This is a genomic window from Pseudomonas sp. Seg1 (assembly GCF_018326005.1).
Taxonomy (GTDB): domain Bacteria; phylum Pseudomonadota; class Gammaproteobacteria; order Pseudomonadales; family Pseudomonadaceae; genus Aquipseudomonas.
The window spans coordinates 6,171,987-6,286,427 of record NZ_AP021903.1 but is presented as its reverse complement, the minus strand read 5'-3'; the positions used below and the strand labels follow the sequence as shown (position 1 = coordinate 6,286,427).

At 60.1% G+C, this 114,441-nt stretch carries 103 protein-coding genes and 1 other RNA gene; 68 read left to right on the top strand and 36 right to left on the bottom strand.

All coding sequences use genetic code 11. The annotated features are described in order from the left end of the window. The first annotated feature begins 61 nt into the window (after positions 1-61). From trxA to KI231_RS28295, 6 genes are all read left to right on the top strand, one after another. Complete coding sequence (gene trxA / locus KI231_RS28320) at positions 62-391, top strand: thioredoxin TrxA (RefSeq protein ID WP_003206727.1); 330 nt, start codon at positions 62-64, stop codon at positions 389-391. Between the two features lie 248 nt (positions 392-639). After that, positions 640-1,899 (top strand): transcription termination factor Rho, encoded by a 1,260-nt coding sequence (gene rho, locus KI231_RS28315; protein WP_003229334.1) that lies wholly within the window; start codon positions 640-642, stop codon positions 1,897-1,899. Between the two features lie 138 nt (positions 1,900-2,037). Beyond that, positions 2,038-3,999 carry an acyltransferase family protein gene (locus KI231_RS28310; RefSeq protein ID WP_213026918.1) on the top strand — a complete coding sequence of 654 codons (1,962 nt, stop codon included), beginning with the start codon at positions 2,038-2,040 and terminating at the stop codon, positions 3,997-3,999. A gap of 80 nt (positions 4,000-4,079) precedes the next feature. Then, a complete protein-coding gene (ubiD, locus tag KI231_RS28305; protein WP_213026917.1) occupies positions 4,080-5,546 on the top strand; it encodes a 4-hydroxy-3-polyprenylbenzoate decarboxylase in 1,467 nt (488 codons plus the stop codon). Beyond that, positions 5,546-6,514, top strand: coding sequence for a CDP-6-deoxy-delta-3,4-glucoseen reductase (locus KI231_RS28300; protein ID WP_213026916.1), 969 nt, complete (start codon positions 5,546-5,548; stop codon positions 6,512-6,514). The genes ubiD and KI231_RS28300 overlap by 1 nt, the downstream gene beginning before the upstream one ends. 196 nt (positions 6,515-6,710) lie before the next feature. Continuing rightward, entirely contained in the window at positions 6,711-7,379 is a 669-nt protein-coding gene (locus KI231_RS28295) for a gamma-glutamylcyclotransferase (RefSeq protein ID WP_213026915.1), read from the top strand. Here KI231_RS28295 and glpT read toward each other — a convergent pair. After that, positions 7,355-8,704 carry a glycerol-3-phosphate transporter gene (gene glpT / locus KI231_RS28290; RefSeq protein WP_213026914.1) on the bottom strand — a complete coding sequence of 450 codons (1,350 nt, stop codon included), beginning with the start codon at positions 8,702-8,704 and terminating at the stop codon, positions 7,355-7,357. The genes KI231_RS28295 and glpT overlap by 25 nt on opposite strands. Positions 8,705-8,929: 225 nt before the next feature. On the opposite strand from glpT, the gene KI231_RS28285 reads away from it, so the two are divergent. Beyond that, complete coding sequence (locus KI231_RS28285; protein WP_213026913.1) at positions 8,930-9,559, top strand: flagellar basal body-associated protein FliL; 630 nt, start codon at positions 8,930-8,932, stop codon at positions 9,557-9,559. A gap of 179 nt (positions 9,560-9,738) precedes the next feature. Beyond that, on the top strand, positions 9,739-10,350 hold the full coding sequence (locus tag KI231_RS28280; RefSeq protein WP_213026912.1) for an energy transducer TonB: 612 nt from the start codon (positions 9,739-9,741) through the stop codon (positions 10,348-10,350). A 45-nt stretch (positions 10,351-10,395) separates the two neighbouring features. Here the strand turns inward: KI231_RS28280 and KI231_RS28275 are convergent, their stop codons facing one another. The 3 genes from KI231_RS28275 to KI231_RS28265 form a co-directional block, all read right to left on the bottom strand. Continuing rightward, on the bottom strand, positions 10,396-10,671 hold the full coding sequence (locus tag KI231_RS28275; protein WP_213026911.1) for a bacteriocin immunity protein: 276 nt from the start codon (positions 10,669-10,671) through the stop codon (positions 10,396-10,398). Then, the gene (locus KI231_RS28270; protein WP_213026910.1) at positions 10,668-12,926 is read right to left on the bottom strand and encodes a pyocin-S2/colicin E7-DNase domain-containing protein; all 2,259 of its coding nucleotides are present in this window, start codon (positions 12,924-12,926) and stop codon (positions 10,668-10,670) included. The genes KI231_RS28275 and KI231_RS28270 overlap by 4 nt, the downstream gene beginning before the upstream one ends. A 173-nt stretch (positions 12,927-13,099) precedes the next feature. Beyond that, positions 13,100-14,077: an NADPH:quinone oxidoreductase family protein gene (locus tag KI231_RS28265; RefSeq protein ID WP_213026909.1), complete on the bottom strand. Its 978-nt coding sequence runs from the start codon at positions 14,075-14,077 to the stop codon at positions 13,100-13,102. Between the two features lie 150 nt (positions 14,078-14,227). Between KI231_RS28265 and KI231_RS28260 the strand changes: the two genes are divergently transcribed. Further along, on the top strand, positions 14,228-14,635 hold the full coding sequence (locus tag KI231_RS28260) for a flagellar basal body-associated protein FliL (RefSeq protein WP_027610485.1): 408 nt from the start codon (positions 14,228-14,230) through the stop codon (positions 14,633-14,635). 16 nt (positions 14,636-14,651) lie between these two features. Here KI231_RS28260 and KI231_RS28255 read toward each other — a convergent pair whose 3' ends face one another. From KI231_RS28255 to KI231_RS28240, 4 genes are all read right to left on the bottom strand, one after another. Beyond that, the gene (locus tag KI231_RS28255; protein ID WP_213026908.1) at positions 14,652-15,770 is read right to left on the bottom strand and encodes an ABC transporter permease; all 1,119 of its coding nucleotides are present in this window, start codon (positions 15,768-15,770) and stop codon (positions 14,652-14,654) included. Next, positions 15,771-18,494: a ribosome-associated ATPase/putative transporter RbbA gene (gene rbbA / locus KI231_RS28250; protein ID WP_213026907.1), complete on the bottom strand. Its 2,724-nt coding sequence runs from the start codon at positions 18,492-18,494 to the stop codon at positions 15,771-15,773. Then, entirely contained in the window at positions 18,491-19,456 is a 966-nt protein-coding gene (locus tag KI231_RS28245) for an HlyD family secretion protein (RefSeq protein ID WP_213026906.1), read from the bottom strand. Before KI231_RS28245 ends, rbbA begins: the two co-directional genes overlap by 4 nt. A 124-nt stretch (positions 19,457-19,580) precedes the next feature. Continuing rightward, positions 19,581-20,030 carry an EVE domain-containing protein gene (locus KI231_RS28240; protein WP_103302509.1) on the bottom strand — a complete coding sequence of 150 codons (450 nt, stop codon included), beginning with the start codon at positions 20,028-20,030 and terminating at the stop codon, positions 19,581-19,583. Between the two features lie 197 nt (positions 20,031-20,227). On the opposite strand from KI231_RS28240, the gene KI231_RS28235 reads away from it, so the two are divergent. Continuing rightward, positions 20,228-20,383: a hypothetical protein gene (locus KI231_RS28235; protein ID WP_007911192.1), complete on the top strand. Its 156-nt coding sequence runs from the start codon at positions 20,228-20,230 to the stop codon at positions 20,381-20,383. 36 nt (positions 20,384-20,419) lie between these two features. Here the strand turns inward: KI231_RS28235 and KI231_RS28230 are convergent, their stop codons facing one another. The 4 genes from KI231_RS28230 to KI231_RS28215 form a co-directional block, all read right to left on the bottom strand. After that, a complete protein-coding gene (locus KI231_RS28230) occupies positions 20,420-21,025 on the bottom strand; it encodes a 5-formyltetrahydrofolate cyclo-ligase (RefSeq protein WP_103302508.1) in 606 nt (201 codons plus the stop codon). A 79-nt stretch (positions 21,026-21,104) separates the two neighbouring features. After that, positions 21,105-21,283, bottom strand: a non-coding RNA gene (gene ssrS / locus KI231_RS28225) — 6S RNA. A 30-nt stretch (positions 21,284-21,313) separates the two neighbouring features. Continuing rightward, positions 21,314-21,631, bottom strand: a complete 318-nt coding sequence (locus tag KI231_RS28220; RefSeq protein ID WP_007967943.1) for a cell division protein ZapA — start codon at positions 21,629-21,631, stop codon at positions 21,314-21,316. Beyond that, positions 21,628-21,837: a TIGR02449 family protein gene (locus tag KI231_RS28215; RefSeq protein ID WP_213026905.1), complete on the bottom strand. Its 210-nt coding sequence runs from the start codon at positions 21,835-21,837 to the stop codon at positions 21,628-21,630. The genes KI231_RS28220 and KI231_RS28215 overlap by 4 nt, the downstream gene beginning before the upstream one ends. 118 nt (positions 21,838-21,955) lie before the next feature. Between KI231_RS28215 and KI231_RS28210 the strand changes: the two genes are divergently transcribed. From KI231_RS28210 to gcvP, 10 genes are all read left to right on the top strand, one after another. Then, entirely contained in the window at positions 21,956-22,516 is a 561-nt protein-coding gene (locus KI231_RS28210; protein ID WP_123532641.1) for a YecA/YgfB family protein, read from the top strand. Between the two features lie 27 nt (positions 22,517-22,543). Further along, positions 22,544-23,878 carry a Xaa-Pro aminopeptidase gene (gene pepP / locus KI231_RS28205; RefSeq protein WP_213026904.1) on the top strand — a complete coding sequence of 445 codons (1,335 nt, stop codon included), beginning with the start codon at positions 22,544-22,546 and terminating at the stop codon, positions 23,876-23,878. Further along, a complete protein-coding gene (gene ubiH, locus KI231_RS28200) occupies positions 23,875-25,062 on the top strand; it encodes a 2-octaprenyl-6-methoxyphenyl hydroxylase (protein ID WP_103302504.1) in 1,188 nt (395 codons plus the stop codon). The genes pepP and ubiH overlap by 4 nt, the downstream gene beginning before the upstream one ends. Then, positions 25,055-25,540: a DUF4442 domain-containing protein gene (locus KI231_RS28195; RefSeq protein ID WP_213026903.1), complete on the top strand. Its 486-nt coding sequence runs from the start codon at positions 25,055-25,057 to the stop codon at positions 25,538-25,540. The genes ubiH and KI231_RS28195 overlap by 8 nt, the downstream gene beginning before the upstream one ends. 9 nt (positions 25,541-25,549) lie before the next feature. After that, complete coding sequence (locus tag KI231_RS28190; RefSeq protein ID WP_213028846.1) at positions 25,550-26,767, top strand: 2-octaprenyl-3-methyl-6-methoxy-1,4-benzoquinol hydroxylase; 1,218 nt, start codon at positions 25,550-25,552, stop codon at positions 26,765-26,767. A gap of 246 nt (positions 26,768-27,013) precedes the next feature. Then, entirely contained in the window at positions 27,014-28,018 is a 1,005-nt protein-coding gene (locus KI231_RS28185) for an extracellular solute-binding protein (protein ID WP_213026902.1), read from the top strand. Between the two features lie 255 nt (positions 28,019-28,273). Further along, the gene (locus KI231_RS28180; RefSeq protein WP_213026901.1) at positions 28,274-29,890 is read left to right on the top strand and encodes an ABC transporter permease; all 1,617 of its coding nucleotides are present in this window, start codon (positions 28,274-28,276) and stop codon (positions 29,888-29,890) included. Between the two features lie 155 nt (positions 29,891-30,045). Beyond that, on the top strand, positions 30,046-31,128 hold the full coding sequence (gene gcvT, locus KI231_RS28175; RefSeq protein ID WP_213026900.1) for a glycine cleavage system aminomethyltransferase GcvT: 1,083 nt from the start codon (positions 30,046-30,048) through the stop codon (positions 31,126-31,128). 47 nt (positions 31,129-31,175) lie between these two features. After that, a complete protein-coding gene (gcvH, locus tag KI231_RS28170; RefSeq protein WP_213026899.1) occupies positions 31,176-31,559 on the top strand; it encodes a glycine cleavage system protein GcvH in 384 nt (127 codons plus the stop codon). Between the two features lie 167 nt (positions 31,560-31,726). Then, the gene (gcvP, locus tag KI231_RS28165) at positions 31,727-34,600 is read left to right on the top strand and encodes an aminomethyl-transferring glycine dehydrogenase (RefSeq protein ID WP_213026898.1); all 2,874 of its coding nucleotides are present in this window, start codon (positions 31,727-31,729) and stop codon (positions 34,598-34,600) included. Between the two features lie 169 nt (positions 34,601-34,769). On the opposite strand, the gene KI231_RS28160 is transcribed toward gcvP, so the two are convergent. Then, positions 34,770-35,090 carry a DUF2388 domain-containing protein gene (locus KI231_RS28160; protein WP_169843014.1) on the bottom strand — a complete coding sequence of 107 codons (321 nt, stop codon included), beginning with the start codon at positions 35,088-35,090 and terminating at the stop codon, positions 34,770-34,772. Between the two features lie 155 nt (positions 35,091-35,245). Between KI231_RS28160 and KI231_RS28155 the strand changes: the two genes are divergently transcribed. Further along, positions 35,246-36,211: a hypothetical protein gene (locus tag KI231_RS28155; protein WP_249412078.1), complete on the top strand. Its 966-nt coding sequence runs from the start codon at positions 35,246-35,248 to the stop codon at positions 36,209-36,211. 5 nt (positions 36,212-36,216) lie between these two features. Here KI231_RS28155 and tfpB read toward each other — a convergent pair whose 3' ends face one another. Both tfpB and KI231_RS28145 read right to left on the bottom strand, forming a co-directional pair. Continuing rightward, positions 36,217-38,001 carry a type IV pilus assembly ATPase TfpB gene (gene tfpB, locus KI231_RS28150; protein WP_213026897.1) on the bottom strand — a complete coding sequence of 595 codons (1,785 nt, stop codon included), beginning with the start codon at positions 37,999-38,001 and terminating at the stop codon, positions 36,217-36,219. Positions 38,002-38,091: 90 nt separating this feature from the next. After that, positions 38,092-38,430 carry an ACT-like domain-containing protein gene (locus KI231_RS28145; RefSeq protein WP_103302495.1) on the bottom strand — a complete coding sequence of 113 codons (339 nt, stop codon included), beginning with the start codon at positions 38,428-38,430 and terminating at the stop codon, positions 38,092-38,094. Positions 38,431-38,556: 126 nt separating this feature from the next. Between KI231_RS28145 and KI231_RS28140 the strand changes: the two genes are divergently transcribed. Next, entirely contained in the window at positions 38,557-39,021 is a 465-nt protein-coding gene (locus tag KI231_RS28140; RefSeq protein ID WP_016983809.1) for an Lrp/AsnC family transcriptional regulator, read from the top strand. Positions 39,022-39,141: 120 nt separating this feature from the next. Here the strand turns inward: KI231_RS28140 and KI231_RS28135 are convergent, their stop codons facing one another. Beyond that, positions 39,142-40,512, bottom strand: a complete 1,371-nt coding sequence (locus KI231_RS28135; protein ID WP_213026896.1) for a CYTH domain-containing protein — start codon at positions 40,510-40,512, stop codon at positions 39,142-39,144. Between the two features lie 156 nt (positions 40,513-40,668). Here KI231_RS28135 and argE point away from each other — a divergent pair, with 156 nt between their 5' ends. Both argE and argA read left to right on the top strand, forming a co-directional pair. Beyond that, complete coding sequence (gene argE / locus KI231_RS28130) at positions 40,669-41,835, top strand: acetylornithine deacetylase (protein WP_213026895.1); 1,167 nt, start codon at positions 40,669-40,671, stop codon at positions 41,833-41,835. Between the two features lie 254 nt (positions 41,836-42,089). Then, positions 42,090-43,391: an amino-acid N-acetyltransferase gene (argA, locus tag KI231_RS28125; protein WP_103302491.1), complete on the top strand. Its 1,302-nt coding sequence runs from the start codon at positions 42,090-42,092 to the stop codon at positions 43,389-43,391. Positions 43,392-43,552: 161 nt separating this feature from the next. On the opposite strand, the gene tauA is transcribed toward argA, so the two are convergent. Further along, complete coding sequence (gene tauA / locus KI231_RS28120) at positions 43,553-44,542, bottom strand: taurine ABC transporter substrate-binding protein (protein ID WP_502937233.1); 990 nt, start codon at positions 44,540-44,542, stop codon at positions 43,553-43,555. A gap of 365 nt (positions 44,543-44,907) precedes the next feature. Between tauA and KI231_RS28115 the strand changes: the two genes are divergently transcribed. The 9 genes from KI231_RS28115 to coaA all read left to right on the top strand — a co-directional run bounded on the left by KI231_RS28115 (position 44,908) and on the right by coaA (position 53,364). Further along, positions 44,908-46,308 (top strand): OprD family porin, encoded by a 1,401-nt coding sequence (locus tag KI231_RS28115; protein ID WP_103302489.1) that lies wholly within the window; start codon positions 44,908-44,910, stop codon positions 46,306-46,308. Positions 46,309-46,603: 295 nt separating this feature from the next. Next, entirely contained in the window at positions 46,604-47,242 is a 639-nt protein-coding gene (locus tag KI231_RS28110) for a peroxiredoxin (RefSeq protein ID WP_103302488.1), read from the top strand. A 333-nt stretch (positions 47,243-47,575) separates the two neighbouring features. After that, positions 47,576-48,169 (top strand): NADPH-dependent FMN reductase, encoded by a 594-nt coding sequence (gene ssuE / locus KI231_RS28105; RefSeq protein WP_103302486.1) that lies wholly within the window; start codon positions 47,576-47,578, stop codon positions 48,167-48,169. Positions 48,170-48,258: 89 nt separating this feature from the next. After that, positions 48,259-49,239 (top strand): sulfonate ABC transporter substrate-binding protein, encoded by a 981-nt coding sequence (locus KI231_RS28100; protein ID WP_213026894.1) that lies wholly within the window; start codon positions 48,259-48,261, stop codon positions 49,237-49,239. Positions 49,240-49,264: 25 nt separating this feature from the next. Next, complete coding sequence (gene ssuD, locus KI231_RS28095; RefSeq protein WP_213026893.1) at positions 49,265-50,413, top strand: FMNH2-dependent alkanesulfonate monooxygenase; 1,149 nt, start codon at positions 49,265-49,267, stop codon at positions 50,411-50,413. Positions 50,414-50,421: 8 nt separating this feature from the next. Then, positions 50,422-51,204, top strand: a complete 783-nt coding sequence (gene ssuC / locus KI231_RS28090) for an aliphatic sulfonate ABC transporter permease SsuC (RefSeq protein ID WP_213026892.1) — start codon at positions 50,422-50,424, stop codon at positions 51,202-51,204. After that, positions 51,201-52,007, top strand: a complete 807-nt coding sequence (gene ssuB, locus KI231_RS28085) for an aliphatic sulfonates ABC transporter ATP-binding protein (protein ID WP_103302483.1) — start codon at positions 51,201-51,203, stop codon at positions 52,005-52,007. The genes ssuC and ssuB overlap by 4 nt, the downstream gene beginning before the upstream one ends. Before the next feature lie 33 nt (positions 52,008-52,040). Continuing rightward, entirely contained in the window at positions 52,041-52,256 is a 216-nt protein-coding gene (locus tag KI231_RS28080; protein WP_003229256.1) for a TOBE domain-containing protein, read from the top strand. 154 nt (positions 52,257-52,410) lie between these two features. Further along, positions 52,411-53,364, top strand: coding sequence for a type I pantothenate kinase (gene coaA, locus KI231_RS28075; RefSeq protein ID WP_103302482.1), 954 nt, complete (start codon positions 52,411-52,413; stop codon positions 53,362-53,364). Between the two features lie 37 nt (positions 53,365-53,401). Here coaA and KI231_RS28070 read toward each other — a convergent pair whose 3' ends face one another. Together KI231_RS28070 and KI231_RS28065 are read right to left on the bottom strand one after the other, a co-directional pair. Then, the gene (locus KI231_RS28070) at positions 53,402-54,040 is read right to left on the bottom strand and encodes a TetR/AcrR family transcriptional regulator (RefSeq protein WP_213026891.1); all 639 of its coding nucleotides are present in this window, start codon (positions 54,038-54,040) and stop codon (positions 53,402-53,404) included. A gap of 265 nt (positions 54,041-54,305) precedes the next feature. Next, on the bottom strand, positions 54,306-55,682 hold the full coding sequence (locus tag KI231_RS28065) for a glutamine synthetase family protein (RefSeq protein WP_103302480.1): 1,377 nt from the start codon (positions 55,680-55,682) through the stop codon (positions 54,306-54,308). Positions 55,683-55,960: 278 nt separating this feature from the next. Between KI231_RS28065 and KI231_RS28060 the strand changes: the two genes are divergently transcribed. The 8 genes from KI231_RS28060 (at position 55,961) to KI231_RS28025 (ending at position 64,773) form a co-directional block, all read left to right on the top strand. Continuing rightward, the gene (locus KI231_RS28060) at positions 55,961-56,317 is read left to right on the top strand and encodes a glutamine amidotransferase (protein ID WP_213026890.1); all 357 of its coding nucleotides are present in this window, start codon (positions 55,961-55,963) and stop codon (positions 56,315-56,317) included. Between the two features lie 93 nt (positions 56,318-56,410). Then, entirely contained in the window at positions 56,411-57,769 is a 1,359-nt protein-coding gene (locus KI231_RS28055) for a glutamine synthetase family protein (protein WP_007913846.1), read from the top strand. Between the two features lie 56 nt (positions 57,770-57,825). Continuing rightward, positions 57,826-59,190 carry an aspartate aminotransferase family protein gene (locus KI231_RS28050; protein WP_213026889.1) on the top strand — a complete coding sequence of 455 codons (1,365 nt, stop codon included), beginning with the start codon at positions 57,826-57,828 and terminating at the stop codon, positions 59,188-59,190. Positions 59,191-59,362: 172 nt separating this feature from the next. Continuing rightward, on the top strand, positions 59,363-60,475 hold the full coding sequence (locus KI231_RS28045; RefSeq protein ID WP_103302478.1) for a polyamine ABC transporter substrate-binding protein: 1,113 nt from the start codon (positions 59,363-59,365) through the stop codon (positions 60,473-60,475). Between the two features lie 187 nt (positions 60,476-60,662). Next, positions 60,663-61,760, top strand: a complete 1,098-nt coding sequence (locus KI231_RS28040) for a polyamine ABC transporter substrate-binding protein (protein WP_103302477.1) — start codon at positions 60,663-60,665, stop codon at positions 61,758-61,760. A gap of 66 nt (positions 61,761-61,826) precedes the next feature. After that, a complete protein-coding gene (locus tag KI231_RS28035) occupies positions 61,827-62,969 on the top strand; it encodes an ABC transporter ATP-binding protein (protein WP_103302476.1) in 1,143 nt (380 codons plus the stop codon). A gap of 35 nt (positions 62,970-63,004) precedes the next feature. After that, positions 63,005-63,886, top strand: a complete 882-nt coding sequence (locus tag KI231_RS28030; protein ID WP_249412168.1) for an ABC transporter permease subunit — start codon at positions 63,005-63,007, stop codon at positions 63,884-63,886. Beyond that, complete coding sequence (locus KI231_RS28025) at positions 63,883-64,773, top strand: ABC transporter permease subunit (RefSeq protein ID WP_103307430.1); 891 nt, start codon at positions 63,883-63,885, stop codon at positions 64,771-64,773. The genes KI231_RS28030 and KI231_RS28025 overlap by 4 nt, the downstream gene beginning before the upstream one ends. A gap of 145 nt (positions 64,774-64,918) precedes the next feature. Here KI231_RS28025 and KI231_RS28020 read toward each other — a convergent pair whose 3' ends face one another. Beyond that, on the bottom strand, positions 64,919-65,560 hold the full coding sequence (locus tag KI231_RS28020) for an HD domain-containing protein (protein WP_103304374.1): 642 nt from the start codon (positions 65,558-65,560) through the stop codon (positions 64,919-64,921). A 298-nt stretch (positions 65,561-65,858) separates the two neighbouring features. On the opposite strand from KI231_RS28020, the gene KI231_RS28015 reads away from it, so the two are divergent. Beyond that, a complete protein-coding gene (locus KI231_RS28015) occupies positions 65,859-66,824 on the top strand; it encodes a GlxA family transcriptional regulator (RefSeq protein WP_103304373.1) in 966 nt (321 codons plus the stop codon). Positions 66,825-66,963: 139 nt separating this feature from the next. Here the strand turns inward: KI231_RS28015 and KI231_RS28010 are convergent, their stop codons facing one another. After that, entirely contained in the window at positions 66,964-69,375 is a 2,412-nt protein-coding gene (locus tag KI231_RS28010) for a penicillin acylase family protein (RefSeq protein ID WP_213026887.1), read from the bottom strand. A gap of 102 nt (positions 69,376-69,477) precedes the next feature. Continuing rightward, entirely contained in the window at positions 69,478-70,056 is a 579-nt protein-coding gene (locus KI231_RS28005) for a DUF6436 domain-containing protein (RefSeq protein WP_103304371.1), read from the bottom strand. 98 nt (positions 70,057-70,154) lie between these two features. On the opposite strand from KI231_RS28005, the gene bipL reads away from it, so the two are divergent. Continuing rightward, positions 70,155-71,102: a phospholipase BipL gene (bipL, locus tag KI231_RS28000; RefSeq protein ID WP_213026886.1), complete on the top strand. Its 948-nt coding sequence runs from the start codon at positions 70,155-70,157 to the stop codon at positions 71,100-71,102. Positions 71,103-71,231: 129 nt separating this feature from the next. Here the strand turns inward: bipL and KI231_RS27995 are convergent, their stop codons facing one another. After that, the gene (locus tag KI231_RS27995; RefSeq protein WP_103304369.1) at positions 71,232-71,984 is read right to left on the bottom strand and encodes a DUF2059 domain-containing protein; all 753 of its coding nucleotides are present in this window, start codon (positions 71,982-71,984) and stop codon (positions 71,232-71,234) included. Between the two features lie 108 nt (positions 71,985-72,092). Between KI231_RS27995 and KI231_RS27990 the strand changes: the two genes are divergently transcribed. Both KI231_RS27990 and KI231_RS27985 read left to right on the top strand, forming a co-directional pair. Next, on the top strand, positions 72,093-72,725 hold the full coding sequence (locus KI231_RS27990) for a 2OG-Fe(II) oxygenase (protein ID WP_213026885.1): 633 nt from the start codon (positions 72,093-72,095) through the stop codon (positions 72,723-72,725). Between the two features lie 2 nt (positions 72,726-72,727). Then, complete coding sequence (locus KI231_RS27985) at positions 72,728-73,213, top strand: 2-thiouracil desulfurase family protein (protein ID WP_213026884.1); 486 nt, start codon at positions 72,728-72,730, stop codon at positions 73,211-73,213. Between the two features lie 119 nt (positions 73,214-73,332). On the opposite strand, the gene KI231_RS27980 is transcribed toward KI231_RS27985, so the two are convergent. Further along, entirely contained in the window at positions 73,333-73,917 is a 585-nt protein-coding gene (locus KI231_RS27980) for a transporter substrate-binding domain-containing protein (RefSeq protein ID WP_213026883.1), read from the bottom strand. 134 nt (positions 73,918-74,051) lie between these two features. On the opposite strand from KI231_RS27980, the gene KI231_RS27975 reads away from it, so the two are divergent. Beyond that, positions 74,052-74,477 (top strand): DUF4399 domain-containing protein, encoded by a 426-nt coding sequence (locus tag KI231_RS27975; protein ID WP_103304365.1) that lies wholly within the window; start codon positions 74,052-74,054, stop codon positions 74,475-74,477. A 62-nt stretch (positions 74,478-74,539) separates the two neighbouring features. On the opposite strand, the gene serA is transcribed toward KI231_RS27975, so the two are convergent. Beyond that, positions 74,540-75,769: a phosphoglycerate dehydrogenase gene (gene serA, locus KI231_RS27970; protein WP_025112046.1), complete on the bottom strand. Its 1,230-nt coding sequence runs from the start codon at positions 75,767-75,769 to the stop codon at positions 74,540-74,542. A 206-nt stretch (positions 75,770-75,975) separates the two neighbouring features. Between serA and KI231_RS27965 the strand changes: the two genes are divergently transcribed. The 4 genes from KI231_RS27965 (at position 75,976) to KI231_RS27950 (ending at position 80,271) form a co-directional block, all read left to right on the top strand. Beyond that, on the top strand, positions 75,976-77,370 hold the full coding sequence (locus tag KI231_RS27965) for a D-2-hydroxyglutarate dehydrogenase (RefSeq protein ID WP_213026882.1): 1,395 nt from the start codon (positions 75,976-75,978) through the stop codon (positions 77,368-77,370). 41 nt (positions 77,371-77,411) lie between these two features. Next, positions 77,412-78,077 (top strand): fumarylacetoacetate hydrolase family protein, encoded by a 666-nt coding sequence (locus KI231_RS27960; protein ID WP_213026881.1) that lies wholly within the window; start codon positions 77,412-77,414, stop codon positions 78,075-78,077. Positions 78,078-78,312: 235 nt separating this feature from the next. Next, positions 78,313-79,236: an SdiA-regulated domain-containing protein gene (locus KI231_RS27955; protein ID WP_213026880.1), complete on the top strand. Its 924-nt coding sequence runs from the start codon at positions 78,313-78,315 to the stop codon at positions 79,234-79,236. Positions 79,237-79,353: 117 nt separating this feature from the next. Continuing rightward, positions 79,354-80,271, top strand: coding sequence for an SdiA-regulated domain-containing protein (locus tag KI231_RS27950; RefSeq protein ID WP_213026879.1), 918 nt, complete (start codon positions 79,354-79,356; stop codon positions 80,269-80,271). 180 nt (positions 80,272-80,451) lie between these two features. Here KI231_RS27950 and rpiA read toward each other — a convergent pair whose 3' ends face one another. After that, entirely contained in the window at positions 80,452-81,126 is a 675-nt protein-coding gene (gene rpiA / locus KI231_RS27945; RefSeq protein WP_007913886.1) for a ribose-5-phosphate isomerase RpiA, read from the bottom strand. 312 nt (positions 81,127-81,438) lie between these two features. On the opposite strand from rpiA, the gene ilvA reads away from it, so the two are divergent. From ilvA to KI231_RS27925, 4 genes are read left to right on the top strand one after another with little or no spacing between them, the layout of a single operon-like run. Next, positions 81,439-82,953 (top strand): threonine ammonia-lyase, biosynthetic, encoded by a 1,515-nt coding sequence (gene ilvA / locus KI231_RS27940; protein ID WP_103304359.1) that lies wholly within the window; start codon positions 81,439-81,441, stop codon positions 82,951-82,953. A gap of 39 nt (positions 82,954-82,992) precedes the next feature. Beyond that, on the top strand, positions 82,993-83,406 hold the full coding sequence (locus KI231_RS27935; protein WP_103304358.1) for a DUF2269 family protein: 414 nt from the start codon (positions 82,993-82,995) through the stop codon (positions 83,404-83,406). A gap of 15 nt (positions 83,407-83,421) precedes the next feature. Next, positions 83,422-84,678, top strand: coding sequence for an SDR family oxidoreductase (locus tag KI231_RS27930; protein WP_213026878.1), 1,257 nt, complete (start codon positions 83,422-83,424; stop codon positions 84,676-84,678). Further along, the gene (locus KI231_RS27925; protein WP_213026877.1) at positions 84,675-85,142 is read left to right on the top strand and encodes a DUF2269 family protein; all 468 of its coding nucleotides are present in this window, start codon (positions 84,675-84,677) and stop codon (positions 85,140-85,142) included. Before KI231_RS27930 ends, KI231_RS27925 begins: the two co-directional genes overlap by 4 nt. A 45-nt stretch (positions 85,143-85,187) precedes the next feature. Here KI231_RS27925 and KI231_RS27920 read toward each other — a convergent pair whose 3' ends face one another. After that, a complete protein-coding gene (locus KI231_RS27920) occupies positions 85,188-85,844 on the bottom strand; it encodes a histidinol-phosphatase (protein ID WP_213026876.1) in 657 nt (218 codons plus the stop codon). A gap of 143 nt (positions 85,845-85,987) precedes the next feature. Here KI231_RS27920 and KI231_RS27915 point away from each other — a divergent pair, with 143 nt between their 5' ends. Together KI231_RS27915 and ptsP are read left to right on the top strand one after the other, a co-directional pair. After that, complete coding sequence (locus tag KI231_RS27915) at positions 85,988-86,467, top strand: RNA pyrophosphohydrolase (RefSeq protein WP_003229203.1); 480 nt, start codon at positions 85,988-85,990, stop codon at positions 86,465-86,467. A 22-nt stretch (positions 86,468-86,489) separates the two neighbouring features. Continuing rightward, complete coding sequence (gene ptsP / locus KI231_RS27910) at positions 86,490-88,769, top strand: phosphoenolpyruvate--protein phosphotransferase (RefSeq protein WP_213026875.1); 2,280 nt, start codon at positions 86,490-86,492, stop codon at positions 88,767-88,769. Between the two features lie 125 nt (positions 88,770-88,894). Here ptsP and KI231_RS27905 read toward each other — a convergent pair whose 3' ends face one another. Further along, positions 88,895-89,641, bottom strand: a complete 747-nt coding sequence (locus KI231_RS27905; RefSeq protein ID WP_213026874.1) for an NRDE family protein — start codon at positions 89,639-89,641, stop codon at positions 88,895-88,897. Between the two features lie 131 nt (positions 89,642-89,772). On the opposite strand from KI231_RS27905, the gene KI231_RS27900 reads away from it, so the two are divergent. From KI231_RS27900 to KI231_RS27890, 3 genes are all read left to right on the top strand, one after another. Continuing rightward, the gene (locus tag KI231_RS27900; RefSeq protein ID WP_103304352.1) at positions 89,773-90,555 is read left to right on the top strand and encodes a sulfite exporter TauE/SafE family protein; all 783 of its coding nucleotides are present in this window, start codon (positions 89,773-89,775) and stop codon (positions 90,553-90,555) included. A 79-nt stretch (positions 90,556-90,634) separates the two neighbouring features. Then, positions 90,635-91,450, top strand: a complete 816-nt coding sequence (gene lgt / locus KI231_RS27895) for a prolipoprotein diacylglyceryl transferase (RefSeq protein ID WP_103304351.1) — start codon at positions 90,635-90,637, stop codon at positions 91,448-91,450. Between the two features lie 50 nt (positions 91,451-91,500). Further along, positions 91,501-92,472 carry a thymidylate synthase gene (locus KI231_RS27890; protein WP_213026873.1) on the top strand — a complete coding sequence of 324 codons (972 nt, stop codon included), beginning with the start codon at positions 91,501-91,503 and terminating at the stop codon, positions 92,470-92,472. Positions 92,473-92,594: 122 nt separating this feature from the next. On the opposite strand, the gene cadR is transcribed toward KI231_RS27890, so the two are convergent. Next, entirely contained in the window at positions 92,595-93,044 is a 450-nt protein-coding gene (cadR, locus tag KI231_RS27885) for a Cd(II)/Pb(II)-responsive transcriptional regulator (RefSeq protein WP_103304349.1), read from the bottom strand. A gap of 84 nt (positions 93,045-93,128) precedes the next feature. On the opposite strand from cadR, the gene KI231_RS27880 reads away from it, so the two are divergent. From KI231_RS27880 to KI231_RS27850, 7 genes are all read left to right on the top strand, one after another. Continuing rightward, positions 93,129-95,438, top strand: coding sequence for a heavy metal translocating P-type ATPase (locus KI231_RS27880; protein WP_213026872.1), 2,310 nt, complete (start codon positions 93,129-93,131; stop codon positions 95,436-95,438). Between the two features lie 16 nt (positions 95,439-95,454). Beyond that, a complete protein-coding gene (locus KI231_RS27875) occupies positions 95,455-96,318 on the top strand; it encodes a LysR family transcriptional regulator (protein WP_213028844.1) in 864 nt (287 codons plus the stop codon). A 222-nt stretch (positions 96,319-96,540) separates the two neighbouring features. Further along, complete coding sequence (locus KI231_RS27870) at positions 96,541-97,617, top strand: putative 2-aminoethylphosphonate ABC transporter ATP-binding protein (RefSeq protein ID WP_213026871.1); 1,077 nt, start codon at positions 96,541-96,543, stop codon at positions 97,615-97,617. Next, a complete protein-coding gene (locus KI231_RS27865) occupies positions 97,617-99,341 on the top strand; it encodes a putative 2-aminoethylphosphonate ABC transporter permease subunit (RefSeq protein ID WP_213026870.1) in 1,725 nt (574 codons plus the stop codon). Before KI231_RS27870 ends, KI231_RS27865 begins: the two co-directional genes overlap by 1 nt. A gap of 40 nt (positions 99,342-99,381) precedes the next feature. Further along, positions 99,382-100,407: a putative 2-aminoethylphosphonate ABC transporter substrate-binding protein gene (locus KI231_RS27860; protein WP_213026869.1), complete on the top strand. Its 1,026-nt coding sequence runs from the start codon at positions 99,382-99,384 to the stop codon at positions 100,405-100,407. A gap of 134 nt (positions 100,408-100,541) precedes the next feature. Then, positions 100,542-101,675 (top strand): TIGR03364 family FAD-dependent oxidoreductase, encoded by a 1,134-nt coding sequence (locus KI231_RS27855; RefSeq protein WP_213026868.1) that lies wholly within the window; start codon positions 100,542-100,544, stop codon positions 101,673-101,675. After that, on the top strand, positions 101,675-102,232 hold the full coding sequence (locus KI231_RS27850) for a phosphonate degradation HD-domain oxygenase (protein ID WP_103304344.1): 558 nt from the start codon (positions 101,675-101,677) through the stop codon (positions 102,230-102,232). The genes KI231_RS27855 and KI231_RS27850 overlap by 1 nt, the downstream gene beginning before the upstream one ends. A gap of 129 nt (positions 102,233-102,361) precedes the next feature. Here KI231_RS27850 and KI231_RS27845 read toward each other — a convergent pair whose 3' ends face one another. Together KI231_RS27845 and KI231_RS27840 are read right to left on the bottom strand one after the other, a co-directional pair. Then, positions 102,362-103,738 (bottom strand): GTPase/DUF3482 domain-containing protein, encoded by a 1,377-nt coding sequence (locus tag KI231_RS27845; RefSeq protein WP_103304343.1) that lies wholly within the window; start codon positions 103,736-103,738, stop codon positions 102,362-102,364. Beyond that, entirely contained in the window at positions 103,731-105,104 is a 1,374-nt protein-coding gene (locus KI231_RS27840; protein ID WP_213026867.1) for a DUF2868 domain-containing protein, read from the bottom strand. The genes KI231_RS27845 and KI231_RS27840 overlap by 8 nt, the downstream gene beginning before the upstream one ends. 85 nt (positions 105,105-105,189) lie before the next feature. Between KI231_RS27840 and KI231_RS27835 the strand changes: the two genes are divergently transcribed. Next, positions 105,190-105,702 (top strand): dihydrofolate reductase, encoded by a 513-nt coding sequence (locus KI231_RS27835; protein ID WP_213026866.1) that lies wholly within the window; start codon positions 105,190-105,192, stop codon positions 105,700-105,702. A gap of 120 nt (positions 105,703-105,822) precedes the next feature. On the opposite strand, the gene KI231_RS27830 is transcribed toward KI231_RS27835, so the two are convergent. Beyond that, a complete protein-coding gene (locus KI231_RS27830) occupies positions 105,823-107,214 on the bottom strand; it encodes an L-cystine transporter (protein WP_213026865.1) in 1,392 nt (463 codons plus the stop codon). 241 nt (positions 107,215-107,455) lie between these two features. Between KI231_RS27830 and KI231_RS27825 the strand changes: the two genes are divergently transcribed. Beyond that, positions 107,456-108,517, top strand: coding sequence for an HAD family hydrolase (locus KI231_RS27825; RefSeq protein WP_213026864.1), 1,062 nt, complete (start codon positions 107,456-107,458; stop codon positions 108,515-108,517). A gap of 193 nt (positions 108,518-108,710) precedes the next feature. Here the strand turns inward: KI231_RS27825 and ilvD are convergent, their stop codons facing one another. From ilvD to KI231_RS27805, 4 genes are all read right to left on the bottom strand, one after another. Continuing rightward, positions 108,711-110,552 carry a dihydroxy-acid dehydratase gene (ilvD, locus tag KI231_RS27820; protein WP_213026863.1) on the bottom strand — a complete coding sequence of 614 codons (1,842 nt, stop codon included), beginning with the start codon at positions 110,550-110,552 and terminating at the stop codon, positions 108,711-108,713. A 257-nt stretch (positions 110,553-110,809) separates the two neighbouring features. Beyond that, on the bottom strand, positions 110,810-112,042 hold the full coding sequence (locus KI231_RS27815) for a multidrug effflux MFS transporter (protein ID WP_213026862.1): 1,233 nt from the start codon (positions 112,040-112,042) through the stop codon (positions 110,810-110,812). Continuing rightward, positions 112,035-113,012 (bottom strand): diiron oxygenase, encoded by a 978-nt coding sequence (locus KI231_RS27810; RefSeq protein ID WP_103304336.1) that lies wholly within the window; start codon positions 113,010-113,012, stop codon positions 112,035-112,037. Before KI231_RS27810 ends, KI231_RS27815 begins: the two co-directional genes overlap by 8 nt. Next, on the bottom strand, positions 113,009-114,082 hold the full coding sequence (locus KI231_RS27805; protein ID WP_213026861.1) for a SagB family peptide dehydrogenase: 1,074 nt from the start codon (positions 114,080-114,082) through the stop codon (positions 113,009-113,011). Before KI231_RS27805 ends, KI231_RS27810 begins: the two co-directional genes overlap by 4 nt. Positions 114,083-114,441: the final 359 nt, after the last annotated feature.

Here is a 114,441-nt window from a genome sequence, read left to right as displayed (position 1 = left end):
TGAACCGGGGAAGGGCGGATATGATGGGCCACGTTTTTTTGCTTACAACCTGGAGAATTCCATGAGCAGCGATCTTATCAAACACGTTAGCGACGCTAGCTTCGAAGCCGACGTACTCAAGGCCGAAGGCGCTGTACTGGTCGACTACTGGGCTGAATGGTGTGGCCCTTGCAAAATGATCGCTCCGGTTCTGGACGAGATTGCCGAGACTTACAAAGGCAAGCTGACCGTTGCCAAACTGAACATCGACGAGAACCAGGAAACCCCGGCCAAGCACGGCGTGCGTGGTATCCCTACTCTGATGCTGTTCAAGAACGGCAACGTTGAAGCGACCAAAGTCGGCGCCCTGTCGAAGTCGCAACTGGCTGCTTTCCTCGACGCCAACATCTAAGCGTCGCTGTAAAGTGCCTGAAAAAAAGCCCCGCAATTAGCGGGGCTTTTTGCGTATTCAGGGCTAGACGCTCCGAAACTCAGGTGGTACATTCGGCCCCGCACTGGTTTCTCCACTGCCCCCTGCTAGCCGTCGCCGACGCACTCCTTTTCGAATAAGTTCGCGATCCTGTCGCCTTCTCCGCGGCGCGGCCTCATTAAGCCAAAAGCTTAATTTCCCCCCTCCATAAATGATTACGTCATTCCTATATGAATCTGACTGAACTCAAGCAAAAGCCGATTACCGAACTGCTCGAATTGGCCGAACAGATGGGCATAGAAAATATGGCCCGTTCGCGCAAGCAGGACGTGATTTTCTCCCTGCTGAAAAAGCACGCCAAAAGCGGCGAGGAAATCTCCGGTGATGGCGTGCTGGAGATTCTCCAGGACGGCTTCGGCTTCCTGCGCTCCGCTGACGCCTCCTACCTGGCCGGCCCGGACGATATCTACGTCTCGCCGAGCCAGATCCGCCGTTTCAACTTGCGCACCGGTGACACCATCGTTGGCAAGATTCGCCCTCCGAAGGAAGGCGAGCGGTATTTCGCCCTGCTCAAGGTCGACACGATCAACTTCGATCGTCCGGAGAACGCGAAAAACAAGATTCTCTTCGAGAACCTGACCCCGCTGTTCCCGACCGTGCGCATGAAGATGGAAGCCGGTAACGGTTCCACCGAAGACTTGACCGGTCGTGTGATCGACCTGTGCGCCCCGATCGGCAAAGGCCAGCGTGGTCTGATCGTCGCTCCGCCGAAAGCCGGTAAAACGATCATGCTGCAAAACATCGCAGCGAACATCGCCCGTAACAACCCTGAAGTTCATCTGATCGTGCTGCTGATCGACGAACGTCCGGAAGAAGTGACCGAAATGCAGCGCACCGTGCGCGGCGAAGTGGTTGCCTCGACCTTCGACGAACCGCCGACCCGTCACGTACAGGTTGCCGAAATGGTGATCGAGAAGGCCAAGCGCCTTGTTGAACACAAGAAGGACGTGGTGATCCTGCTCGACTCCATCACCCGTCTGGCCCGCGCCTACAACACCGTGATCCCGAGCTCCGGCAAAGTGCTGACCGGTGGTGTCGATGCCCACGCCCTGGAGAAGCCAAAACGTTTCTTCGGTGCTGCGCGAAACATCGAAGAAGGCGGCTCGCTGACCATTATCGCCACCGCGCTGGTTGAAACCGGCTCGAAGATGGACGAAGTGATCTACGAAGAGTTCAAGGGTACCGGCAACATGGAACTGCCGCTGGACCGCAAGATTGCGGAAAAGCGCGTCTTCCCGGCCATCAACATCAACCGTTCCGGCACCCGCCGCGAAGAGTTGCTGACCGCCGACGACGAACTGCAGCGCATGTGGATCCTGCGCAAGCTGCTGCACCCGATGGACGAAGTTGCCGCCATCGAGTTCCTGGTCGACAAGCTGAAAACGACCAAGACCAACGACGAGTTCTTCTTGTCGATGAAGCGCAAGTGATACGAAAAGCTGTTTGAAAAAGGCGCCCGAAAGGGCGCTTTTTTTTGTGCCGGATTATTTGTATCTGGATTGAAGTTTGCGCGGCTGATAACTTCGCGCCTTCAAGGGATTTTGTATCCAGATCAGGTAAGGTTTTTCATGCACACGTTTGGCAATCGCCGTGATATCGACGGATTACGGGCACTGGCGGTTTTACCCGTCGTACTGTTTCATTTCGGATTCAATACGTTCAGTGGCGGCTTTGTCGGCGTTGATGTGTTTTTCGTCATCTCCGGATTCCTGATCACTTCGATCCTGTTCCGTGAAATCAGTGCGCAGCGCTTCAGCTTCCTCGATTTCTGGGGGCGTCGCGCCCGGCGCATCCTGCCGGCATTGACCGTGGTTGTAGTGGTGACGCTGGCACTAGGCTGGCTTTTGCTGACGGCCAAAGACCTGGCAGAGCTGGGGCGCACGATTCGTTACCAATCCCTGTTCATTTCCAACATTCTGTTCATGCGCGAGGACGGCTACTTCCAGCCCGCCTCGGAACTCAAGCCGTTGCTGCATACCTGGTCGCTGGCGGTGGAGGAGCAGTACTACATTTTCTTCCCGCTGATGATGGTGTTGCTGATGCGCTACGTCCGGCATTGGCGCTGGATGTTGTTCGCGGTGCTGCTGGTGTCGTTCGGTTTGAACATCCTCTACATCGAACGCAGACCTGAATTCGCCTTTTTCGCGCTGCCGACCCGCGCCTGGGAGTTGCTCTGCGGGGCCATGCTGGCGGTGTTGCCGGTACCGAAACACGTCGCGCGGCCATGGCTGCGGCAGACCATTGGCCTGGCCGGGCTGGCGGCGGTGCTGGTGGCCGTTTTCACTTTTGACAAGACCACGGTGTTCCCGGGCTGGGCAGCCTTGCTGCCGGTACTGGGCACAACGGCGCTGATCTGGTCTGGCGCACAGGGCGCAACCTGGGCCAGTCGTCTGTTGAGTGTCCGGGTTCTGGTCTGGATTGGCTTGCTTTCTTACTCGCTTTATCTGTGGCACTGGCCGGTTTATGTGTATGCCAACGCGATTTCCATCGACGGCATCCAGCCGCTGGAAGCGCTCGGCTGGATGGCCTTGGCGTTGGCCCTGGCGTGGCTGAGCCTGCGGTATATCGAACTGCCGTTTCGTGAGAAGCGAGTGTTTGCCAGCCGTAACTCGGTGTTGGTCGGTGGTTTGGTGTCGATCACGGTGCTGGCGATTACCGGTTCGGTGATTCGCTCGGCAGACGGTGTTCCGCAACGTCTCAGCGGCAAGGCGCTCGAGTATGCACAATCGCGTGAGTGGAACGCCGGGCAGTCGAAGTGCATGCACTTGAGCACCGACAAGGCGCTGACCAAGTCCTGCCTGGTGGGCGGTGACCAAAGTATTACGGCGACAAAAATGTTCTGGGGCGACAGTCACGCCGCCGCATTGTTGCCGGCCATCGAGGGCAATACTGGCCGCAACGTGCAGCCGGTGTGGCTGTACAGCCTGACGGGGTGCCCGCCGATCATCGATGATGCGTTGCGCCCGCAGTGCAAAGACTTCAACCAGCGCAACATGGAACGCGTCATCAGTCTGGGGATCAAGGACGTGGTACTGGCAGCAAACTGGAGTCTGTACGTTTATGGCCGCGAAGACGGCGACGGGGATCGACAGTTCCTGCTTGATCGCAAAGACAACCCGCGCCAGGCAGAGCAACGAATGGCTGCCGCTATCAAAGCGCGTGTGGCCGAGTTGCGCGAGTCCGGCGTGCAAGTCTGGCTGTTCAAGGAAGTGCCACTGCAGCACAAGAGTTACATCGACCGCCTGACCAGCCTGGCCCGGATCGGCCGTTCGGCAGAAGGGCTTGGTCGTCCGCTCAGTGAACATCTGGCACGTCAGCAGTTTTTCACTGACCTGTTCGCTTCGATGAGCGCCGCCGATTCCGGCGTGCATGTCATCGACCCGACACCGCTGATGTGCAAGGACGGGCTCTGCGCCATCGATGTCGACGGCCACTCGCAGTACAAGGATGCGGATCATCTTTCGGACGTCGGTAGTGCCAGACTGAGCCCGTTGTTTGCGCCGATCCTGCTGGGCACGAGCCACAATTGAACGATGCCGGGCGCTGACGGGCTGCTGTTTGCCCGTCAGAGCAGGTAGGATGTACGCCTATTTTGAGGGTGCCATCGTCAATGAAATTCAAGGATCTTCGGGATTTCGTGCAGCAGCTTGAGCAGCGCGGAGAGTTGAAACGCATCCAGATTCCCGTCTCGCCGGTGCTGGAAATGACCGAGGTGTGCGATCGCACGCTGCGGGCCAAAGGCCCGGCGCTGCTGTTCGAAAAACCGACCGGCTACGACATTCCGGTGCTCGGCAACCTGTTCGGCACGCCCGAGCGGGTGGCGATGGGCATGGGCGCCGAATCGCTCAGCGAGCTGCGCGAAATAGGCAAGTTGCTGGCGTTCCTCAAGGAGCCGGAGCCGCCGAAGGGCTTGAAAGACGCCTGGTCGAAACTGCCGATCTTCCGCAAGATCATCTCGATGGCGCCGAAAGTCGTCAAAGACGCGGTGTGCCAGGAAGTGGTCATCGAAGGCGACGACGTCGACCTGGCGATGTTGCCGGTACAGACCTGCTGGCCCGGCGACGTCGGTCCGCTGATCACCTGGGGCCTGACCGTCACCAAAGGCCCGAACAAGGACCGGCAGAATCTCGGTATCTACCGTCAGCAAGTGATCGGCCGCAACAAAGTCATCATGCGCTGGCTCAGCCACCGTGGCGGCGCGCTGGACTATCGCGAATGGTGCGAGAAACATCCGGGCCAGCCGTTCCCGGTGTCTGTGGCCCTTGGCGCCGATCCGGCAACCATCCTTGGCGCCGTGACCCCGGTGCCGGACAGCCTGTCCGAATACGCTTTCGCCGGCCTGCTGCGCGGTAACCGCACCGAACTGGTGAAGTGCCGTGGCAACGACCTGCAAGTGCCGGCCACCGCCGAGATCATCCTTGAAGGCGTGATCCACCCGGGCGAAATGGCCGACGAAGGCCCGTACGGCGACCACACCGGTTACTACAACGAAGTCGACAGCTTCCCGGTGTTCACCGTCGAGCGCATCACCCACCGCATCAAACCGATCTACCACAGCACTTACACTGGCCGTCCGCCGGATGAGCCGGCGATCCTCGGTGTAGCACTCAATGAAGTGTTCGTGCCGATCCTGCAGAAGCAGTTCCCGGAGATCACCGACTTCTACCTGCCGCCGGAAGGCTGCTCGTACCGCATGGCCATCGTGACCATGAAGAAGTCGTATCCGGGGCATGCCAAGCGCGTGATGCTCGGTGTCTGGTCGTTTTTGCGACAGTTCATGTACACCAAGTTCGTTATCGTCTGTGACGACGATATCAACGCCCGGGACTGGAACGACGTGATCTGGGCCATCACCACGCGCATGGACCCCAAGCGTGACACGGTGATGATCGATAACACGCCGATCGACTATCTCGACTTCGCCTCGCCGGTCTCCGGCCTGGGTTCGAAAATGGGCCTGGATGCCACCCACAAGTGGCCGGGCGAAACCACTCGCGAGTGGGGCCGTGTGATCGTCAAGGACGACGCCGTCACCCAACGGATCGATGCCATCTGGAATCAGTTAGGAATAGATTGATGCGTGTAACCCTGCAGCCCTCCGGAGCGGTGCTTGAGATACGGCCCGGCGAGCGGATTCTCGATGGTGCGCGGCGCCTGGGCTACGAATGCCCGCAAAGCTGCCGCAACGGCAATTGTCACGTGTGTGCGGCGCTGCTGGTCGAAGGCCGTGTCGAGCAGGCCGGCAAGGTGCATGACCACGGCGAGTTCTACACTTGCATAGCCGAGCCGCTGGAAGACTGCATCCTGCTGTGGGATGGCGTGCTCGCGCTGGGAGAACTGCCGGTGCGCAGCCTGTCGTGTCAGGTCATTGAATGCCGGGACGTCGGCGGCGACACCTGGCGTGTGCGTCTGCGTGCACCGGCCGGCAAGCCACCGCGTTATCACGCCGGGCAGTATCTGATGATCGAACGCGAGAACGGCGAGAAGTCGGCGTTCTCCATGGCCTCGGCACCCCACGGCGGGCGCGATCTGGAAATCCACGTGCTGGCGCGCGAAGCCAGTGCGTTGAGTCTGATCGAACAGCTGCAACGCAACGCGATGGTGCGCGTCGAACTGCCGTTCGGTGACACCCATCTTGCCGAATTGCCTGACGGACCGCTGGTGCTGATCGCCGCAGGTACTGGCATGGGCCAGATCCACAGCCTGATCGAGCATTGCCGCGCCAACGGCTTCAAACACCCGGTGCATCTGTACTGGGGCGTGCGTCGTCCGGAAGATTTCTATGACATCGAACACTGGGACGAATGGTTGAAACTGCCCAATCTGTTTCTGCACAAAGTCGTCAGCGACCAATGCGGTTGGGAAGGGCGCTGCGGGATGTTGCACGAAGCGGTGTGCGAAGACTTCCCGGATCTGAAACCGTTGCACGTCTACGCCAGCGGCTCACCGGCCATGGTCTACGGCACGCTGGATGCACTTGTTGAAGCTGGCATGGACGCTCATCAAATGCGTGCCGATGTGTTCGCTTACGCTCCGCGCTCCTGAGTCTTTATAACCCTCTATATAGCTGATCGGTATTTATCTAATTGGGTAAATACCGCTAGGTTATATATCAATAGGGCAATTAATTAAGAACTGTGCCATGGCACTTAAATTGCCTTAAAACATATGTGCCTTATTGTTACAGCGGTGCGTTCTATTAAGTAATTCTTCACCCGCGGGGAGCTGAACGCTATTCGCCATGAGCGCCATTGAAAACGGATTCTTGAATCTTGCTTACCCTCCACGGCTCGATCTTGGGCCGCAGCTGACGCACGAACAACTTCTCGCTTCCATGCAATCGACCATGGCACGCCACAAGGGCGGGCCGGTGTGGCTGTTCGCCTATGGTTCGCTGATCTGGCGGCCGGAATGTTCGGCAGTCGAACGGGTGCGCGGTCGCGTGCATGGCTACCATCGCGGCTTGTACCTGTGGTCGCACGAGCATCGCGGCACGCCGGAAATGCCCGGCCTGGTGTTTGGTCTGGATCGCGGCGGTTCGTGCAGCGGCTTCGCCTATCGGCTGCCGGAAGACAACCTCGACGCTGCGCTGTATGCGCTGTGGAAACGCGAGATGCCGGTGCCGTCCTATCGGCCACACTGGCTCAATTGCCGGCTCGAAGATGGCACTCAGGTACAGGCGTTGGGGTTTGTTCTGGAGCGACACCTGCCCAGCTATGCCGGCAACCTGCCGGATCATGTGCTGAGCCAGGTGTTCGAAAGCGCCTGCGGGCGTTACGGCACCACTCGCGATTATGTCGAGCAGACCGCACACGCCCTGCGCAGCCACGCCATGCCAGACCGAAATCTGGAGGCGCGACTCAAGCGCTGCAAATCAACAGCCGATCAGGCGATGGCTTCGCGGCTCTGACTGGCGACTTGCTTGTGCCACAGGGTCGGGGCCAGGAAGGCCATCGACAGCAGGCAAGCGCCGACCAGCAAGACGAAACCACCGTCCCAGCCGAAGTGGTCCACGGTGTAGCCCATCGCCGCACTGGCCGCGACCGAACCGCCCAGATAACCGAACAGACCGGTGAAACCGGCAGCAGTGCCGGCGGCTTTCTTCGGTGCCAGTTCCAGCGCCTGCAGGCCGATCAGCATTACCGGGCCGTAGATCAGGAAGCCGATGGAGAACAGCGCGATCATGTCGACGGTCGGGTTGCCGGCCGGGTTCAACCAGTAAACCAGGGTCGCCACGGTCACCAGTGCCATGAACACCATGCCGGTCAGGCCACGGTTGCCACGGAAGATCTTGTCCGACATCCAGCCGCACAGCAGCGTGCCCGGAATGCCCGCCCACTCGTAGAAGAAATAGGCCCACGAGGTTTTATCCACGGTGAAACCCTTGGCTTCCTTGAGGTAGGTCGGCGCCCAGTCCAGCACGCCATAGCGCAGCAGGTAGACGAAGACGTTGGCCATGGCGATGTACCAGAGCATTTTGTTGCGCAGCACGTACTTGACGAAGATTTCCTTGGCGCTGAATTCGTCTTCGTGGCTGGCGTCGTAACCTTCCGGGTAGTCGTTCTTGTACTTCTCGATCGGCGGCAGGCCCACCGATTGCGGGGTGTCGCGCATGGTGATGAAGGCAAACACCGCCACGCCCAGCGCCACAGCGGCTGGTACGTAGAACGCTGCGTGCCAGTCGTTGAACAGGCCCATGCCGATCAGGAACAGCGGGCCGATCAGGCCACCGCCGACGTTATGCGCCACGTTCCACACCGACACTACGCCGCCACGTTCCTTCTGCGACCACCAGTGCACCATGGTCCGGCCACTTGGCGGCCAACCCATGCCTTGGGCCCAGCCGTTAATGAACAACAGAATGAACATCATGGTCACGCTGGACGTTGCCCATGGTGCGAAACCGAAAATGAACATCACCCCGGCCGAGACCAGCAGGCCGAACGGCAGGAAGTAACGCGGGTTGGAGCGGTCGGACACCAGGCCCATGAGGAATTTCGACAAGCCGTAAGCGATCGCGATCGCCGACATCGCCAGACCCAGATCACCGCGGCTGTAGCCTTCTTCGATCAGGTACGGCATGGCCAGGGAGAAGTTTTTGCGCAGCAGGTAATAACCCGCGTAGCCAAAGAAGATACCGGCGAAGATCTGCCAGCGCAGGCGTCGGTAAGTGCTGTCTATTTTTTCTTCAGGCAATGGAGCCTGATGTGCGGCAGGACGAAAGAAAGCAAACATTCAAGAGCTCCAAATTTCTTGTTTTGACTGCGGATGCGAATGTTACAGTTTCGTTACCGAAAATAGCACCGGTTCGCATCGACCAAACAGCGGAAATAGTCGAATTCGCGTGTTCCTTTACGAACCTGTCGCTCAGCTGTAAGAACAGGGCGTTTTTGTAGCGGTCGACGATGGCTGTCATAGACTCCTGATCAGTCACTCCGACTGATTCAACCGAGATAAATGATGGCTCTGAAGGTTCGTATGTTGCTGCCCGGATTGCTGGCGGCGGCCGTAATCACTGTGTCCGTTCTGGCACTGAGTTACGCCCAGGATTCTGCGGCACCGGGTTTGCGCAATGTCACGGTGCTGATCGTGCGTCATGCGGAAAAACCTGAGGTCGGCAGGCAGCTCAATGCCCGAGGAGAGCAACGGGCTGTGGCCTATGCCGACTATTTCAGTGCGCTGATGCTGGACGGCCAGACGCTGATACCTCAGCGCCTGATCGCTACCGCCGACAGCGCGGAAAGTATGCGCCCGCGTCAGACGCTGATCCCGCTGTCCCTGCACCTGCAACTGCCCATCGAACAGCCTTATGCCAATAACGATGTCGACAAACTGGTCAGTTTGCTGCGCAAGAGTAATCAGGCGAAAACCGTGCTGATTGCCTGGCACCACGGGCATATCAACAAGTTGATCTCGGCTTTTGGTGGCGACGGCCCGGCATTGATCGGTCAACCGAAATGGCCGGTGGATGTCTACGACTGGCTCATCGTTTTGCGCTTCGACGACAAGGGGCAACTTGTTGAATCGCGTAGCCAGAAGATTCAGGAACATTTGCTGCCGGGCGATATTGCTGATCCCGGTCGCGGCTAACAGTCCGTCAGAAAAGTTACCGGTGACCCTTTTGCGCGGTTATTTACCTTTTTTAGGGACGGGGTTTAGGAAATGTCCTGCGTCCAAAGGAGAAGCTGCGCCATTCAGTTCAAAGCCATTGCTCCGTAACCTTTGTGCTGTTGCCGGGAAAGGCGAATCACTAAGGAAGGGGTGGGATCATGCGCTGGTTTTTTGCTTGGCTTTTGTTGGTGTTCGGAGGTTCCGCGCTGGCCTCAGAGAAGTTTTTGATCCCGGAAAACAATCCCAAACCGGTCTATCCTCGAATGCTGCAACGGGCGGGCATCACGGGGGAGGTGAAGGTCAGTTTTATCGCCAGGGCGGATGGCTCGGTCAGCGACATCAGGATTCGGGAAAGCAATCACCCGGACTTGGCCGAAGCAGTTCGAGCCGCGATAGCGCAGTGGCGGTTCAAACCCTGGGTGGTTGAAGGGGACAAACCTGAAGAGCAGGAAATCGTCGCGCCAATGATTTTCCACCTCGAAGACCACCCGCTTCATATCAACCAATGGCTGAAAACAGTTAAATGCCGGGCCGTTAACGAAAACCTTGGAAATATGAGCGAGTTCGATTGGGTTGACTCAAGCGTATTTGCGTATACGCGGGCCTATCTTTCAAATTCAATCACCAGGCATCAATTGTCGGATGAGGAGCGTCTGGCGATGATTGCGAAGATGAACAAGCGGGTTCCGATGATCGTAAGAAGTTGTCGAGAGAGTCCAGCGCGCAAGTTTATGAGTCTGCTGCCTGTGGAGATTCGGGAGTTGCTTTGATCTGAACTTAAGCAGCACCACAGATTGTAGTGCTGCTTCATTGGATTAATCAGGCTTAAAGCCGGGTTTACCGTTTGCTTCACGCCATTCTTTGACTTCTTTTACGACTCCAGCAGGACTGTCTTCGCGGTCAGGTGCCGGGCGAAATATAACCGCGCGTTTTTTTGGGTGCTCAGTTATTTTTTCAAAATGAAGTGCGAGATTGCTTGTATATGCACTTAGTGCGTCGCCGGTAAGGCCGTTTGTATCTTCAAAAAATTCCGTCACAAAAAGTAAAAACTCTTCTTCGGTATAATCTTCGAATTTATCTTTTAATTTCATGGTTTTATACCGTTCTTGTGTAGTTCTATATGTGCGTGAGGGGTCATTATAGTTAAATTTTCAATGTTATAAACTTCACCGCCGTCTTTGATGTGTTCTATGTGGTGGATTTCGTACTTGTCCCTTCGGCCAACAGAGTCTATCTCGTCAGTGCTGGGCGCTGCACCATTCGCTAATAGCTTGAGGTCAGCTTTGCTGAATTGCTTTGAAAGGTCCGAATCAGCAGCGACCGTACGCCAGAATTTTTCCCTGAATCTATCAAAGTTTCTGAAATCCTGACCACGCAACTGATCCGCAATCTGTGCAGGAACCGGCGAGCCACTTGGTTGTGTCGCGCTACCCAACCAATTTTCGCCAACCACCTGCCCTGTGCCTGCCACCGTACCCGGCTCATAACGCGGGCCGCCGCGAGTGGCCATCATGTAGATGGATTCGATCCCCGACTCTATCGGAAACTCCAGGATGTAATCATCAGGATCGTCAAAGTCGCAGGAGGGGTGTTCGTCTACTCGCCCCTCGATTTGTGTGACTCTCGCTCCGGGATAAATTCGGATACCGGAGTCGGTAGCCGGCAGGTCGGTGCTGTTCAATAACTCATCACCTGGCGGTGAATCAGGAGTCCAGGTCAGCGTAATCGGGATCAAGCCTTCGGTAGTGAACGTGTAAAGTTTTGTTTGGGGGTCAAAACTGGCTTGCCTGACCCTCACGCCAAAGCTGTTTTTGGGCGACTCAAGATAGAGTCGTGTGTGTTCTCCTCGGGCGGATGCCACTACGCGGTGCCGCAGCCAGTAGAGGAGAACAGGTGTTCCAGATGGGGAGTATTTACGCTCTGGGTAAAACTGAGACAGCGGTATGGTGACTACCACGGGATTGCGCTGTAGCTCGCCGTTTCCAAGTGTCGGAGTGTAGAAAATTGAAGCTAGAAAGACGCCGATTGGCCCACTGGTGAGGGTTGTGCGAAGGTCATTCAGGGAACCGAGTGCTTTAGCGGGTGAGAAAGGTGAGCCTTCATGCCCGGAAATCAAGCCGTCTGCGGTGACGACAAGTGGTCGAACGGCAGTAGTTGTGCCGTCAATCAAGGGTATTTGTACTTTATCAATTTTGTATTTCTGGCGAGTTAACGCCTTGATTTCGTCTTGAGCATTATTCAATACGCTCCAACGCTTTTCGCTTCCCGCAGTTTTGTAGCCGCCACCGACCTCTCTTTCCGCTTTGGACACTGCGAGGTATCCGGCATAGAGCGCTTGATAGTGGTCTTTTATCCAACGTAGTTTCTCATCGATACCCTCTGGTTGGTTCTGAGAGAATTGACGCAGCTTCGAATCAAACTCGGAGGCAACGATGGAAGCTACGATTTGCTTTCTTCTTCGCCTGGCTTGTTGTGCTGCTTTAAGTTGCCTGGCTTCCTTTTGTCTCGCTTCCCACAGTGCGTCTTCTCTAGCATCCAGTTCAGCTTGCGCGATCTGTGCTGCGAGCTTGGCCGCATGCTCGGTTTCGGCCTTTGCTTGCGCAATTTGCGCCGCGACTTTCGTCACATGCTCAGCTTCAGCCTTTGCTCTCGCAGCTAGTGCTGCCGCTTGCGCTTGCAACCTGGCAACCTGCTGTGCCTCTGCCTGGTAGGCCTGTGTTAACTGATAAGACAGGACATGAAGCTTGTGCGTCAGTTGCCTTAGCTCTTCAGCATTCCTTTGTGCTGCGAAAGCGGACGTGTAAGCGTCGGTCCATCTATGAAGGACTTCCGACGCGGGTATGTGGAGGTAGACATTGATCAGATCCTGTTGAGTTCGGGTCAGCGGATCAGCACCATAAAATGCATTTGCTCTTGCCTGGTTATTATTTTGCTCTGCAGTTTTTGTATGTATCAGATGAGTAAGGGCTGTCTGTTGGCGCGTAATTGCCTCGACAGGCGTAATACCGTTGACACCGCCAAGACTCGCAGTGACTGTGTTGATCTCGGATTGAAGAGTGGTGGAAAGTTGACTGGATTTTACGTGGTGTTCATTGGCTATTGCTGCTTTGCTTGCCTCAATGTGTTGAACCGTTTGCGAAATGAAAACGGCTTCATTTATATCGGCGATGTCTTGCCTTGATAGTTGGCTGAACAGGTCTGAGCCAGTTCGGCTTCTATTTCTCGTTCGACCAGTACGGTCGTATCCTCCACCTTCAGAGTTTGGTGAATAAGTTTGAGTTCTATTTCCAATGATGTGGGTGGTGTCTAAGTCTGTATAGCCTGGTCGCCAGTTTTGATCACTCATACAGTTACTCCTTGTGTCTGTATGGGATCAAGTTACTGTGATCTGCTGAAACGACTGCGGTAGATAGCTACCACCTGTTGATAGTTTGTTGGTGGTAACACAAGTGGTTCCAGGAAATATAAAAAGGCCGGATAAATTCTGCGGATCTATCCGGCCCTGACGACGAGTAACTCTCAGCGCACCTGCACCACCACCTTGCCCACCGCCTTGCGCTGGCCAAGATCATTGATCGCCTGCGCCGCATTGCTCAGTGGATACACCTGCGACACCAGCGGCTTCAACTTGCCCTCGGCAAACCAGCCGAACAACTGCTGGAAGTTTGCAGCGTTGTCCTGTGGCTGACGCTGGGCGAACGAGCCCCAGAACACGCCGAGCACCGCTGCGCCTTTGAGCAGGGCAAGGTTGACCGGCAGTTCGGGAATGCGCCCGCTGGCGAAACCGACTACCAGCAAGCGGCCGTTCCAGGCGATGGCGCGGATGGCTTGATCGAACAGGTCGCCACCGACCGGGTCGTAAATCACGTCGGCGCCTTGGCCATCGGTGAGGCGTTTGATCTCGTCCTTGAGGCTGGTTTCGCTGTAGTTGATCAGCTCGTCGGCGCCGGCCGCCTTGGCCACGGCGAGTTTTTCCGCGCTGCTGGCGGCGGCGATCACGCGGGCGCCCATGGCTTTGCCAATCTCCACGGCAGCCAGACCGACACCGCCGGACGCACCGAGCACCAGCAGGGTTTCGCCCGGTTGCAGATTGGCGCGTTGCTTGAGTGCGTGCATCGAGGTGCCGTAGGTCATGCTGAAGGCGGCGGCGGTGTTGAAGTCCATTGATGGCGGAATCGGCAGCACGTTATAGCCCGGCACCGCGACCTGCTCGGCGAAACTGCCCCAGCCGGTCAGGGCCATGACCCGGTCACCGACTTTCAGATGACTGATCTTTTCACCCACAACGCTGACCACGCCGGCCGCTTCACCACCCGGCGAGAACGGGAAGGGCGGCTTGAATTGATATTTTCCCTCGATGATCAGCGTGTCCGGGAAGTTGACCCCGGCTGCGTGCACGTCCAGCAGGATTTCGTTCTTCTTCGCGACAGGGCTGGCGACGTCTTCCAGCACCAGCGATTCGGCAGGGCCGAAGGCTTTGCACAGCACGGCTTTCATCAGGGCTATTCCTTTGGGAGTGATGGCCGATAAGTGTAGGTGTGTCAGTCAACGGGTCAACGAGCATGCCCGGCCCTGATAGTCAGCCATAAGTTTGTGCTTGCGCGGCGGGTCGTTATGCTAGGCCGCAAACCGGATAAGGAGCGAATTGTGAAAGCGTGGATCATGTTGTTGCTGGCCCTGTCTCTGCCTGTGGCAGCGCTGGCCGAAGAAGCCAAAGAAGGCGAGGCGCCGAAGGTCAATTACATCACCCTGAGCCCGCCGTTCGTGGGCAACTACGGGCTGGACGGCACGCCGAAGCTCAAGGTCTACAAGGCCGATGTGGCATTGCGTGTGACGGGCGAAGAGGCGACCAAACTGGTCAAGGCCAACGAGCCGCTGATCCGCAATCAACTGGTGGCGCTGTTCACCCAGCAGACTACTGAGGCGATGGGCAGCATCGAAGGCAAGGAAAAGCTGCGTCAGGAAGCCCTGAAGCAAACCCAGCAAGTGATGAATGACGAGACCGGCAAGCCGGTGGTTGAAGATCTGTTGTTCAACAACCTGATCATTCAGTAAGCACACCGGCCGCTGTTCAGGACGCCAGGCTTTTGCGAAAGCGTGCCAGTGCGATGAGGAAGAACAGTAGGCCGATGGCCGTCAGCGCCAGCAAGTCCGGCCAGACCACGCTCAGCCCGGCGTCGCGGAACAGAATCGCGGCGCTAAGGCTGACAAAGTGCGTGGACGGTGAGCCCTGCATGACCCACTGCAGCCACTGCGGCATGCTGTCCAATGGCGTGCTGCCGCCCGACAGCAGCAACATCGGGATGATCACCGGAATCGCCAGCAGGCCGAACTGCGGTGTCGAGCGCGCCAGCGTCGCGAGGAAGATTCCCAACGCGGTACTGGCAAACAGATAAACCGCGGTCACCAGCAAAAACAGGCTCATCGAGCCGGCCAACGGTACGCCGAGCGCGCCTTTGACCACCACCTCCAGCGACAGCCAGGTGCACAGCACCACCACCAGCAGATTGCTCCAGATTTTCGCCAGCATGATTTCCAGCGCCGTCAGCGGCAGCACCAGCAAATGGTCGAGCGTGCCGTGTTCGCGTTCGCGCAGCAGCGCCGTGCCGGTGAGGATGATCGCCAGAATGGTGATGTTGTTGACGATCTGAATTACCGCCAGAAACCAGCCGCCCTCCAGGTTGGTATTGAACAGCGCGCGGGTGGTCAGTTGAATCGGCGTCTTGCTCGCGGCATCGCCCTGGCCGCCATAGTCCTGCAGTTCACGCTGGAAGATCCGGCCGATGTAACCGGCGCCCATGAACGCCTGGCTCATGGCGGTGGCGTCCACATTGACCTGAATGGCCGGGTGCCGCGCCGCCAGCAGGTCGGTTTGAAAACCTGCCGGAATGTTGATGACGAAGGTGTACTGGCCGCTGTCCATGACCTGGTCCAGTTGCGGGTAAGGCAACAGCACCGGCGTCTGGAACTCCGGCGGTTGCAGGGCCTGGGCCAACTGGCGCGAGAGCGCGCTGTGGTCTTCGTCGACGATCGCCACGCTGGCGTTGTGCACGCCGATCACTGAGCCGGCGGCGGGCATGTAGATAGCCACGGTGAAGGCGTAGAACAGGAACAGCAGCAAAACGCTGTCGTGGCGCAGGCTGGTCAGTTCCTTGAGTCCCAGGCGCAGGATGTGCGCGAACTTGTGCATTCAGGCCTCCTGCTTTTTCAGCATGACCAGGCTCAGCCCGGTGAACCCGACAAAGAACCCGAACAGCGCCAGGCACTGCGGCCATAGCTGCCGCAGGTCCAGCGCTTTGGTGAACGTGCCCACCGCGATGTCGAGAAAGTGCCCCGCCGGAAACAGCATGCCCATCACCGCAGCCGCACCTTCCAGAGAAGAGCGCGGCACGATCAGCCCGGAAAACTGGATGGTCGGCAGGCTGGTGATGATCATGGTGCCGAGGATCGCGGCGATTTGCGTGCGGGTGAACGCTGAAATCAGCAGGCCCATGCTGGTGGTCGCCAGCACGTAGAGCAGGCCGCCGAAGGCCAGCGTCAGCAGGCTGCCCTTGAACGGCACGCCGAACAGCCAGCGGTTCATCGCCACCAGCAGCGCAAGATTGACCAGGCTGACCAGCAGGTACGGCGCCTGTTTGCCGAGCAGAAACTCCAGGCGGGTCAGGGGCGTGGCGTAGAAATTGGTGATCGAGCCCAGCTCTTTTTCGCGGACGATGCCCAGCGCCGTCAACATCGCCGGAATGAACGCCAGAATCAGCGCCATGACCCCGGGACCGATGGCGTTGACGCTGACCACATCCTGGTTGTAGCGAAAGCGGGTTTCCAGGCTGGCGCCCGCCTGATGGTTGATGCCGGGGCTGCTCTGCTCGGCCAACTGTTGCAGGTTGGCCAAGTGCACGGCTTCGACATAGTTGCGGCTGGTTTCGGCGCGAAACGGCATGCCGCCATCCAGCCACGCCGCCACCGCAGGCTGCCGTCCGGCGTACAGGTCGCGGCCGAATCCGGGCGGGATTTCCAACGCCAGTTTGATCTCCGAACGTTGCAGGCGTCGGTGCAGTTCTTGAGCGTCGTGGATGGCCGGCCGCTCATCGAAGTAGCGCGAGCCGCGAAAGGCTTCCAGATAGGTGCGGCTCTGCGGTGTCTGGTCCTGGTCGTACACGGCGAACGCGAGGTTTTCCACGTCCAGGGAAATCCCGTAGCCGAAAATCACCATCATGAAAATCGCCCCCGCCAGCGCGAACGCCATGCGCACCTTGTCACGCAGCAGCTCCTTGCCTTCGCGACTGGCCACCGCCAGCAGGCGACCGAGGCTGAAGCCGCGCTGTTTGAGCGGCGGCGCATTGGCCGTTGGCGCCGTCGTCGATTCATTCGCGGGCGGCGATTCGGCGGTGCCCTGAGCCTGTTCCAGACACGTCACGAAAGCGGCTTCCAGCGTCTCTCCAGCAAACTGACATTGCAGCGCCGCCGGGGTATCGCACGCCAGGACCTTGCCGGCGTGCATCAGCGAGATGCGGTCGCAGCGCTGGGCTTCGTTCATGAAGTGGGTGGAGAGAAAAATCGTCACGCCTTGTTCGCGGGACAGTTCGATCAACAGTCGCCAGAAGTCATCGCGAGCGGCCGGGTCGACGCCGGACGTCGGCTCATCGAGGATCAGCACTTCCGGGCGATGCAACACCGCGACCGCCAGCGACAGGCGTTGACGCAGCCCAAGGGGCAGAGCGCCTGACGGCTGATCAGCAACGCCGCGCAGATTGAAGCGCTCGATCAACGCTTCGATGCGTGGCGCGCTTTCGGCTTTGGGCAAGTCGAACAGCCGGGCATGCAGCTCAAGGTTCTGTCGCACACCGAGTTCGCCATACAGCGAAAAGCTCTGGGACATGAAGCCGACCCGTTTGCGCGTGGCCAGATCCTTGGCATCCACCGGATTGCCCAGCAGTGTCGCGCGGCCTTCGCTGGCCGGCATCAGCCCGGTCAGGACTTTCATGGTGGTGGTCTTGCCGCAGCCGTTGGAGCCGAGAAAACCGAAAATCTCGCCGCGACCGATGGCGAAGCTGACGTGATCCACGGCGGTGAAGTCGCCGAAGCGCAGCGTCAGATCGTTGGCCTCAATCGCGATATCGGTGGTGCCGCCGCAGCGTGGCGGAATCACCAGCGGCTTGGCGTCATGCTGGCTGTCACCCTGGAAATGGGTGAAGGCCTCGTCGAGTTTGCCACTCGGGGTGACGGCCGCCAGTTCACGGCTCAGGCCGGTGGCAATCAATTGGCCGTTGTCGAGCATCAGGCAATGCTCGAACTGTTCGGCTTCCTCCATATAAGCGGTGGCGACCAGCAGGGTCAGCTGCGGGCGCTGGCGCCGTACGTCGTCGACCAACTCCCAGAAACGCCGGCGTGAGAGCGGGTCGACACCGGTGGTCGGCTCATCGAGGATCAACAGGTCCGGCTCGTGGATCAGCGCGCAGCACAGCCCGAGTTTCTGTTTCATGCCACCGGACAACTTGCCGGCGGGGCGCTCGGCGAACTTCAGCAGGTCGGTGGCGAGCAGCAGGTTGTGCATGCGTTGTTCGCTGTCGGCCTTCGACAGACCGAACAGCGTGGCAAAGAACTGTATGTTTTCGCGGATCGACAGCTCGGGATACAGGTTGCCGCCCAATCCCTGGGGCATGAAGGCGATGCGCGCATACAGCGTGTCGCGGTGGCGGCGCTGCTGGATCGGCCCGCCGAGGACGTCCAGTTGCCCTTGTTGCAAGGCCTTCACCCCGGCGATCAGCCCCAGCAGGCTGGATTTGCCCGCGCCATCGGGGCCGATCAGCCCGCAGCGGGTGCCGGCAGGCAGGCTGAAGGTGATATCGCTCAGCGCTTGCTGTTTGCCGTAGCGGTGCGCGATAGCGTTCGCCTGAACCGCGAGGCTGTTCATTGCAGATTGGCCGGCCAGGCGATCGGCGCAGTGCGCACATACCCGGCGCCGGGCATGCCGGGCTTGGCTTGCGGCACGGCGCTGGGTTGGGTCAGGCGCAGCTTGACGCGGAACACCAGTTTTTGCCGCTCGTCGCGGGTTTCGACTTCCTTGGGGGTGAACTGCGATTTGCCGGCGACGAAACTGATTTTTGCCGGCAAGGGCTTGTCGGGCAGGGCATCGAGCAGCACCCGCGCTTCATCGCCCACCGCCAGACGCCCGGCCACCGAGGCGGACAGATAGAGGTTCATGTACTGATCGTTGGGATCAATCAACAGCAGGACGCGGCCACCGGCGCCTAGCACTTCCCCGGGTTCGGCCATGCGTAACTGGATCACGCCATCAATCGGCGCGCGCAGGCTGCTGTCGTCGATTTCGCTGGTCAGTTGAGCGACCTGCGCCTGCGCTGCACCGATCGCTGCAGCAACCGCCGACACCTGGGCGCGGGCCGCCGTCACGGCAGCGTTGCCGGTGCCGATGCGCGACTGCAATTGATCGATGACCTGAGCGCTGACGAAACCGTGCTTGAACAGCGACTGAGAGCGCCCGAGTTCCTGCTGGGCCAGCAGTAGCTCACTCTGACGCAACTGCACATTGGCCTGGGCGGCATTGAGGTTTTCCCGGGCGCGCAAGACCTCGGCTTCGGCCTGGTTGCGCTGGGCTTCAAGGGTGCGGGTGTCCATGCGCGCCAGCAATTGGCCTTGAGTGACCTTGTCGCCTTCATCGACCAGCACCTCGGCGAGGCGACCGGGTGTCTTGCTGGCGATCTGCACTTCGGTGGCCTCAAGTCGTCCGTTGCCGGCCGACAGCCCCTCGGGCAGGCGACTGCTGATCGACTTCCAGTAACCGAAGCCGCCGGCGGCCAATAATAAGGCTATGAGCGATCCGGCAAATAACAGTGAGGAACGGCGGTGCGTCGACATGGGGGGCATCCTGCGGCTGTGGCGTCCAGTCTGACGGTTCAAGCGCTGGGGGCGCTTGATGTCAATCAAATGAGCGGCAAGCCTAGACCCTTTTGTCTGCCAACAGTGCGTGACCGGGCGGTTCTCAGCGCAGGCCGAGCACAGCGGCCCATTGTTCGGCGGTGACGGGCATCACTGAAAGCCGCGAGCCTTTCTGCACCAGTGGCATTTGCGCCAGCGCGGTCTGCTGTTTCAGGTAATCGAGCTTCAAGACCCGCGCAAACGTCTCGACATGCGCCACATCGATCGCACTCCAGGCGTTTTTCTCCGGCGTGGCTTTGGGGTCGAAGTAATGGCTTTCCGGTTCCAGTGCGGTGGGATCCGGGTACGCCGCCTCGATTATTTTCCCGATCCCGGCAATCCCTGGCTCAGGGCAGCTGGAATGGTAGAAAAAGAACTCATCACCTACCGCCATCGCCCGCAGGAAGTTGCGTGCCTGATAGTTGCGAACCCCGTCCCAGCGCGCTTTGCCGAGTTTTTCAAGACCTTTGATCGAGAGTTCGTCCGGCTCGGATTTCATCAGCCAATAGGCCATGGTTTTTGCTCCTGAAGCGTTCATTGGGCAAGTTGTCGGGCAATTTTATGACAAACCGACGGTCGGTTGACGTCAGCGTTTGCGCGCAGGTTCACGTTGTCGCAAAATGCCGGCCTTTAAAGCTTGACGCTGCTGCACGGCCTACGAATGGAAACCGCTGCTGTCATCGTGATGATGTGCCTTGAGGGGGGCAATCGATGAAACGCAAACCGGATTTGCTGTGGACTTTGGTGATTTTGTTCGGCCTCGGTGTCGTGACCACCGGTTATGCGCAGAGCCTGTGGGCCAACAAGGCCGATGCTCCGATTGAAGTGGCGCAACAGGTTCAACAGTCGACCGCCTTCAAGCGCTGAAACTGCCTTCCCGACGCCGCTGATTTGCGCGGCGTCCTATCCCGCGAAATACCATGCCTTGTCGGTGACCGTGCCTTGTAACGGAACATCCCAACTCGCCTGCGCCAGTCGTTCGACTTTCTGACACTCATGAGCCAGCCCGAGCAGTGTCGGCTTGCGCCAGTTCTGGCGCCGCGCCAGGTACGCCAGGCTGCGATCATAGAAGCCGCCGCCCATTCCCAGTCGCCCACCGACATCGTCAAACCCCACCAGCGGTAACAACACCAGGTCCAGCGTCCAGATCTTCCGCTGGCGCGCCAACTGCGCGCGCGGTTCGAGAATGCGGAAGCGATTGGGCTTGAGTTTCTCGCCGGGGCGGATGCGCTGGAAGACCATTTTGGTTCGCGGCCAGGCGCTGAGTACCGGCAAATACGTGGCCTTGCCCCGGCGTTGTGCTTCGCGCAGCAGCAGTCGCGGGTCGATTTCACCGTCAGTGGGCAGGTACAGGGAGATATGTTTTGCCCGGCGAAAATGCGGGTCTTGGGCCAGTTGCCGGAACAGGCCCTTGGCGGCCTGCCGTTGTTCACCGGGAGTCAGTGAGCGGCGCGCCTTGCGCAGCAGGCGACGGAGTTGCGGGCGGGGTAGCAGCGCGGGTTCGGTCATGGTTCGGCTTCGGCAGGTTGGACGAAAACGTACGCATAAAAAATCCGATGTCGGTTTTCACCGACATCGGATTCGAATCAGGCTCCCCGGATGAACCGCTGTCAACTTAGCCCTTGAACCCGAAAGTTCAAGGTGGAAGATGCAGTAGACTTTAAGGCTTTCCGTCTGGCGGACATGCACACCAGCCCAACGTGCAACTTCCAGGGTAGTGCGAATCGGCTCAGGGACATCGTCAACTGGCAAGCACCCCAGGGAGTGCCGCGAGTATACCTCAAGCGGCCTGGCGAATCAGCCCTTGCTGATGTCCGGATCGTCGGCCAGCACCAGATCGACACGATCGAGCAAGTCGCGCACCTGTTCACGGGTCGAGCCGCTGGCCTGGATGTCCGGGCGCTCTTCTTTGTGCAAGAGGTCGTGGGTGATGTTCAGCGCGGCCATCACGGCAATGCGGTCGGCGCCGATGACTTTGCCGCTGCTGCGGATCTCGCGCATCTTGCCGTCCAGGTAGCGTGCGGCACTGACCAGATTGCTGCGTTCTTCCTGCGGGCAGATGATCGAATACTCTTTGTCGAGGATCTGCACGGTAACGCTATTGCTTGAACTCATGAGTCTTGCTCCAGGGCCTTGAGGCGCGAAATCATCGATTCGACCTTACGCCGGGCGATTTCGTTTTTTTCAATGAGGTGCGCGCGTTCCTCGCGCCAGGTCTTTTCCTGAGCTAGTAAGAGTCCGTTTTGGCTCTTTAGTTGCTCGACTCGGCCAATCAGCAGTTCGAGTCTGGCCATCAGCGTTTGCAGGTCGTTGTCTTCCATTGGATTCACTGTCTGATGGGTTAGCTGGCGGACAGCCTTTAATAGTCTTGGCGAGTCTGTCGATGTAGGATACAAGGCCTTCATTCTAGACATAGCGCCGTCTGGCGCCTAGCTGCCCATGACCATTGCGAATTCCCCGTACCAAGCCTTTGCCACCCTGCTGACTTCCAGCGGCCACAACGTCTCGCCTGCCGAACTGCATGGCGTGCTGCTCGGACGCAGCTGCGCCGGTGCCGGCTTCGATAACGAAGGCTGGCTGATCGACGCCGCCGAACTGCTCGAAGGCGACATCCAGGACAACGTCCGCAACGCCCTGATCGGCCTGCAAGAGATGGTCAAGGGCGAGCTGACCGGCGACGACGTCACCGTCGTTCTGCTGCTGCCGACCGATGACGCCCCACTGGCTGAGCGCGCCGCTGCACTGGGCGAGTGGTGCCAAGGCTTCCTCAGCGGTTTCGGCCTGAACTGCCGCGACAGCAGCATGCTCAGCACCGAAGCTACCGAAGTGCTGCAGGATCTGGCCGCCATTTCCCAGGTGCAAGATGCCCTGGAAGAATCCGAAGACGGCGAAACCGACTACATGGAAGTCATGGAGTACCTGCGCGTCGCCCCGCTGCTGCTGTTCTCGGAAACCAAGAAAGCCGACGTGCCGCCAGCCGCCAAGCCGTCGCTGCATTAATCGCGTGCCAGGGAAAGCCATCTGCCCATGACCCATATCCCGAAAGCGGAATACAGCCGTCGCCGCAAGGCCCTGATGGCGCAGATGGAACCCAACAGCATCGCTATTCTGCCTGCCGCCGCGGTAGCGATCCGCAACCGCGACGTCGAGCATGTCTACCGACAGGACAGCGACTTCCAGTACCTCAGCGGTTTCCCCGAGCCGCAGGCCGTCATCGTCTTGATGCCCGGCCGCGAGCACGGCGAATACGTGCTGTTCTGCCGTGAGCGCAACGCCGAACGCGAATTGTGGGACGGCTTGCGCGCAGGGCAGGAAGGCGCGATCCGCGACTTTGGCGCTGACGACGCGTTCCCGATTACCGATATCGACGACATCCTGCCGGGCCTGATCGAAGGCCGTGACCGGGTGTATTCGGCGATGGGCAGCAACCCCGAGTTCGATCGGCACCTGATGGACTGGATCAACGTGATCCGCTCTAAAGCGCACCTCGGCGCCCAGCCGCCGAACGAATTCGTTGCCCTGGATCATCTGCTGCACGACATGCGCCTGTATAAATCGGCGGCAGAAGTGAAGGTGATGCGCGAAGCCGCACGGATCTCGGCCCAGGCCCACATCCGGGCGATGCAGGCCAGCCGTGCCGGGCTTTATGAGTACAGCCTCGAAGCCGAACTCGACTACGAATTCCGCAAGGGCGGGGCGAAGATGCCGGCCTACGGCTCGATCGTCGCGGCCGGGCGCAACAGCTGCATCCTGCATTACCAGCAGAATGACGCACTGCTCAAGGACGGTGATCTGGTGCTGATCGACGCCGGTTGCGAGATCGACTGCTACGCCAGCGACATCACCCGCACCTGGCCGGTCAACGGCAAGTTTTCGCCCGAGCAGAAAGCGATCTACGAGTTGGTGCTGGCCTCGCAGGAAGCCGCATTCGCCGAAATCGCCCCGAACAAGCATTGGAATCAGGCGCATGAAGCCACGGTTCGAGTGATTACCACCGGGCTGGTGAAACTTGGATTGCTGCAAGGCGAGGTCGACGAGTTGATCGCGACTGAAGCCTATAAAGCTTTCTACATGCACCGCGCCGGCCACTGGCTGGGCATGGATGTGCACGACGTCGGCGAGTACAAGGTCGGCGGCGAATGGCGCGTGCTGGAGGTCGGCATGGCGCTGACCGTCGAGCCGGGTATCTACATTGCCCCGGACAATCAGAACGTCGCGAAGAAATGGCGCGGCATTGGCGTACGCATCGAGGACGACGTGGTGGTGACCAAAACCGGTTGTGAAATCCTCACCAGCGGCGTGCCGAAAACCGTCGCCGAAATCGAAGCGCTGATGGCGCAAGCACGGACACACGCAGCATGAGTCGAGTCAATCTGGCAATCATCGGTGGCGGCCTGGTCGGCGCCAGTCTGGCGTTGGCCTTGCAGGCCGGGGCCAAGGCCCGTGGCTGGAAAATTGTCCTGATCGAGCCGTTCGCCCCCGGCGACAGTTGGCAGCCGAGCTACGACGCGCGTTCGTCGGCGTTGTCCTTCGGCTCGCGGCAGATTTATCAACGGCTGGGCGTGTGGCAAGAAATCTCCCGCCGCGCCGAGCCGATCAAACAGATTCACGTCTCCGACCGTGGTCGCTTCTCCACCGCACGTTTGTCGGCGATGGAAGAGGGCGTACCTGCACTCGGTTATGTGGTGGAAAACGCCTGGCTCGGCCAGTGCCTGTGGCAGCACATCGACAAAGACGTGATCAGCTGGCGCTGCCCGGCGGAAGTCACGCGCATGGAGCCGCTGCCGGATGGCTATCGTCTGACGCTCAATGATGAAACCACCCTTGAATGCGACCTCGCGGTGCTCGCCGATGGCGGCCGCTCGGGGCTGCGCGAACAATTGGGCATCAACGTGCGCAAGCGTCCGTATAACCAGAGCGCGCTGATCGCCAACATCACGCCGAGCGAAGCGCACAACGGCATGGCCTTCGAACGCTTCACCGACGAAGGCCCGATGGCCTTGCTGCCGCTGCCGGAAAACCGCTGCGCGCTGGTCTGGACGCGTCTGGGCATGGACGCGCAGCGTCTGGCGGACTTGAGTGAGCGCGATTTCCTCAGCGAACTGCAGGGCGTTTTCGGCTATCGCCTCGGTACGCTGAAACAGGTCGGCGCGCGGCATTTGTATCCGTTGTCGCTGGTTGAAGCTGAGGAACAGGTGCGTTCGCATCTGGCCGTGCTCGGCAACGCGGCGCACAGCCTGCATCCGATTGCCGGTCAGGGTTTCAACCTGTCTCTGCGCGATGCCGATGCCTTGGCCGCCGCTTTGTTGAGCAGCGACAAACCGCTCGGCGACTTCGCCACCCTGCAGGCGTATCGCGAGCGGCAGCGTCTTGATCAGGACCTTACAGTCGGCTTCTCCGATCAGGTCACGCGCTTGTTCGGCAGCACGCAACCGCTGGTTTCGCTGGGCCGTAATATCGGTCTGCTCGGCCTCGATCTGTTGCCGCCAGCCAAGCGCTGGTTTGCTCGTCAGGCGATGGGGTTGGGAACCCGACCGGATGCTTAAGGGGTTGACCGCCAGATTTGGCAAAGCGCGCTTGATGCGCTGGGTGATGACGTTCTATCCGCCTTACCTCGGCGCCGGTGTACGGGTTCGACATATCAGCGACGACTTCCGCGACATTCAGGTGTCGATGGGCCTGGGCTGGTATAACCGCAACTACGTCGGTACCCAGTTCGGCGGCAGTCTGTATTCGATGGTTGATCCGTTTTTCATGCTGATGCTGATGGAAAACCTCGGTTCGCGGTACATCGTCTGGGACAAGGCGGCCGACATCGATTTCATTGCGCCGGGCAAAGGCCCGGTATTCGCCCGCTTCAGCATCGACGAGACCTTGCTCGACGAGATCCGCCGGCAGACCGCCAGTGGCGAGAAATACCTGCCGCAGTTGCAGGTCGACATTCATGACGGCGCCGGCAACCTTGTGGCGCGGGTCGGTAAAACCCTTTACGTGCGGCTCAAGCCGCAAGCGAGACAGGCTTAAAGCATGGAAATGCGCGCAGATCTGCTGATTGTCGGAGCCGGAATGGTCGGCAGCGCCCTCGCGCTGGCGTTGCAGGACAGCGGGCTGGAAGTATTGCTGCTCGACGGCAGCCCGTTGAGCGTGAAACCGTTCGATGCCGACGCGGCGTTTGAACCGCGTGTCAGTGCGCTGTCGGCGGCCAGCCAGCGAATCCTCGAACGCCTCGGCGTGTGGGACGGCATCGCCAAGCGGCGCAGCAGTCCGTACACCGACATGCACGTGTGGGACGGCAGTGGCACCGGGCAGATTCATTTCTCGGCGAGCAGCGTGCACGCCGAGGTGCTCGGCCATATCGTCGAGAACCGCGTGGTCCAGGATGCCTTGCTCGACCGTTTGCACGATTGCGATCTGGGCATGCTGGCCAATGCGCGACTGGAACAGATGCGTCGCTCGGGCGATGACTGGCTGCTGACGCTGGCCGATGGTCGGCAATTGCGTGCGCCACTGGTGATCGCAGCGGATGGCGCCAATTCGGCCGTACGCCGCCTGACCGGCGTGGCCACCCGCGAATGGGATTACCTGCATCACGCCATTGTCACCAGCGTGCGTAGCAGCAAACCGCATCAGATGACCGCGTGGCAACGCTTCACCGATCACGGCCCGCTGGCGTTTCTGCCGCTGGAGCGCGACGGCCAGCAGGATTGGTGCTCGATCGTCTGGTCGACCACGCCGAGCGAGGCCGAGCGCTTGATGAAGCTGGATGAGGCGGACTTCTGCCGTGAGCTGGAGCGTGCGTTTGAAGGTTGTCTGGGCGAGGTCGTCAGTGCCGACCCACGTCTGTGCGTGCCGCTGCGTCAGCGGCATGCCAAGCGTTACGTGGCTGAAGGGCTGGCGCTGATTGGCGACGCTGCGCACACCATTCACCCTTTGGCGGGGCAGGGTGTGAACCTGGGCTTCCTCGACGCGGCGGTGTTGGCCGAAGTGCTGCTGCAAGCGAACGAGCGCGGTGAGCGACTGGCGGACGTGAAGGTCCTGAGCCGCTACGAGCGTCGACGCATGCCGCACAATCTGGCGCTGATGGCGGCGATGGAAGGGTTTGAGCGATTGTTCCAGGCAGATCCGCTGCCGTTGCGCTGGTTGCGTAACACGGGTTTGAAACTGGTCGAGCAGATGCCCGAGGCGAAAGCGTTATTTGTGCGTGAAGCCCTCGGCTTGACCGGTGATATTCCCGCGCTCGCTAAAGCCTGACATTTTCATTGAGGCTGATGGCCTCTTCGCGGGCAAGCCCGCTCCCACAGTGGTCGGTGTGAAACATCAATGTTGTGTACACCCGAAGACCCTGTGGGAGCGGGCTTGCCCGCAATGGCGTCGGTGAAGCCACTACAAAAACACGCTGTGCAACATCTGGTAACTCCTTCGAACAGTGATCGATTGAGCTGGTAAATGTGAGTCCTTATCATTTGGCCCACATTTTCCGACCGAGAGACCACTCCCATGTTGGCACCCAAGCGTCTTCTGACCGCACTGGCCTTGACCCTGATTGGCAGTACCACTGCCCAGGCCGCCGACGAGGTGGTGGTTTACTCCTCGCGCATCGATGAGCTGATCAAGCCAGTGTTCGATGCTTACACCGCCAAGACCGGGGTGAAGATCAAGTTCATCACCGACAAGGAAGCGCCGCTGATGCAGCGCATCAAGGCCGAAGGCGAGAACGCCACCGCCGACCTGCTGCTGACTGTCGATGCCGGCAACCTCTGGCAGGCCGAGCAGATGGGCATCCTCCAGCCGTTTACGTCGAAAACCATCGACGCCAACATTCCTTTGCAATATCGCTCGTCCAGCCATGCGTGGACTGGCCTGAGCCTGCGTGCGCGGACCATCGCCTATTCCACCGAGCGGGTGAAACCGGGTGAACTGACCACCTACGAAGCGCTGGCCGACAAGAACTGGGAAGGGCGCCTGTGCCTGCGCACGGCGAAGAAGGTCTACAACCAGTCGCTGACCGCGACCATGATCGAAGTCCACGGCGCCGAGAAAACCGAGAAAATCCTCAAAGGCTGGGTCAACAACCTGTCCACCGACGTGTTCTCCGATGACGTCGCGGTGCTTGAGGCGATCAACGCCGGCCAGTGCGACGTTGGCATCGTCAACACTTACTACTACGGTCGACTGCACAAGCAGAAACCGGATCTGCCGGTGAAACTGTTCTGGCCGAACCAGGCGGATCGCGGCGTGCACGTCAATCTATCGGGGATCGGCCTGACCAAGCATGCACCGCACCCGGAAGCGGCCAAAGCCCTGGTCGAGTGGATGACCACGCCTGAGGCGCAGAAGATTTTCGCCGACGTGAACCAGGAATTCCCGGCCAACCCGGCGGTGAAACCATCGGAAGAAGTGGCGGCCTGGGGCCAGTTTGTCGCTGATACCTTGCCAGTGGAAGTGGCGGGCAAGCGTCAGGCCGAGGCGATCCGGATGATGGATCGGGCGGGTTGGAACTGAGGCTTTTTCGATATATTTGTCTGCTTCAAGATCCAGCCCCTCACCCCAGCCCTCTCCCCAAGGGAGAGGGGGAAAAGGGAGCCGATCTGAGTTGGATTCAAATCCTGAGTTCGACTCGATGTTTCAGGTCGATGTAGCTTGCATGAGCACCTCGGTCAGTCCCCTCTCCCCCCGGGAGAGGGTTAGGGTGAGGGCAGCAATCTCAACCTGAAACCCTAATCCCAAGAACACCCCAATCCCTCCAGAGATTCAAAAGTGGCCCACCCTGCCCAACGCCGCTGGTATCCCATTGTCTTCGCCATTGCCTCGCTGGTGCTGTTGCCCCTGAGTGTCCTGTTGCTCTCCTGGCAGACCATCGATCAGCAGATCTGGTCGCACCTGTGGGAAACCCAGATGCCGCGCCTGTTGGGTAACACCCTGACCCTGGTGCTCGGCGTCGGTGTCGGCGTGACGCTACTCGGTGTCAGCCTCGCCTGGCTGACCAGCCTCTGCGAATTCCCTGGGCGGCGCTGGCTCGACTGGGCGCTGATGCTGCCGTTCGCCATCCCGGCCTACGTACTGGCCTTCGTTTTCGTCGGCCTGCTGGATTTCGCCGGCCCCGTGCAAACGCTGCTGCGTGAATGGTTCGGCACGGGCCTGCGGCTACCGCGAGTGCGCTCCACCGGCGGTGTGATCGTGGTGTTGGTGCTGGTCTTCTATCCCTACGTTTACCTGCTGGCGCGCAGCGCGTTTCTTGCTCAGGGCAAAGGCCTGATGGAAGCCGCACGGGTGCTCGGGCAATCGCCGTGGCAAGCGTTCTGGCGCGTTGCGTTGCCGATGGCGCGGCCGGCGATCGGCGCCGGTGTAGCGCTGGCGCTGATGGAGACCCTGGCGGATTTCGGCGCAGTCTCGGTGTTCAACTTCGACACCTTCACCACGGCCATCTACAAAACCTGGTACGGCTTCTTCAGCCTGCCGAGCGCGGCGCAACTGGCCAGCCTGTTGTTGCTGGTGGTGATGCTGGTGCTGTACGGCGAACGCCGCGCACGCGGGGCCAATCGGGCGGGCAACGAGCGGCCACGGGTCAAGGCGCTGTACCACCTGCGTGGATTCAAGGCGCTCGCGGCGATGAGCTGGTGCGGATTGGTCTTCGCCTGCGCTTTCGTCATTCCGATGCTGCAGCTGCTCGTCTGGTTCTGGCAGCGCGGCCGTTTCGATCTCGATGAGCGTTACGCCGGGCTGATCGTCCACACCCTGTATCTGGGCGGCATGGCCGCGTTGATCACCGTCAGCGTCGCGTTGTTGCTGGCGTTTGCCCGACGCTTGGCACCGACTCCGGCGATCCGTTCCGGCGTCAGTCTGGCCAATCTTGGCTACGCCTTGCCGGGCTCGGTGCTGGCGGTCTCGATCATGCTGGCGTTCAGTTATCTGGATCGCGAACTGGTGATCCCGCTTTCGGGCTGGCTCGGTGGCGCCGGCAAACCCTTGCTGCTGGGCAGTCTGGCGGCGTTGCTGATGGCTTATCTGGTGCGCTTCATCGCTGTCGCCTACGGCCCGCTGGAAAACAGCTTGGCGCGTATACGGCCGTCTTTGCCCGAAGCGGCACGTAGCCTGGGTGTCAGTGGGCCGCGACTGTTTTTCAAAGTGTATCTGCCACTGTTGCTGCCCGGCACGTTGAGCGCGGCGTTGCTGGTGTTCGTCGATGTCCTCAAGGAAATGCCCGCGACCCTGCTGATGCGCCCGTTTGGCTGGGACACGCTGGCCGTGCGCATCTTTGAAATGACCAGCGAAGGCGAATGGGCGCGGGCATCGTTGCCAGCGCTGACTCTGGTTCTGGTCGGTTTATTGCCGGTTATCGGACTGATCCGCCGCTCGGCGCACCGAAACACTTAGTAGTGAGTCCTGAATCATGCGGCTACAATGCGCGGCATTCGGTGCGGTTCGTCTGACAGATCTGTTCGCTGGAATCGGCTGAGAGCCTTCTATTTCAAGGCTTTCACCCGTGCAGCGGCTGTCCGCACCTTCGCCACGCCCGGAAGGAGAAACCCATGGGACAGCGTACGCCTCTGTATGACCTGCATCTCGCCCTCGGCGCGAAGATGGTCGATTTTGGCGGTTGGGACATGCCACTGCATTACGGCTCGCAGGTCGAGGAGCACCACGAAGTGCGCCGCGATTGCGGGGTGTTCGATGTTTCCCACATGACCGTAATTGATGTCACCGGTGTTCAGGCCAAAGCCTGGCTGCAGTATTTGCTGGCCAATGATGTCGAACGCCTGCACAACCCCGGCCGTGCGTTGTACAGCACCATGCTCAACGAGCGCGGTGGCATCGTCGACGACATGATCGTCTACCGTCTCGAGGACGGTTATCGGCTGGTGTTCAACGCCTCCACCCGCGATCAGGACCTGGCCTGGATGAATGCGCAAGTGGGCGGTTACGACGTGCAGCTGCACGAGCGCTCCGAACTGGCCATGCTCGCCATTCAAGGCCCGCAGGCCCGGCACAAGATTGCCGAACTGGTCACCCAGTCCCGCGCCTCGCTGATCCAGCAGCTCAAACCTTTCGAAGCGCACGCCGACGGCGACTGGTTCATCGCCCGTACCGGTTACACCGGTGAAGACGGTCTGGAAATCGCCTTGCCGGCTGATCAGGCTCCAGCGTTTTTCAACGATCTGGTCGGTGCCGGCATTTCGCCGATCGGCCTTGGTGCCCGCGACACCTTGCGGGTTGAGGCCGGGATGAACCTCTACGGTCAAGACATTCATCAGGACGTTTCGCCGCTCGCCTCGAACATGGCCTGGAGCATTGCCTGGGAACCGGCCTCGCGCCAGTTCATCGGCCGCGCCGCGCTGGAGGCGGAAAAAGCCGCGGGTGTTGCGCACAAACTGGTCGGTCTGGTGCTCGAAGAACGCGGTGTTTTGCGTGCTCATCAGGTGGTTCGCATCGCCGATGTTGGCGAAGGGGAGATCACCAGTGGTAGTTTCTCTCCTACGCTAAGCAAATCGATTGCCCTGGCGCGTGTTCCGATGGCCACCGCCGACCGCGCCGAAGTGGAAATCCGTGGCAAGTGGTACCCGGTACGCGTGGTCAAACCGACCTTCGTGCGCCACGGCAAAACTTTGATCTAACCTTTTCCGGCGGGCAGACCGCTGACAATTTCTTGAGGACACCGAAGATGAGCGATATCCCTGCCGAACTGCGTTTTGCCGAAAGTCACGAATGGGCACGTCTGGAAGCTGACGGCACCGTCACTGTGGGCATCAGTGATCACGCGCAGGAAGCGCTGGGTGATGTGGTGTTCGTTGAACTGGCTGAGGTCGGCAAAGTGTTTGCTGCCGGTGATGCAGCAGGTGTTGTTGAATCGGTGAAGGCGGCTTCCGACATCTACTCCCCAGTTGGCGGAGAAGTGATCGCGGTCAACGAAGAACTGGCCAACTCGCCGGAAGAACTGAACAACGAGCCGTACGCTGCCTGGATCTTCAAACTCAAGCCAAGCGACAAGGCTGAGCTGGACAAGCTGCTGGATGCCGCGGCCTACAAGGCAGCCATCGGCAAATAAGCTTCGAGCGATACCCCAAAGCCCCGACTCGTCGGGGCTTTTTCATGGGCAATGAAAATCCAGTGTGGGAGCGGGCGTCTGTACTGAAAATGAGTTGCGACACGGGCTGCTATGCTGGTTTGACCGTGTTGCATTGACGCCGAGCGCCAGCCTAGAGAGAGCCCGTCATGTCCCAGTTGCCGTCCCTGAGCCAGTTACGCGATTCCGAGGCCTTCCTGCGCCGTCATCTCGGCCCGGATGCCGCTGAGCAACAAGCCATGCTCGACAGTCTCGGTCTCGGCAGCCGGGTCGAACTGATCGAGCAGACCGTGCCGCCGGGCATTCGCTTCAATCGCCCGCTCGATCTGCCGCCGGCGCTGGATGAGCAAGCCGCACTGGCCAGACTGCGCGGGTATGCCGAGCAGAATCAGGTGTGGACCAGCCTGATCGGCATGGGCTACCACGGCACCCTCACACCCAGCGTTATCTTGCGCAACGTGCTGGAAAATCCCGGTTGGTACACCGCGTACACGCCGTATCAACCGGAGATCGCCCAAGGTCGGCTCGAAGCCTTGCTGAACTTCCAGCAAATGACCATCGACCTCACCGGCCTCGAACTGGCTAACGCTTCGTTGCTCGATGAAGCCACCGCCGCCGCTGAAGCCATGGCACTGGCCAAGCGCGTTGCCAAGTCGAAGAGCAATCTGTTTTTTGTCGACGAGAACTGTCATCCGCAAACCGTTTCCGTGGTGCAGACCCGTGCCGAGGGGTTTGGCTTCGAGTTGATCATCGATGCTGTGGATAACTTGAAGCAGCATCAGGTGTTCGGCGCACTGCTGCAATATCCCGACACCCACGGCGAAATCGCTGATTTGCAGCCGCTGATTGACCACCTGCATGCACAGCAGGCGTTGGCCTGCGTCGCCACTGATCTACTGAGTTTGTTGTTGCTGACGCCGCCGGGTGAATTGGGCGCTGATGTGGTGTTCGGCTCGTCCCAGCGTTTCGGCGTGCCCATGGGCTACGGTGGGCCGCACGCGGCATTTTTTGCCAGCCGCGAGGAATACAAACGGGCGATTCCCGGGCGGATCATTGGCGTGTCGAAGGATGCCCGGGGCAACGTGGCACTGCGCATGGCCCTGCAAACCCGCGAGCAACATATCCGCCGCGAGAAGGCCAATTCGAATATCTGCACGGCACAGGTGTTATTGGCCAACATGGCCAGTTTCTATGCGGTTTACCACGGGCCGGAAGGTTTGAAACGAATCGCCCAGCGCGTACATCGGCTGACCTGCATCCTCGCGGCGGGTCTTGAGCGCCACGGCATCAAACGGGTCAACGCACGGTTTTTCGACACGCTGACGCTGGACGTTGGCGGCGCGCAAACCGCAATCATCGGAAGCGCCCAGGCCGCGCAGATCAACCTGAGAATCCTCGGCCGTGGTCGCGTCGGTCTGAGCCTGGATGAGACGAGCGATGAAAATACAGTCGCAAAACTCTTCGATGTGCTGCTTGGTGCCGATCATGGTTTAAACGTCGGCGATCTCGATGCTGAAGTCCTGGTTTCAGGCATTCCCGACAACCTCCAGCGCAAGACGCCTTACCTGCGCCATCCGGTGTTCAACGCTCATCACAGCGAAACCGAGATGCTGCGTTACCTCAAGCAACTGGAGAACAAGGACCTGGCGCTCAACCAGTCGATGATCCCGCTGGGCTCCTGCACGATGAAACTCAACGCCACCAGCGAGATGATCCCGATCACCTGGCCGCAGTTCGCCAACCTGCATCCGTTTGTGCCCCGAGAGCAGGCAGTCGGTTACACCTTGATGATCGAAGAACTCGAGCGCTGGCTGTGCGCGATCACCGGGTTCGATGCGATTTGCATGCAGCCCAACTCCGGCGCTCAGGGTGAGTACGCCGGGCTGCTGGCGATCCGCAAATATCACGAGAGCCGCCAGCAGGGGACGCGGGATATCTGCCTGATTCCTTCCTCGGCCCACGGTACCAACCCGGCCTCGGCGCAGATGGCCGGGATGCGCGTGGTGATTGTCGAGTGCGACGAGGCGGGCAATGTCGATCTGGATGATCTGAAGGCCAAAGCCGCCGAGGCTGGGGCCAGGTTGTCGTGCCTGATGGCGACCTATCCGTCGACCCATGGTGTGTACGAGGAGGGCATCAGCGAAATCTGCGAAGTTATCCACCAGCACGGCGGTCAGGTGTACATGGACGGCGCCAACCTCAACGCGCAGGTCGGGCTGGCGCGGCCGGCGGACATCGGCGCCGACGTGTCGCACATGAACCTGCACAAGACGTTCTGCATTCCCCATGGCGGCGGCGGGCCGGGCATGGGGCCGATCGGCATTCGTGCGCATCTGGCGCCATTTGTCGCCAACCATCCGGTGGTGCCGATTGACGGGCCGCTGGCGCAGAACGGTGCGGTCAGCGCAGCGCCGTGGGGCAGCGCAAGTATTCTGCCGATCAGCTGGATGTACATCGCCATGATGGGCCCGCAACTGGCCGATGCCAGTGAGGTGGCGATTCTGGCGGCAAACTATTTGGCGCAACATTTATCCGGCGCGTTTCCGGTGCTGTACACCGGGCGCAACGGGCGAGTGGCGCATGAATGCATTCTTGATCTGCGGCCGCTGAAGGCGCAGACCGGGATCAGCGAAGAAGATGTCGCCAAGCGCCTGATGGACTATGGCTTCCATGCGCCGACCATGTCATTCCCGGTGCCGGGGACGTTGATGGTCGAGCCGACCGAGAGCGAGTCGAAGGCCGAACTGGACCGCTTTATCGGCGCCATGTTGAGCATTCGCGCAGAAATCAGCGAGGTGCAGAACGGCAACTGGCCGGCGGAAGACAACCCGCTCAAGCGTGCGCCGCACACGTTGGCGGATGTTACCGGGGTCTGGGAGCGCCCTTACAGCATCGAGCAGGGCATTACCCCGGATGCGCATACCAAGGCGCACAAATATTGGCCGGCGGTGAATCGGGTGGATAACGTCTATGGGGATCGCAATCTGTTTTGCGCTTGCGTGCCGGTGGATGATTACCGCTGACTTTTCTGGAAGTTATCCAAATCCTGTGGGGGCGGGCAGATCCAGCATATTGGGTGAATGCTGCACCGCCATGGCGGGCAAGCCCACTCCCACAGGGTTCTATGGCGCATCTGAAATAGCGGGCAAAAAAATGCCGCTCATGTGAGCGGCATTTTCTTCGGTGAAAGGCTTATTCGGAAGCCACGGCGTTCTTCGCCAGAATCGCGTTCGCCAGTTCCATGTCCGTCGCTTGCAGGCCCGGATTGTCGGCGCGGACTTTCTGCATCGCCGCTTCCAGGTACGGGCCACGGATCCCGCCATCACTGGCAACGAAACTGCCGGCATCGTCCTGTGCGGCGACGATCAGCTTGTGATCCTTGAAGGTCAGGTAGGTCGAGCCAGTGGTGGCGCCGGACGAAATGACGTTACGCCAAAAGCTGTCGGCCATCGCTGAACCAACAGGGAGGGACAGCAAGGCAAGGGTGGCGACAGCAAGTTTGAGACGCATGATGAGATGACTCCTGGGGGTTAACTACGGCCTTGGATCGTCATTTGCCCGATCCGGTTCCATGAGTGCTCTGTTTCAGCCTGTTGCGCAACCTAGCGCTAGGGCTCCAACGAGTTGTTTGGCACCATGCGCGATGGTTTTCACGCATGGACGCTGCCTTGAATTTTCCTGCTTTGTTTTATGCCATGTTCTGGTGGTTTCTCATGGTCGGTTTCATCGGCCTGCCCGTGCTGCTGATCATGCTGTGTATACCGGCGTGGCGCAGACCGTTGCTGCGGCATCCACGCAAGGTCGGGGCCATGGCATTGGTCTGTGTCAGCGTTGTTGGCTTGACCTCGTATCGGCTATGGGTCGATCACCGGGAGCGTCAGCTGCGTAATCCCACGCTCGATCACGCTGTTCAGGTCGGGGAGCTGACTTTGCCGGCCGGTGCCAGTGTGCACCTGAGTACGCTCGAACCGCTGGACGAGAAGGGTGAGCCGCAAATCCATGGTCTGGCCAGTGTACGCAGTGCTGAATTCATCGCTCCGCATGCCATTGCCGGGATAAAGGTTTCGGCATTGAAAATGTATTTCCTGCCCGAAGCCGAGTTGCTGCTGGCAGGGGATCAAGTGGTCGATGGCTGGCCCTGTGCTGGCGGCACCTGGTTGAAGATGAGTGTCACCGAGGAGACCCGTCTGCAACCTGAGCGCTGGCGTTTTAGTGCTTGTACGCTGGTGGCCGGTGCGCAGATTGCCGGGGAGACCTGGCCGGCGCAAAGCCGAATCTATCGGGAGGGCGACGAGTACACCGTCAGTGACTGGATGGCCCGGGAGCCTGTTTCAGTGCGCGGCATCGTGTTGTCGAGTGTCTCCGTGACACTCGACCAGCAGCACCGGCTATTGCGGTGGGACGGTCAGCTGGAAAATCCGCTAACCGTCGGCGACTGGCAATACCCACATGGAATGCGGGTGGCGCAGAACAGTCCGGGCACCTTGATGTTCAGCCCGAGCAAGTCCGACGCGGTACGAAATCTGCGCACCGGGAAAGGACTCAAGCTCAACCACTCGATTCTGCAACGGCAATCCGACGGCAGCGTGCTGTGGATCAAGCCCAATGCCGAGGTCAATGTGATCGACTGGTAGCGTCTCTAGCGCTGCTCGCTCTGTGGCGTCACCCGCAACACCTCCTCGATCGTCGTCAGTCCGGCCGCGACTTTCTGTGCTCCGGACAAGCGCAGGCTGCGCATGCCTTCCTTGAACGCCTGGCGCCGAATCGCCGTGAGGTCGGTGTCGGGGGTGATGAACGCCTTGAGGCTATCGCTCAGTTGCATGATTTCGTAGACCCCGGCGCGACCGCGATAACCGGTGTCGCGGCATTCCAGACAACCAATCGCGCGTTGCGCATTCGTCGGCAGCGGTGCTTGCCACGGTCGGGTCAGGGTTTGCCAGTCTTCTTCCTCAAGCGTGAGGGGCGTCTTGCAGTGCGGGCACAGGGTGCGCACCAACCGCTGGGCCATGACGCCAAGCACGGTGGCTTTGATCAAGTAATGCGGCACGCCGAGCTCCAGCAGACGGCTGATCGCGCTCGGCGCATCGTTGGTGTGCAAGGTCGACAGCACCAGGTGCCCGGTCAGTGCAGCCTGAATCGCCATTTCAGCGGTTTCGAGGTCGCGGATCTCGCCGATCATGATGATGTCCGGGTCTTGCCGCATCAGCGCACGCACGCCGGCGGCGAAGCTCAGGTCGATGTTGTGCTGGACCTGCATCTGGTTGAAGGCCGGTTCGACCATTTCGATCGGGTCCTCGATGGTGCAGAGGTTGACCTCCGGCGTCGCCAGTTTTTTCAGCGTGGTGTACAGCGTGGTGGTCTTGCCCGAACCGGTTGGCCCGGTGACCAGAATGATGCCGTTGGGCTGGCGGGTCATGTCCTGCCAGCGGCGCAGGTCGTCAGTTGAAAACCCGAGCTGGTCGAAGTCCTTGAGCAGAACCTCCGGGTCGAAGATCCGCATGACCATTTTTTCGCCGAACGCCGTGGGCAAGGTCGACAGCCGCAACTCGACCTCGCCGCCGTCCGGGGTCTTGGTCTTGACCCGACCATCCTGGGGTTTGCGCTTCTCGGCGACATTCATCCGGCCGAGGCTTTTCAAGCGGCTGACTATCGCCATCGTCACCTGCGGCGGGAATTGATAGACGTTGTGCAGCACGCCGTCGATGCGAAAGCGCACGGTGCCTTGCTCGCGACGCGGCTCGATGTGGATATCGCTGGCGCGCTGCTGGAAGGCGTACTGGAACAGCCAGTCGACGATGTTGACGATGTGCGCGTCGTTGGCGTCCGGTTCCTGATCGCTGGCGCCGAGGTTGAGCAGTTGTTCAAAGTTGCCGAGGTTGCCGCTTTGCTGATCGGCATTGCTGGCGCCGCTGACCGATTTGGCCAAGCGGAAAAACTCGACGCTGAAACGCTGGATATCCGCCGGGTTGGCCACCACTCGCTTGATCGGCAGTTTCAGGACGTGGGTCAGATCGGCTTCCCAGCCATTCACATAGGGCTGGGCACTGGCCACCGTTACCGAGTCGCGGTCGACCGCGACGGCAAGAATCTTGTGCCGTTGGGCAAAGGCGTAGGACATCAGCGGGGTGATGGCGGCGACGTTGATCTTCAGCGGGTCGATGCGCAAATACGGCTGCCCGGCCTGTTGCGCCAGCCACAGGGTCAGGCTTTCGAGGTCGAGATGTTTGCCCGGACGGCTGAGGTCGTCGAGCTGCTGGCTGGCGATGAATTCCAGTGGGTGCATCTGGCTGTGGGCGGCGTGGCGCCGACGGGCGTTCAGCGCCTGTTCGGCCGAGTCCTGGCTGATAAAGCCTTGGGCGACCAGTTCACGCAACACATCGTTGAGTTCCAGCCAGCGGTCCTGAGTGGCGAGTTGAACGGACATGCGGGCTCCTTTTGAACGACTGTGCGCAAAGGATAGTCGTGGCCCCGCAGACTGTTGGGCCACTACCCGACGAAGCCGTTGCCGGATTTGTCAGCCGGCCGCTTGCGCCTGCGCATCCCAAGCCGTGTCGGCGTTTTGCAGGTTCACCGAGCACACGCTGATCAGGTTACGAAGTTTTTCCGCAATCACTTGCGCGCGATGCCAGCTCAGGCCGCCCATGACAAGGTCGATCGACAACAGATCATTCAGGCGCTGCACATTGACCTGCTCGGGCGTGAGGAACTGCAACGCGAACAGGTTCAACACCCGCACCAGCAAATCCGGCTCGGCCTCGGCGAGGATTTGATACTGCGCCAGGCAGTGGGCATTGCTGACGTTCCACACGTCGGCGCGGGTGGGGGCGCTGTTCACGGCTTCAAGGTGCGGCATGGCAAGTCTCCAAATTCACTGGAGAAATTTTTACATTCGCTGATGGGTATTTCTTGGCTAAGATCGGCGTTATTGACGAGTCAGCGAATAGATCAATTCGCCAGGTTATCTTTTTGAGGTTTTTATATGCACAGCGAGCTGGACAGCTACGACCGCAAGATTCTCGCCCTGCTGCAAGAGGATGCGTCGCTATCGAGTGCGCAGATCGCCGAACAGGTGGGGCTGTCGCAATCGCCCTGCTGGCGGCGGATTCAGCGGATGAAGGAGGAGGGCATCATTCGCGGGCAGGTGACGTTGCTGGATCGCAAGAAGATTGGCCTGAATACGCAGATTTTTGCCGAGATCAAACTCAATGCCCACGGGCGTTCAAACTTCACCGAGTTCACCGAGGCGATTCGCGGCTTTCCGGAAGTGCTGGAGTGTTATGTGCTGATGGGCGCGGTGGATTTTCTGCTGCGTATTGTCGCGGCGGATATCGAGGCGTACGAGCGGTTCTTCTTCGAGAAACTGTCGCTGGTGCCGGGGATTCAGGAAGTGAATTCGATTGTGGCGCTTTCCGAAATCAAGTCCACAACCAGCCTCCCGGTCTAGCGCGGAGGGCCTTTGTGGCGAGGGGATTTATCCCCGATGGGTCGCGAAGCGGCCCCGCTTCCTTAAAAGCAGGGACTGCTGCGCAGTCCATCGGGGATAAATCCCCTCGCCACAGGGGTATTACATGCGCAGCAGCATTTTCCAGGCACGGTTCTGGTAAACCGCAATCGCCTGCTGCTTGCGCGCATCGAGCAGTTCGTCAGTGATCGTCGGCTCGTTGGCCAGTTGCGCAAGTTTGTTCAGCTCGCCGTACAGACGATCCATTTCCGGGATCTCCAGCACGTTACGCGCGTGGTGCAACCAGACCTGAATACGCTCGATACGCGGCAGTTGTTCGGCCAGATCTTCCGGCTGCTGCTGGTAACGCTGCAATTGCAGGGCGGTGGCTTCTTCGCCCAATGTGCGCGGCAACCAGCTGTGCAACTGCGCGCCACCCTGACGGTTGCCACGCACGTTGCGCTCGGCCGTCCAGCTGCGAGCCAGCAACCAGCGCGAAGCGGTCAGCGAGAACAGGCCCCAACGCGGGTCTTCCAGTTCTTCGAGGAACTGTTCCGGCGCAGCTTTGCGCACGTCTTCGTCTTCGATGCCGACCTGCACCAGTGGGCGCCAGTCTTCCAGCAAGGCATCCAGCGCCACGCGCAGGTCGTGGGTCGACGGACGCGGTGCGGCCTGGCCGAGGCTGCTGAGCAGGGCGCGCATTTCGGCGAGGTTCTCGACCCAGTCCAGCAACAGGCGCCAGTGACCGTTGAAACGGTACTGTTCGGCCAGGCGCTGGCTGCTGCCGAGCAAGTGCCAGCCCAGCGCGGCGAAAGCGTCGTCCAGCTGGGTTTCCGGCGTCAGCTCGGGTGCCGGCAGGCTCAGCGAGTAACTGTTGGCGTCGTACAGACGATAACCGCGCTCGGCCTTGCTGATATCACATGGCATCAGCGCCAGGGTTTGCGCCAGTTCAGCGGCCAGTTCCAGCAGCGCGGCAGGCTCGCCTTCGCGCAGTTCCAGTTCCAGCTCGCAGATTTCTTCTTTCTGTTTGCCGACTACCACATGACCCAGGTCCAGCGCGGCTTCGATGACCACTTTGGCCTTGCCACGACCCCAGGCGATTTCGGCGCGCTCGCGGACGAAATCGGTGGTGAAGATCGGTTTCAGGGTTTTCTTGTCCAGCTCGGCCAGCGACTCGGGCCAGCATTCGCCGTCGAGTTTCTTCACGTCGAGCTTGGCTTTCGGCAGTTTCCAGTCGTACTCGTTACGCTCGGACAGACCGGCGACACTCTGGCCGCGAGTCTTGAGGGTCTGAATCACTTCGTCGCCATCCTTGCGCAGGCGCAGGGCAACTTTGGCCTGGGCCAGATCGCGCTCTGGGGTGTCGAAGTACTGGTTCATCAACTCACGGCGTTCCCAGCCATTTTTGTTGCGTTTTTTCAGTAACGGGTGCTCGCGCAAGGCAGCGAGGGTTTCGCGGCTGACGCGGAGTTTGATTTCGGTTTCTTTCTGCATGGCCGGAAAATCCAGGATCGGGAGCGCAGCCGGGGGAATGTGTGGCTGCCAAGGCCGTGCAGTGTACAGGACTCGAACTTCCTACGCCCTGCGGCGGTTTATTCCTGACGCCGGATGGCTCTATGATGGACTTCAAATCGGGAGTGGGAGTCAGCGATGCCTTTGCCGTCCATGCAAGACCAGTTCGCTGCGCTGATTGCCGCGCCGTCGGTCAGTTGTACGCAGCCAAGCCTGGATCAGTCCAACCGGGCGGTGATCGATCTGCTCGCCGGATGGCTCGGTGATCTGGGTTTCAGTTGCGACATCCAGCAGGTCAGTCCCGGCAAATTCAATCTGCTCGCGAGTTTCGGCAGTGGTCCCGGCGGGCTGGTGCTGGCTGGGCACAGCGACACGGTGCCGTATGACGATGCACTGTGGCAGACCGATCCGCTGAAACTCACCGAAGTCGATGGTCGCTGGGTCGGGCTCGGCAGTTGCGACATGAAGGGCTTCTTCGCCCTGATCATCGAAGCCGTGCTGCCGCTGCTTGATCAGCCGTTCAAGCAACCGCTGCTGATCCTCGCCACCTGCGACGAAGAAAGCTCGATGTCCGGCGCTCGCGCGCTGGCCGAGGCCGGGCGACCGCTGGGCCGTGCGGCCGTGATCGGCGAGCCGACCGGGCTCAAGCCGATCCGCATGCATAAAGGCATCATGATGGAGCGCATCGACATTCTCGGGCAGAGCGGCCACTCGTCGGATCCGCGCCTGGGCCACAGTGCTCTCGAAGCGATGCACGATGCCATCGGCGAACTGCGTGGTTTGCGCCTGTTGTGGCAGCGTGAATTCAACAATCCGCAGTTCAGCGTGCCGCAACCAACGATGAACTTCGGCTGCATCCATGGCGGCGACAACCCCAACCGCATCTGCGGCCAGTGTTCGTTGGAGTTCGACTTGCGGCCGTTGCCTGGCATGGACCCGAAAGTCCTGCGCGCCGAGATTCTGCGCAAGCTCAACCCGGTTGCTGAACGGCATCAGGTGAAGATCGACTACAAACCATTGTTCCCGGAAGTGCCGCCATTCGAACAGGCCGAAGACGCCGAATTGGTGCGCATCGCCGAGAAGCTTACCGGCCACAACGCCGAAGCAGTGGCGTTCGGCACCGAAGCGCCTTATCTTCAGCGCCTTGGCTGCGAAACCATCGTACTCGGCCCCGGCGACATTGCTTGTGCACATCAACCGGGCGAGTACCTTGAAATGTCACGTTTGCAGCCTACCGTGCATCTATTGCGGCAACTGATTGAACATTACTGTCTGACAAGTGCCCCAACATCACAGGATTTGTAGGCGTGAGCCTGCTCGCGATAGCGGTGAGACAGTCACCGGAGATATTGACTGACACTCCGCTATCGCGAGCAGGCTCACTCCTACAAGGGATCTGTGTTTTGCTCGACCAAACGCTGTAAATTGCCAGCATTCCAACCCGTATTCATGAGGAGAGCGCGCGTGTCGCCAAGCCTGTTCCGACGATAACCATCAGCCCGCTGTGCGTTTTCCGTTTCGCCCCTTTTCCGGCTGCTCTTTATTACAGGCCCAGGTTCATGCCCGAATACGTCAATTGGCTTCGTCACGCGTCCCCTTATATCAATGCCCACCGCGACTGCACCTTCGTCGTCATGCTGCCCGGCGACGGCGTGGAGCATCCGAATTTCGGCAATATCGTCCACGACATCGTCCTGCTGCACAGCCTCGGCGTGCGTCTGGTGCTGGTGCACGGTTCGCGCCCACAGATTGAAACCCGCCTCGCCGCCCGTGGCCTGACGCCGCATTACCACCACGGCATGCGCATCACCGATGCGGCGACGCTGGAGTGTGTGATCGACGCCGTCGGCCAGTTGCGCATTGCCATCGAGGCACGGCTGTCGATGGACATGGCTTCATCGCCGATGCAGGGCTCGCGTCTGCGCGTGGCCAGCGGCAACCTGGTGACCGCGCGGCCGATCGGCGTGCTCGAAGGTGTCGATTATCACCACACCGGCGAAGTGCGCCGGGTCGATCGCAAAGGCATCAATCGTCTGCTCGATGAACGCTCCATCGTGCTGCTGTCGCCGCTGGGCTACTCGCCGACCGGTGAAATCTTCAACCTCGCTTGCGAAGACGTCGCCACCCGCGCCGCCATCGACCTGGGCGCAGACAAACTGCTGTTGTTCGGCGCCGACCTCGGTCTGATCGATGAGAACGGCAAACTGGTGCGCGAACTGCGCCCACAACAAGTGCCGGCGCATTTGCAGCGTCTGGGCAGCAGCAACTATCAAGCGGAGCTGCTGGATGCCGCTGCCGAGGCTTGCCGCGGCGGCGTGGCGCGCAGCCACATCGTCAGCTATGCCGAGGACGGCGCGCTGCTGACCGAACTCTTCACCCGTGACGGTGGCGGTACGCTGGTGGCCCAGGAGCAATTCGAACTGGTGCGCGAGGCGGCTATTGAAGACGTCGGTGGCTTGCTCGACCTGATCAGTCCGCTGGAAGAACAGGGCATTCTGGTGCGCCGTTCGCGTGAAGTGCTGGAGCGTGAGATCGAGCAGTTCAGCGTGGTCGAGCGTGAGGGGATGATCATCGCCTGTGCGGCGCTGTATCAGATTGCCGATTCGGATGCCGGTGAACTGGCGTGTCTGGCAGTGAACCCGGAGTATCGCCACGGCGGTCGCGGCGATGAGCTGCTGGAGCGAATCGAAACCCGTGCCCGCGCGCAAGGTTTGAAGACTCTCTTCGTACTCACCACGCGCACTGCGCACTGGTTCCGCGAGCGTGGCTTCGAGCCGAGCAGTGTTGAACGTCTGCCAGCGGCACGGGCGTCGCTGTACAACTATCAGCGCAACTCGAAAATCTTCGAAAAGACCCTTTGATCTGAATTGGCGGGGCTTTTGTGGTGAGGGGATTTATCTGTGGTGAGGGGATTTATCCCCGATGGGGCGCGCAGCGGCCCTGCTTTTGGGACTGCTACGCAGTCCATCGGGGATAAATCCCCTCGCCACAGGTTTCATTGAGCCAGTGATGGATTTCACTGTTATTCAGTGATGAATTTCGCACTCACGTACGGCGAATAATCCGGCAGCACCGTTTCAACCTTGCCCTGCTCCTTCAAAAACTTCGCCGTCTCGCCAATCGCCTTCGCCGTGCCGCCGTCCAACAGCGCGGTGGTTTGCTGTGCCTTGGCATCCGGGAAGGCTGAGCCGGCGAGCAGTTCAGGAACATCAGCGGCATTGGCGCCAGTCAATTTGGCGATTTTCTGTACAGGTGCCGAGTCAGCCGTCCAGCTGTCTTTATGGCTGGCGTAGTCGGCGAACGAGTCTAGAGTGACCTTGGCAAATTTGGCCACGACGTCAGGATGCTTCTCGGCGAAGTCCTTGCGTGCGACCCAGACTTCGAAGGTTGGCGCGCCCCATTGGCCGACTTGCGCGGCATCGGTCAGGGTCTTGCCGGTCTTGCGGATTTCACCCAGTGCTGGCGACCAGACAAACGCACCGTCAATGTCGCCGCGTTTCCAGGCAGCGGCGATTTCTGCGGGTTGCAGGTTGACCACTTTGACTTTCGAGGCGTCCAGGCCCCAGTGCTTGAGGGCGCCGAGCAGGCTGTAGTGGGAGGTGGAAACGAACGGCGTGGCGATGGTTTTGCCGACCAGATCCTGCGGGGAGTTGATGCCGCTGTCGTTGCGTACCACCAAGGCTTCGGCGGCATTGATCTGCGCCGAGACGATGAAGGCCACAATCGGCAGGTTTCGTGACGCGGCAGCCGCCAACGGGCTGGAACCGAGGTTGCCGATCTGTACATCACCGGAGGCAATGGCTGTCACAACTTCCGGGCCACTATTGAAACGACGCCAGTCGATTTTCTCGCCGATGGTTTTCTCATAGACGCCGTCAGCCTGAGGGACTTTGCTCGGGTCGATACCGGTCTGGTAGCCAACGGTAAGGTTGGCGGCGTGGGCGGAGAAAGAAATCAGTGCTGACACACAAACTGTAACAAATTGACTAGATAGTGCGCGTTTGGCCATCATGGCGTCGCCTTTTCGATAGGGTTTGACGATTTGGGGTTGCGCCAAAGCTAATCGATCTAAAAAAAGGCTAACAAATACCATTTAGGAATGAGCTTAGTCGCCGATACGCTGTTTCCCGGCGGAGGTGGCAAGACAGTGGCCATATTCCGAAATGATATGAAAAAGAATGAATAAATTCTTTTTGGGTTTATCAGGAAATCTTTACTCTGCACGGACCAAATCACTGCGATTAGACCTTGGTCGTAGACACACAAGGTTACGATTGACTTGTCAGTCACGGTCTGGCGCTAATCGCGAATCTTAGGACCCAGGGGCGTCAGATCCCGGGCCAGGAACACAAGAATTAGAAACGAGAGGAGCTTTACATGAACAAGTCCACCTTGGCCCTGGCTGTGGCCGTAGGGGTTATGGCGCAGCAGGCAGGCGCCGCCGGTTTCATCGAAGACAGCAAAGCTACTTTGGGGCTGCGTAACTTCTACATCAACACTGATAACCGTGATGGCGACGTCAACGCTCCCGCCAACAAGCGTAACGGCGTTCAGAGCAAGCAAGAAGAATGGGGCCAAGGCTTCGATCTGCGCTTCATCTCCGGTTACACCCAGGGCACCGTAGGCTTCGGTATCGACGCTATCGGCCTGTTGGGCGTGCGTTTGGATTCCGGTGGTGGCACTAACGGCGCTTCCCCAGCGACCGCCACCAACTACGGTTCCTACGGTGGCACTGTTTTCCCGAGCAAATCCAATGGCGAAGCGGTTGATAACTTCTCCAGCCTGGGTCTGACTGCCAAGGCCAAGATCTCCCAGACCGAACTGAAGCTGGGTACTCTGCAGCCGAAAAACCCGGTTATCGTTACAAACGATGGTCGTCTGCTGCCGCAAACCTTCCAGGGTGGTCAGATCACTTCGGGCGACATCAAGGACCTGACCCTTGTTGGCGGCCAGATCGAGCACGTCAAAGGTCGTAACTCCAGCAACAACGAAGAACTGTCGATCGCTGGCGCCAACGGTCGTACTGCGACTGGTCGCGACAGCAACAAGTTCATCTATGCCGGTGGTGACTACAAAATCACCAAAGACCTGACTGCCCAGTACTACTACGGCAATCTGGATCAGTTCTACAAGCAACACTTCCTGGGCCTGGTGCACAACTGGGCAATCGGCCCGGGCGTGTTGAAGTCGGACCTCCGTTACTTCAACAGCCGTGACGACGGTAAAAACGGCACCGATGCCAACTACTACACCTCGGGTGACTACGGTACTGGCATCACCAAAGGTAAAGTCGACAACAACCTGTACAGCGGTCTGTTCCTGTACACCGTTGCAGGTCACACCTTCGGTGGCGGTTACCAGGTCAGCAACGGCAACAGCGACTTCCCGTGGCTGAACCAGGGTGACGGTTCTTCGAACTACACCATCACTGACATGCAAATCCAGAAGTTCGGTCGTGCTGGCGAGCGTACCTGGCAGGCTCGCTACTCGTATGACTTCGCCAAAGTCGGCCTGCCTGGCCTGACCGCCGGTGTGGTTTACCTGCGTGGCGATAACATCGACACTACCGGTCGCGTCGGTTTCAACCAAGTCAGCGTCAATGCCACCGGCCGTTCTGAATGGGAACGCGACCTGACCGTCGGTTACGTAGTACCAGAAGGCCCGCTGAAGAACCTGGGCCTGATGTGGAAAAACGCTACCTGGCGCAACGACATCCCAGGTCAACGCGACCAGGATGAAAACCGCCTGATCGTCAGCTACTCGATCCCGCTGCTGTAATAGCGCGTCTAGATTCGTTGATGTAAAAAAGCCCCGTCCGGCATCGCGCCGGACGGGGCTTTTGCGTTTTCGAGTCAGGCTCACCCCCGTAAGCCCTCCCCGAATTTCCCTCTTTGCAGCTACTCAAGGCCTTCTCGAACCTTGCGAACGATGTTCGTCGGGATACGGCCGAGCGTCCAGTGAACAGATCTTTAATATTCTTTTTAGATCTAGATATCTATTTATTTATTCTTTTTCAGAAGATCAAAAGCCAAGCTACAGTTGAGGTCTCCAACAACTCATCAGGAGCAGCACCATGAGCCTCAGACTCGGCGACATCGCCCCCGATTTCGAACAAGACTCCAGCGCCGGCAAGATTCGTTTCCACGAGTGGCTGGGCGATAGCTGGGGCGTGCTGTTCTCCCATCCGGCGGACTTCACCCCGGTGTGCACCACCGAGCTGGGTTTTACCGCCAAGCTCAAGGATGAATTCAGCAAGCGCGGCGTCAAAGCCATCGCGCTGTCGGTCGACCCGGTGGACTCTCACCACAAGTGGATCGAAGACATCAACGAAACCCAGAACACCCTCGTCAACTTCCCGATCCTGGCGGACGCCGATCGCAAGGTTTCCGACCTCTATGACCTGATCCACCCGAACGCCAACGACACCCTGACCGTGCGTTCGCTGTTCGTGATCGATCCGAACAAGAAGATCCGCCTGACCATCACTTACCCGGCGAGCACCGGGCGCAACTTCCACGAAATTCTGCGGGTGATCGATTCGCTGCAACTCACCGACAACTACAAAGTGGCCACCCCGGCCAACTGGCAGGACGGTGACGAGGTGGTGATCGTGCCGTCGCTCAAGGATGAAGACGAGATCAAGAAACGCTTTCCCAAAGGCTATCGCGCGGTGAAACCGTATCTGCGCCTGACGCCGCAGCCGAATAAATAACCTTTTGAGGCGATCGTTCCCTCGTCGAAGCGTCGAACCGTCCGCGTGGGAATGCCGCCCGTGACGCTCCGCGTCACAGTGGCCGCGGAGCGTCCTTGGATTCATTTCCACGCAGAGCGTGAGAACGATCAGTGTGTAGCCACAAAGCAGGGGATTTCGGGCCGTTTCTACGGCCTTTTTTTTGCCCGCCGTCTGCCGAAAGTTATATCTCCAAAACGCATAACCAAATGAATAAATATGATTTATGGATATATAAATCAGCTGGTAAGGTCACTTCCATCGAAGCGAGATCGCAACCCGCGAATCGCCTGTAACGCTCAAGGAATTGTCTCAATGCTGGTCGTCTCACTCGGTGGCAGCCCTAGCCAACGCTCCCGTTCCGGGGTGCTACTGGAGCGCTCGCAACGCTGGTTGCAGGAGCAAGGGGTGGAAGTGGTGAGTTATCAGGTGCGCGACTTTCCGGCCGAAGACTTGCTCCACGCCCGTTTCGACAGCCCGAAGGTGCTCGACCTGCTGGCTCAGATTGAAAATGCCGATGGCCTGTTGATTGCCACCCCGGTGTACAAGGCCTCGTTCTCCGGTGCGTTGAAAACCGTGCTGGATCTGCTGCCGGAACGCGCCTTGAGCCACAAGATTGTTTTGCCGATGGCCACCGGCGGCAGCATCGCCCACATGCTGGTGGTCGATTACGCCCTCAAGCCCGTGTTGTCTGCATTGAAAGCCCAGGAAATGCTTCAAGGGATTTTCGCCGAGGACAGCCAGATCGCTTACGGCGAAGGCAGCGCGGCGGCGCAACTGGCTCCGGCACTCGAGCAGCGACTGTACGAAGCGCTGGACCAGTTTGTCAGCGCCATGGCCCGCCGGCCGAAACCGCTGGAGCCGGGCTTGTTGAACGAACGTTTGTTGAGTGCTCGCTGGAGCATTTAAGTCTCACCCGAACTTGAAGTACTGGCCTTACTCGCCCGCCAACGGGCAAGCAGGTGCAGCCAAAACCCAACAGCAAAAAGGAGAGCGCTATGCGCACTGTATTTTTGCGTCGTGGTCTGGTCGCTCTGTTTGCTGCGGCTGTCACCTTCGGCGCCATCACTCAAGCTCAAGCCGAGACATTGCGGATCGGTTATCAGAAGTACGGCACGCTGGTGCTGCTCAAAGCCAAGGGCACCCTGGAAAAACGTCTGGCCGCCCAAGGCGTCGACGTGCAATGGACTGAATTCCCCGGCGGCCCGCAGTTGCTGGAAGGCCTGAACGTCGGCTCGATCGACTTCGGCGTGACGGGCGAAACGCCGCCGGTGTTCGCTCAAGCCGCAGGTGCCGATCTGCTCTACGTCGCCTACGAGCCGCCAGCGCCGAACAGCGAAGCGATCCTTGTGCCGAAAGACTCGCCGATCAAATCGGTGGCGGATCTGAAGGGCAAGAAAGTCGCCCTGAACAAAGGCTCCAACGTTCACTACCTGCTGGTGCGCGCACTGGAAGACGCCGGCCTCAAATACACCGACATCCAGACCGTTTTCCTGCCGCCAGCCGATGCCCGCGCCGCGTTTGAACGTGGCAGTGTCGACGCCTGGGTCATTTGGGACCCGTACCAGGCTGCCGCCGAGAAACAGCTGCAAGCGCACACCCTGCGTGACGGCAAAGGCATCGTCGACAACCACCAGTTCTATCTGGCGACCAAACCTTATGCGCAGAAAAATCCCGAGGTGATCAAGACCCTCGTCGAGGAAGTGCGCGCGGTTGGCGAGTGGTCCAAAGCCAATCCTGAAGACGTCACCCAACAAGTCGCGCCACTGCTCGGCCTGCCGGCGGACATCACCCTGACCTCGGTGAAACGCCAAGGCTACGGCGCGCTGTTCCTGACCCCGGAAGTGGTCGCCGCGCAACAGAAAATCGCTGACACGTTCTTCCAGCTCAAGCTGATTCCCAAGCCGTTGAGCATCAAGGATGTGATCTGGACACCACCAGCCGCTGTGGCCCAAAGCTCGGCCACCCAAGCCCAGTAACTCGAATCCCCAAGGAGACCACTCCATGAGCCTAAACATCTTCTGGTTCCTGCCTACCCACGGCGACGGCCATTACCTTGGCACCGCCGAAGGCGCCCGCGCCGTCGACCACGGTTATCTGCAACAAGTCGCGCAAGCGGCGGATCGTCTGGGTTTCGGCGGCGTGCTGATCCCCACTGGCCGCTCCTGCGAAGACTCGTGGTTGGTGGCGGCATCGCTGATCCCGGTGACCCAGCGTCTGAAGTTCCTGGTTGCCCTGCGCCCCGGGATCATTTCCCCGACGGTGGCGGCGCGGCAGGCAGCCACGCTGGATCGTCTGTCCGGTGGTCGTGCGCTGTTCAACCTGGTGACGGGTGGCGATCCGGAAGAATTGGCCGGCGACGGTCTGTTTCTCAACCACGAAGAGCGCTATCAGGCCTCGGTGGAATTCACTCGTATCTGGCGCCGCGTGCTGGAAGGCGAGACCGTTGATTACGACGGTCAGCACATCAGTGTGAAGGGCGCGAAATTGCTCTATCCGCCGATCCAGCAACCGCGTCCACCGCTGTACTTCGGTGGCTCTTCCGAAGCGGCGCAGGACTTGGCTGCCGAACAAGTTGAAATGGTCCTGACCTGGGGCGAGCCGCCAGCCGCGGTCGCCGAAAAGATCGAACAGGTGCGGGCCAAAGCCGCCAAGCTCGGTCGCACCGTGCGCTTCGGCATTCGTCTGCACGTAATCGTTCGCGAAACCAACGCCGAAGCCTGGCAAGCCGCAGATCGGTTGATCTCGCATCTGGATGACGACACCATCGCCCGCGCTCAAGCCTCTCTGGCGCGTTTCGATTCGGTCGGCCAGCAACGTATGGCCGCGTTGCACGGTGGCAGCCGCGACAACCTCGAAGTCAGCCCGAACCTGTGGGCCGGCGTTGGCCTGGTGCGCGGCGGTGCCGGTACGGCGCTGGTCGGGGACGGTCCGACCGTGGCTGCCCGCGTGAAGGAATACGCAGACCTGGGCATCGACACCTTTATCTTCTCCGGTTATCCACACCTTGAAGAGTCGTATCGCGTCGCTGAGTTGCTGTTCCCGCACCTCGATATCGAACGCCCGGAACTGCCGAAAAGCGCCGGTTATGTCAGCCCGTTCGGCGAGATGGTCGCCAACGACATTCTTCCCAAAGCCGCGTCGCAGAGCTGAGGCGCGCCATGAAGAGAATCATCCACAGCCTCGCGCCCTGGGCGTTGCCGGTGCTCTTGCTGGCGGTGTGGCAGTTGTCGGTGTCGGCCGGTTGGTTGTCGACACGGATCCTGCCGGCACCGGTGGCGGTGATCGAGGCCGGTGTCAGTCTGGTGCGCAGCGGCGAGATATGGACGCATCTGGCGATCAGCGGCTGGCGTGCGGCGCTCGGTTTTACCATTGGCGGCAGCATCGGTCTGGCACTGGGCTTCATTACTGGCCTGTCGAAGTGGGGCGAACGTCTGCTCGACAGCTCGGTGCAGATGATCCGCAACGTGCCGCATCTGGCGCTGATTCCGCTGGTGATCCTCTGGTTCGGCATCGACGAGTCGGCGAAGATTTTTCTGGTGGCGCTGGGCACGTTGTTCCCGATCTACCTCAACACCTATCACGGCATTCGCAACGTCGACCCGGCGCTGGTGGAGATGGCGCGCAGTTATGGCTTAAGCGGTTTCAGCCTGTTCTGGCAGGTGATTCTGCCGGGCGCGCTGCCTTCGATTCTGGTCGGCGTGCGCTTCGCCCTGGGCTTTATGTGGCTGACGCTGATCGTCGCTGAAACCATTTCGGCCAGCTCCGGCATCGGTTATCTGGCGATGAATGCCCGCGAGTTTTTACAGACTGACGTGGTGGTGCTGGCGATCCTGCTTTACGCGGTGCTCGGCAAACTCGCCGACCTCGCGGCCCGTGGTCTTGAACGTGTGTGGTTGCGTTGGCACCCGGCCTATCAGGTCGCCAAGGGAGGTGCGGCATGACTGCTCAACAACCTCCACGCCTGCTGCGCGGCATTCCGCTGGCGGTGCGCAATCTGCAGAAAACCTTCGGTGCGCGGCAAGTGCTGCGTGACATCGACCTGCACATCCCGGCGGGGCAATTCGTCGCTGTGGTCGGGCGCAGCGGTTGCGGCAAAAGCACCTTGCTGCGCTTGCTCGCCGGCCTCGATCAACCGACTGGTGGCGACTTGCTGGCCGGCGCTGCACCGCTCAGCGATGCGCGGGAAGACACCCGCCTGATGTTCCAGGAAGCACGTTTGCTGCCGTGGAAAAAGATCATCGACAACGTCGGCTTGGGCCTTAAGGGCAACTGGCGTCCCAAGGCGCTCGAAGCGCTGGACGCGGTGGGGCTGGCGGATCGTGCCAATGAGTGGCCGGCAGCGTTATCTGGCGGACAGAAGCAGCGCGTCGCACTGGCCCGGGCGCTGATCCACCAACCGCGTCTGCTGTTGCTCGACGAACCGCTCGGCGCACTGGACGCGCTGACCCGCATTGAAATGCAGCAACTGATCGAACGTCTCTGGCAGCAACACGGTTTCACCGTACTGCTGGTGACTCATGACGTCAGTGAAGCGGTGGCGATTGCCGACCGGGTGATTCTGATCGAGGACGGCGAAGTCGGCCTTGACCTGCATGTGGAGCTGCCACGCCCGCGTGTGCGCGGATCGCACCGGCTGGCGGCGCTGGAAACCGAAGTGCTCAACCGTGTTCTGTCCCTGCCCGGCGAGCCGCCGGAGCCGGAACCTGTTTCACCACTGCCTACGCAATTGCGTTGGGCGCAATAACTCAAGTTACATCCAACGACAGGAATCAATGCCATGACTATCAAAGCCATCAACGTGCGCAACCAGTTCAAAGGCTCGATCAAGGAAATCGTCCTCGGCGACGTGCTGTCGGAAATCGACGTGCAAACCGCCTCGGGCATCGTCACTTCGGTGATCACCACCCGTTCGGTCAAGGAGCTGGAACTGGTGGTCGGCAGCGAAGTGATCGCCTTCGTGAAATCCACCGAGGTGTCGATCGCCAAGTTGTAATCGATGCGGTACACAGGGCCCCGGACGGCTTGAGCCCTCCGGGGTTTTTTCATGCGCGCTTTTCAAAGGCTGTTCAGGCAGACGTTCGTCGGTTTGGAGGCGCCGGGCAGATCTGCTATGTTCCGGCTTTTGTCCGGGCGCCTACAGGAAGATTATGACGACGAAGCAGAATGCCGCAGGGCATTCGCCCGCTCACCGCGAGTACCGGGAATTTACTCGCGAGCAATGGTCTGCCTTCCGGGACGATGCGGCGCAGAGCCTTTCGTCTGCGCAAATGAATGCGTTGATCAGTCCGACACAGCCCATGACGCGTGAGGAGGTAGAAACCATTCTGCTGCCTTTGGCGCGCCTGCTGAATCTGCATGCAGCGGCGGCGCGGTCGCTGGGTCAGGTGCACAGTGAGTTTCTCGGCGAGCCGGCGCACAAACCGCCGTATGTCATCGGCATCTCCGGCAGTGTCGCGGTGGGTAAAAGCAGTTTTGCCCGGGTCTTGTCGGCGCTTCTGTCGTCGTGGCCGGGCTCGCCTGATGTGCAGTTGGTGACCACCGACTCGTTTCTGTTGCCGCTGGCGACCCTGGAAAAGAACAATCTGTTGCACCGCAAAGGCTTTCCCGAGTCCTACGATCGGGCGCTGCTTCTCGATTTTTTGCACGCCGTGCGCAACGAAGGCCAGCCGGTGCAGATTCCGGTCTACTCGCACGTCCAGTACGACATTCTTCCTGATGAAACGCAGACCATTCAGTCGCCCGATATCATCGTTCTGGAAGGCCTGAATGTGCTGCAAGAGGACAAACGCGACAGTCTGAATGTTCTCGATTTCGTCGACTTTTCGATCTACGTCGATGCTGCGCAAGAGGACATCAAGAAGTGGTACCTCGAACGCTTTGTCTACTTGAAGAACACCGCGTTTCAGTCTGACGAGTCGTACTTCAACAAGTACAAGTCCCTGTCGAATGACGAGGCGCTGTCAGTGGCGTCCGGCACCTGGGACCGGGTCAACCTGAAAAACCTCGTCGAGAACATCCTGCCGACCCGCGACAAGGCCAGCCTGATTCTCAACAAGTCGGCCGATCATTCCATCGACAGGATTCTGCTCCGCGCGATCTGAACAAGTCATCGGGCAATGCGCTGTTGTCTGTTACCGCTCAGACGGCAGCTGTTCGCTTGGGCAGATAGAGCGGCAGATACAAGCCCAGATAGGCATCAAATACGCGCATGCCTTCCTCGGCCATGCGCGGGGTGATTTGCCCGTGCTGCTGGACTGACCGGGCGTAGACGCGGTCGCCCAGTTCCATCGCCAGTGCAAACACATCGACGTCGGTGGGCAGTCGCGGCAATTCGAAATGGTGATCGAACAGCTTGTGCATCAGGTCGCCCAGCTCGATGTCGTGCTGACGGTCAGCCTGAGTCACTTCGGTGAGCCCGTGTTGGGCGAGAATCAACTGCCGGGCGGCGGCGTCTTCGTCGTAGATCTCCAGCATCCGCCGTTCGACCAGCCGCGACAGATCACGCCAGTCGCGCAAGGCCCCGTGATCGATCGGCGCTTGCAGGCAGGCGCGAAACGCGGCGTGAACGTCGGCGGTCAGCGCTTCGAGCAATGCCGGGACGCTGGCGAAAAAGTGATACACGGAGGAGGGCGGAATCTGCGCGCGCTCGGCGACGCTGTAGATCGACAGACTGGCCACGCCCTCGGAAGCCAGCAGCGTACGCGCGGCGTCGAGTATCGAATCGATCCGTGCCTGACTGCGGGCACGGGGTTTGCGGACGGGGGCGGGACGCGTCATGAAAGTCTCCTGCGGGGCAGCGGGCATTGTACGAGCCGGGTTCGATGTTGTCTGCCTGGACGCCATCGCTGGCAAGCCAGCTCCCACAAGGAAAGTTTTTTTGTACTCGGAATTTAGGTTCGACGAAGAACATGTGGGAGCTGGCTTGCCAGCGATCCGCCGCAGGCGGCCATTCACACCAAACACAGGGGATTAATGTTCGGCCATAAAAAAAAACGCCGCTGGCTGAATCAGCCAACGGCGTTTTTTTGCAGCTGCAACCCGCTTAAACGGTATGCAGGTACCAGTTGTATTCAAGGTCGGAGATGGAGTGTTCGAACTCCTCCAGCTCACTTTCCTTACAGGCAACGAAGATATCGATGTATTTCGGATCGATGTACTTGGCCATCACCTCGCTGTCGTCCAGCTCGCGCAGGGCATCGCGCAAGTTGTTCGGCAGGCTTTGTTCGTTCTGCTCGTAGCTGTTGCCTTCGACTGGCGCGCCCGGTTCGATCTTGTTGGTCAGGCCGTGATGCACGCCCGCCAGTACCGAAGCCATCAGCAGGTACGGGTTGGCATCGGCGCCGGCCACGCGGTGTTCGATACGCACGGCATCGGACGAGCCGGTCGGAACGCGAATCGCCACGGTGCGGTTGTCCAGGCCCCAGCAAGGCGAGTTCGGTACGTAGAACTGAGCGCCGAAACGACGGTACGAGTTGACGTTCGGGCAGAGGAAAGCCATCTGCGCGGGCAGGGTCTCGAGCACACCGCCGATCGCGTGACGCAGCGCGGCGTTCTGCTCGGGATCCTCGCTGGCAAAGATGTTCTTGCCGGCCTTGTCCAGAATCGAAATGTGTACGTGCAGACCGTTGCCAGCCTGGCCCGGGTAGGGCTTGGCCATGAAGGTGGTATCCATTTCATGGTCGTAGGCGATGTTTTTGATCAGACGCTTGAGCAGTACCGCGTAGTCGCACGCCTTGATCGGGTCGGCGACGTGGTGCAGGTTCACTTCGAACTGCGCCGGGGCACTTTCCTTGACGATGGCGTCGGCCGGGATGCCTTGCTCTTTGGCACCTTCCAGAATGTCCTGGAGGCAGTCGACGTATTCGTCGAGGTCGTCGATCAAATAGACCTGAGTCGAGTGCGGGCGTTTGCCGGAGATCGGCGAGCGTGGCGGCTGTGGACGGCCGTTCACGTTTTCCTGGTCGATCAGGTAGAACTCGAGTTCGAATGCGGCGCAGATGGTCAAGCCCAGCTCGTCAAACTTTGCAACAACTTGACGGAGCACTTCGCGCGGATCCGCAAAGAACGGGTCACCTTCGAGCTCGTGCATGGTCATCAACAGTTGCGCGGTAGGGCGCTTCTGCCATGGCTCGTTGCACAGGGTGTCGGGGATTGGATAGCAGATACGATCGGCGTCGCCGATGTCCAGGCCCAGGCCGGTGCTTTCCACCGTCGAACCATTGATATCCAGAGCAAATAGAGAGGCCGGCAGGTTGATGCCTTTCTCGTAAACCTTGTGGAGGCTGGTGCGTTCAATGCGCTTGCCGCGCACCACACCATTCATATCCGCAATCAGAAGGTCAACGTACAGAACCTCAGGATGTTCCTTAAGGAACGCGTTCGCTTCGTTGAGCTGAACGGCACGCGGGGGTACCGACATGATGCAACACCTTTGTTGTTAAAAATATCAATCATTGATCTTTTCTGGTTTCAGTCAACCCGAACGGCCTGCCGAAGTCAAGCGAGGCCTTTTTTGCCCTAAAAAAGCGCTGTGAGGGCATTTATGGGGCACTTTCGGGCGGTTTTTTGTCCTTTGGGCAGTTGCCACCCGCTGGCTTGAGCAGGCCGTGTTGTATTTTTTACTGGGGTGTTGTGTAAAAAAATGAACAAGGCTAAGCTCCGGTCAAACCCATAACAGCAATAATACCGGGGTGCTTCATGTCTCGCCTGCCGTTAATCGGCATCACCGACTGCTCGCAACAGTCCGGTCTGCATGCTCATCACATCAGTGGCGACAAAGCCGTCGATAGCGCAGCCAGCAAGGCTCGCCGCTTGCCGACGATGTTCCCGTCCATGGCCGTTCGAGCGTCAGCGTCCGATATTCTGGACGTATGGGAAAGCATCCTGTTTATGGCGTCTCCTTCCAATATAGATCTCTTTGAGTCCCAAAGCCTGTGCAGCTCCTCGATCCGTGCTCATGATTCTGCACGCCTTGAATGTGCACAGGAAATGCAACGCCAGCGTAAAGGGCAGGTAAGCTCCTCTTTCATTGTCTATGCGCGGTGCCAGGCGTAAGCCGGCACTGCGCGAGCAAGCCCCCTTTAACGCGACGCTCCGGCGTCAAACTTTGCCTGACACCACGTCAGGAGACTCAGCCCAGAGGCATTTATGAGTAACAACCTCGACCAGCTCACCGATTGGTTGAAAGACCACAAGATCACAGAAGTCGAATGCATGATCGCCGACTTGACCGGTATCACCCGGGGCAAGATCTCGCCGACCAACAAGTTCATCGCCGAAAAAGGCATGCGCCTGCCAGAAAGCGTGCTGTTGCAGACCGTGACCGGCGACTACGTCGAAGACGACATCTATTACGAACTGCTCGACCCGGCCGACATCGACATGATCTGCCGTCCCGACCAGAACGCCGTGTACATGGTGCCGTGGGCCATTGAGCCAACCGCTCAGGTGATCCACGACACTTACGACAAGCAAGGCAACCCGATCGAGCTGTCGCCGCGCAACGTCCTCAAGAAGGTCCTCAAACTCTACGCCGACAAGGGCTGGCAGCCGATCGTGGCGCCGGAGATGGAGTTCTACCTGACCAAGCGCAGTGACGATCCTGACTATCCGTTGCAGCCGCCGATTGGCCGCTCGGGTCGCCCGGAAATCGGTCGTCAGTCGTTCTCCATTGAAGCGGCGAACGAATTCGATCCGCTGTTCGAAGACGTTTACGACTGGTGCGAACTGCAGGAACTGGACCTCGACACACTGATCCACGAAGACGGCACGGCGCAGATGGAAATCAACTTCCGTCACGGCGACGCACTGTCGCTGGCCGACCAGATTCTGGTGTTCAAACGCACCATGCGTGAAGCCGCGCTCAAGCACGACGTGGCCGCCACTTTCATGGCCAAGCCGATGACCGGCGAGCCGGGCAGCGCAATGCACTTGCACCAGAGCATCATCGACATCGAGACCGGCAAGAACGTGTTCTCCAATGAAGACGGGACCATGAGCCAGCTGTTCCTGCACCACATCGGTGGCCTGCAGAAACTGATCCCGGAATTGCTGCCGCTGTTCGCGCCGAACGTCAACTCGTTCCGCCGCTTCCTGCCGGACACCTCGGCGCCGGTGAACGTGGAGTGGGGCGAAGAAAACCGCACCGTGGGTCTGCGCGTACCGGATGCCGGCCCGCAGAACCGCCGCGTGGAAAACCGCCTGCCGGGCGCCGACGCCAACCCATACCTGGCGATTGCCGCGAGCCTGCTCTGCGGCTACATCGGCATGGTCGAAGGCCTCAACCCGAGCGCGCCAGTGGTCGGTCGTGGTTACGAGCGGCGCAATCTGCGCCTGCCGCTGACCATCGAAGATGCGCTGGAGCGTATGGAAAACAGCGCGACCATCGAGAAATACCTGGGCAAAACTTTCATCACGGGCTACGTCGCGGTCAAGCGGGCCGAGCATGAAAACTTCAAGCGCGTGATCAGTTCGTGGGAGCGTGAGTACCTGCTCTTCGCCGTCTGATACGCCGGGTGCGGTGCTCAGGCGCCGCGCCTTCACCGATAACAAGGAGAATTGGCATGACCAGCAACAACCCGCAAACCCGTGAGTGGCAAGCGCTGAGCAGCGATCACCACTTGGCCCCGTTCAGCGACTTCAAGCAGCTGAAAGAGAAAGGCCCGCGGATCATCACCAACGCCAAGGGCGTTTACCTGTGGGACAGCGAAGGCAACAAGATCCTCGACGGCATGGCCGGGCTGTGGTGCGTGGCCATCGGTTACGGTCGCGATGAACTGGCCGACGCCGCCGCGAAACAGATGCGCGAACTGCCTTACTACAACCTGTTTTTCCAGACCGCCCACCCGCCAGCTCTGGAACTGGCCAAGGCTATCGCCGACGTCGCACCTGAAGGCATGAACCACGTGTTCTTCACCGGTTCCGGCTCCGAAGGCAACGACACCATGCTGCGCATGGTTCGCCACTACTGGGCGATCAAGGGTCAGCCGAACAAGAAAGTCATCATCAGCCGCAAAAACGGTTATCACGGTTCGACCGTAGCCGGCGCGAGCCTCGGCGGCATGACCTATATGCACGAGCAGGGCGACTTGCCGATTCCGGGCATCGTCCACATCGCCCAGCCGTACTGGTTCGCCGAAGGCGGCGACATGTCGCCGGAAGAGTTCGGCATCTGGGCGGCCAATCAGCTGGAAGAGAAAATTCTCGAAGTCGGCGTCGACAACGTCGGTGCCTTTATTGCCGAGCCGATACAGGGCGCCGGCGGCGTGATCATTCCGCCAGACACCTACTGGCCGCGCATCAAGGAAATTCTCGCCAAGTACGACATCCTCTTCGTCGCTGACGAAGTGATCTGCGGTTTCGGCCGTACCGGTGAGTGGTTCGGCAGCGATTTCTACGATCTCAAACCGGACATGATGACCATCGCCAAGGGCCTGACCTCCGGCTACATCCCGATGGGTGGCCTGATCGTGCGCGACGAAGTGGTGAAGGTGCTCAACGAAGGCGGCGACTTCAACCACGGCTTCACCTACTCCGGTCACCCGGTGGCGGCAGCGGTGGGTCTGGAAAACATCCGGATTCTGCGCGACGAGAAAATTATCGAGAACGCCCACAACGAAACGGCACCGTATTTGCAGAAACGTCTGCGCGAGCTGAACGATCACCCGTTGGTGGGGGAAGTGCGCGGGGTTGGTCTGCTGGGGGCGATCGAGCTGGTGCAGGACAAGGCCACTCGCAAGCGTTACGAAGGCAAGGGCGTCGGCATGATCTGCCGCCAGTTCTGCTTCGACAACGGGCTGATCATGCGCGCCGTGGGCGACACGATGATCATCGCGCCGCCGCTGGTGATCAGCAAAGCGGAGATCGATGAGCTGGTTACAAAGGCACGCAAGTGTCTGGACCTGACCCTCAGTGCGTTGCAGGGCTAAGTGCTAGGCTTTGGGCGGGGGAGCTGCGGCGCTCTCGCGCAAAGCTGTCAGAAAGGCCGGTCTTTTCTTGAAAGACCGCCTCGGATCTTGCCAGACTAGCCGCGGTTCCAGTTGTCCGGGTTCGGCCGCTGAACAAAGTGGTTCAAAAAAGAAAAATTTGGAGCATTAACGCATGAAGGCATTAGGCAAAAAGCTTGCTGGCAAGACACTTCTCGCCCTGTCCGTCGCGGGCATGATGGCGGGTGCGGTTCAGGCGGACGACAAGGTATTGCACGTCTACAACTGGTCCGACTACATCGCGCCAGACACCGTTGCCAAATTCGAGAAAGAGTCGGGCATCAAAGTCGTCTACGACGTGTTCGACAGCAACGAAACCCTGGAAGCCAAACTGCTGGCCGGTAAATCCGGTTATGACGTGGTGGTGCCTTCCAACAACTTCCTCGCCAAGCAGATCAAGGCCGGCGTTTATCAGGAGCTGGACAAGTCCAAGCTGCCGAACTGGAAGAACCTTGATGAAGACCTGCTCAAGGCCGTTGGCGATGCCAGCGACCCGAGCAACAAGCACGCTTTCCCTTATATGTGGGGCTCCATCGGCATCGGCTACAACCCGGCCAAGGTCAAGGCTGCGCTGGGCATCGACAAGATCGATTCGTGGGACATCGTGTTCAAGCCAGAGAACATCGAGAAACTCAAAAGCTGCGGCGTGAGCTTCCTCGACGCCCCGACCGAAATGATTCCAGCGGCCCTGCACTATCTGGGCAAGCCGACCAACAGCAAGGACAAGGCTGATCTTAAAGCCGCCGAAGACCTGTTCCTCAAGGTGCGTCCTTCGGTTGCGTACTTCCACTCCTCGAAATACATCTCCGACCTGGCCAACGGCAACATCTGCGTGGCCGTCGGTTATTCGGGTGACCTGGAGCAATCCAAGACCCGCGCCAAGGAAGCCGGTGACAAGGTCAAACTGGCCTACACCATTCCCAAAGAGGGTGCTGGCACTTTCTACGACATGGTCGCCATTCCCAAGGATGCCGAAAACGTCGAGGCCGCCTACAAATTCATGAACTACCTGCTGCAGCCGGAAGTGATGGCCGAGATCACCAACGCCGTGCGTTTCCCGAACGGCAACAAGGCGGCCACGCCATTGGTGGACAAAGACATCACCAGCGATCCGAGCATTTACCCTTCGGCTGAAGTGAAGAAGCAGCTCTATGCGATCAGCGATCAGGATGCAGCGACCCTGCGTCTGATCACTCGCAGCTGGACCAAAATCAAATCCGGTAAATAAGCCGGTTTGAAGCAGCAACCGCTGGCCGTCGTCACCGCGAAGGCGGCCAGCGGGATAATTAAATGACAGAAAGTTTTGCTGGAACGGTTTTTCGAGGGTAAGTTGCGCGCCGGTTTTGTTGCCGGGCAGCCATGGCTGTCATGCAGCGCGGGGCAACTTGGGCCCAACTAATTTAGAGGACCTCCACTTGCCTATTTTTTCTTCTTTGCGCAATGCCCTGCTGGCCACTGCCGGCCTGACGATCGCTGTCGGAGCCCAGGCCGCCGGTACGGTGCATATTTATAACTGGTCGGACTACATCGGCGAGACGACCCTGGCGGACTTCCAGAAAGACACCGGAATCAAACCGGTCTACGACGTCTTCGATTCCAACGAAACCCTGGAAGGCAAGCTGCTGGCCGGGCGTACCGGTTACGACGTGGTTGTGCCGTCGAACCACTTCCTCGGCAAGCAGATCAAGGCGGGCGCGTTCCAGAAGCTCGACAAGTCGCAGCTGCCGAACTATTCCAATCTCGACCCGGCGCTGCTCAAGCGTCTGGAGCAGAACGATCCGGGCAACCTGTACGCCGTGCCGTACCTGTGGGGCACCAACGGCATCGGCTACAACGTCGACAAAGTGAAGGCCGTGCTCGGTGTCGACAAGATCGATTCGTGGGGCGTGCTGTTCGAGCCGGAGAACATCAAGAAGCTGCAAAGCTGCGGCGTGGCGTTCCTCGACTCGGCTGATGAAATGATGCCGACCGTGCTCAACTATCTGGGCCTGAATGCCAACAGCACCAATCCCAAGGACTACGCAAAGGCCACCGACAAATTGCTCGCGGTGCGTCCTTACGTGACCTACTTCCACTCCTCGAAATACATCGGCGATCTGGCCAACGGCGACATCTGTGTGGCGATCGGTTTTTCCGGCGATATCTTCCAGGCGAAGAATCGCGCGGCAGAAGCCAAGAAAGGCGTGAACATCGCGTACACCGTCCCGAAAGAGGGCGGCGCCCTGTGGTTCGACATGCTGGCAATCCCCAAGGATTCGTCCAACGTGAAAGAGGCCCATGCCTTCATCAACTATCTGCTGAAACCTGAGGTGATTGCCCAGGTCAGTGATTACGTCGGTTACGCCAACCCCAACCCCGGGTCGGACAAGCTGATGGAACAATCCATCCGTACCGATGCATCGGTTTATCCACCGCAGGCTGTGATCGACAAGGCTTACGTGTCGATCGAGTTGCCACCGAACATTCAACGTCTGATGACCCGCAGCTGGACCAAGGTCAAGTCGGGTATGTAAGGCACACACTATCCAGGGTTCGCCTGCGTGGGCGAACTGCACTGTTTTTTTCTGGGAGTTTCGTAAATGGCAGTTGCCTCCGGCGCCTATAAGAAAGCCCTCGAGGGCGACCAGACACCTAAGCAGGTGTTGGTCAAAATCGACCGGGTCACGAAGAAGTTCGACGAGACGATTGCCGTGGACGATGTGTCCCTGGAAATCAAGAAAGGCGAGATCTTCGCCCTGCTCGGCGGTTCGGGATCGGGCAAATCCACTCTGCTGCGGATGCTGGCAGGGTTCGAACGGCCCACGGAGGGGCGCATTTTTCTCGATGGCGTCGACATCACCGACATGCCGCCGTACGAACGTCCGATCAACATGATGTTCCAGTCGTACGCCTTGTTCCCGCACATGACCGTAGCGCAGAACATCGCGTTCGGCCTGCAACAGGACAAGATCCCCAAGGCCGAGATCGACGCCCGCGTGGCCGAGATGCTCAAGCTGGTGCAGATGAGCCAGTACGCCAAGCGCAAACCGCATCAACTGTCTGGCGGTCAGCGTCAGCGGGTGGCGCTGGCGCGTTCGCTGGCCAAGCGGCCGAAGCTGCTGCTGCTCGACGAACCGATGGGCGCGCTGGACAAGAAACTGCGTTCGCAGATGCAGCTTGAGCTGGTCGAAATCATCGAGCGCGTGGGTGTGACCTGCGTGATGGTGACGCACGACCAGGAAGAGGCCATGACCATGGCCGAGCGCATCGCGATCATGCACCTGGGCTGGATCGCCCAGATCGGCAGCCCGATCGACATCTACGAAACCCCGACCAGCCGTCTGGTCTGCGAATTCATCGGCAACGTGAACATCTTCGAAGGCGAAGTGATCGACGACGCCGAAGGCCACGCGACCATCACCTGCAAGGACCTCGACCGGCAGATCTACGTCGGCCACGGCATCAGCACCTCGGTGCAGGACAAGTCCGTGACCTACGCGATCCGTCCGGAGAAACTGCTGGTCACCGCCGATCAGCCGACCTGCGAATACAACTGGTCGAGCGGCAAGGTGCATGACATCGCTTACCTCGGCGGGCACTCGGTGTTCTACGTCGAATTGCCGAGCGGCAAACTGGTGCAGTCGTTCGTCGCCAACGCCGAACGCCGTGGCGCACGTCCAACCTGGGGCGATCAGGTTTACGTGTGGTGGGAAGACGACAGCGGCGTGGTACTTCGCTCATGAACATGCGCAAGTTCAAACGACGGCTCAACCGAATAATTCCCAATGGCCGCCAACTGGTCATCGGGGTTCCCTTCATCTGGCTGTTCCTGTTCTTCATGCTGCCGTTCTTCATCGTTCTGAAGATCAGCTTCGCTGAAGCCGACGTGGCCATCCCGCCGTACACCGAGATCTACACTTTCGCCGAGCAGAAACTGCAACTGCTGCTGAACCTCGGCAACTACGCAATGCTCGGCGACGACGAGTTGTACATCGCCGCCTACCTCGGCTCGCTGAAGATGGCGCTGATCAGCACCGTGCTCTGTCTGCTGATCGGCTACCCGATGGCCTATGCCATCGCCAGTGCCCGTAAAGAGCTGCAAACGGTGCTGGTGCTGCTGATCATGATGCCGACCTGGACCGCGATCCTGATCCGCGTGTATGCGTGGATGGGCATCCTCAGCAACAACGGTCTGCTCAACGGTTTTCTGATGAGCATGGGTTTCATCGACGAGCCGCTGCAGATCCTCAACACCAACCTCGCGGTGTACATCGGCGTGGTCTATTCGTACCTGCCGTTCATGATCCTGCCGCTCTACGCCAACCTGGTGAAGCACGACAACAGTCTGCTGGAGGCGGCGTCGGACCTCGGTTCGAGCACCTTCAACAGCTTCTGGAAAATCACTATTCCGCTGTCCAAGAACGGGATCATTGCCGGCTGCATGCTGGTGTTCATTCCGGTGGTGGGCGAGTTCGTGATCCCGGAACTGCTCGGCGGTCCGGAAACCCTGATGATCGGTAAAGTGCTCTGGCAAGAGTTCTTCAACAACCGAGACTGGCCGGTGGCGTCTGCCTTGGCAGTGGTGATGCTGGCGATCCTGATTGTGCCGATCATTCTGTTCAACCGCAGTCAGGCCAAGGAAATGGAGGGTAAAGAATGAAGCGCATCCGTTTCTCCAGCCTGATGCTGGTCCTGGGTTTGTTGTTTATTTATCTGCCGATGCTGATCCTGGTGATCTACTCGTTCAACGCCTCGAAACTGGTGACAGTGTGGGGTGGCTGGTCGATCAAGTGGTACGTCGGCCTGCTCGACAACACCCAACTGATGGGCTCGGTGGTGCGCTCGCTGGAAATCGCCTGCTACACCGCCGTCGCTGCGGTGGCGCTGGGTACCCTGGCGGCGTTCGTGCTGACGCGCATCACCCACTTCAAGGGCCGCACGCTGTTCGGCGGTCTGGTGACGGCGCCATTGGTAATGCCGGAAGTGATCACCGGTCTGTCGCTGTTGCTGCTGTTCGTGGCCATGGCGCAGATGATCGGCTGGCCGCAGGAACGTGGCATCGTCACCATCTGGATCGCCCACACGACGTTCTGTGCGGCGTACGTGGCGGTGGTGGTGTCGGCGCGTCTGCGTGAGCTGGACCTGTCGATCGAAGAAGCGGCGATGGATCTGGGGGCGCGGCCGTGGAAGGTGTTCTTCCTGATCACCATCCCGATGATTGCGCCATCGCTGGCGGCGGGCGGGATGATGTCGTTCGCGCTGTCGCTGGACGACCTGGTGCTGGCGAGCTTTGTCTCCGGTCCGGGTTCGACGACCCTGCCGATGGAAGTGTTCTCGGCGGTGCGTCTGGGCGTGAAGCCTGAGATCAACGCGGTGGCGAGCCTGATTCTGCTGGCGGTGTCGATTGTGACCTTCATGGTCTGGTTCTTCAGCCGCCGCGCTGAAGAAGCACGCAAGAAAGCTATTCAGCAAGCCATCGAAGAAAGCGCTGCCGATTCGTGGAAGCAACCGGACGTGCGTCGCGCACCGGCGCCGGAAGCGGCGTAAGCCAGTTGGGTTGATCATAAAACTGTGATCAACCCAAATACCTGTGGGAGCGGGCTTGCCCGCGATAGCGGTCTGACATTCAACATTGATGTTGAATGTGCTGACGTCATCGCGGGCAAGCCCGCTCCCACAGGTTCTATGGTGGTCAGGAAATCCAAGGGGATTTGCGGATGACCTCGACGAAGTTCATCGGCTTGAACCCTGGTTCCTGATCCACCAGCACATCGGTCTTCACATTGCCGAATGTGGTCTGCGGACGATGGCGCAAGCCATCGGCAAATGCGCAGATGATGCACTCCTTGAAACCTTCCCCGCGTGGATGCGCATGCACCACCGCTTCGCGCTGCACGTTGCTGAACGCGGCGTAATCCATGCCCAGCACGTCCATCTCGACACCGGCGGTCACCAGCGCCACGGTCGGGCGCAGATGCTTCGGTACGCCCGGCGTGGTGTGCAGGGCAATCGCCAACCAGACCTGTTCGATGTCGTCATCGCTCAAGCCATACGGTTTCAGGAATGCCGCTGCAGCGTTGGCACCGTCGACTTCGAAACGCTCGTCGTCACTGCGATGACCTTCGACCAGACCGAGGTCATGGAACATCGCGCCGACGTACAGCAGCTCCGGATCGTAGGCCAGTTGCTGACGTTCGCCGCTCAGCGCACCGAACAGAAACACCCGGCGCGAGTGGTGATAGAGCAGGTCGGATTCGATGTCGCGAATGTATTCGGTGGTAGCGCGGGCGAGGGCGCTGTCGGGGATCTTGATGCCGGCGATGGTGGTGGTCATGGGAGGTTTCCTCGTCGAAAACGCCGGGTCGGCGCTGATGGAGAAAGTCTGTTCCCGAGGCTGAAAGCGGACAATCGACGCATGGCTGCGATCCTTGCCAATCGACCTGCAAATCATGCCAACTGACCGATAGGAGAGCATTGTGGTGAGGGGATTTATCCCCGATGGGTTGCGCAGCAGCCCCGGTACCTGCTGATTAGGCTTATCAGTTAAAACGCGATTACAGGATTTACGACTGCTGCGCAGCCGATCGGGGATAAATCCCCTCGCCACAGGTTCAGAGGAGTTTGCGAGAGAGATGACCAAAACCATCGCCATCGTGGTATTCCCCGGCGTGCAATCACTGGACGTCACCGGGCCCATGGATGTGTTCGCCGAGGCCAATCGTTTTCTCGCGCCCGAGGATCACTACCGGCTGGAGGTGATCGGTGTCGAACACGGATCGATGGCCTGCTCCAACGGCCTGGTGCTGAACGCCCATCGTCATTTCGGCGAAGTGGCGGACGCCTTTGACCTGTTGCTGGTCGCCGGCGGGCCGCAGTTGCCCTTCATCGATTTCGGCAAGTCCTTCGACACCTGGCTGCGCGATGCCTGCGCCCGGGCGCAGCGTTTCGGCTCGATCTGCAACGGCGCCTTCATGCTGGCGCGCGCGGGGCTGCTTGAGGGGCGCACGGTCACCACGCATTGGAACGATGCCGAGGCCTTGGCGCAGTTGTGCCCGTCCACGCAGGTCGAAGCTGATCGCTTGTACGTCGAGGATGGTGCGCTCTACACCTCGGCCGGGGTGACGGCGGGGATTGATCTGTCGCTGTATCTGCTGGCGCGTGATCACGGCGCCGAAGTGGCATTGAGCGTGGCCAAGCGGCTGGTGGTGTTCACCCAGCGTTCCGGCGGGCAGTCGCAGTTCAGTCCGTTCCTGACGCCGCACGCAGAGTCGACCTCGGCGGTGGCGATGGTGCAGTTGTATGTGCTGGCCAATCTCACTGGGGATCTGACCATCGCCGATCTGGCCAATGCGGCGAACATGAGTGCGCGCAATTTCTCCCGGGTGTTTGCCCGTGAAGCCAAGGTCACGCCGGCAGAGTTCGTCGAGCGGGCACGGGTGGACGCGGCGCGGGTGATGCTGGAAAGCACCGCGGCGCCGTTGAAGACTGTGGCGTATCAGTGCGGGTTTCGCGATGCGCAGCATATGCGCAGTGTGTTCAATCGCAGGTTGGGCGTGACGCCGCAGCAGTTTCGGCTGAATTTTGCGGTGATGCTTTGAAGGCCTTTGGTGTTCTTGAGGGCCCATCGCTGGCAAGCCAGCTCCCACAGGTTCTCTGGTGTTCTCATGATTTGTGAACGACACGAAACTCTGTGGGAGCTGGCTTGCCAGCGATGAGGCCAGTCCAGTCAATACAACTCTATTGCGCAGCCCGCGCCGGCAACAGCTTCAACGTGCTGCGCGTATTCGCCGTCACCTCTTCCTCGCTGAAATGTGCCTGCACGTACATCCCGTCGACATACGCCTCAGCCTGATCGTCATAGTGACTGTCGAACGGCACACCACTCTGTCCGACCGGGTTGATCGTCAAGCTGTGCGCCGGGTCGGCGAAGTCCACCAGACGCCGCGTCGAAGGCCCGTAAGTCACCGGCCATGGCGCCGGGCCGATCTTCGCCGAAAGGTTGTTCGGCACTTCATGACTGCCCGGCGCCGCGAACGGCCCGACGTTGAAAATCCGGTCCAGCGGCTTCTGCTGCCCCAACGGATGCCCGTGAGTCAGTGTGTGCGCCGCGCCCCATTGCCATCCGGCAACATCGTCGCCAAGGGTCAGTTTCAGATGCTTGATGCTCGCCTGCCACGCTGTGCGCACGACATCGGCGCGGGTCTCTTTGGCTGGGGTGGCGCGGTTGTCCCACCACGGTGAATCGGCGTTCGCCGCCAGCCGTGGCAGTGCCGAATCGATCACCCGTGTCGACAACAGCGTGTCGAAAAAGTCATTGCCCAACTCATCCCGCATCGCCGCATCGGCGAGGTCGTAGAGGAACTGGTTGAACAGCGTCGCACTGACCGAATCCAGCGGGTAGTCGCCTGGCCATTGCGCCAGTTGCTCGACCAGTTTCAGTTGCGCCGGGTCGCTGACGACCTCACGCAGCACTGGCAGCAACGGCGCCAGCAGACGCGGGCCGTAAGCGGTGGTGGTACCCAGTTGCAGCTTCTGATTGGCCTCGTTGCTCCACTTCACATTCTTGTCGCTGAGCTGGCGATTGAGCTGTTGGCCCCGGTCGGCGAGGTTGTAGTAACCGGGAATCTCCATGCCGGTCGGCGAAACCGGCTGAAAGTTGGCCGAGACGATGTAACCGCGCGCCGGGTTCTCTTCCTGCGGGTTGGCGCTGAACGGGTAGTAACCTTCCTTGTCGGCCTGATTGCTGCTGCCGTCGAGAATGAAACCCGGCTTCACCCCGACCGGGCGTTTTGGCAGCAACGCCGAGGCCCACCAGCCGATATCACCCTTGGCGTTGGCGTAAACCAGATTCAGCCCCGGCGCCTGCACCTTGGCCGCCGCAGCGCGGGCCTTGGCCAGCGTGTCGGCCCGGTTGAGCTGGTAGAAACCTTCGAGGATCGGGTTCGGTGTTTCGAGGAATGCCCACCACATCGCAATCGGCGTCTTGCCGGCGGCCGTACCCAGCGCATCGTTGACGATCGGCCCGTGCGGCGACTGACGCAGGGTGATGGTCACTGGCGTCTGGCCCTTCACATTGATCTGCTGCTCGGTGACGACCATGTCGGTCCACTGGCCGCGATACCAGACCTGATTCGGATTATCCGGATTGACCTTCTCGGCGATCAGGTCCAGATCGTCGTTCTGGAACATGGTCAGGCTCCAGCCGAAATCGAGGTTGTGCCCCAAAAACGCGAACGGCACTAGCGCCTGATGATGGCCATAGAGTTCGAAACCCGGCGCCGACAATTGCGCCTCGTACCACACCGACGGCACCGAGAAACGAATGTGCGGATCGCCGGCCAGCAGCGGTTTGCCGCTCTGGCTGCGACTGCCCGCGATGACCCAGGCATTGCTGCCTTCAAACTGCGGCAGACCGTTGTCGATCATTGCCTGTTCGCTGAGGCGAGCGAGGGCGTTGAGGTCTTTCCAGTCGCCGGCGGCAAGCGCCGGAGTCGGGTTTGCACGACCCTTCGCCAACACGCCTTTAGGCTGCCAGTCGAGGTCGAAGACATTGAGGTAGTCGGCGCCCAGTTGATCGCGCACGTAAGTCAGCAACGGCTCGGTGCGAAACGCCGCGGCAAAGCTGTAGGCCATGTAACCGGCGACACTGATGCTGTCTTCAGCCGTGAACGGCCGCTTGGGGATGCCCAGCACGTCGAACTCGATAGGCGCCGCGTGGGTGTCCTGATATTGGTTGATGCCATCCAGATAGGCTTGCAGGCCCTTCCACGCCGGCGACTGCTTATCGAGACTGGCGACGTAACTGGCCGCGCGTTCACGAATGCGCAGGCTGCGGAACAGTTTGTCAGTGTCGAGCAGTTTTGGCCCGAGCACTTCGGCCAGTTCGCCACGGGCGAGGCGGCGCATCGCTTCCATCTGGAACAGCCGGTCCTGGGCATGCACATAGCCGAGGGCGCGGTACAGGTCGGTTTCATTCTCGGCACGGATGTGCGGCACGCCGCGCTCGTCATAGCGTACGGTCACCGAACCCTGCAGGTTGCGCAGTTCAACCTGGCCCTGGCGGGATGGCTGCTTGCTGTAGACATACCAGCCGGCGCCGGCGAGCAGAACAACGATGAGCAAGGCAAGAACGGTGAACACGCGCTTCATGGTGACTCCTTGTGCATGCGGGATTGCCGCCCGTCGGGCTGCAAACAATTAGCACAGACCTTCTGTGCCGTGCATCGCTGTCCTTGAAAAGTCCGGAATGCCTTACTGCGCCTCCACCGGCCACGGGCAATAGCAGCCGACCGCCAGGGTGTGTGTAGCATTCACCGGGCGATCATCCGTCAGCGCATTGAGGATCGGTTCGATAAAACTGTTACTGGAGTTACAGGTGAGGCCTTCGCTGTAGGGACCGAAGTACGCCAGTTTGCCGCTGCGGTCCCAAATCGCCACGGCCGGGCTGGCGGGAATCTGCTCGGAGCCGGGCAACACCGTGATGGTTTTCAGGCTGCTCAGCGTGGCGGGCAACTGGCCGTGGCTGCCGGCTCTCTGCACGGCAAAAAACTCCACGCCTTTGCCGCTGAAGTGCTCGACCATTTCGGTCAGGTGCTGTTGATTGCCGACGTTGCACGGGCAGGCCGGGTCCCAGAAGTGGACGAGACGGATATTGCCGGGGCCAGCGAGGTTATCGGGAAGACGCAAAGGATCGCCGGAAAAAACCGCGGTGTGTTCGCTGAACGCCCGCAGGTAGCGCCCCTGAAACCAGTCATACGCGGCCCACAGCACGCCTGCACACACAAGCGCGAGCAGGCTGGCAAACAGTGCGGTGCGGTAGGGCGAACGCATGGTTTTCGATCCTCGAAGGCCGGCTAGCTTGCCATGCCTGACTCAACAGATGAATATCGCAGGCCGATAAAGTCTGTTTACCGTTCTGGAATTGCCTCATGCCTGCCACTTTCGACCCCGATCAAATCCGCGCCAGCCTCAAGCCTCTGGCCGAGTGGCAGGCGTTGTCCGAGGAGTCGAAAGCATATCAACGGTTCTACCAGACCGACTTCCCCGAACGTGATGTCTGGCGTGGCATGGGGCGGTTTGCCGTGGATGGTTACGAACTGGTCAGCCATTGCTGGTGGCCGGAAAAGGTCAAGGGCACGCTGTTTCTGTTGCACGGTTTCTACGATCACACCGGGCTCTATCGGCATGTGATCGAGTGGGCGCTGGATCAGGATTTCGCCGTGATTGCCTGCGACTTGCCGGGGCACGGTCTGTCGAGCGGGCCGCGAGCGAGCATCCGCGACTTCTCCGAATATCAGGACGCGCTGCAAGCCTTGTTCGCCGAAGCGAATTCGATTGCGCTACCGCAGCCCTGGCATTTGTGCGGGCAAAGTACCGGCGGCGCGATCGTGGTCGATCATGTGCTCAATCATGGCGAGAGCAGTCCGGCGCAGGGTCAGTTGATCTTGCTGTCGCCGCTTGTACGGCCGCGGGCGTGGGGCTGGTCGCAGCTGAGTTATTACTTGCTGCGGCCGTTTGTGCGGGGCATCGCCCGACGTTTCAGCGAGAACTCCAACGATCCGGATTTCCTGCCGTTTCTGCTCGCCGATCCGTTGCAGCCCAAGCGTTTGCCGACGGCATGGGTCGGAGCCTTGTCGCGCTGGATCAACCGGGTCGAGTATGCGAAAAAAAGTCCGCGGCGGCCGCTGATCATTCAGGGGCAGGCGGACATGACGGTCGACTGGCAGCACAATTTGCAGGTGTTGAAGTGGAAGTTTGATCGGCCGCAGATCTTGCTGCTGCCCGAGGCGCGGCATCATCTGGCCAATGAGACGGTGGAGATGCGCGAGGAGTATTTCGAGTTTCTGAGCAAGCGGATCAGGGGCAGGAATCTCTAGAGGATTCACTGGCCTCATCGCTGGCAAGCCAGCTCCCACAAGGATCCTCCGTGAGTTCAGAATGTGTGAGCGCCAAGGACCCTGTGGGAGCTGGCTTGCCAGCGATGACGGCCTGTCAGGCGATAGAGATCACTGGCTAAGGTTCGACGTATTCTGTCCCACCGCCAACCCCGCCCGAATCGCCGCCAGCGCCGCCTGGTAATAAGCCTTGCCCTCGGTCGATTCGGCAAACGTCGCGAACTCTTCCAGCTCTTCATCGGACAGGTCGCGATACACGTAGAGCAGCGTGTTGTTCATGTCCGCGCCAATCTGCTCCATCAAGCGCTGACGTTGCCCATTCAACATGCCCTGCGCCTGACCGCCGCCGAGCAGTCCCGGGATCATCGAACTCAAACTGTCCGCGGCCACGCCGGCAATCGCCAGACTGACTTCGGCGCCAGCCTCGCGGGCAGGCAGCGCCTGGGCGAGGTGGCCGATGATCAGCAGGCGGCTGTCGCTGGCCGGCATCTTCGGCAGGCCCTTGGCATTTTTTGCCAGCTGATCGCGGCGGGTCGCCAGTAATTCAGCGGCAACGATTTTCTTGCCCAACGGCGATTGAAAGAAAGACAGCGCCGGTTTCGGATCGGCGAGCTTCTGCCGCAATTGAGCTTCGGCGCGCTGGTCCATGGCCTGTGGCGCAAAACGCTGATTGCTGTTGTTCACCAGCGCTTGAAACACGGCGGGCGGCAGGCTGTTTTGATAGCGCTGCTGCGCGGCACTCAGGGCGTCGTTGAAATGCGCACGTTGATCTGGCCAGCCGGCGACCTTGTACAGCTGATCGTGGCCGTCCGCCCAGGCGGGCAAAACACAGAACATCAACAGTGAAAAAAGCAAACGGCGCATAGGGACTCCTGTCAGCAGCGGACTATTCTCCGTGCGGTGCCGGTACTTGTCGAGAATTCGTATCCAGCCGCCGCGTGGCTCTGTCGGATTTCTTGCCGCCGACATACTATGCGCGCCATGCAAATATCCTCTGAACACCCGCTGCTGTTACGTATCGTCGACGACCTGGCCGAACACGGCTGGTCGCAGCAGAACATTTTCCTGCCCGCGGGTTTGACCCGCGAGCTGGCGGCCGAGTGCCGCAAACGTGAGGCCGAGGGTGAACTGGCGCCAGCGGCTGTTGGCCGTGGGCCGTTTTCAGAGATTCGCGAGGGGATTCGCGGCGACCATATCCAATGGATCGACCCGGGGCAGGCCGAGGCCAGCGACCGATATCTGAACCTGATGGACAGTCTGCGCGAGGCACTCAACCGGGGCTTGTTCCTCGGTCTTGAAGACTTTGAATGCCATTTCGCCCTGTACCCGCCGGGTGCGTTTTATCGCAGGCATGTCGACCGTTTTCGCGACGATGACAAGCGCATGGTTTCGGTGGTGGTCTACCTCAATGATGCCTGGCTGCCGGAGGATGGTGGCCAGTTGCGCATGTATCTGCACGGCGACCGCGTGCACGATGTGCAGCCCACCGGCGGTTGTCTGGTGGTGTTTCTCTCCGGCGAGGTGCCTCATGAAGTGCTGCCGGCGAATCGCGAGCGCTTGTCGCTGACCGGTTGGTTCCGCCGCCGTGGCAACGAGCCGTTCTGATCATGCAGAAGATTCTGGTCAGCCGCTGCCTGTTGGGCCACCGCGTGCGCTACGACGGCGGGGCCAGCGGGCCGTTTGATTTGCTCGAACAGTGGATTGCCGAAGGGCGTGTGGTGCCGTTGTGTCCGGAAGTCGCGGGCGGTTTGCCGACACCCCGAGCAGCGGCAGAGATTCCGGGCGGGCAGGGTAGTGAAGTGCTCGATGGCGTTGCTTCGGTGATCACTACCGAGGGCGAGGATGTCAGCGCACAGTTTCTTGATGGTGCGCGGCAGGCACTAGAGTTGGTGCGCAAGCACGGTATTCGGGTGGCGGTGCTCAAGGCCAATAGCCCGTCGTGCGGCAATCTGCTGACGTATGACGGCACGTTCAGTGGAGTGAAAGTCAGCGGTGAAGGCGTGACAGCTGCACTGCTCAAACGCCATGGCGTGCAGGTTTTCAGCGAACTTGAACTGCCGCAGGCTGCAACAGCCCTGACAAAACTCGACTAGCCATTCACCACAAAACACTGTGGGAGCTGGCTTGCCAGCGATGGCATTGGGTCAGCCACCATCATTGCTGACTGACCCACCGCTATCGCTGGCAAGCCAGCTCCCACAGGTTTTTTTGTTCACTTCAGGTTTTCAGTGGTCTGCGCTTTGAACCACTTCTCGGTCAGCGCCGCCAGGCGCCCATCCGCTTTGATTCGCTGTATTGCGCTCGCAAGGCTGGCCTGAAACGCCGGATTGCCCTTCTGAAACGGAATCGCCAACTCCACTGGTGCCGCCGCTTTTGGCTTCTCTTCCGTCAACGCCTGCACCAGCACCATCGGCCGTGGTTGCTCATCGTTTTTCGCCAGCAACTGCGATTCAACCTTGCCGTATGGCTCGCTGAAGTCGAAACGATCCTTGAGTTCAGGTGTCAGTGCTATGTGGTTGAGCGCGACGTCGTACTTGCCGCTTTCAACGCCCTGGAGCAGATCGCCTTCGTCGGTGACGATGAAGTCGGCGCGTACATCCAGCTCGTTGGCCAGCAGTTGCCCCAGCTCGACCTCGAACCCCGTGAGTGTGTCGCCATCCTTGAAATTGAAGGGCGGTGTATTAGCCTCAATGGCGATGCGCAACTCGCCACGGTCGTTGACGTCATCAATCAGTTCGGCGTGAGCCAATGGGCTCAAAAGGGGTAGCAGGCAGATCAGGCCAGGCAGAAAACGCATGGTCACTCCTTTGAAATCATTATCGCGGCCTGTGTTTCTGGCGCGCTTTGCTATGGTTGTCGAGTGCCTTCGACAACGAATGGTCATGAAGTTGTCATGACCGTGCGGATTTTACGGAAAAACTGGAGAAGAAAATGAAAAGCTTTATGTCACGTGCGGCGATGGCCGGTGTGCTGATGGGTGTTTCGGTGCTGGCCAGTGCGGCGACTCCGGCTCCAAAGGGTGCTGAAGTGTTCATCGTTTCTCCCGAGGACGGGGCGACTGTTTCGCAAACCTTTACCGTCAAGTTCGGCGTCAAGGACGTCTCCCTCGCACCCGCTGGCGATGTCACCAAAAACTCCGGTCACCACCATTTGCTGATCGACGTCGACAAGCTGCCGGCAGCCGGTGCGCCGATTCCCAACGATGCCAACCACATGCACTTTGGCAAGGCCCAGACCCAGGCCGACGTCAAATTGGCCCCGGGCAAACACACTCTGCAACTGGAGTTGGGCGACAGCGGCCATATGCCGTTCGATCCACCGATCGTCTCGAAGAAGATCACCGTCAACGTGGAGTAACTTTTCCACAGGCATGAAAAAGGGAGCCCGAAGGCTCCCTTTTTTTGTCGCTCAGCGTTCGATCAGAACAGCACGCGGCTACGGATAGTACCGTTGACGTGTTGCAGCTTCTCTTGCGCCAGCTCCGAGTACTCGGCGTCGACGTCGATTACCACGTAACCGACTTTCTCGTTGGTCTGCAGGAACTGACCGGAGATGTTGATGCCGTTTTCGGCGAAGACCTTGTTGATCTCGCTCATCACACCCGGAATGTTCTCGTGGATGTGCAGCAGGCGGTGCTTGCCAGGGTGAGCCGGCAGGGCTACTTCCGGGAAGTTGACCGACGAAACGGAAGTACCGTTGTCGCTGTATTTGACCAGTTTTTCCGCCACTTCCAGACCGATGTTGGCTTGCGCTTCGGCGGTCGAGCCACCGATGTGCGGGGTCAGGATCACGTTGTCGAGGCCACGCAGCGGGCTTTCGAACTCTTCGTCGTTGGAGCGTGGCTCCACCGGGAATACGTCGATGGCCGCGCCGATCAGGTGCTTGTCCTTGATCGCGTCCGCCAGGGCGTCCAGCTCGACCACGGTGCCGCGCGCCGCGTTGATCAGGATGCCGCCCTTCTTGATGGCGCGGATTTCCTTCTCGCCGATCATCCACTGGGTCGCAGCGGTTTCCGGAACGTGCAGGGTGACGATGTCGGACATGCCCAGCAGCTCGTGCAGGTTGCCGACCTGCGTGGCGTTGCCCAGCGGCAGCTTGGTCACGGTGTCGTAGAAGAACACCTGCATGCCCAGACCTTCAGCCAGAACCGACAGCTGCGTACCGATCGAGCCGTAGCCGACGATGCCCAGCTTCTTGCCACGGATCTCGAAGGAGTTGGCTGCGGATTTGATCCAGCCACCACGGTGGCAGGAAGCGTTTTTCTCAGGGATGCCGCGCAGCAGCAGAATCGCTTCGGCCAGCACCAGCTCGGCAACGGAGCGAGTGTTGGAGTACGGCGCGTTGAACACGGCGATACCGCGCTCGCGGGCAGCACTCAGGTCAACCTGGTTGGTGCCGATGCAGAAACAGCCGACTGCCACCAGCTTCTTCGCGTGATCGAAGATTTCTTCGGTCAGTTGGGTGCGAGAACGAATGCCGATGAAGTGAGCGTCAGCGATCTTTTCCTTGAGCTGGGCTTCCGGCAAGGAACCTGTCAGGTATTCGATGCTGGTGTAGCCCGCCGCCTTGAGGACGTCGACAGCCGATTGGTGGACGCCTTCGAGAAGAAGGAACTTGATCTTGCTCTTATCGAGAGAAGTCTTGCTCATCTGCGTAAACCTGTATCCCGGAGAAAAATGGCAGGGAGGGGAGCAGCCTGGAGCTGACCCAAACGGCAGGAAAGCCGTTACCGCAGATCTGGCCTTGGGCACTGTCCTGCGGGGTCGGTATGCTAGCATAGCCGCCCCGCTAAACACTCATTCCTGCGACGTGAAGCGTTCTCAGGATGACCATGAATTGTTCGAGAGTTCTGTCGATGACCAATCCTGCCCTGATTGATGAACTGAAGACCCTGGTCGAGCCTGGCAAGGTCCTGACCGACGCCGACTCCCTGAACGCGTACGGCAAGGATTGGACCAAGCATTTCGCCCCGGCCCCAAGCGCCATCGTGTTCCCCAAGACCATCGAGCAGGTGCAGGCCGTTGTCCGTTGGGCCAACACGCACAAGGTCGCGCTGGTGCCATCGGGCGGGCGCACCGGGCTTTCCGCTGCTGCGGTGGCCGCGAATGGTGAAGTGGTGGTCTCGTTCGACTACATGAACCAGATTCTCGACGTGAACCTCACAGACCGCACCGCCGTGTGTCAGCCGGGTGTGGTCACCGAGCATTTGCAGAACGTCGCCGAAGAAAAAGGCCTGTATTACCCGGTCGACTTCGCTTCTGCAGGTTCCAGCCAGATTGGCGGCAACATCGGCACCAATGCCGGCGGAATCAAGGTGATTCGCTACGGTATGACCCGCAACTGGGTGGCCGGGATGAAAGTCGTCACCGGCAAGGGCGATGTGCTGGAGCTGAACAAAGACCTGATCAAGAACGCCACCGGTTATGACCTGCGGCAACTGTTCATCGGCGCTGAAGGCACCCTCGGTTTCGTCGTCGAAGCGACCATGCGTCTGGATCGTGCGCCGAAAAACCTCACCGCGATGGTCCTTGGCACTGCCGATTTCGACTCGATCATGCCGGTGCTGCACGCCTTCCAGGGCAAGCTCGACCTGACCGCGTTCGAATTCTTCTCCGACAAAGCCCTGGCCAAGGTCATGGGGCGCGGCGATGTGCCGGCGCCGTTCGAAACCGCCTGCCCGTTCTATGCCTTGCTGGAATTTGAAGCGACCACCGAAGAAGTAGCCAACAGCGCACTGGAAACCTTCGAACACTGTGTCGAGCAGGGCTGGGTGCTGGACGGCGTGATGAGCCAGAGCGAAACCCAGTTGCAGAACCTGTGGAAGCTGCGCGAGTACATCTCCGAGACCATCTCGCACTGGACGCCGTACAAGAACGACATCTCGGTCACCGTTTCGAAAGTGCCGGCGTTCTTGCAGGAAATCGACGCAATCGTCGGCGAACACTACCCGGATTTCGAAATTGTCTGGTTCGGCCACATCGGCGACGGCAACCTGCACCTGAACATCCTCAAGCCGGAAAACCTGAGCAAGGATGAGTTCTTCGCCAAGTGCGCCACCGTCAACAAGTGGGTGTTCGAAACCGTCGAGAAGTACAACGGCTCGATCTCCGCCGAGCACGGCGTCGGCATGACCAAGCGCGATTACTTGACCTACAGCCGTTCCCCGGTCGAAATCGAGTACATGAAAGCGGTGAAAGCGGTGTTCGACCCGAACGGCATCATGAACCCGGGCAAGATCTTCGCGGTTTGATCTGTAATTCTTGATGAATCAATGAAGGCAGGAGTCGGTAAATGAGCTATCAGCACCAGTATGTCGACGGCACGCGCATCCACTTCCCGATCGGGAAAGTCGTGTGCATTGGCCGTAATTACGCCGAACACGCCAAGGAACTGGACAACCCGGTGCCTACCGAGCCGTTGCTGTTCATCAAGCCGGGCAGTTGCGTGGTCGAGCTGGAAGGCGGTTTCAGCATTCCGACCGAGCGCGGCTCGGTGCACTACGAAGCGGAAATCGCCGTGTTGATCGGCAAGCCGCTGTCGACCAAACCGAGCCGTGAAGAAGTGCTCGATGCGATCTCCGGTTTCGCCCCGGCGCTGGATCTGACTTTGCGCGACAAGCAGGCTGAATTGAAAGCCAAGGGCCTGCCGTGGGAAATCGCCAAGTCGTTCGACGGCGCGGCGGTGCTTGCCCCGTTCGTGGTCGGCAGCACCTTCGCCGACCTGACCGACATCGGCATCCGCCTGACCATCAACGGCGAAGTCCGTCAGGACGGCAACAGCAGCGCGATGCTCAACCCGATCGTGCCGATGATCCAGCACATGGCCGGCTGCTTCTCGCTGCAGGCCGGTGACGTGATCCTCACTGGCACGCCGGTGGGTGTTGGTCCGCTGAATGTCGGCGATGACATCGTTCTGGAACTGGTCGGTGCGAGCAGCTTCAACAGCAGCGTGCGCTAACCGCCACACCGCAAATCTCTTGTGGGAGCCAGCCTTTGTGGTGAGGGGATAAATCCCCTCGCTACAAGAGTCGGTCTCATATCCAGATTTGTGATCCTTCCCGCAACGGTGCAGGGCAATCCCGCCATTTGCCGTTTTTTTCACATCTTGTACGGATAATTCCTCTCATTCTGGCGTCTTAGCCGGCTTCTTTATGCTATTACCCATAGCCTGAAATTTCGGAACGCGTCCATCGATGTCATCTCAACCTCAGCTCAAATCGCCACGCCGCTCACGATTCGCCCTGCGCTGGTATGCCTGGCTGCTGTTGGTGATTGCCGCGGCATACGGCCTGGCGTTCGCCATGCATTGGGATGACCGCGGGGTGTTGTGGGTGCTGGAGCGCTTCGAAAGCCAGGCCGAGCAGAAAGAAAGCATCTGGCTGCCGGACTATCGGGTGGTCATCGATGCCAAGCCGCTGACGGGCATGGACAAGGACGAGGCCTCCGACCTGTCCTATAACCCGCAGACCAAGACCCTGTTTTCGGTGATGGGCAAAAATCCGTTTCTCGCCGAGCTGAATCTGCAAGGCGATGTGCTGCGCAAGATGCCGCTGGTCGGCTGGAGCAATCCTGAAGGCCTGACCGTCATGGAAAACGGCTTGATGGCGATTGTCGATGAGCGCCAGCACCTGCTCTCGATCGTCAAAGTCGATGCCGACACCCGTGAACTGAACATCGCCAATTTCCCCAAATACGACCTCGGTCCGTCGAAAGACCAGAACAAGGCCTTCGAAGCGATCACCTGGGACCCGCGCAACCACCAGTTGCTGCTGGGTGAAGAACGCCCGCCGGCACTGTTCACCTGGAAAAGCGATGGCAGCCAGACTCTGAACGGCGACAAGCAGAAACTGGCCAGTGATGAGCTGGATATCCGCAATCTCTCTGCTCTGGCAATCGACCCGCGCACTGGCCACACACTGGTGCTGTCCGCCGATTCGCACTTGTTGCTGGAGTTGGACGAGAAGGGCGAACAGGTCAGCTTCATGACCCTGCTCGGCGGCTTCAACGGCCTGAAGAACACCATCCCCCGCGCCGAAGGCGTGACCATGGACGAGGCGGGCACGTTGTACATGGTCAGCGAACCCAACCTGTTCTATCGCTTCGAAAAAAAGCGATAACTGTCCTCGCGGCAATTTCAGACAAGTCTGATTGTCCTGACAGGCAAGTGGCCATTAAGCTTCAGTTCAGACGGGCGTGATATTTCATCCGCCTGTTTTGATCCCGAGCCCATCCACATGCGTCGACTTGCCCGCCCCAAACCTCTGATTGTCTTCCTGTCGGTGATTGCCCTGATCGCGTTGATTGCGATCGGTCAATACATGCGCCTGTTCGAGCGCGCCTGGTTTAACTTGCACACACTATGGCAACCGCAGAGTAGCGAGTCGATTGGGCTGGATCAGTATCGCGTGGAGATTGAGGCGCGGGTGATTGAAGGGCTGGACGACGATGTTTCGGCGCTGACCTTCGATCCGGTGCGCAAAAGCCTGTTCACCGTGACCAACAAGAATTCCGAGCTGGTCGAACTGTCGCTTGAAGGCAAGATCCTGCGGCGTATCGCCCTGATCGGTTTCGGCGATCCCGAAGCCGTCGAGTACATCAGCGCCGACACCTACGTGATCACTGACGAGCGTCAGCAGCGGCTGATCAAGATTCACTTGGAGGCAGGCACCACGTTCCTCGACGCGGCGGACGCTGAGCAGATGACCCTCGGCGTGCATATGGCCAGCAACAAAGGTTTTGAAGGTCTGGCGTATGACTCGGTGGGCAAGCGCCTGTTTGTCGCGAAAGAGCGCAATCCGATGCTGATCTACGAAGTGCACGGCTTCCCGCATTTCAATCCGGAGAAGTCCTACGCGGTGCATGTGATCAACGATCCCAAGCGTGACGCCGGGATGTTCGTGCGCGATCTGTCGAGCCTGCAATACGACGAGCGCAGCGGCCATTTATTGGCGCTGTCGGACGAGTCGCGATTGATTCTGGAGCTGGATGTCGATGGACGCCCGTTGAGCACGATGTCCATCAGCGGCGGTCGGCAGGGTTTGAAGAAGACCGTACCGCAAGCGGAGGGGATTGCGATGGATGACGACGGCACGTTGTATCTGGTGAGTGAGCCGAACCTGTTTTACGTCTTCAAAAAACCGGCACAGCCCTGACCAATACCCCAAAACACTGTGGGAGCTGGCCCTGTGGTGAGGGGATTTATCCCCGATGGGTCGCGAAGCGGCCCCAGAAAAGGGGTCTGCTGCGCAGTCCATCGGGGATAAATCCCCTCACCACAAAGGCTCACTCCTACCGGGGCATTTCATCTACCCATCAATTTCGGGCAGTCCGGCTTACTCAGCCTTGAGGGTTTTCACGCCTTCGCTGGTACCCAGCAACAGCAGATCCGCCGGACGCGCCGCGAACAGACCGTTGGTGACCACGCCGACAATTGCATTGATCTGCGCTTCCAGCTCGACCGGGTTGGTGATCTGCAAATTGAACACGTCGAGGATGATGTTGCCGTTGTCGGTCAGCACGCCTTCGCGGTAGACCGGGTCGCCGCCCAGTTTCACCAGTTGGCGCGCGACGTGGCTGCGGGCCATCGGGATCACTTCGACCGGCAGCGGGAATTCGCCCAGCACCGGCACCAGTTTGCTGGCGTCGGCGATGCAGATGAAGGTCTTGGCCACGGCCGCCACGATCTTCTCGCGGGTCAGGGCCGCGCCACCGCCCTTGATCAGATTCAGGTGAGCGTCGCTTTCGTCGGCGCCGTCGACGTAGAACTCCAGGTCACTGACGGTGTTCAGCTCATACACTGGAATCCCGTGGCCCTTCAGGCGCGCGGCGGTGGCTTCGGAGCTGGCGACTGCGCCGTCGAACGCACCCTTGTGTTGCGCCAGGGCGTCGATGAAGCAGTTGGCAGTGGAGCCGGTGCCGACCCCGACGATGCTCTTGTCGTCGAGTTTCGGAAGGATGAAGTCGACGGCGGCCTGAGCCACTGCCTGTTTGAGTTGATCCTGGGTCATGCGGGCTCCGGAAGCGGGCGAGGGGAGAACGGAAAGGCCGGCATTATATCCCCATGCCCGGCGAAAACCTCCTGTGGTGAGGGGATTTAACGAAACGTCGCACCGCCCCGACCGGCGACGCAGTCGTCGTGAAACCTGAGGGTGCGGTATCACTTGATGACTGCTGGGGGAGTGCTTCGCACTCCATCGGGGATAAATCCCCTCGCCACAATGGGTTCTCGCTGGCTAAAACCACCTGTTTAGTGTGGTCGCCCGGGCAAAAGCCGGGTTAGACTCCTTGGCCCTGCCCAACCCGCTCAGTGATGCTTTCCGATGCTCGAACAGTACGTCAAAAAGATCCTCACCTCGCGCGTTTATGACGTTGCCGTAGAAACCCCGCTGCAGAACGCTCGCCAGCTCTCCGAGCGGCTGGGCAATGACATCTGGCTCAAGCGCGAAGACTTGCAGCCGGTGTTCTCGTTCAAGATTCGCGGCGCCTACAACAAGTTGACCCAACTGACTGAAGAAGAGCGCGCCCGTGGCGTGGTCACCGCGTCGGCGGGCAACCATGCGCAGGGTCTGGCCTTGGCGGCGAAAGTGCTGGGCGTAAAAGCCACCATCGTCATGCCCAAGACCACCCCCGAGATCAAAGTCGAAGGCGTGCGTTCGCGCGGCGGCAAAGTGGTGCTGCACGGCGATTCATTCCCGGAAGCCCTGGCCTACTCGCTGAAACTGGTCGACGAAAAAGGCTACGTCTACATTCACCCGTACGACGATCCGCACACCATTGCCGGGCAGGGCACCGTGGCGATGGAGATTCTGCGTCAGCACCCACAGCCACTGGATGCGATTTTCGTCCCGGTCGGTGGCGGCGGGCTGATCGCCGGCATCGCTGCGTACGTGAAATACCTGCGGCCGGACATCAAGGTCATCGGCGTCGAACCGGATGACTCCAATTGCCTGCAAGCTGCGATGGCGGCGGGCGAGCGCGTGGTACTGCCGACCGTGGGCATCTTCGCCGACGGCGTCGCCGTGGCGCAGATCGGTCAGCACACCTTCGACATCTGCAAGGATTACGTCGATGAAGTGATCACCGTCAGCACCGACGAGATCTGCGCGGCAATCAAGGATATCTACGACGATACCCGCTCGATCACCGAACCTGCCGGCGCCCTGGGCGTGGCCGGAATCAAGAAGTACGTTGAACAGCGCGGTGTCAGCGGCCAGACCTTCGTCGCCATCGACTCCGGGGCCAATGTCAACTTCGACCGCTTGCGCCACGTTGCCGAGCGCGCCGAGCTGGGTGAAGGCCGCGAAGCGATCATCGCCGTGACCATCCCCGAGAAGGCCGGCAGCTTCAAGGCGTTCTGCGAGGCCATCGGCAAGCGTCAGATCACCGAATTCAACTATCGCTACAACACCGGCAGCGAAGCGCACATCTTCGTCGGCGTGCAGACCCATCCGGAAAACGATCCGCGCAGTGCACTGCTGGCGAGCCTGACCGAGCAGGGTTTCCCGGTCCTCGACCTGACCGACAACGAACTGGCCAAGTTGCACATCCGCCACATGGTCGGCGGACGCGCGGCGCAGGTTGTAGATGAAGTGGTGTTTCGCTTCGAGTTCCCGGAGCGTCCGGGCGCGCTGTTCAACTTCCTCAACAAGCTTGGTGGGCGCTGGAACATCTCGATGTTCCATTACCGCAACCACGGCGCGGCGGATGGCCGGGTGGTCGCTGGTCTGCAAGTGCCGCATGACGAGCGTCATCTGGTACCGGCGGCGCTGGAAGAAATCGGCTACCCGTATTGGGATGAGAGCGAGAACCCGGCCTATCAGTTGTTTCTTGGCTAAACGGCTACGCTGAAGGGCACGTCCCAAGGAAGACAAAGTATGGAAACCCTGACCACTCTGAAAATCCTGCATGTCGCCGCGACAGCCGTATTGCTGGTCTGTGGTGTCGGCCTTGGCTATCTGACCTGGCGCAAGCGCAGCGAAGGGGCGGCCAGCACGTTGCGTCGCCCGTGGATTTTCGTCTGGTGCCTGATGCTGCTGTGCATGTTCAGCATGCCCTTCAGCGGCTGGTGGCTGGTGCACCTGGTGGGCTGGCCGCTGGGCCAGACCTGGATTCTGTTTTCTGGCGTGATCTACACCGTGGCGACTCTCGGCACCTTGTGGTTGCTGGCGCGACTCAACCGCGTGCGGGTCGGTCAGGCCGGTAACTGGAAATTCACCCTGATTCTGGCCATTGTCAGCGCCGTCGGGTTTCTCGCGATTGCCGGATTGATGGGCGCAAAACCGGTTTAAGCGACAAGGACTGTGATGAAAATTCTGCTGGTGGGCGGCACCGGGTTTGTCGGCCGCCACCTCCTGCGTGCGCTGTGCGCTGCGGGCCACTGCGTCATCGCCACCAGCCGCGAACCGCAAGTGTCGGTATGGCCAGGTGTCGAATGGCGTCAGCTCGACCTCGCTGTGTTGGCGGTTGATCCCACACATTTTGCTTTGCCTGACGATATCGACTTGCTGATCAATGCCGCCGGCCTGTTGAGCGTGGATGAGCAGGCGTTGAGCCTGATTCAGGATCGCGGTGCCCGGGCATTGTTCGATCTGGCCGCACGCAAAGGCGTGCGGGTTCTGCAGATTTCAGCGCTGGGTGCGGCGGCACAATCCGATGTGCCGTTTCTGGCGAGCAAAGGCCAGGCTGACGACTACCTGCTGAAGCTGGACACCGTCGCGGTGGTGCTGCGCCCTTCGCTAGTGCTCGGTGCTGGCGGGACAAGCAGTCTCTGGCTCGCGGGGCTTTCGCCATGGCTATTGATTCCCCTGTTGGATCTCAAGGCTCGATCACAACCCGTCCATATCGATGACGTGGTGGGTGCGGTGCTGGCCCTGTTGCGGCAATGGCCCGCGCAGTCGCTGGTGTTGCCGTGTGTCGGGCCTGAGCCGATGACGCTGGCTCAGGTCATCGATTGTTTGCGCCGGGCGCAAGGTTGGATGCCGGGACGTTATGTGCAGGTTCCGCAACTATTGCTGCGCACCGGCAGTTGGCTGGGAGAGCGTTTCGGCTGGCGTGCATTGAATCGGCAAAGCGTGAAGCTGGCGCAGCGCGACAATCTCGCTGATCCCGACGTGCTGACGTCGATTTGCGGCTATCAAGCCGCTCCGCTACACGCTCGACTGCAAGATTGGCCGACCGTGGCCCAGAGTGTTCAGCGCGCGCTGCGCCCGTTGATGTTGGTGGTAATGGCGCTGATCTGGCTGGGCACTGCCGCGGTGTGTCTGGGCCCCGGCTACCAATGGAGCCTGCGGATCATGGCCGAAACCGGCGTGCACGGCGCCTGGGCGCAGGTCGCGGTGATCGGTGGAGCCATCTTCGATGGTGTATTGGGCGTCGCTATGCTGTTCAGCCGTTGGCGCCGGGAGGCGTTTCGCCTGCAATTGGGGTTGATGCTCGCCTACACCGTCTACATAACCCTGGTGTTGCCCCACTACTGGTTTGATCCTTACGCGGCCGTCGGCAAAAATCTGGTGCTGATGGTGGCTACTTTATGGCTTCTCTGGACTGAACCTCGCCGATGAGCGCTTATCTGCTGCTGAAAACCCTGCATATTCTGTCGTCGACGATTCTCTTCGGGCTGGGTGCCGGCTCGGCTTATTACGCGCTCAGGGCGTGGCGTTCCGGCAAGGTCGAAGTGATCGCCGTGACCTTCAAACATCTGGTGTTTGCCGATTGGGCGTTCACCACCACGACAGCAGTGTTTCAGCCGTTGAGTGGCCTGGGCTTGATGCACATGGCCGGTTGGCCACTGCAGCAGACCTGGCTGATGTGGAGCATTGGCCTGTATGTCCTGGCCGGAATTTGCTGGTTGCCGGTGGTCTGGTTGCAGATTCGCGTGCACAGGATGGCCGATCAGGCGCTGCTGCAAGGGACGCCGATGCCTGTAAAGGCCTCGACCTACATGCGCTGGTGGTTTGCCTTGGGGTGGCCGGCATTTCTGGCGTTTATGGCGATTTTCTACCTGATGGTGGCAAAACCCGCGTGAAGCGCTGCCCACAGCGATGTGCAAAACGCTGTGGGCAAGCGGATATCAGTCGCGCAGGCTGATTACCGGCCAGCCACGTTTCTCGGCTTCGGCGCGCAGATTCGGGTCCGGGTCGACAGCCACCGGGTTCGTCACTTGCTCCAGCAGCGGCAAATCATTCATCGAATCGCTATAGAAATAGCTGTCGTCGAGCGAATAGCCGGTCTCCTCCAGCCAGCGATTCAGGCGCGTCACCTTGCCCTCACGGAAGCACGGGATGTCGGTGCTGCGCCCGCTGTAGCGGCCATCAACCATTTCGCACTCGGTGGCGATCAGGGTTTCGACGCCCAAACGAACAGCAATCGGCGCGGTAACGAAACGGTTGGTCGCCGTGATGATCACCAGTTTGTCGCCGGCATCGCGGTGCTTTTTCAGCAGTTCCAGTGCCTTGGGCAGCACGATCGGCTCGATGCAGTCGCGCATGTAATCGCTGTGCCATTGCTCAAGCACGGCCATTTCGGTTCGGCCGAGGATCTCCAGGCAGAAGTTCAGGTAGGCTGCGTTATCCAGTTTGCCGGCCAGGTAATCCTGATAGAACTCGTCGTTGCGCTGCTTGTACGCCACCGGGTCGAGGAAGCCGCGTTCACACAGATAGTCGCCCCAGGCGTGATCGCTGTCGCCGCCCAGAAGGGTGTTGTCCAAATCGAATAGAGCCAGGCGCATTGCAGTTACCCGCTGAAAAGTCAGTAAAAAGGCGACAAGAATACGGTCTTTTCACAAGAGTGCACATAAGGTAGGAACCTTCGTTGCCGCCTTATCAAGCTTTGTGGAACAATGCGGCGACATGCGTTTGCGAGGTTGTTGCCGTGATCGACCCCGATGGTTTCCGTCCCAATGTCGGGATCATTCTGACGAATGACGCCGGCCAGGTGCTATGGGCTCGCCGTATCAATCAAGATGCCTGGCAGTTTCCACAGGGGGGAATCAACCCCGAGGAGACGCCGGAGGACGCCTTGTACCGCGAGCTGAACGAAGAAGTTGGCCTGGAACGTGAAGATGTTGAAATACTCGCCTGTACTCGGGGCTGGTTGCGCTATCGTTTGCCGCAACGTCTGGTGCGTACCCACAGCCAACCGCTGTGCATCGGCCAGAAACAGAAATGGTTTCTCCTGCGCCTGATCTCCAACGAGCAGCGGGTGCGGATGGATTTGACCGGTAAACCGGAGTTCGATGGCTGGCGCTGGGTCAGCTATTGGTATCCGTTGGGCCAGGTGGTGACATTCAAGCGCGAGGTGTATCGCCGCGCCCTCAAAGAGCTTGCCCCGCGCCTTTTAGCGCGCGACTGACGACGGAGTTCGACCCCGAGCCATGCTCAATACGCTGCGCAAGATCGTCCAGGAAGTTAACTCCGCCAAGGATCTCAAGGCGGCGTTGGGGATTATTGTGTTGCGCGTCAAAGAGGCCATGGGCAGCCAGGTCTGCTCGGTCTACCTGCTTGATCCCGAGACCAATCGCTTCGTCCTGATGGCCACCGAGGGCTTGAACAAGCGCTCGATCGGCAAGGTCAGCATGGCACCCAACGAAGGTCTGGTCGGTCTGGTCGGCACGCGTGAAGAACCCCTGAACCTCGAAAACGCCGCGGATCACCCGCGCTATCGCTACTTCGCCGAAACCGGCGAAGAGCGCTATGCCTCGTTCCTCGGTGCCCCGATCATTCACCACCGCCGCGTCGTCGGCGTGTTGGTCATCCAGCAAAAAGAACGTCGCCAGTTCGATGAAGGTGAAGAAGCCTTCCTCGTGACCATGAGTGCGCAGCTTGCCGGCGTTATCGCCCATGCCGAGGCTACCGGTTCGATCCGTGGCCTGGGCCGTCAGGGCAAGGGTATCCAGGAAGCCAAGTTCGTCGGCGTGCCGGGTTCGCCGGGTGCGGCGGTCGGTACTGCAGTTGTCATGCTGCCGCCCGCTGATCTGGACGTGGTGCCGGACAAGACCATCACCGACATCGACGCTGAGCTGGCGCTGTTCAAGACCGCCATCGAAGGCGTGCGCGCCGACATGCGTGCCTTGTCCGCCAAGCTTGCGACCCAGTTGCGCCCGGAAGAGCGCGCGCTGTTCGACGTCTACCTGATGATGCTCGACGATGCCTCGCTGGGCAGCGAAATCACCACTGTGATCAAGACTGGCCAGTGGGCGCAGGGCGCGCTGCGTCAGGTGGTCACCGAACACGTCAACCGTTTCGAATTGATGGACGACGCCTACCTGCGTGAGCGCGCCTCGGACGTCAAGGATCTCGGCCGCCGCCTGCTCGCTTACTTGCAGGAAGAACGTCAGCAGAACCTGGTCTACCCGGAAAAAACCATTCTGGTCAGCGAAGAGCTGACGCCGGCAATGCTCGGCGAGGTGCCGGAAGGCACGCTGGTCGGTCTGGTTTCGGTACTTGGTTCGGGTAACTCCCACGTCGCGATCCTCGCCCGGGCCATGGGCATTCCGACGGTGATGGGTCTGGTCGATCTGCCGTATGCCAAGGTCGACGGCATCGAAATGATCGTCGACGGTACGCGCGGCGAGGTCTACACCAACCCGAGCGAAGTGCTGCGCAAGCAGTTCGCCGAAGTCGTCGAAGAAGAGAAACAACTGGCGTTGGGCCTCGACACCCTGCGCGACCTGCCGTGCGTGACCCTCGATGGCCACCGCATGCCGCTGTGGGTCAACACCGGCCTGCTGGCCGATGTGGCGCGGGCGCAGAAGCGTGGCGCCGAAGGTGTCGGCCTGTACCGCACCGAAGTGCCGTTCATGATCAACCAGCGCTTCCCGAGCGAGAAGGAACAACTGGCGATCTATCGTGAACAGCTCGCCGCGTTCCACCCACAACCGGTAACCATGCGCAGCCTCGACATCGGTGGTGACAAGTCGCTGTCGTACTTCCCGATCAAGGAAGACAACCCGTTCCTCGGCTGGCGCGGCATTCGCGTCACCCTCGACCACCCGGAAATCTTCCTGGTGCAGACCCGCGCGATGCTCAAGGCCAGCGAAGGCCTGAACAACCTGCGGATTCTGCTGCCGATGATCTCCGGCACTCATGAACTCGAAGAAGCCTTGCACCTGATTCACCGGGCTTGGGGTGAAGTGCGCGACGAAGGCACCGACGTGCCGATGCCGCCGATTGGCGTGATGATCGAGATTCCGGCGGCCGTGTACCAGACCAAGGAACTGGCGCGGATGGTCGACTTCCTGTCCGTCGGTTCCAACGACTTGACCCAGTATTTGCTGGCAGTCGACCGTAACAACCCGCGTGTGGCCGACCTCTACGACTACCTGCACCCGGCGGTGCTGCAAGCGTTGCAAACCGTGGTCCGCGATGCGCATGCCGAAGGCAAACCGGTGAGCATCTGCGGCGAGATGGCCGGTGACCCGGCGGCGGCCGTGCTGTTGATGGCGATGGGGTTCGACAGCCTGTCGATGAACGCCACCAACTTGCCGAAGGTGAAATGGATGTTGCGTCAGGTCAATCTGAGCAAGGCCAAGGAACTGCTGGCGGAGTTGATGACCATCGATAATCCGCAAGTTATCCACAGCTCGTTGCAACTGGCGCTGAAGAATCTTGGGTTGTCGAAGATCAATCCGCCGGCGGTCAACAAAGCCCTCTAAAAGGCTGCTGGCCTCATCGCTGGCAAGCCAGCTCCCACAAGGTTCTTCAGTGAACACAGACTTTGTGAACACCCGAGAGACCTGTGGGAGCTGGCTTGCCAGCGATGGCGTCCCTCCAGGCACTGCTAAACCAGAATCTCCACTTCGCCCAAATGCCCGCCATACGGCCCGAAACTCCGCTCTACCATCCGCCGCGTACCGTCCGCCTGAACCACCAGCGCCGTACTCGCCCGCGTCCCGTAACTCTGGCTGGCGATAAATACACTCGATAACAATGACTCCGTCGCCAGACCCACTCCGGTATCCGGCAACTCGGCAAACGGCGCGGTCTGCGCATCGCCGAGTAATTCCAGCAATCGCGCTGGCTGCGGATCATCCAGCACCGCGCTCAACGCTGCCTTGGCCTTGAGCAACTTCGGCCACGGCGTATCCAGCCCGGCATTCGACAGACCGTAAACACCGGGCTCAAGCATCACCGGCTCCGACATCCGCGCATTGAAGTGCCACAGTTCATGGCTGTTGCCGAGCAGCAGATTGAACCCGGCATATTCCGGCGCACGTCCGACCACATCGTTCAAATAATCATCAATCGACGCATCACCCGTCAGAAACCGCGCCACCAACTCGCCCCGTGACTTGCGGGCCGGCGGCTGATGCGGATCGCGAATATTGGTCAGTGCGGCAAAGCGGCCACTGGCGCCAATCCCCAGCCAGGTCCCGCCAGCCTCCAGATCACGCCCGGCATGCACCTGCGGCGCCTCCGGCCATTGCGCCAGCGGCAGGCTTGGCCGGGCATAGAATTCGTCACGGTTGGCCGCGACGATCAGCGGCTGGGCACGGCCCGGGCGCCAGGCGAAAACAATCAGGCACATAAGGTGGTCCTTGTGTGTTTTTTGCTCACTCTACGCATCCAGCGTCCGTGCATCCATCGCAAGTGGAGCAGGAGGCCATGCATCCGTTACCATGCCGCTCCGGTTTTGGCGATGCGCCTTGGGAGACGGTCATGGAATTTCTGCTCTATCTGGCGCTGGGCGCCTGTGCGGGCGTACTGGCCGGGCTGTTCGGAGTGGGGGGCGGGATCATCATTGTCCCGGTGCTGGTGTTCAGTTTCACCCTGCAAGGTTTTGACCAGTCGATCCTGACGCATCTGGCGGTGGGTACGTCGCTGGCAACGATCATTTTCACCTCGGTCAACGCTGTGCGTGAACATCATCGGCGTGGTGCGGTGCGCTGGCCGATCTTCATGTGGATGGCGGTGGGCATTTTGCTCGGTGCCGGTTTCGGTGCGCTGACCGCTGAAGCGATCTCGGGGCCAAACCTGCAAAAAATCATCGGTGTGTTCGCCCTGGTGATTTCCGTGCAACTGGCGCTGGATATCAAACCCAAGGCCAGCCGAACCGTGCCGGGCAAACTCGGTCTGACCGTGGCCGGCAGTGTGATTGGTTGGGCCTCGGCGATATTTGGCGTCGGTGGCGGTTCGCTCACCGTTCCGTTTTTGACCTGGCGCAGTGTGCCGATGCAGCAAGCCGTGGCGACTTCATCAGCCTGTGGCCTGCCGATCGCTCTGGTCAGTGCATTAAGTTTCATGATTCTGGGCTGGCATGATCCGTTGCTGCCAGCCCATAGTCTCGGTTTTGTTTATTTGCCGGCGTTGTTGGGCATCGCCCTGACCAGCATGGTCTTCGCCCGCATCGGCGCGCGTTTGGCACATCGATTGTCGCCGCGCTTGCTGAAACGGCTGTTCGCCGCTTTGCTGTTCAGCGTGGGTTTGAGCTTTCTGCTTTAACCGCGCCGCAATCCTGACTTAATCCTGAGGTGGCAGCGTCGCCCGGGAATTTTGGTTTCAACTCTAACGAGGAGTCGCAATGCTGCCTTACCCGCAGATCGACCCGGTGGCCCTGGCCATCGGTCCGCTGAAAATCCACTGGTACGGTCTGATGTACCTGATCGGCATCGGCGGTGCGTGGCTGCTGGCGTCGCGCCGGCTCAACCGCTTCGACCCGACCTGGTCCAAGGAGAAGCTCTCCGATCTGATCTTCTGGCTGTCGATGGGCGTGATTGTCGGCGGGCGTCTGGGCTATGTGCTTTTCTACGACCTGAGCGCTTACCTGGCCAACCCGACGCTGATTTTCGAAGTGTGGAAGGGCGGCATGTCGTTCCACGGCGGCTTTATCGGGGTGATGCTCGCGGCCCTTTGGTTCGGCAAGCGTAACGGCAAGTCGTTCTTCCAGTTGATGGACTTCGTCGCGCCTATGGTGCCGATCGGTCTGGGTGCCGGGCGTATCGGCAACTTCATCAACGCCGAGTTGTGGGGCAAGGCCACCGACGTGCCGTGGGCCATGGTCTTCCCGCCGTTCAGCGATCCGGCGCAACTGCCGCGTCACCCCTCGCAGCTGTATCAGTTCGCCCTCGAAGGCGTGGCGCTGTTCCTGATCCTGTGGATTTTCTCGCGTAAACCGCGCCCAACCATGGCCGTTTCCGGCATGTTCGCGCTTTTTTACGGCATCTTCCGTTTCATCGTCGAGTTCGTCCGCGTCCCGGATGCGCAACTGGGCTATCTGGCCTGGAACTGGCTGACCATGGGGCAGGTTCTGTGCGTGCCGATGATCATCGGCGGGCTGTTCCTGATCTGGCTGGCCTATCGTCGCGCGCCGGCAGCACCGCTCGCTCCGACGGCTTAAACTACGAACCCCGGCGCGCGACGCCGGGGCTCCAAGGACACAGGTAACTCATGAAGCAATATCTCGAACTGGTCTCGCACGTCATTCAGAACGGCACCAAACAGGCCAACCGCACCGGCATCAACACCATCAGTTTCCCGGGGGCGATGCTGCGTTTCGATCTGCAGGAAGGTTTCCCGGCGATCACCACCCGCAAGATGGCCTTCAAATCGGCCATCGGCGAGATGTGCGGCTTTCTGCGGGGCGTCAACAACGCCGCTGAATTCCGTGCGCTGGGCTGCAAGGTCTGGGACCAGAACGCCAACGAAAATGCCCAGTGGCTGGCCAACCCGTTCCGCCAGGGCGACGACGACCTCGGCGAGATCTACGGCGTGCAATGGCGCAAATGGCCGGCGTACAAGCAGATCCCGTTGAGCAACACGGCCGCCATCGAACAAACCTTGAGCAACGGCTACAAGCAAATCGCCCAAGGCGAAGAAGACGGCCAGGCCTACGTGGTGTTGTACAAAGCCATCGATCAGGTGCGCCAGTGCGTCGACACGATCATCAATGACCCGGGCAGCCGCCGCATTCTGTTCCACGGCTGGAACTGCGCCCAGCTCGATGAAATGGCCCTGCCGCCTTGCCACCTGCTGTACCAGTTCCACCCGAATGTCGAGACCAAGGAAATTTCCCTGACCCTCTACATCCGCTCCAACGACCTGGGTCTGGGCACGCCGTTCAACCTCACCGAAGGCGCCGCGCTGCTGAGCCTGATCGGTCGCCTGACCGGCTACACGCCGCGCTGGTTCACCTATTTCATCGGTGATGCGCACGTCTACGAGAACCACCTCGACATGCTCAATGAACAGCTCAAGCGCGAGCCGTTCGCCATGCCGAAGCTGAAAATCTCCGACCGCGTGCCGGAGTTTGCCAAGACCGGTGTATATCAGCCGGAGTGGCTGGAGCTGGTTGAGCCGAGCGATTTCTCGCTGGAAGGTTATGAGCACCACGCGCCGATGACCGCGCCGATGGCGGTCTGAAGGCTTGCCAATAAACCTGTGGGAGCTGGCTTGCCAGCGATGACGGCGGCACATTCAACATTGATGTGTCTGTAAAACCGCTATCGCTGGCAAGCCAGCTCCCACAGGGATACTCGGTGTTCTTAATGGCCGTGGCTGCGGCCCACGTGGGAGTGTTCGATTTCCGTCGCAACAACCCCGCCACTCACTTCCAGCCGCTGCAAAATCCCGCATTGCTCCGCCCCCGGCCCTTCGCCACAGCGTTGGCGCAGGTCGAGCAGTTGTGTCTGCAACGCTAGCAACCCATCAATCCGCGCTTTCACATGCTGGATATGCTCGTCGATCAGGGTATTAACGCTCTCACACTGATCCTGCGGGCTGTCACGCATGGCTAGCAGGCTACGGATCTCTTCGAGCGTCATGTCGAGGGTGCGGCAGTTGCGGATGAAGGTCAGGCGTTCGGCGTGGGCCTGGGTGTAGACGCGGTAGTTGCCGTCGCTGCGGGCCGGTTCCGGCAGCAGGTTTTCGCGCTCGTAATAGCGGATGGTTTCCACGGCGCAGTCGGTGAGTTTGGCCAGTTCTCCGATCTTCATGACGGCAATCTCCAAAAGGGTGCTTGACCCTATAGTGGCTACAGGGTCTTTACTTGGCAACAGGCACCTTCATGGACGCGACCAATGAGCGATTCCCAGCACACCCACAAGCCCGGCGACGGGCACGTTCACAGTCATAAATTGCAGCCTGTGCATAAGCATTCCCATGGCGGCGATGCTTGCTGCGGGTCGAAAGTCGCAGCACCGGCACCGGTTCATGCGCACGAGGACTCCTGCTGCTCGTCGGAAGCCGCCGCGCCTGCGCTGGTGCAACTGAGCGAAAAGACCAGCGCCGATGCGCGGTTGAGCAGTTTTCGCATCGAGGCGATGGACTGTCCGACCGAGCAGACGCTGATCCAGAACAAACTCGGCAAACTGGCCGGCGTTGAGCAGTTGGAATTCAACCTGATCAACCGTGTGCTCGGCGTGACTCACACGCTGCCGGGCACCGAGCCCATCACCGAGGCGATCAAGTCCCTCGGCATGCACGCCGAGCCGTTGGAAGCGGGCGTCGAAGCGCCGGCACCTGCGGCAGTGAAAAAACACTGGTGGCCACTGGCACTGTCCGGTGTCGGTGCACTGGCTGCCGAAGTCATCCACTTCACCAACGCCGCGCCGACCTGGGTGGTGGCGATCATTGCGCTGGTGTCGATCCTCAGCGGTGGCCTGACCACCTATAAAAAGGGCTGGATCGCCCTGAAGAACCTTAATCTCAACATCAATGCGCTGATGAGCATCGCGGTGACCGGTGCCATCCTCATCGGTCAGTGGCCGGAAGCGGCGATGGTGATGTTCCTGTTCACCGTGGCCGAGTTGATCGAAGCGCGCTCGCTGGACCGTGCGCGCAATGCAATCGGTGGCCTGATGCAGATGACGCCCGAGCAGGCGACCGTGCAGCAGGCTGACGGTACCTGGCTTGAGCAGGAGGTGAAAATCGTCGAACTGGGTGCCATTGTGCGGGTAAAGCCCGGTGAGCGCATCGCGCTGGATGGCGAAGTGGTCAGCGGCAGCTCGACCATCGACCAGGCGCCGATTACCGGTGAAAGCCTGCCGGTGGAAAAAACTGTGGGCGACAAAGTCTTCGCCGGCACCATCAACCAGGCGGGTTCGCTGGAATACACGGTGACTGCGGCGGCGAACAATTCGACCCTGGCGCGGATCATCCACGCCGTCGAACAGGCTCAAGGCGCGCGCGCCCCGACCCAACGCTTCGTCGATCAATTCTCGAAAATCTACACCCCCGTGGTGTTCGTTCTGGCGCTGGCCGTGGCGATCATTCCGCCGTTGTTCATGGGCGCGGTGTGGTTCGACTGGATCTACCGCGCGCTGGTGCTGCTGGTGGTGGCTTGCCCGTGTGCGCTGGTGATTTCCACCCCAGTGACCATCGTCAGCGGCCTCGCGGCGGCGGCGCGCAAAGGCATTCTGGTCAAGGGCGGTGTGTACCTGGAGGGCGGTTTCAAGCTCGACTACCTGGCGCTGGATAAAACCGGGACGATCACCCACGGCAAACCGGTGCAGACCGATTACCTATCCCTTGATCCAACCGCCGATGCCACGGCCCCGGCAATTGCTGCTGCGTTGGCCGGGCGCTCCGATCACCCGGTGTCGCTGGCCATCGCCAATGCGGCTGTGGATAAAAACTTCGCGGCGCTGAGTGTGGATAACTTCGAAGCGCTGGCCGGGCGTGGTGTCAAAGGTGAGATCAACGGTCAGACCTACCACTTGGGCAACCACCGTCTGGTGGAAGAGCTGGGTCTGTGCTCGCCGCAACTGGAAGAAAAGCTGTTCGCGCTGGAAAAACAGGGCAAATCCGTGGTGCTGCTGCTCGACAGCTCCGGCCCGTTGGCGCTGTTCGCCGTGGCCGATACGGTCAAGGAAACCAGCCGCGAAGCGATCCGCCAGTTGCACGCGCTGGGCGTGAAAACCCTGATGCTCACCGGCGATAACGTACACACCGCGCAGGCGATTGCCGTTCAGGTCGGCATCGATCAGGCCAAGGGCGACTTGTTACCAACTGACAAACTGCAAGCCATCGAAGAGCTTTACGGTAAAGGTCATCGCGTCGGCATGGTCGGCGACGGCATCAACGACGCCCCGGCACTGGCCCGCGCCGAGATCGGTTTTGCCATGGCCGCGGCGGGCACCGACACCGCGATCGAAACCGCCGATGTCGCCCTGATGGACGACGATCTGCGCAAGATCCCGGCGTTCATCAGCCTGTCGCGCAACACCGCAAGCATCCTGAAACAGAACATCGCGTTGGCACTGGTGATCAAAGCTATCTTTCTTGGGGTAACCTTCGCCGGGCTCGCCACCATGTGGATGGCTGTGTTCGCCGACATGGGCGTGAGCCTGTTGGTGGTGTTCAACGGTTTGCGCCTGCTGCGCAAGTAAACGATGAGGGATGGTTGTGCTGAGTGCCGAGCTGAAAGCGTTTTACATGGTCGCCCGCCTGGGCAGCATTACGCTGGCGGCAAAAAAACTCGGCCTTAGCCAACCGACCGTGACCACACAGATCCGCAATCTGGAAAGCCAGTATTCGGTGGAACTGTTTTACCGTGGCGGTCGCCGGCTGAGCATCAGCGACGAAGGCGCGCGGTTGCTGCCGATGGTCAAGGTGCTGTTGCAGCAGGAGGCCGATATCGAGTTCTTCCTGCGCAACAGCGGTCAGGTGCAGGGCACGCTGCGCATCGCCGCCACCGCGCCGTATTACATTCTTGATCTGGTGAAGACCTTCCGCGAGCGTCTGCCGCAGGTGGAAGTGTCGGTGGAAATCGGCAACTCGCAGCAGGTACTGGAAGCGCTGGAGGATTACCGGGTGGATGTGGCTGCTTCGTCGCAATTGCTCGAGGATGCACGGCTGATTCGCCGGGTGCTGGGCACAGATCCGCTGGTGCTGGCGGTGCATCGCAATCATCCGCTGGCGGCGCAGGAGCATGTGACATTGAGCGCACTGGCCGGGCATACCTTGCTGATGCGTGAGACCGGCTCGACCACTCGGCGATTGACTGAAGAGTTACTGGCCAGCGCGGGCGTGAGTTTTGGGCCGTTGCTGGAGATCGGCAGCCGTGAATCGATTCGTGAGGCGGTGCTGCGCAATATTGGCATCAGCATCATTGCCCGGCAGGAAGTGCCGCATGACCCGCAGTTGCGCGTGCTTACGATCGAGAATGCGCCGCAGATTCCCGAGTATCTGTATTGCCTCAAAGAGAGGAAGAATGCGCGGTTGCCGGCGGCATTTCTCGGCTTGGCCCAAGAGATGTCCCCGGCGTAATGATCGTTCCCACGCTCCGCGTGGGAACGCAGCCCGGGACGCTCTGCGTCCCAACAGCCGAACGCGGAGCGTCCGATGAGGCATTCCCACGCAGAGCGTGGGAACGATCTCTGGTGAACCAAAATCCCCGAATACCACTATCGGCCGTTTTTGCCTCACTGCCACATGACGGACGCATTACAACTCTAGGATTGGCCTCATCTGCTTGATGAGGTCTGTCCCATGAATCCTGCAATCGCAACTGCCCTGACCAACCCCGGTGCGCCGATGAAAGTGCACTGCGTGCAGAAGCGCTTTGGCGCTTTTACTGCGCTGGATAACGTCTCCCTCGACGTCGCGGCCGGTGAGCTGGTCTGTCTGCTCGGCCCCTCGGGTTGCGGCAAGACCACGTTGCTGCGCTGCATCGCCGGTCTGGAGAAGCAGGACAGCGGCGAGTTGTACCTGGGTGACCGCGACGTTTCGCACCTTGCGCCACAAGCCCGGGACTACGGCATTCTGTTTCAGTCCTACGCGCTGTTCCCCAATCTGACCGTCGAAGCGAACATTGCCTACGGCCTCGCCGGCAGCGGTCGCGACGAAGTGCGCCGCCGCGTCGGTCAGATGCTGGAACTGGTCGGCCTCACCGGCAGTGAGAAAAAGTACCCGGGCCAATTGTCCGGCGGCCAGCAGCAACGGGTGGCACTGGCGCGCGCTCTGGCGCCGGCACCGTCGCTGCTGTTGCTCGATGAGCCGATGTCGGCGCTGGACGCCCGAGTGCGCGAGCATCTGTGCACCGAGCTGCGCCAACTGCAGCGCAACCTCGGCATCACCACCCTGATGGTCACCCACAATCAGGACGAAGCCATGCTGATGGCCGACCGCATCGCCGTGATGAACAACGGCCGCGTCGAGCAGTACGCCACCCCGCAGGAAATCTACAACCGCCCGGCCACGCCGTTCGTGGCCGAGTTTGTCGGGCAGGGTAACTGGCTGCCGTTCCAGCGCAGCAGCGCCAGTCACGCCCGGGTCGGCGGGATGGATGTGCGTCTGGCCGATGGCAGCGTCAGCGGCGCCTCGGGGCGACTGTTCTGCCGCCCGGAAGCGATCAACGTCAATCCGCTGGTGCATGAAGAAAACCTGTTCCCGGCCAAAGTCCGTGAGATCACCTTCCTCGGCAATCGCTGCCGCATGAGCTTCGAACTCGATCAACTGCCGGGCCACGCGCTGCTCGCTGAACTGGCGCCGGAAGCCATGCCACGCCTCGGCGCGCAGCAGATCATGGTCGCCTTGCCGCCGCGCAGCCTGCAGGTGTTTGCCTGATGAACAGCAACCTCGCGCTGCCGCTACCGCACAAGCAGGTGCGACAGTCTTCGAAAGCCGAGATTGGCGACCGCATCTTTGTAGTCGGCGGCAAAGTCCTCTTGCTGCTGTTGCTTGGTGTCGCGGTGTTGTTGCCGCTGCTGGCGATCTTCTGGCGCGGCTTCAGTAGCGAGGCCGGGCAGGGCGGTGGCTGGCTCGCCGCCAAGGAGCTGGTGACCAGCGACAATTTCCACTGGTTGCTCGGTAACAGCCTGAAAGTTTCCCTCAGCGTGGCGGCCATCGTCGTACCGCTGGCCTACCTGTTTGCCTACGCTTTGCAACGCACGCTGATTCCGGCCAAGGGCATCTGGCGCGGGATTTCCCTGCTGCCGTTGATGGCGCCGTCGATGCTGCCGGGTATTGCGCTGGTTTATCTGTTCGGCAACCAGGGCATGTTGCGCGGGCTGCTCTCGGACAACATCTACGGGTTCTGGGGCATTGTGCTGGGCGAGGTGATTTACACCTTTCCGCATGCGCTGATGATTCTGCTGTCGGCGCTTTCGCTGGCCGATGCGCGCCTGTTCGATGCCGCATCGAGCATGGGCGCCAGTCCTGCCAAAGCGTTCCGCAGCATCACCTGGCCGGCGACCCGTCAGGCGGTGTTCGCCGCATTCTGTCTGGTGTTCACCCTGACCATCACCGATTTCGGCGTGCCGGTGGTGGTGGGTGGCGACTACCAAGTGCTGGCGCTGGAAGCCTACAAAGCCGTGGTCGGTCAGCAGCAGTTCGGTCGCGGCGCATTGATCGGCATGGTGCTGTTGCTGCCCGCGCTGTTCAGCTTTGGTGTCGATGCCTGGCTGCGCCGCCGTCACGGCGACTCCATGAGCGGCCGTGCCCAAGTATTCAAACCGGCACCGTCGAAATTGCGCGATGGCTGCTATCTAGCGATTGTCTTGTTGATCAGCGCCGCGTTGATTCTGGTATTCGGCATGGCAGTGTTCTCGTCGCTGGTGAAGTTCTGGCCATACAACCTGTCGTTGTCGCTCAACCACTACCAGTTCAACGAAACCGCCGGCGGTGGCTGGCTGGCCTACAGCAACAGCTTGAAGATGGCGCTGGGCACGGCGCTGATCGGCAGTGTATTGATCTTCACTGGCGCGTATCTGATGGAAAAGACCCGCACACAACGTGGCCTCAACCTGACTCTGCGCATGCTCAGTTTCATCCCGATGGCGGTGCCGGGGCTGGTGCTCGGTCTGGGTTACGTCTTCTTCTTCAACCTGACCGGCAACCCGTTGCACGTGCTGTACGGGACGATGACGCTGCTGATCGTCTGCACCATTGCTCACTATTTGACCACCGCACAAATGACCGCGACCACCGCGCTGCGCCAACTCGACGCCGAGTTCGAAGCCGCCGCGCTGTCGCTGAAGGCGCCGCTGTATCGGCACTACCTGCGCGTGACCGTGCCGATTTGCCTGCCGGCGCTGCTCGACATCGTGCGCTACCTGTTTGTCTCGGCGATGACCACCGTGTCGGCGGCGATCTTCCTCTACAGCCCCGACACCATCCTCGCAGCGGTGGCGGTGCTGAACATGGATGACGCCGGCAACGTCGGCGGCGCGGCGGCGATGTCGACCCTGATTCTGTTCACCTCGGCGGGCGTGTCCTTGCTGCTGGCGTGGGCTTCGCGCGGCTTGCTGCGCCGTTCCCAGGCCTGGCGGCAAACCGCGCCCGGTCACTGATTTTCCAGACCCCTCAACTCCAAAAGACAGGAAAACGATCATGTTCAAGCCTATGGCCCTGGCCGCTGCTGTGCTCGCGACTTTCAGCCTGAATGCCTTCGCGGCAAAAACCGAGTTGACGGTGTACACCGCCCTCGAAGCCGAACAACTGAAGACCTACAAAGAGGCCTTCGAAAAGGCCAATCCTGACGTCGAGATCAAGTGGGTACGCGATTCCACCGGGATCATCACCGCCAAACTGCTGGCCGAAAAGGCCCGTCCGCAGGCTGACGCCGTGTGGGGCCTGGCCGCTTCCAGTCTGGCGATCCTCGACCAGCAGGGCATGCTGCAAAGCTACGCGCCGAAGGATCTGGGCAAGATCGGCGCGAACTACCGGGACGCCGCCAACCCGCCCGCCTGGGTCGGCATGGACGTCTGGGCCGCAACCATTTGCTTCAACACCGTCGAAGCCGAAAAGCAGGGCCTGAGCAAACCGGTGAGCTGGCAGGACCTGACCAAGCCTGAGTACAAAGGCAAGATCGTAATGCCCAACCCGGCGTCGTCCGGCACCGGTTTCCTCGACGTCAGCGCCTGGCTGCAAACTTTCGGCGAGAAGCAGGGCTGGGCCTACATGGACGGCCTGCACCAGAACATCGGCCAGTACGTTCACTCCGGTTCCAAGCCTTGCAAACTGGCGGCGGCGGGGGAATTCCCGATCGGCATTTCCTTTGAATACCCGGCCGTACAGTTGAAGCGCCAGGGCGCGCCGCTGGACATCATCCTGCCGAAGGAAGGCCTGGGCTGGGAGATCGAAGCGACGGCCGTGATCAAAGGCACGCCGCATGAAGACGCGGCGAAGAAACTCGCCGACTTCTCCGCCAGCGCCGAGGCGATGGACCTGTACAAGGAGAACTTCGCCGTCCTCGCGCAGCCGGGCATCGCCAAGCCGCAGACCGAACTGCCGGCCGATTACGAGCAGCGTTTGATCAAGAACGACTTTGCCTGGGCCTCGAAGAATCGCGACGAGATCCTCACCGAGTGGCGCAAGCGCTATGACGGCAAGTCCGAGAAAGTCGCCGCCAAGTAAGATTTTTATCGACTGACAGGGCCTCATCGCTGGCAAGCCAGCTCCCACACTGGACCGCGTCCGTCTGGACAACTCGGTCAACTGTGGGAGCTGGCTTGCCAGCGATAGCGGTCTCGCATTCAGAGCATCTCTAAATGACACACCACAAAGACCTGCTCATCGTAGGCGCCGGCATCCTCGGCCTGTCCCACGCCTACGCCGCCGCCAAACGCGGCCTCAAAGTCGCCGTTTTCGAACGCACTGCCACGCCCCTCGGCGCCTCGGTGCGCAACTTCGGTCAGGCGCTGGTCACTGGTCAGCCGCCAGGCCAAATGCTCGAACTGGCCAAGGCCAGCCGCGAGATCTGGGGCGACTGGGCAAAACTCGCCGGCCTGCAAATCAAGCGCAACGGCTCGTACCTGTTCGCCCGCACTGAAGCCGAAGAGCATCTGCTCGAAGCCTTCTGCGCCGGTCGCGCCGTCGAGCACGGTTACAACGTCGACCTACTGCGCGGCGCGGCACTGCGCGATTTGTACAACGGCCAGTTCAGCCATCACCGCGCCGCTCTGCACGGCATGGACGATCAACAGTTGTACTCGCGCGAAGCGATTCCGGCGCTGATCGACTACCTGCGCCGCGACCTCGGCGTCGAGTTTCACTTCTCCACGCTGGTGCGCGATGTCGAGCCGGGGCACCTGCAAAGCACTGTCGGCCGTTTCAGCGCCAAGCAGATCATTGTCTGCTCCGGCCACGACTATCAGACCTTGCTGGCCGAGCCGATTGGCACGCTCGATCCGCAGATCTGCCGCCTGCAAATGCTCCGCGCAAAACCGCAGATCGAGCTGAATCTGCAACACGCCTTGCTCACCGGCCTGAGCTGCGTGCATTACGGTGCTTTCGCCGATTTGCCAGAGGCGGCAGCAGTGCAGGCGCAGATTCTGCGCGAACAACCGCACCTGCACGAAAACGGCATTCACTTGCTTATCAGCCCGACACCTTATGGCGAATTGATCATTGGTGATTCACATCACTACGGCAGCGATCCGTCGCCGTTCAACGCCGAGCAGGTCGACACCTGGATGATTGAACTGGCCGAGCACACGCTCGGCTGCAAGGTGCAAGTGGTCGAGCGCTGGCAGGGTGTCTATGGTTCCCGGGGGCCGGGGGCGTTTTCGTTTTTGCGCCCGGCTCCGGGGTTAAGTGTGGCGCTGATGCACACGGGCGTCGGCATGAGCGTCGGCCCGGCGATGGCCGAGTGCAACGTGGCGCAGGTGCTGGAGGAGGTTTGATGGCAGATCACGCGCAAGTCGTTGACCGGGTGTTTGCGCTGTATGAATGCTTCGGCAGCAGCGATTACATCGGTGAGCCGGTATCGCAGATCGAGCACATGTCTCAGGCAGCGCAGTTGGCGATGGCTGAAGGCTTTGATGATGAAGTGGTGCTCGCCGCGTTCTTCCACGACATCGGCCATTTGTGTGCCGAAGGTGCACAGAGCATGGGCGGCTATGGGGTGGTCAGCCATGAACGGTTGGGCGCGGATTATTTGCGTGAGGCCGGCTTCAGCGAGCGGTTGGCACGGTTGGTGGAATATCACGTGCAGGCCAAGCGGTATCTGACCTTACGCGAGCCGGGGTATTTCGAGCGTTTGAGTGAGGCGAGTCGGCGGACGCTGGAATATCAGGGCGGGGTGATGACGGGGGCTGAGGCGGATGTGTTTGAGCGCGATCCGCTGTGTGCGGTCAGTCTGCGGATGCGGCAGTGGGATGAGCTGGCCAAGGAAACGGCGGTGCCGGTGATGGATCTTGGGGTTTTGAAGGACAAAGCGGCGCGACTTTTGGCTGCTTGAGGCGTTAGACCGAGGTGCGGCTATCGCTGGCAAGCCAGCTCCCACAGGGATCGATGGTGTTCACACAATATGTGTTCCACCTCGGACACTGTGGGAGCTGGCTTGCCAGCGAAGGGGCCAGGTCAGGCGCTAGAGCTCTTTGGCCAAAGACTCAATCTGCTCCTGCCGCTCCGCCTGATTCAATTTCGCCTGCGGATTCAACGAGGACCACTGCGGATGCGCCCGCGCCTTGCTCAGCGCCTCGGGCAACTTGCCCTCACGCCAGGTCTTGTCCTGCGGCGTCGCCACCTGAACCGCGTCCATCGCCGCATGCCCACGCTGATCCAGCGCCAGCAACAACTGCCGCTGGCGCAACGCCAATAACCGCAGCACCCCGTCATCCACCGTCAATTCCCGCTGGCCTTTGATCTTGCCGAGCAAGCGACTGCCATAACTGCGCGCCGTTTGCAGCGCACCGCCAGCAATCGCGCCAGCCAACGCCGCTGCGCCGAGAGTAATTCCGCCGACCAGCAAATCGACGCCAGCCCCCGCCGCCGCGCCTGCGGCGATGCCACCACCGACCCGCACACCGAGTTGTTTGAGGGTTTCCGGATTGAACAGGTCATCGCCCCAACGCCCATCCAGCAGAGGTAAATCACTCGCCGCCGCATCCTGCGGGCGAAACGCATAGAGCTTGAGCAGCGCTTCGACGCATTTCTGTTCGCGCTGACGCACGGCTTTGCGCAATTCGCTGATGGCTTGCTGTTCCTGCTCGGCTTCACTGACCACACTGCGTCGACACGCGGCGCAGTCGATCAGCAATTCGGCGATCAGGCGCGCCGCACTTTGCTGGCGGGCGAGGCGCTGGGCTTGCTGATCAGCGATCAACCGTTCCAGTTGCGGTCGCGCCGTTTCCAGCAACAACGCCAGACTCTCGTACAGCCGCCGCTCGCCATCCTCCGGCGGCGCGACGCTGTCGAAACGCACCAATGCATGCAATCCGAGCCGCGCCAACGCCTCACGCCAATCCGGTTCACGGTGATTGGCACTGCTGACGAAATTCAGCACCGGCAGCAGCGGTTTACCGCAACTGGCGAGCACTTCCAGTTCATCGCGATACTTGGCCAACACCGGCTCGCGGGCGTCGATGACATACAAACCGGCGTCGGAGGCGAGCAGTTGCCGCAGCACCTTGGCTTCCTGTTCGAAACGCTGACGCGCCTCGCTGCCGTCGAGAAACCGCGCCAGCCGCGCCGGGCCGTCGAGGCGTTCGCCGGGACGCTCCAGGCGTTCGAGAAAATCCAGCAGGGCGATGGCGTCTTCCAGCCCCGGCGTGTCGTAGAGGTCGAGCAACGGTTCGCCGTCCACCGACAGCCGCGCACCCTCGACATGGCGGGTGGTGCTTGGGCGATGGGAGACCTCGCCGAAGCCGACATCACGAGTCAGCGTACGCAACAGTGAGGTCTTGCCGACGTTGGTGTGGCCGACCACCGCGAGTTTCAGCGGCGCTTTCCAGGTATCAGTCATGACCCGTCTCCAGCCAGTTCAGCGGTGCGCAATCGGCGAAGGGCAACTCCAGTTGTTGCAGCGCAATGTGCCAGTCACCGAGGCGCTCGGCGTCCAGCGCTTCGCCGGGTGGCGCTTGCAGCAGCCAGACCCGGGTTTCGCCCGCACTGCGTGCCAATTCGGCGATCAAGGCGAGGCTGCCGCGATCCGGCGAACGTCGTGGATCACAGGCAATCGCCAGACGTGCCGGGGGGAAGCGGCTCAGTTGTTCGAGGAGTTTGTGCCGCGATTCGCGGCTGTCGAGGATGCCGGCGTTGCTGACGCTTTTCGGCAGGGCGGGCGGCCATGGGCGTTGCTCATCGAGTTCGATGGCGACCAGCAGCGCGCCTTCGCTGGCGAGTTCACCCACGCCGCTTTCGACGCGATGCATCTGCGCAGGCTCCGGGTCGTTGACGCCGAGGCGTTCGCTGGTGGGCATCAGGCGTTCGCGCAGTTGCGCGTAGCCGGGCAGGTTCAAGTCCAGACGCAGTGCGGCTTTGCCGGCATTCCAGCGCCACAGGCAAAACAGCGCGAGCAACAACCGCGGGACGCCGCCGTAGACCACCAGCACGCCAACCAGCCATGTCGCCCAGGCCTGGCGGGCGCTTTCGATGTCGAGTGCGCTGTCGCCGCTGGCGCGGATCATCTCCACCGTCGGCACATTGAAACCGAGCAGCGACGGCAGATAACCGAGCGCGTGGGTGACGTGGATAAAGGTGTCGGCGCTGAGAATCGTGGTTTCCCAGACGAAGCCGTAGCGCCGGGTCGCCATCAGCGTCAGCAACAGAATCAGTGCGCTGAGCATCGCCAATAACCACAAGCCGTTGACCAATGCACCCAGCGCCCAGCGATTGAGCTTCTGGCGCTGGAGCATCAGCAGCAGCGCTGGCGCCAGTTGCGCGGCTTTGGCGTCGCGGGCGAATTTTTCGCTGAGCCACAGCCACAAGCGGCCAAGGGTGGCGCCGTGTTCGCCGGCAAACATCAGCCCCAGCACCCAGCTAAGCAGCAGAATCAGGTTCAGCCCGAGCAGGCTGCCCAAGGCCCAGAACACGTTGACCGGGGTTTGTCCCAGCGCGGCGAAGGCCAGCCCGGCACCGCTCAATACGGCGAAAATCATCAGCACCATCAGCGCCAGACGCGCGCCTTGCAGCCAGTGTTTGAGTGCAGATGTCAGCCCGTCACGCTCAGCCAGCCACAGCGCACGGCGCTGAATCCGGCTCGGCAGATCGCCGCCGGCCGCGCGGGCCAGGCGATTGGCTTCCAGATCATCCAGGGGACCTGCGTGTTCTTCGCGCAGGCGCACGGTTTCGGTCAACCAGAGGTTTTGCAGTGGAGTCAGTTGTGTCACGCGGCATCCCGTCGCTCAATTGAGCCGTGAGCATAACCGCTGTGGCGCTTATCGGGTCAAGCGAGGCTCTGGTATCCTCGCCGGCATGACTAAATCACTCCCCCTCAGCCTGATCGCAGCCCTCGGTGAAAACCGTGTGATCGGCGTCGACAACAGCATGCCCTGGCACCTGCCGGGGGACTTCAAATACTTCAAGGCGACGACCTTGGGCAAGCCGATCATCATGGGTCGCAAGACCTGGGATTCCCTCGGTCGTCCGCTGCCGGGACGCTTGAACATCGTGGTCAGCCGTCAGCAAGACCTGGTGCTCGAAGGTGCGGAGGTTTATCCGTCGCTGGAGGCTGCAGTGGTGCGCGCCGAAGAATGGGCGAAAGAGCAGGGCGTCAATGAGCTGATGCTGATTGGCGGGGCGCAGTTGTATGCGCAAGGGCTGGCCGATGCGGATCGCTTGTATCTGACCCGTGTGGCGCTGAGCCCGGAGGGCGATGCATGGTTTCCGGAGTTTGATTTGAACCAGTGGAAACTGGTGTCGAACGTGCCGAATCCGGCGGAAGGCGATAAGCCGGCGTACAACTTCGAAGTCTGGGAAAAGGCTTAAAAGCATCGCTGGCAAGCCAGCTCCCACAGGGATTGATGGTGTTCACACAATATGTGTTTCACCTCGGACACTGTGGGAGCTGGCTTGCCAGCGATAGGGCCAGATCAGGCAAAGAAGACCTTAAGCCTGAGCAAGCTCCGCATGCTCATCGGCATCCAGCAACTCTTTATCGGTCTGCTGCATCACCTGACTGGTAATCGCACCCGCCGTGATCGAACCACTCACGTTCAACGCCGTACGACCCATATCAATCAGCGGCTCAACCGAAATCAGCAACGCCACCAGTGACACCGGCAAGCCCATCGCCGGCAGCACGATCAGCGCGGCGAACGTCGCACCGCCACCCACGCCGGCCACACCGGCCGAACTCAGGGTCACAATCGCCACCAGCGTCGCGATCCACAGCGGATCCAGCGGGTTGATGCCAACGGTTGGCGCAACCATCACCGCCAGCATCGCCGGGTACAGGCCTGCGCAGCCGTTCTGGCCGATGGTCGCACCGAACGAAGCGGCAAAACTCGCCACCGATTGTGGAATGCCCAGACGACGGGTCTGCGCTTCAATGCTCAGCGGAATGCTGGCGGCGCTGGAGCGGCTGGTGAACGCGAACGTCAGCACCGGCCAGATCTTGCGGAAGAAACGCAGCGGGTTGATCCCGGCCGCCGACACCAGCAAACCGTGGACGACAAACATCAGACCGAGGCCGAGGTACGACACCACCACGAAACTGCCGAGCTTGATGATGTCTTGCAGGTTGGAACCGGCGACCACTTTGGTCATCAGCGCCAGCACGCCGTACGGGGTCAGTTTCATCACCAGACGCACCAGACGCATCACCCAGGCTTGCAGGGTGTCGATGGCGTTGATCACTTTCTGACCTTTCTCGACGTCGTCCTTGAGCAGTTGCAGCGCGGCAACCCCGAGGAACGCGGCGAAAATCACCACGCTGATGATCGAGGTCGGCTTGGCCCGCGCCAGGTCGGCGAACGGATTCTGCGGGATAAACGACAGCAGCAATTGCGGCACATTCAGGTCGGCAACCTTGCCGGCGTAGTCGGTCTGAATGGTTTGCAGACGGGCCATTTCCTGGGTGCCGGCGACCAGACCTTCAGCGGTGAGGCCGAACAGATTGGTCAGGCCGATACCGATCAGCGCCGCAATCGCCGTGGTGAACAGCAGCGTGCCGATGGTCAGGAAGCTGATCTTGCCCAACGACGAAGCGTTGTGCAGGCGCGCCACGGCGCTGAGGATCGAGGCGAACACTAGCGGGATGACGATCATTTGCAGCAACTGCACGTAGCCGTTGCCAACCAGATCGAACCAGCCGATCGAGGCTTTCAGCACCGGGTTGCCGGCACCGTAGATCGTGTGCAGCGCAACACCGAACGCAACACCCAATCCCAGCGCGAGCAGGACTTTTTTCGCCAGGCTCCAAGCGGTGTGGCGAGTTTGTGCCAGACCGAAGAGCAGGGCGAGGAACACCAGCAGGTTGAGAATCAACGGTAGATTCATGAGATCTCCAGGTAAGACTGTGCCAACAGCCTTCCGGGGCTGCTGCGAACCGGCAAGCCTAACAGTTTGATTTGCAATGATTTAATACCGAAATTGAAGGTCTTCCGTCGTTTTTGGAATAAGTGCATGTCGCTCTCGGCAATGCATTTGGCGCAATGGGGACGTGAGCGGTCGCTGACAGACGAGGACTGTCACACATATTTGTTAGCGTCGATGTCTTTAGCTCAGGGAGAAAGCATCGATGAAGTTCGCACCGAAATTTCTGGCTGTCGCACTGACTGTAGGTTTGGGCCTGGCCGGTCAGGCTTTCGCCACCGACCTCAAACACTGGCCGGCGGATCAGGCCAAGGCACTGGACGCGATGATCGCCGCCAACGCCAACAAGGGTAACTACGCGGTGTTCGACATGGACAACACCAGTTACCGCTACGACCTCGAAGAGTCCTTGCTGCCATTCATGGAAAACAAGGGCCTGATCACCCGCGACAAGCTCGATCCCTCCCTGAAGCTGATGCCGTTCAAGGACACCGCCGACCACAAGGAAAGCCTGTTCAGTTACTACTATCGCCTCTGCGAAGTCGACGACATGGTCTGCTACCCGTGGGTGGCGCAGGTGTTCTCCGGCTTCACCCTCAAGGAGCTTAAGGGCTACGTCGATGAGTTGATGGCCTCGGGCAAACCGGTGCCGGCGACTTATTACGAAGGCGATGTGGTGAAGAACCTCGACGTTCAACCACCGAAAATCTTCACCGGCCAGGTTGAGCTGTACAACAAGCTGATGGAGAACGGCATCGAGGTCTACGTGATGACTGCGGCCTCGGAAGAACTGGTGCGCATGGTCGCGGCCGATCCGAAGTATGGCTACAACGTCAAACCGCAGAACGTCATCGGCGTGACCACGTTGCTGAAAAACCGCGAAACCAACGAACTGACCACTGCGCGTAAACAGATCACCGCCGGCAAGTATGACGAGAAGGCCAACCTCGGCCTTGAGCTGACCCCGTACCTGTGGACCCCGGCAACATGGATGGCCGGCAAGCATGCGGCGATCCTTACCTACATCGACGAATGGAAAAAACCGGTCCTGGTGGGTGGCGATACCCCGACCAGCGATGGTTACATGCTGTTCCACGATGTTGACGTGGCCAAGGGCGGCATTCACCTGTGGGTCAACCGCAAGGACAAATACATGACGCAGCTCAACGGCATGATGGCCAAGCACGCAGCGGCGCAGGCCAAGGAAGGGTTGCCGGTGACGGCGGACAAGAACTGGGTGATCGTCAAGCCTGAAGAGATTCAGTAAGACCGAGTCGCTCCAATCGCTGGCAAGCCAGCTCCCACAGTGTCCAAGGTGAAACACAAATGGTGAGAACACCATAAATCCCTGTGGGAGCTGGCTTGCCAGCGATGGGGCCCTCGTGTTCATCCATTGATTCGATCAGGCGAAAAAATGCCCCGCACGTTGGCGGGGCATTTTCGTTACTGCGATTCGACGCTTACAGCCCGTCGAGCATTGCCTTGTTACGCACAGCACCCTTGTCGGCGCTGGTCGCCAGCAGGGCGTAGGCCTTGAGGGCGGTGGTCACTTTGCGAGGACGAACCTCAACCGGTTTCCAGCCTTTCTTGTCCTGCTCGACCCGGCGTGCAGCCAGTTCTTCGTCGCTGACCAACAGGTTGATCGAACGGTTCGGGATGTCGATCAGCACTTTATCGCCGTCCTGCACCAGACCGATCGCGCCGCCGGCCGCAGCCTCTGGCGAAGCGTGGCCGATGGACAGGCCCGAAGTGCCGCCGGAGAAACGGCCATCGGTGAGCAGCGCACAGGCTTTGCCCAGGCCTTTGGATTTCAGGTACGAGGTCGGGTAGAGCATTTCCTGCATGCCCGGGCCGCCTTTCGGGCCTTCGTAGCGAATGATGACGATGTCGCCAGCCTTCACTTCGTCAGCGAGGATGCCGCGCACGGCGCTGTCCTGGCTTTCGAAGATTTTCGCGTTGCCTTCGAAGACATGGATCGACTCATCGACGCCGGCAGTTTTCACCACGCAGCCGTCCAGCGCGATGTTGCCGTACAACACGGCCAGGCCACCCTCTTGCGAGTAAGCGTGTTCGAAGCTGCGGATGCAGCCGTTTTCACGGTCATCATCCAGGGTTTCCCAACGGGTCGACTGGCTGAACGCGGTCTGGGTCGGGATGCCGGCAGGACCAGCCTTGAAGAAGTGGTGAACCGCTTCGTCAGTGGTCTGGGTGATGTCCCACTTGGCGATGGCTTCTTCCATGCTGCGGCTGTGCACGGTCGGCAGGTCGATGTGCAGCAGGCCGCCACGGGCCAGCGAACCGAGGATGCTGAAGATGCCGCCGGCGCGGTGCACGTCTTCCATGTGGTACTTCTGGATGTTTGGCGCGACTTTGCACAGCTGTGGAACGCTGCGCGAAAGACGGTCGATATCGCGCAGGTCGAAATCGATCTCCGCCTCCTGGGCGGCAGCCAGCAAGTGCAGGATGGTGTTGGTCGAACCGCCCATGGCGATGTCGAGCATCATCGCGTTCTCGAACGCCTTGAAGTTGGCGATGTTGCGCGGCAATACCGATTCATCGTTCTCGCCGTAGTAACGCTTGCACAGCTCGACGATGGTACGGCCCGCCTGCAGGAACAGCTGCTCGCGGTCGCTGTGGGTGGCGAGGGTCGAACCGTTGCCCGGCAATGCCAGACCCAGCGCTTCCGTCAGGCAGTTCATCGAGTTGGCGGTGAACATGCCGGAGCACGAACCGCAGGTCGGGCAGGCGCTGCGCTCGTACTCAGCGACTTTCTCGTCAGAAGCGCTTTCGTCGGCGGCGATCACCATGGCGTCGACGAGGTCGAGGCCGTGGGAAGCGAGTTTGGTCTTGCCGGCTTCCATCGGGCCGCCGGAAACGAAAATCACCGGGATGTTCAGGCGCAAGGCAGCCATCAGCATGCCCGGGGTGATCTTGTCGCAGTTGGAAATGCACACGATGGCATCGGCGCAGTGGGCGTTGACCATGTACTCGACGGAATCGGCGATGATCTCGCGGCTCGGCAGCGAATAGAGCATGCCGTCGTGGCCCATGGCGATACCGTCATCCACGGCGATGGTGTTGAATTCTTTCGCGACGCCACCGGCGCGTTCGATTTCGCGGGCGACCAGCTGGCCCAGATCCTTCAGGTGCACATGGCCCGGTACGAACTGGGTGAACGAGTTGGCAATGGCGATGATCGGCTTTTTGAAGTCGTCATCTTTCATCCCGGTGGCGCGCCACAGTGCGCGGGCGCCGGCCATGTTGCGGCCGTGGGTGGATGTTTTCGAGCGGTAATCTGGCATGGAGCACTCCGGGCGGCTAATCAGGTATCAAAGGGGAGTGAGCTTCTATTGACGTCTGGAACACTCAGAAATGGCCGTGTGTCCGTGAAGTTGCCGATGACGTTGCGGGATCGCCGCTGGTCTCAGCTTGAGCTCATAAACCCGCCGGGGGATGAATGGCGATGAATCAGCCGATTCTACACCGCTGGCGTCTGGAGGGAATGGCGCAAAGCATTGTTCCAGTGCCGACGGTGCCTGTGGCATGACGACCGGCAGGATCATTCGCTGCCAGGTTGCACCAGCGCACTGGCCTGAACGCTCCTCAAGCGCCGGCTGATCCCGCTGTTGAGTGCCAGCGCGACGCAACTGAGCAGTACAAAACTGTAACCCAGCGTGGCTTGCAGATTGGCCGGGCTCAGACTGATCAGTGCGCTGATCAAACCGCCGCTGATAAAAATGATGGTGCTACCGGCCGAGGCCGAAGTGCCGGCGTTGTCGGGAAACAGCGCCATGGCCCGAGAGGTGGCGGCCGGTCGTGTGATGGTGGTGCCGGCCGTGCAGATCAGCATCGGGATCAGCACCGTGGTCGGCGCCAGCGCATGATGGGCGGCCAGATACAGCATGGCCAGGCCCGACAGCAGGATCAGGCTCAGCCCGGTAATGATTTGTCGGCCTGGGGTGATGCGTCGATTTAGCACGCTGGCGACAATGCCGCCGACGATATAGGCAGCCCCGTAAATCAGCAGAATCAGCGAAAAGTCATAGGGCGCGAGTTGTAGCTGATCCATGAAAATCAGCGGCGAAATCACGATGAACGAAAAGTGGCAGGCGAAGGCGAACGCCGATATCAACCAGTAACCGACGGATTGGAAATTTCCCAGTACCCGTCGGTACGACTGAATGAAACCCAAGCGTATGCCACTGCTGGCCGGCTGACTGTTGTCCAGCAACAGCCAGGCCTTGATGAGCACGACCGCCGCGAGTGCGGTAAATACCCAGAAGCTGCCGCGCCAGCCAAGGGTGGCTTGTAGAAAGGTGCCGGCCAGTGGCGACACCGAAATGAAGATCCCGCTGGCGGTGACCATCAGGATACGCAGGCGATCACGCTCTTCACCTTCGAACAGATCCTGCACCAGTGCCTGGGACAGCACGAAACAACCGCACCCTATTGCCTGTACGACACGGAATATCAGGAACAGCGTGTAATCGTCGGTCATCACGCAGCCAAGTGCACCGAGCATCGAGACGCTCATGCCAGCGAGCAACAAGCCCTTGCGACCGATCGTATCGGACAGTGGGCCGATCAGTACCTGGGCAAAGGCGATGCCCACGGCGAACAGGCTGATCGACAGTGCGATGTCCGCCGGGGTTGTCTGGAAGTGCGCGGCCAGTGCCGGAAACGATGGAAGCAGGACATCCAGTGGGAACGCGCCGAGCAGCACCATCGCCAGCAACAGGCTGACAGCCCCGCGACGCTGACGGGGGGTTACCACGGATTTTCCTTTATCCATCGATCAGTCCTGCCTTGGAAAAAAGTGTCTGGTTATGGGGCGTGGCGAAGAAACCGGCCTTGCGCAGTGCATCCAGCGTAGCGATGGAGCCTGATTTTGCACGCGCACGGCTGGCCTGCACTGTTGCCATGCTGCCGACAATATTTCGTACATCGCTCTCGGCAATGCCCGCTCCACGCAGGCTCTGTTGCAGCCAGCGTTCGTCGGCCTCGAAGAAAATGCCGATGATCTCGAGCAGCGTTTTGCTCACAAATGTGCGCTGGCGAATGTTCATGGACAGCCAAAGGTAATGGAACACTTCAGCGAAATAGCGACTGTGGCGGGCTTCGTCGGCCAGATGATCGCGCAGCATGTCGTTCACACTGGACACGAGACTGTCGCGGCACACGTCCAGCAGTTCCCGGGCAATGATGGTTTCCGAAACGAAACCGAGCAGAAACCATGTCAGTGAACGTTGCTTTTCCGGGGTACGGGCGACCAGTGCGTTCATGCGCGTGATGCGCTTGGGTATCGCCGGGCGCCCGCCAACGTTATAGAGCGTGGCGATCTGTTCGGCGAGACGATTGGAGAACAGCGCGTGGTAGCCCTCGTCGGTGTAGAGCTGCAGCGCTGCGTGCTTCATCGCCAGCGGCACATAAATGGGCAGTTCCCGATGGGCGATGACTTCAACCGCGCGATTGACGATGCGATGCTCGAGCAGGGTGGTGTAGTCGAGAAAGTACACCAGATGGTTGGCGGTCAGGCGGTGCAGCACCTCGCGGCCTGCGGCCTGGATCGCTGGATGAGCGAGATAAGGCAGGAAGGCGGGGGGAAACCAGTAGCGGCTTTCGAGTTGTTGCTGCACGTCGTCCGGCAATTGATAGTTGTGGGTGCTGGTGCGTACCGAGGCGCGGCTGTCCCAGTCCCCCAAAGTAAATTTGAGCGCCCATGACACAGGCACTTCGGCCGGATCCGGAATCAAGACTGTCATGCTTGTACCTCGCGCAACAGTCCGTGCATTTCCTGGCACATCGCCTGGCCGTCGCTTTCGCCGCAGCCGACAAAGAACAGCGGTTGCTCCGCGCTTCCCTCAAGCTTGAGCAGTGCTTCGACTTGCCTGTCGGCAAACGCACCGGTCAACCAGGTGTTGAGGCCAAGTGCTGTGGCGACCAGTTGAAAGGTTTGCGACAGATGACCGGCTTCCACGAATGCCATGCGATAGGCCCGTGAGTGCTCGTATTTCCACCAGAGCCGATCGAATCGGGCGGTGATGAACAGGCCCAGCGGCAGATTGTTGATGAAGTGCTGGCCTGCGAGCAAAACCCCCAACGCGGATTGAGGCAATGAATTGACCCGACTGATGGAATGGTCGGTCGGCTGATAGGCGTAGATCCCGGGCTCCAGATCGTCGACGTTCTGCACCAGCAGAAAACCTTCGCAGGCGTTCAGACCGCCACCGGAAGGACTGCTGCGGCGTGCGCCGAGATCGTCGGCGATGCTTTCGTCACGGTCCCCGTCGCGCTCGCGCAGGTAACCGAGCGAAAGATAAAGCAGGGTGCCCAGGTCATCGAGTGTCATCGCTGCGCCGGTATAGGTGCGGCAGGTTTTACGCTGGAGCAGGGCGTGAACCAGGCTGTCGTCGCGCAATTCATGCGGGAGGGGCAACGCGATGCTCTGCCCGGCTTCCTGCTGCTGGCGTTCTTTCACGGGAGCCGGGGTCGCCAGGACTTCGTTGCAGTGAGAAAGATATTGCCTGGACCACTCGTGAATATTCTGGGGGGTGTGTTCGCAGGGAATGTTTTGCGTACCGATATGGTAGATCTTCGACAGTTCATCCCAACCCCATTGTGGATTGTCTATTTTTGAAACGGTTAGGATGCCCGCACTTAATAGTTGTGTGTCTATTATGCTGTGCGTGTCGAACAGGTCAGGGTTGTTGATTAGTTGCGTGAGCCGAATTGAATAATCAAGGTCAAGTTCATGCTGGGTATGATCTTTGTAGTTCCATACTATTTGTCCCGGCGAGCGCGGCAATATAAACAGGTAAGGGTTTATGTACATGTGGGTTATTTACTCTGGATAAAATCGAAAAGGACGCCGGGTTGCCGGCACTTCCCGGCGTCCTGCCCTATTTAGCGGGCTTTAGGGGCAACCAGAAAAGCCAGGTTGGCGATTTTGTTGGTTTCCAGATAAATGGTTTTCATGATGTGAACTCCTTGTTCATTGATAGTCGAAGTCACCTCGTGGTGACAACTTCATAATAGTTTGTAATGGATTATTGGCAAGTGGATATTAAGTAGGAATATTCCAGTAATTTTGTCGGAGCGATCTTTAGCTGGAGTTGGACTTTGTAGGCTAAGTTTCAATAATTAAAAGGCGTAAGGAAATATCCTGCACGTCAGTAGGAAAGCAAGTGTAGG

Coding starts and splice junctions, on each gene's coding strand:
- KI231_RS27890 (WP_213026873.1), top strand. CDS start 91,501: ATGAAGCAATATCTCGAACTGGTCTCGCACGTCATTCAGAACGGCACC.
- KI231_RS27990 (WP_213026885.1), top strand. CDS start 72,093: ATGCGCGCCATGCAAATATCCTCTGAACACCCGCTGCTGTTACGTATC.
- KI231_RS28275 (WP_213026911.1), bottom strand. CDS start 10,671: ATGAAATTAAAAGATAAATTCGAAGATTATACCGAAGAAGAGTTTTTA.
- KI231_RS28055 (WP_007913846.1), top strand. CDS start 56,411: ATGAGTAACAACCTCGACCAGCTCACCGATTGGTTGAAAGACCACAAG.
- KI231_RS28230 (WP_103302508.1), bottom strand. CDS start 21,025: ATGACCGAACCCGCGCTGCTACCCCGCCCGCAACTCCGTCGCCTGCTG.
- KI231_RS27905 (WP_213026874.1), bottom strand. CDS start 89,641: ATGTGCCTGATTGTTTTCGCCTGGCGCCCGGGCCGTGCCCAGCCGCTG.
- KI231_RS28265 (WP_213026909.1), bottom strand. CDS start 14,077: ATGAAAGCCGTGCTGTGCAAAGCCTTCGGCCCTGCCGAATCGCTGGTG.
- ilvD (WP_213026863.1), bottom strand. CDS start 110,552: ATGCCAGATTACCGCTCGAAAACATCCACCCACGGCCGCAACATGGCC.
- KI231_RS28015 (WP_103304373.1), top strand. CDS start 65,859: ATGACCAAAACCATCGCCATCGTGGTATTCCCCGGCGTGCAATCACTG.
- KI231_RS28185 (WP_213026902.1), top strand. CDS start 27,014: ATGTTGGCACCCAAGCGTCTTCTGACCGCACTGGCCTTGACCCTGATT.
- KI231_RS28295 (WP_213026915.1), top strand. CDS start 6,711: ATGAGCGCCATTGAAAACGGATTCTTGAATCTTGCTTACCCTCCACGG.
- KI231_RS27975 (WP_103304365.1), top strand. CDS start 74,052: ATGAAAAGCTTTATGTCACGTGCGGCGATGGCCGGTGTGCTGATGGGT.
- KI231_RS27830 (WP_213026865.1), bottom strand. CDS start 107,214: ATGAATCTACCGTTGATTCTCAACCTGCTGGTGTTCCTCGCCCTGCTC.
- gcvP (WP_213026898.1), top strand. CDS start 31,727: ATGTCCCAGTTGCCGTCCCTGAGCCAGTTACGCGATTCCGAGGCCTTC.
- cadR (WP_103304349.1), bottom strand. CDS start 93,044: ATGAAGATCGGAGAACTGGCCAAACTCACCGACTGCGCCGTGGAAACC.
- pepP (WP_213026904.1), top strand. CDS start 22,544: ATGACCCATATCCCGAAAGCGGAATACAGCCGTCGCCGCAAGGCCCTG.
- KI231_RS28070 (WP_213026891.1), bottom strand. CDS start 54,040: ATGACGCGTCCCGCCCCCGTCCGCAAACCCCGTGCCCGCAGTCAGGCA.
- gcvT (WP_213026900.1), top strand. CDS start 30,046: ATGGGACAGCGTACGCCTCTGTATGACCTGCATCTCGCCCTCGGCGCG.
- KI231_RS28110 (WP_103302488.1), top strand. CDS start 46,604: ATGAGCCTCAGACTCGGCGACATCGCCCCCGATTTCGAACAAGACTCC.
- KI231_RS27930 (WP_213026878.1), top strand. CDS start 83,422: ATGAAAATTCTGCTGGTGGGCGGCACCGGGTTTGTCGGCCGCCACCTC.
- KI231_RS27865 (WP_213026870.1), top strand. CDS start 97,617: ATGAACAGCAACCTCGCGCTGCCGCTACCGCACAAGCAGGTGCGACAG.
- KI231_RS27860 (WP_213026869.1), top strand. CDS start 99,382: ATGTTCAAGCCTATGGCCCTGGCCGCTGCTGTGCTCGCGACTTTCAGC.
- KI231_RS27985 (WP_213026884.1), top strand. CDS start 72,728: ATGCAGAAGATTCTGGTCAGCCGCTGCCTGTTGGGCCACCGCGTGCGC.
- KI231_RS27805 (WP_213026861.1), bottom strand. CDS start 114,082: ATGTACATAAACCCTTACCTGTTTATATTGCCGCGCTCGCCGGGACAA.
- KI231_RS28060 (WP_213026890.1), top strand. CDS start 55,961: ATGTCTCGCCTGCCGTTAATCGGCATCACCGACTGCTCGCAACAGTCC.
- KI231_RS28135 (WP_213026896.1), bottom strand. CDS start 40,512: ATGCAGAAAGAAACCGAAATCAAACTCCGCGTCAGCCGCGAAACCCTC.
- KI231_RS28210 (WP_123532641.1), top strand. CDS start 21,956: ATGACCATTGCGAATTCCCCGTACCAAGCCTTTGCCACCCTGCTGACT.
- KI231_RS28270 (WP_213026910.1), bottom strand. CDS start 12,926: ATGAGTGATCAAAACTGGCGACCAGGCTATACAGACTTAGACACCACC.
- KI231_RS28025 (WP_103307430.1), top strand. CDS start 63,883: ATGAAGCGCATCCGTTTCTCCAGCCTGATGCTGGTCCTGGGTTTGTTG.
- KI231_RS28115 (WP_103302489.1), top strand. CDS start 44,908: ATGAACAAGTCCACCTTGGCCCTGGCTGTGGCCGTAGGGGTTATGGCG.
- KI231_RS27810 (WP_103304336.1), bottom strand. CDS start 113,012: ATGACAGTCTTGATTCCGGATCCGGCCGAAGTGCCTGTGTCATGGGCG.
- rho (WP_003229334.1), top strand. CDS start 640: ATGAATCTGACTGAACTCAAGCAAAAGCCGATTACCGAACTGCTCGAA.
- KI231_RS28140 (WP_016983809.1), top strand. CDS start 38,557: ATGCACAGCGAGCTGGACAGCTACGACCGCAAGATTCTCGCCCTGCTG.
- tfpB (WP_213026897.1), bottom strand. CDS start 38,001: ATGTCCGTTCAACTCGCCACTCAGGACCGCTGGCTGGAACTCAACGAT.
- KI231_RS27955 (WP_213026880.1), top strand. CDS start 78,313: ATGTCATCTCAACCTCAGCTCAAATCGCCACGCCGCTCACGATTCGCC.
- trxA (WP_003206727.1), top strand. CDS start 62: ATGAGCAGCGATCTTATCAAACACGTTAGCGACGCTAGCTTCGAAGCC.
- KI231_RS27980 (WP_213026883.1), bottom strand. CDS start 73,917: ATGCGTTTTCTGCCTGGCCTGATCTGCCTGCTACCCCTTTTGAGCCCA.
- rpiA (WP_007913886.1), bottom strand. CDS start 81,126: ATGACCCAGGATCAACTCAAACAGGCAGTGGCTCAGGCCGCCGTCGAC.
- KI231_RS28045 (WP_103302478.1), top strand. CDS start 59,363: ATGAAGGCATTAGGCAAAAAGCTTGCTGGCAAGACACTTCTCGCCCTG.
- KI231_RS27920 (WP_213026876.1), bottom strand. CDS start 85,844: ATGCGCCTGGCTCTATTCGATTTGGACAACACCCTTCTGGGCGGCGAC.
- gcvH (WP_213026899.1), top strand. CDS start 31,176: ATGAGCGATATCCCTGCCGAACTGCGTTTTGCCGAAAGTCACGAATGG.
- KI231_RS28235 (WP_007911192.1), top strand. CDS start 20,228: ATGAAACGCAAACCGGATTTGCTGTGGACTTTGGTGATTTTGTTCGGC.
- glpT (WP_213026914.1), bottom strand. CDS start 8,704: ATGTTTGCTTTCTTTCGTCCTGCCGCACATCAGGCTCCATTGCCTGAA.
- KI231_RS28280 (WP_213026912.1), top strand. CDS start 9,739: ATGCGCTGGTTTTTTGCTTGGCTTTTGTTGGTGTTCGGAGGTTCCGCG.
- coaA (WP_103302482.1), top strand. CDS start 52,411: ATGACGACGAAGCAGAATGCCGCAGGGCATTCGCCCGCTCACCGCGAG.
- KI231_RS28065 (WP_103302480.1), bottom strand. CDS start 55,682: ATGTCGGTACCCCCGCGTGCCGTTCAGCTCAACGAAGCGAACGCGTTC.
- ssuE (WP_103302486.1), top strand. CDS start 47,576: ATGCTGGTCGTCTCACTCGGTGGCAGCCCTAGCCAACGCTCCCGTTCC.
- KI231_RS27995 (WP_103304369.1), bottom strand. CDS start 71,984: ATGCGCCGTTTGCTTTTTTCACTGTTGATGTTCTGTGTTTTGCCCGCC.
- KI231_RS27950 (WP_213026879.1), top strand. CDS start 79,354: ATGCGTCGACTTGCCCGCCCCAAACCTCTGATTGTCTTCCTGTCGGTG.
- KI231_RS28255 (WP_213026908.1), bottom strand. CDS start 15,770: ATGCACAAGTTCGCGCACATCCTGCGCCTGGGACTCAAGGAACTGACC.
- KI231_RS28080 (WP_003229256.1), top strand. CDS start 52,041: ATGACTATCAAAGCCATCAACGTGCGCAACCAGTTCAAAGGCTCGATC.
- KI231_RS27845 (WP_103304343.1), bottom strand. CDS start 103,738: ATGACTGATACCTGGAAAGCGCCGCTGAAACTCGCGGTGGTCGGCCAC.
- ilvA (WP_103304359.1), top strand. CDS start 81,439: ATGCTCGAACAGTACGTCAAAAAGATCCTCACCTCGCGCGTTTATGAC.
- lgt (WP_103304351.1), top strand. CDS start 90,635: ATGCTGCCTTACCCGCAGATCGACCCGGTGGCCCTGGCCATCGGTCCG.
- KI231_RS27900 (WP_103304352.1), top strand. CDS start 89,773: ATGGAATTTCTGCTCTATCTGGCGCTGGGCGCCTGTGCGGGCGTACTG.
- KI231_RS27880 (WP_213026872.1), top strand. CDS start 93,129: ATGAGCGATTCCCAGCACACCCACAAGCCCGGCGACGGGCACGTTCAC.
- ssuD (WP_213026893.1), top strand. CDS start 49,265: ATGAGCCTAAACATCTTCTGGTTCCTGCCTACCCACGGCGACGGCCAT.
- tauA (WP_502937233.1), bottom strand. CDS start 44,542: ATGATGGCCAAACGCGCACTATCTAGTCAATTTGTTACAGTTTGTGTG.
- KI231_RS28100 (WP_213026894.1), top strand. CDS start 48,259: ATGCGCACTGTATTTTTGCGTCGTGGTCTGGTCGCTCTGTTTGCTGCG.
- KI231_RS27870 (WP_213026871.1), top strand. CDS start 96,541: ATGAATCCTGCAATCGCAACTGCCCTGACCAACCCCGGTGCGCCGATG.
- KI231_RS28005 (WP_103304371.1), bottom strand. CDS start 70,056: ATGCGTTCGCCCTACCGCACCGCACTGTTTGCCAGCCTGCTCGCGCTT.
- KI231_RS27960 (WP_213026881.1), top strand. CDS start 77,412: ATGAGCTATCAGCACCAGTATGTCGACGGCACGCGCATCCACTTCCCG.
- ubiH (WP_103302504.1), top strand. CDS start 23,875: ATGAGTCGAGTCAATCTGGCAATCATCGGTGGCGGCCTGGTCGGCGCC.
- KI231_RS28190 (WP_213028846.1), top strand. CDS start 25,550: ATGCGCGCAGATCTGCTGATTGTCGGAGCCGGAATGGTCGGCAGCGCC.
- KI231_RS28145 (WP_103302495.1), bottom strand. CDS start 38,430: ATGCCGCACCTTGAAGCCGTGAACAGCGCCCCCACCCGCGCCGACGTG.
- ssuB (WP_103302483.1), top strand. CDS start 51,201: ATGACTGCTCAACAACCTCCACGCCTGCTGCGCGGCATTCCGCTGGCG.
- KI231_RS28195 (WP_213026903.1), top strand. CDS start 25,055: ATGCTTAAGGGGTTGACCGCCAGATTTGGCAAAGCGCGCTTGATGCGC.
- KI231_RS28285 (WP_213026913.1), top strand. CDS start 8,930: ATGGCTCTGAAGGTTCGTATGTTGCTGCCCGGATTGCTGGCGGCGGCC.
- KI231_RS28220 (WP_007967943.1), bottom strand. CDS start 21,631: ATGAGTTCAAGCAATAGCGTTACCGTGCAGATCCTCGACAAAGAGTAT.
- serA (WP_025112046.1), bottom strand. CDS start 75,769: ATGAGCAAGACTTCTCTCGATAAGAGCAAGATCAAGTTCCTTCTTCTC.
- KI231_RS27850 (WP_103304344.1), top strand. CDS start 101,675: ATGGCAGATCACGCGCAAGTCGTTGACCGGGTGTTTGCGCTGTATGAA.
- KI231_RS28020 (WP_103304374.1), bottom strand. CDS start 65,560: ATGACCACCACCATCGCCGGCATCAAGATCCCCGACAGCGCCCTCGCC.
- ptsP (WP_213026875.1), top strand. CDS start 86,490: ATGCTCAATACGCTGCGCAAGATCGTCCAGGAAGTTAACTCCGCCAAG.
- ubiD (WP_213026917.1), top strand. CDS start 4,080: ATGAAATTCAAGGATCTTCGGGATTTCGTGCAGCAGCTTGAGCAGCGC.
- KI231_RS28240 (WP_103302509.1), bottom strand. CDS start 20,030: ATGGCCTATTGGCTGATGAAATCCGAGCCGGACGAACTCTCGATCAAA.
- KI231_RS28310 (WP_213026918.1), top strand. CDS start 2,038: ATGCACACGTTTGGCAATCGCCGTGATATCGACGGATTACGGGCACTG.
- argE (WP_213026895.1), top strand. CDS start 40,669: ATGCCTTTGCCGTCCATGCAAGACCAGTTCGCTGCGCTGATTGCCGCG.
- KI231_RS27825 (WP_213026864.1), top strand. CDS start 107,456: ATGAAGTTCGCACCGAAATTTCTGGCTGTCGCACTGACTGTAGGTTTG.
- KI231_RS28010 (WP_213026887.1), bottom strand. CDS start 69,375: ATGAAGCGCGTGTTCACCGTTCTTGCCTTGCTCATCGTTGTTCTGCTC.
- KI231_RS27815 (WP_213026862.1), bottom strand. CDS start 112,042: ATGGATAAAGGAAAATCCGTGGTAACCCCCCGTCAGCGTCGCGGGGCT.
- KI231_RS27925 (WP_213026877.1), top strand. CDS start 84,675: ATGAGCGCTTATCTGCTGCTGAAAACCCTGCATATTCTGTCGTCGACG.
- KI231_RS27965 (WP_213026882.1), top strand. CDS start 75,976: ATGACCAATCCTGCCCTGATTGATGAACTGAAGACCCTGGTCGAGCCT.
- KI231_RS28215 (WP_213026905.1), bottom strand. CDS start 21,837: ATGGAAGACAACGACCTGCAAACGCTGATGGCCAGACTCGAACTGCTG.
- KI231_RS27855 (WP_213026868.1), top strand. CDS start 100,542: ATGACACACCACAAAGACCTGCTCATCGTAGGCGCCGGCATCCTCGGC.
- rbbA (WP_213026907.1), bottom strand. CDS start 18,494: ATGAACAGCCTCGCGGTTCAGGCGAACGCTATCGCGCACCGCTACGGC.
- argA (WP_103302491.1), top strand. CDS start 42,090: ATGCCCGAATACGTCAATTGGCTTCGTCACGCGTCCCCTTATATCAAT.
- KI231_RS27835 (WP_213026866.1), top strand. CDS start 105,190: ATGACTAAATCACTCCCCCTCAGCCTGATCGCAGCCCTCGGTGAAAAC.
- ssuC (WP_213026892.1), top strand. CDS start 50,422: ATGAAGAGAATCATCCACAGCCTCGCGCCCTGGGCGTTGCCGGTGCTC.
- KI231_RS28050 (WP_213026889.1), top strand. CDS start 57,826: ATGACCAGCAACAACCCGCAAACCCGTGAGTGGCAAGCGCTGAGCAGC.
- KI231_RS27935 (WP_103304358.1), top strand. CDS start 82,993: ATGGAAACCCTGACCACTCTGAAAATCCTGCATGTCGCCGCGACAGCC.
- KI231_RS28035 (WP_103302476.1), top strand. CDS start 61,827: ATGGCAGTTGCCTCCGGCGCCTATAAGAAAGCCCTCGAGGGCGACCAG.
- bipL (WP_213026886.1), top strand. CDS start 70,155: ATGCCTGCCACTTTCGACCCCGATCAAATCCGCGCCAGCCTCAAGCCT.
- KI231_RS28300 (WP_213026916.1), top strand. CDS start 5,546: ATGCGTGTAACCCTGCAGCCCTCCGGAGCGGTGCTTGAGATACGGCCC.
- KI231_RS28245 (WP_213026906.1), bottom strand. CDS start 19,456: ATGTCGACGCACCGCCGTTCCTCACTGTTATTTGCCGGATCGCTCATA.